76 protein-coding genes, 1 tRNA gene and 1 pseudogene (1 of these 78 only partly in view) are annotated in these 95,531 nt (G+C 65.1%); 16 read left to right on the plus strand and 62 right to left on the minus strand.

Features of this window, described 5'->3' with window-relative positions; genetic code table 11:
* The 4 genes from B7R93_RS04550 to B7R93_RS04565 form a co-directional block, all read right to left on the minus strand.
* Window positions 1-61, minus strand: the 5' end (the start) of a protein-coding gene (locus tag B7R93_RS04550) for an endonuclease/exonuclease/phosphatase family protein (protein ID WP_103019637.1). 1,040 nt of this gene lie to the left of the window's left edge; only the first 61 of its 1,101 coding nucleotides appear in the window; its start codon is at window positions 59-61; its stop codon lies off the left edge, out of view.
* Window positions 62-180: 119 nt separating this feature from the next.
* Window positions 181-1,335, minus strand: a complete 1,155-nt coding sequence (locus tag B7R93_RS04555) for a glycosyltransferase family protein (protein ID WP_103019638.1) — start codon at window positions 1,333-1,335, stop codon at window positions 181-183.
* 207 nt (window positions 1,336-1,542) lie between these two features.
* A complete protein-coding gene (locus B7R93_RS04560; RefSeq protein ID WP_232798013.1) occupies window positions 1,543-3,201 on the minus strand; it encodes a hypothetical protein in 1,659 nt (552 codons plus the stop codon).
* A 192-nt stretch (window positions 3,202-3,393) separates the two neighbouring features.
* Window positions 3,394-6,207 carry a TonB-dependent receptor gene (locus tag B7R93_RS04565; RefSeq protein ID WP_232798014.1) on the minus strand — a complete coding sequence of 938 codons (2,814 nt, stop codon included), beginning with the start codon at window positions 6,205-6,207 and terminating at the stop codon, window positions 3,394-3,396.
* A 434-nt stretch (window positions 6,208-6,641) separates the two neighbouring features.
* On the opposite strand from B7R93_RS04565, the gene B7R93_RS04570 reads away from it, so the two are divergent.
* A complete protein-coding gene (locus tag B7R93_RS04570; RefSeq protein ID WP_103019860.1) occupies window positions 6,642-7,883 on the plus strand; it encodes an MFS transporter in 1,242 nt (413 codons plus the stop codon).
* A 40-nt stretch (window positions 7,884-7,923) separates the two neighbouring features.
* Here the strand turns inward: B7R93_RS04570 and B7R93_RS04575 are convergent, their stop codons facing one another.
* From B7R93_RS04575 to B7R93_RS04595, 5 genes are all read right to left on the minus strand, one after another.
* The gene (locus B7R93_RS04575) at window positions 7,924-8,916 is read right to left on the minus strand and encodes a TIGR00341 family protein (protein WP_103019641.1); all 993 of its coding nucleotides are present in this window, start codon (window positions 8,914-8,916) and stop codon (window positions 7,924-7,926) included.
* A 208-nt stretch (window positions 8,917-9,124) separates the two neighbouring features.
* Entirely contained in the window at window positions 9,125-10,420 is a 1,296-nt protein-coding gene (locus B7R93_RS04580) for a hypothetical protein (RefSeq protein WP_103019642.1), read from the minus strand.
* Between the two features lie 305 nt (window positions 10,421-10,725).
* Window positions 10,726-11,715, minus strand: a complete 990-nt coding sequence (locus B7R93_RS04585; RefSeq protein ID WP_103019643.1) for a glycine betaine ABC transporter substrate-binding protein — start codon at window positions 11,713-11,715, stop codon at window positions 10,726-10,728.
* 147 nt (window positions 11,716-11,862) lie between these two features.
* Window positions 11,863-12,747 carry an ABC transporter permease gene (locus tag B7R93_RS04590; RefSeq protein WP_103019644.1) on the minus strand — a complete coding sequence of 295 codons (885 nt, stop codon included), beginning with the start codon at window positions 12,745-12,747 and terminating at the stop codon, window positions 11,863-11,865.
* A 63-nt stretch (window positions 12,748-12,810) separates the two neighbouring features.
* The gene (locus B7R93_RS04595) at window positions 12,811-13,908 is read right to left on the minus strand and encodes a quaternary amine ABC transporter ATP-binding protein (RefSeq protein WP_103019645.1); all 1,098 of its coding nucleotides are present in this window, start codon (window positions 13,906-13,908) and stop codon (window positions 12,811-12,813) included.
* Window positions 13,909-14,298: 390 nt separating this feature from the next.
* On the opposite strand from B7R93_RS04595, the gene B7R93_RS04600 reads away from it, so the two are divergent.
* Window positions 14,299-14,694 carry a hypothetical protein gene (locus tag B7R93_RS04600; RefSeq protein WP_103019646.1) on the plus strand — a complete coding sequence of 132 codons (396 nt, stop codon included), beginning with the start codon at window positions 14,299-14,301 and terminating at the stop codon, window positions 14,692-14,694.
* Window positions 14,695-14,838: 144 nt separating this feature from the next.
* Here the strand turns inward: B7R93_RS04600 and B7R93_RS04605 are convergent, their stop codons facing one another.
* From B7R93_RS04605 to B7R93_RS04635, 7 genes are all read right to left on the minus strand, one after another.
* Entirely contained in the window at window positions 14,839-15,435 is a 597-nt protein-coding gene (locus B7R93_RS04605) for a DJ-1/PfpI family protein (protein WP_103019647.1), read from the minus strand.
* Between the two features lie 347 nt (window positions 15,436-15,782).
* The gene (locus tag B7R93_RS04610) at window positions 15,783-16,865 is read right to left on the minus strand and encodes a flavin monoamine oxidase family protein (protein ID WP_103019648.1); all 1,083 of its coding nucleotides are present in this window, start codon (window positions 16,863-16,865) and stop codon (window positions 15,783-15,785) included.
* Window positions 16,858-17,292, minus strand: coding sequence for a DoxX family protein (locus B7R93_RS04615; protein WP_103019649.1), 435 nt, complete (start codon window positions 17,290-17,292; stop codon window positions 16,858-16,860). The genes B7R93_RS04610 and B7R93_RS04615 overlap by 8 nt, the downstream gene beginning before the upstream one ends.
* 75 nt (window positions 17,293-17,367) lie before the next feature.
* Window positions 17,368-17,778 carry a DoxX family protein gene (locus B7R93_RS04620; protein ID WP_103019650.1) on the minus strand — a complete coding sequence of 137 codons (411 nt, stop codon included), beginning with the start codon at window positions 17,776-17,778 and terminating at the stop codon, window positions 17,368-17,370.
* Window positions 17,779-18,114: 336 nt separating this feature from the next.
* A complete protein-coding gene (locus B7R93_RS04625; protein ID WP_103019651.1) occupies window positions 18,115-19,479 on the minus strand; it encodes a 2-oxoacid:ferredoxin oxidoreductase subunit beta in 1,365 nt (454 codons plus the stop codon).
* A gap of 129 nt (window positions 19,480-19,608) precedes the next feature.
* Window positions 19,609-21,507, minus strand: coding sequence for a 2-oxoacid:acceptor oxidoreductase subunit alpha (locus B7R93_RS04630; RefSeq protein WP_103019652.1), 1,899 nt, complete (start codon window positions 21,505-21,507; stop codon window positions 19,609-19,611).
* 155 nt (window positions 21,508-21,662) lie between these two features.
* Complete coding sequence (locus B7R93_RS04635; RefSeq protein ID WP_103019653.1) at window positions 21,663-22,421, minus strand: phosphoadenylyl-sulfate reductase; 759 nt, start codon at window positions 22,419-22,421, stop codon at window positions 21,663-21,665.
* Window positions 22,422-22,689: 268 nt separating this feature from the next.
* Between B7R93_RS04635 and apaG the strand changes: the two genes are divergently transcribed.
* The gene (apaG, locus tag B7R93_RS04640; RefSeq protein WP_103019654.1) at window positions 22,690-23,073 is read left to right on the plus strand and encodes a Co2+/Mg2+ efflux protein ApaG; all 384 of its coding nucleotides are present in this window, start codon (window positions 22,690-22,692) and stop codon (window positions 23,071-23,073) included.
* 71 nt (window positions 23,074-23,144) lie between these two features.
* On the opposite strand, the gene B7R93_RS04645 is transcribed toward apaG, so the two are convergent.
* Window positions 23,145-23,432 carry a hypothetical protein gene (locus B7R93_RS04645; protein ID WP_103019655.1) on the minus strand — a complete coding sequence of 96 codons (288 nt, stop codon included), beginning with the start codon at window positions 23,430-23,432 and terminating at the stop codon, window positions 23,145-23,147.
* A 248-nt stretch (window positions 23,433-23,680) separates the two neighbouring features.
* Here B7R93_RS04645 and B7R93_RS04650 point away from each other — a divergent pair, with 248 nt between their 5' ends.
* Window positions 23,681-24,565, plus strand: coding sequence for a thymidylate synthase (locus B7R93_RS04650; protein WP_103019656.1), 885 nt, complete (start codon window positions 23,681-23,683; stop codon window positions 24,563-24,565).
* Window positions 24,566-24,808: 243 nt separating this feature from the next.
* Here the strand turns inward: B7R93_RS04650 and B7R93_RS04655 are convergent, their stop codons facing one another.
* The 4 genes from B7R93_RS04655 to B7R93_RS04670 all read right to left on the minus strand — a co-directional run bounded on the left by B7R93_RS04655 (window position 24,809) and on the right by B7R93_RS04670 (window position 31,330).
* Entirely contained in the window at window positions 24,809-26,068 is a 1,260-nt protein-coding gene (locus B7R93_RS04655) for an OprO/OprP family phosphate-selective porin (protein ID WP_103019657.1), read from the minus strand.
* Between the two features lie 135 nt (window positions 26,069-26,203).
* Entirely contained in the window at window positions 26,204-29,152 is a 2,949-nt protein-coding gene (locus tag B7R93_RS04660; protein WP_103019658.1) for a BamA/TamA family outer membrane protein, read from the minus strand.
* A 272-nt stretch (window positions 29,153-29,424) separates the two neighbouring features.
* Entirely contained in the window at window positions 29,425-30,174 is a 750-nt protein-coding gene (locus B7R93_RS04665; RefSeq protein ID WP_103019659.1) for a LytR/AlgR family response regulator transcription factor, read from the minus strand.
* A gap of 70 nt (window positions 30,175-30,244) precedes the next feature.
* Window positions 30,245-31,330: a sensor histidine kinase gene (locus B7R93_RS04670; protein ID WP_103019660.1), complete on the minus strand. Its 1,086-nt coding sequence runs from the start codon at window positions 31,328-31,330 to the stop codon at window positions 30,245-30,247.
* A gap of 901 nt (window positions 31,331-32,231) precedes the next feature.
* Here B7R93_RS04670 and B7R93_RS04675 point away from each other — a divergent pair.
* Complete coding sequence (locus tag B7R93_RS04675) at window positions 32,232-33,659, plus strand: amidase (protein WP_232798015.1); 1,428 nt, start codon at window positions 32,232-32,234, stop codon at window positions 33,657-33,659.
* A gap of 358 nt (window positions 33,660-34,017) precedes the next feature.
* Here B7R93_RS04675 and B7R93_RS15190 read toward each other — a convergent pair whose 3' ends face one another.
* The gene (locus B7R93_RS15190; protein WP_157942196.1) at window positions 34,018-34,158 is read right to left on the minus strand and encodes a hypothetical protein; all 141 of its coding nucleotides are present in this window, start codon (window positions 34,156-34,158) and stop codon (window positions 34,018-34,020) included.
* Window positions 34,159-34,601: 443 nt separating this feature from the next.
* Here B7R93_RS15190 and B7R93_RS04685 point away from each other — a divergent pair, with 443 nt between their 5' ends.
* Window positions 34,602-35,111, plus strand: coding sequence for a dihydrofolate reductase (locus B7R93_RS04685; RefSeq protein WP_103019662.1), 510 nt, complete (start codon window positions 34,602-34,604; stop codon window positions 35,109-35,111).
* Here B7R93_RS04685 and B7R93_RS04690 read toward each other — a convergent pair.
* Window positions 35,081-36,271 (minus strand): patatin-like phospholipase family protein, encoded by a 1,191-nt coding sequence (locus tag B7R93_RS04690; protein ID WP_232798016.1) that lies wholly within the window; start codon window positions 36,269-36,271, stop codon window positions 35,081-35,083. The genes B7R93_RS04685 and B7R93_RS04690 overlap by 31 nt on opposite strands.
* Window positions 36,272-36,378: 107 nt before the next feature.
* Window positions 36,379-37,161: a DoxX family membrane protein gene (locus B7R93_RS04695; protein WP_103019664.1), complete on the minus strand. Its 783-nt coding sequence runs from the start codon at window positions 37,159-37,161 to the stop codon at window positions 36,379-36,381.
* Between the two features lie 244 nt (window positions 37,162-37,405).
* Here B7R93_RS04695 and B7R93_RS04700 point away from each other — a divergent pair, with 244 nt between their 5' ends.
* The 3 genes from B7R93_RS04700 (at window position 37,406) to B7R93_RS04710 (ending at window position 40,147) form a co-directional block, all read left to right on the plus strand.
* Window positions 37,406-37,921, plus strand: a complete 516-nt coding sequence (locus B7R93_RS04700) for a hypothetical protein (protein ID WP_103019665.1) — start codon at window positions 37,406-37,408, stop codon at window positions 37,919-37,921.
* Between the two features lie 117 nt (window positions 37,922-38,038).
* Window positions 38,039-39,088 (plus strand): potassium channel family protein, encoded by a 1,050-nt coding sequence (locus B7R93_RS04705; RefSeq protein ID WP_232798017.1) that lies wholly within the window; start codon window positions 38,039-38,041, stop codon window positions 39,086-39,088.
* Between the two features lie 81 nt (window positions 39,089-39,169).
* Complete coding sequence (locus tag B7R93_RS04710) at window positions 39,170-40,147, plus strand: L,D-transpeptidase (RefSeq protein WP_103019667.1); 978 nt, start codon at window positions 39,170-39,172, stop codon at window positions 40,145-40,147.
* Between the two features lie 42 nt (window positions 40,148-40,189).
* On the opposite strand, the gene lepB is transcribed toward B7R93_RS04710, so the two are convergent.
* The 25 genes from lepB to B7R93_RS04835 all read right to left on the minus strand — a co-directional run bounded on the left by lepB (window position 40,190) and on the right by B7R93_RS04835 (window position 67,745).
* Window positions 40,190-41,389, minus strand: a complete 1,200-nt coding sequence (gene lepB / locus B7R93_RS04715) for a signal peptidase I (RefSeq protein WP_103019668.1) — start codon at window positions 41,387-41,389, stop codon at window positions 40,190-40,192.
* Between the two features lie 51 nt (window positions 41,390-41,440).
* On the minus strand, window positions 41,441-42,316 hold the full coding sequence (locus tag B7R93_RS04720) for a hypothetical protein (RefSeq protein ID WP_103019669.1): 876 nt from the start codon (window positions 42,314-42,316) through the stop codon (window positions 41,441-41,443).
* Between the two features lie 93 nt (window positions 42,317-42,409).
* On the minus strand, window positions 42,410-44,224 hold the full coding sequence (gene lepA / locus B7R93_RS04725; protein ID WP_103019670.1) for a translation elongation factor 4: 1,815 nt from the start codon (window positions 44,222-44,224) through the stop codon (window positions 42,410-42,412).
* A gap of 158 nt (window positions 44,225-44,382) precedes the next feature.
* Window positions 44,383-45,120, minus strand: coding sequence for a signal peptidase II (locus B7R93_RS04730; protein ID WP_103019671.1), 738 nt, complete (start codon window positions 45,118-45,120; stop codon window positions 44,383-44,385).
* A 63-nt stretch (window positions 45,121-45,183) separates the two neighbouring features.
* Complete coding sequence (locus tag B7R93_RS04735) at window positions 45,184-46,887, minus strand: NAD+ synthase (protein ID WP_103019672.1); 1,704 nt, start codon at window positions 46,885-46,887, stop codon at window positions 45,184-45,186.
* 88 nt (window positions 46,888-46,975) lie between these two features.
* A complete protein-coding gene (locus B7R93_RS04740; RefSeq protein ID WP_232798018.1) occupies window positions 46,976-47,515 on the minus strand; it encodes a DUF421 domain-containing protein in 540 nt (179 codons plus the stop codon).
* Window positions 47,516-47,744: 229 nt separating this feature from the next.
* The gene (locus B7R93_RS04745) at window positions 47,745-48,071 is read right to left on the minus strand and encodes a nucleotidyltransferase domain-containing protein (protein ID WP_103019673.1); all 327 of its coding nucleotides are present in this window, start codon (window positions 48,069-48,071) and stop codon (window positions 47,745-47,747) included.
* Between the two features lie 140 nt (window positions 48,072-48,211).
* A complete protein-coding gene (locus B7R93_RS15195) occupies window positions 48,212-48,715 on the minus strand; it encodes a hypothetical protein (protein WP_157942197.1) in 504 nt (167 codons plus the stop codon).
* Window positions 48,716-49,060: 345 nt separating this feature from the next.
* Entirely contained in the window at window positions 49,061-50,026 is a 966-nt protein-coding gene (locus B7R93_RS04755) for a DNA-methyltransferase (RefSeq protein ID WP_198598583.1), read from the minus strand.
* A 96-nt stretch (window positions 50,027-50,122) separates the two neighbouring features.
* On the minus strand, window positions 50,123-51,862 hold the full coding sequence (locus B7R93_RS04760) for an NADH-quinone oxidoreductase subunit G (protein ID WP_103019675.1): 1,740 nt from the start codon (window positions 51,860-51,862) through the stop codon (window positions 50,123-50,125).
* Between the two features lie 57 nt (window positions 51,863-51,919).
* The gene (locus B7R93_RS04765; RefSeq protein ID WP_103019676.1) at window positions 51,920-52,591 is read right to left on the minus strand and encodes a Uma2 family endonuclease; all 672 of its coding nucleotides are present in this window, start codon (window positions 52,589-52,591) and stop codon (window positions 51,920-51,922) included.
* 18 nt (window positions 52,592-52,609) lie between these two features.
* The gene (locus B7R93_RS04770) at window positions 52,610-53,047 is read right to left on the minus strand and encodes a hypothetical protein (protein ID WP_103019677.1); all 438 of its coding nucleotides are present in this window, start codon (window positions 53,045-53,047) and stop codon (window positions 52,610-52,612) included.
* Window positions 53,044-53,454 carry a hypothetical protein gene (locus B7R93_RS04775; RefSeq protein WP_157942198.1) on the minus strand — a complete coding sequence of 137 codons (411 nt, stop codon included), beginning with the start codon at window positions 53,452-53,454 and terminating at the stop codon, window positions 53,044-53,046. Before B7R93_RS04775 ends, B7R93_RS04770 begins: the two co-directional genes overlap by 4 nt.
* A gap of 37 nt (window positions 53,455-53,491) precedes the next feature.
* On the minus strand, window positions 53,492-54,853 hold the full coding sequence (gene nuoF / locus B7R93_RS04780; protein ID WP_103019679.1) for an NADH-quinone oxidoreductase subunit NuoF: 1,362 nt from the start codon (window positions 54,851-54,853) through the stop codon (window positions 53,492-53,494).
* Window positions 54,854-54,960: 107 nt separating this feature from the next.
* The gene (locus B7R93_RS04785; protein WP_103019680.1) at window positions 54,961-55,638 is read right to left on the minus strand and encodes an NADH-quinone oxidoreductase subunit NuoE family protein; all 678 of its coding nucleotides are present in this window, start codon (window positions 55,636-55,638) and stop codon (window positions 54,961-54,963) included.
* A gap of 124 nt (window positions 55,639-55,762) precedes the next feature.
* Window positions 55,763-57,118 carry an NADH dehydrogenase (quinone) subunit D gene (gene nuoD, locus B7R93_RS04790; protein ID WP_103019681.1) on the minus strand — a complete coding sequence of 452 codons (1,356 nt, stop codon included), beginning with the start codon at window positions 57,116-57,118 and terminating at the stop codon, window positions 55,763-55,765.
* 57 nt (window positions 57,119-57,175) lie between these two features.
* Window positions 57,176-57,874 carry an NADH-quinone oxidoreductase subunit C gene (locus B7R93_RS04795; protein WP_103019682.1) on the minus strand — a complete coding sequence of 233 codons (699 nt, stop codon included), beginning with the start codon at window positions 57,872-57,874 and terminating at the stop codon, window positions 57,176-57,178.
* 84 nt (window positions 57,875-57,958) lie between these two features.
* Window positions 57,959-58,600 (minus strand): NADH-quinone oxidoreductase subunit B, encoded by a 642-nt coding sequence (locus B7R93_RS04800; protein ID WP_103019683.1) that lies wholly within the window; start codon window positions 58,598-58,600, stop codon window positions 57,959-57,961.
* 395 nt (window positions 58,601-58,995) lie between these two features.
* A complete protein-coding gene (locus B7R93_RS04805) occupies window positions 58,996-59,370 on the minus strand; it encodes an NADH-quinone oxidoreductase subunit A (RefSeq protein ID WP_103019684.1) in 375 nt (124 codons plus the stop codon).
* A 900-nt stretch (window positions 59,371-60,270) separates the two neighbouring features.
* Window positions 60,271-61,443 (minus strand): dipeptidase, encoded by a 1,173-nt coding sequence (locus B7R93_RS04810; protein WP_103019685.1) that lies wholly within the window; start codon window positions 61,441-61,443, stop codon window positions 60,271-60,273.
* 124 nt (window positions 61,444-61,567) lie between these two features.
* Window positions 61,568-62,074: a hypothetical protein gene (locus tag B7R93_RS04815; RefSeq protein ID WP_103019686.1), complete on the minus strand. Its 507-nt coding sequence runs from the start codon at window positions 62,072-62,074 to the stop codon at window positions 61,568-61,570.
* Entirely contained in the window at window positions 62,071-63,927 is a 1,857-nt protein-coding gene (locus B7R93_RS04820) for a glycoside hydrolase family 15 protein (protein ID WP_103019687.1), read from the minus strand. Before B7R93_RS04820 ends, B7R93_RS04815 begins: the two co-directional genes overlap by 4 nt.
* Window positions 63,928-64,188: 261 nt before the next feature.
* Entirely contained in the window at window positions 64,189-65,487 is a 1,299-nt protein-coding gene (purB, locus tag B7R93_RS04825; RefSeq protein ID WP_103019688.1) for an adenylosuccinate lyase, read from the minus strand.
* A 325-nt stretch (window positions 65,488-65,812) separates the two neighbouring features.
* Window positions 65,813-67,153 carry a type I glutamate--ammonia ligase gene (glnA, locus tag B7R93_RS04830; protein WP_103019689.1) on the minus strand — a complete coding sequence of 447 codons (1,341 nt, stop codon included), beginning with the start codon at window positions 67,151-67,153 and terminating at the stop codon, window positions 65,813-65,815.
* A gap of 94 nt (window positions 67,154-67,247) precedes the next feature.
* Window positions 67,248-67,745, minus strand: coding sequence for an Lrp/AsnC family transcriptional regulator (locus B7R93_RS04835; protein ID WP_103019690.1), 498 nt, complete (start codon window positions 67,743-67,745; stop codon window positions 67,248-67,250).
* Window positions 67,746-68,074: 329 nt separating this feature from the next.
* Here B7R93_RS04835 and B7R93_RS04840 point away from each other — a divergent pair, with 329 nt between their 5' ends.
* The 4 genes from B7R93_RS04840 (at window position 68,075) to B7R93_RS04855 (ending at window position 73,965) form a co-directional block, all read left to right on the plus strand.
* On the plus strand, window positions 68,075-69,085 hold the full coding sequence (locus B7R93_RS04840) for an NAD-dependent epimerase/dehydratase family protein (RefSeq protein WP_103019691.1): 1,011 nt from the start codon (window positions 68,075-68,077) through the stop codon (window positions 69,083-69,085).
* Window positions 69,086-69,198: 113 nt separating this feature from the next.
* Window positions 69,199-70,389 (plus strand): glycine C-acetyltransferase, encoded by a 1,191-nt coding sequence (locus tag B7R93_RS04845; protein ID WP_232798021.1) that lies wholly within the window; start codon window positions 69,199-69,201, stop codon window positions 70,387-70,389.
* Window positions 70,390-70,560: 171 nt separating this feature from the next.
* On the plus strand, window positions 70,561-72,315 hold the full coding sequence (locus B7R93_RS04850; RefSeq protein ID WP_103019693.1) for an AAA family ATPase: 1,755 nt from the start codon (window positions 70,561-70,563) through the stop codon (window positions 72,313-72,315).
* A gap of 105 nt (window positions 72,316-72,420) precedes the next feature.
* On the plus strand, window positions 72,421-73,965 hold the full coding sequence (locus B7R93_RS04855) for a S10 family peptidase (RefSeq protein WP_103019694.1): 1,545 nt from the start codon (window positions 72,421-72,423) through the stop codon (window positions 73,963-73,965).
* A 39-nt stretch (window positions 73,966-74,004) separates the two neighbouring features.
* Here the strand turns inward: B7R93_RS04855 and B7R93_RS04860 are convergent, their stop codons facing one another.
* A complete protein-coding gene (locus tag B7R93_RS04860; RefSeq protein WP_103019695.1) occupies window positions 74,005-74,475 on the minus strand; it encodes a CBS domain-containing protein in 471 nt (156 codons plus the stop codon).
* Between the two features lie 186 nt (window positions 74,476-74,661).
* Between B7R93_RS04860 and B7R93_RS04865 the strand changes: the two genes are divergently transcribed.
* From B7R93_RS04865 to B7R93_RS04875, 3 genes are all read left to right on the plus strand, one after another.
* Window positions 74,662-74,735, plus strand: a tRNA-Ile gene (locus B7R93_RS04865).
* A gap of 87 nt (window positions 74,736-74,822) precedes the next feature.
* A complete protein-coding gene (locus B7R93_RS04870; RefSeq protein ID WP_103019696.1) occupies window positions 74,823-75,188 on the plus strand; it encodes a hypothetical protein in 366 nt (121 codons plus the stop codon).
* Between the two features lie 104 nt (window positions 75,189-75,292).
* Window positions 75,293-75,562: a hypothetical protein gene (locus B7R93_RS04875; RefSeq protein ID WP_232798022.1), complete on the plus strand. Its 270-nt coding sequence runs from the start codon at window positions 75,293-75,295 to the stop codon at window positions 75,560-75,562.
* Window positions 75,563-75,566: 4 nt separating this feature from the next.
* Here B7R93_RS04875 and B7R93_RS04880 read toward each other — a convergent pair whose 3' ends face one another.
* The 12 genes and pseudogenes from B7R93_RS04880 to B7R93_RS15695 all read right to left on the minus strand — a co-directional run.
* Entirely contained in the window at window positions 75,567-75,794 is a 228-nt protein-coding gene (locus B7R93_RS04880) for a hypothetical protein (RefSeq protein WP_103019697.1), read from the minus strand.
* The gene (locus B7R93_RS04885) at window positions 75,794-75,964 is read right to left on the minus strand and encodes a hypothetical protein (RefSeq protein WP_162862933.1); all 171 of its coding nucleotides are present in this window, start codon (window positions 75,962-75,964) and stop codon (window positions 75,794-75,796) included. The genes B7R93_RS04880 and B7R93_RS04885 overlap by 1 nt, the downstream gene beginning before the upstream one ends.
* Before the next feature lie 171 nt (window positions 75,965-76,135).
* Window positions 76,136-77,689 (minus strand): sodium:solute symporter, encoded by a 1,554-nt coding sequence (locus B7R93_RS04890; RefSeq protein ID WP_103019699.1) that lies wholly within the window; start codon window positions 77,687-77,689, stop codon window positions 76,136-76,138.
* 331 nt (window positions 77,690-78,020) lie between these two features.
* Window positions 78,021-78,935 carry an N-acetylglucosamine kinase gene (locus B7R93_RS04895; protein WP_103019700.1) on the minus strand — a complete coding sequence of 305 codons (915 nt, stop codon included), beginning with the start codon at window positions 78,933-78,935 and terminating at the stop codon, window positions 78,021-78,023.
* A 302-nt stretch (window positions 78,936-79,237) separates the two neighbouring features.
* Window positions 79,238-82,174 carry a serine hydrolase domain-containing protein gene (locus B7R93_RS04900; protein WP_103019701.1) on the minus strand — a complete coding sequence of 979 codons (2,937 nt, stop codon included), beginning with the start codon at window positions 82,172-82,174 and terminating at the stop codon, window positions 79,238-79,240.
* A 52-nt stretch (window positions 82,175-82,226) separates the two neighbouring features.
* Window positions 82,227-84,056 carry a sodium:solute symporter family protein gene (locus B7R93_RS04905; RefSeq protein WP_103019863.1) on the minus strand — a complete coding sequence of 610 codons (1,830 nt, stop codon included), beginning with the start codon at window positions 84,054-84,056 and terminating at the stop codon, window positions 82,227-82,229.
* A gap of 355 nt (window positions 84,057-84,411) precedes the next feature.
* Window positions 84,412-85,542 carry a carbohydrate-binding family 9-like protein gene (locus tag B7R93_RS04910; RefSeq protein WP_232798024.1) on the minus strand — a complete coding sequence of 377 codons (1,131 nt, stop codon included), beginning with the start codon at window positions 85,540-85,542 and terminating at the stop codon, window positions 84,412-84,414.
* 304 nt (window positions 85,543-85,846) lie between these two features.
* Complete coding sequence (locus B7R93_RS04915) at window positions 85,847-86,872, minus strand: LacI family DNA-binding transcriptional regulator (protein WP_232798026.1); 1,026 nt, start codon at window positions 86,870-86,872, stop codon at window positions 85,847-85,849.
* 498 nt (window positions 86,873-87,370) lie between these two features.
* Window positions 87,371-89,998 (minus strand): family 20 glycosylhydrolase, encoded by a 2,628-nt coding sequence (locus tag B7R93_RS04920; protein ID WP_198598584.1) that lies wholly within the window; start codon window positions 89,996-89,998, stop codon window positions 87,371-87,373.
* A 103-nt stretch (window positions 89,999-90,101) separates the two neighbouring features.
* Window positions 90,102-91,619, minus strand: a complete 1,518-nt coding sequence (locus B7R93_RS04925; RefSeq protein WP_232798027.1) for a SusD/RagB family nutrient-binding outer membrane lipoprotein — start codon at window positions 91,617-91,619, stop codon at window positions 90,102-90,104.
* 160 nt (window positions 91,620-91,779) lie between these two features.
* Window positions 91,780-94,965 (minus strand): SusC/RagA family TonB-linked outer membrane protein, encoded by a 3,186-nt coding sequence (locus B7R93_RS04930; protein ID WP_232798029.1) that lies wholly within the window; start codon window positions 94,963-94,965, stop codon window positions 91,780-91,782.
* Window positions 94,966-95,302: 337 nt separating this feature from the next.
* Window positions 95,303-95,531 (minus strand): annotated as a pseudogene (locus B7R93_RS15695) (MFS transporter); the annotation flags it as partial.

Genomic DNA, 95,531 nt, shown 5'->3' on the forward strand with positions numbered 1-95,531 from the left:
CGGCAACCAGAAACGCGGCGCTCCCCCACGCCAGGGCCCAAAGCACGCGTCGGAGACCCATCGGCACGCACCTGCTGGATGGTTCGACAGAACAGATTGTCCCCGTCTCGGGGCGCCCCCGACCGCCCCTGAAACGAGCCGGATTGGGCCGTCCGCGTGTGGCCCCCTAATCGTACGGCCTCACGCCGTCTCCAGAATCCGATCTTCCATCGGCAGGGGCGGTGTCGGCTCGGCAGGGAATTCTCGGACGGCCGCCTCCAGCTCCCGCACGAATTGGCAACGTCCCCGACGCACCCACCGCCGGAAGCGCCCCCTCTGCTCGGCCCCACGGCCCAGCGCCGTCCGCAGGCGTCCGATGTTGAACTGCGTGCTGCACACCCCGGCCCCGGCCCGTACCGCATCCACGGCGTTGCAGCGCTGCTCGTAGTGGCCTGCCACCGGCACCGCCTGCACGGGCGTGCCCAGGTACATCGCCTCCGCGATCGACTCGAAGCCGGCGGTGGACACGAGGCCGCGGCAGCGAGCCATGAGACGGAGGAATTTCTCGTCGTCGAGCTGGTGGAACGTGAGCGTCTCGTCGTAGGCCTCCACGGGGGCCGCGTCCGGGCGATCCCAGAAGCAGTGGAGCCGCACGCCCGGGTTCTGCTCGTGCCACCGGACCACCTCATTGGCGTAGCCGCTGTTGAGGATGTAGACCAGGAAAAAGGGCTCGTTCTCGCCTTGCGGCTGCCGAAACACACCGGGCCGCAGGAGGGGCGGGAGGACGCTCACGCTTTCTCGTGGACGGTCGGGGGCCGGGTAGAGCGAGAGCGCGAGGCGCCGCGACGCCCCCCAGGCCGTGAGCCGGGCAAACGCACGGGCCGCCCACCGGCGCCCCCAGCGCCCCGCCGGAAACCGGTAGTCCGGATGCAAAAACATGTACTGATGGGCCACCGCCACGACCGGCACGGACGGCGAATGGGTAACGGCGTAGAGGCCCATCAGGGGCTCAAAAAAATTCACCACCACGTCCGGATCGTGGCGCTCGACGGCAGCGTCGAGGGTGTCCAGGCTGTGCCAGAAGGTCGGCGTGCGCCCGAGCGTCCGGCGCAGCGTGGCCCAGGGCCGCACCGAGCGGTCGGCAGCGTCCGAGACGAAGCCGGGGCTCTCGATGTTCGTGACGGGGGCCTCGAAGGCTTCGCGGAAGAAGGTCGGCACGGCCTGGTTGTCGCTCTTTCCCACGACCACCTGCGCGACCTGATGCCCGGCGTCTTGAAGCATATGCCGCAGGGCCATCGCCTGGGTGAGGTGGCCGCGGCCCTCCCCCTGGACCACAAAAAGACAGCGCAACGACATGCCGGGACGGACGCTCTGACAGGCACACGACGAAAACACACAACAATGCACACAAGACCGACCGGCGCCGTTCCTCTCCCCCCCAACCCGTCCCCGTACGGTTCGTCACAGGCAACAAAAAACGGCCGGACGCCCCGAACGGAGCGCCCGGCCGCTGGAGTTTCCCTGCGGATCAGGGACGTTGCCCTGTGCAGAGAATGGGAGTCGTTACTGGAGCGTGCCATTCTGGCTAAGCAGCGTCCAGCCGCTGGCCCAGTTTTCGCTTCCGAAGGCGCCGTAGTAATCGACGCTCTCGTAGTTCGAGTTCACACCGCCCACGTCGCCGAAGACGCTCGGGGCCGGGGGCGAGTCATCCGCCGGGCCGACCGCTCGCGGATTGAACTGGTTGATTACGCCGTTGCTGCTCCGGTCCATGGACTCGATGGGCGACTGGGACAGGAGCTGATTGTTCTTGTCGCGGAGATAGGTCGCCAGGTTGCCCCGGAAGTCCGTCCCACCGTCGCCATCCCCGGTGAGCTGGATGATGTCTTCGAACGTGGTGCCGTCCGACGCTGACGGATCGACGTAGTTGGCCCCCACGTTCCACCAGAGGTTGTTTTCGTGGCGGAGCACACGGCCCTCCTCCGTGTCGTCACGCCATCGATCGCGGCTGTCCGCGCCGCTGCCGCTGGGCTTATCCTCAATCTGCAGGCCTTTGCCCGTGAAGCGGGCGTCCATGAACACTGTGTTGTAGTATGATGTCGCGTTGTTGTCGCGGTGGATCAGATACGGTTCGTTGCCGTCGCCCTGTGTGCCCTCGACGCCCGGCCCAATGCCGATGTACGTCGCATTGGCAACCTTCACCGTGGCGTAAGGCTGATCGGTCTCCGGAGTCGTGCCGCCGTCCATCTCTGAGATGCGGCCGGCTGCGTCGGTTGCCTGCACGGCGAGCCAGAACTGGTTGCTGCCCTGCCAGCCCTCGTCCATGTCAAAGGCATCGTCCGCCGCCCAGGCGGCGATCAGGTACTTCGTGTTCACCGTGCCGCCGAAGAACTCGAAGCCGTCGTCGTCGCTGGCGTACGACTCGACGTACTCGACGGTCGACTGATTGCCAACACCTCCGAGCGTGAGCCCCTGAATCTCGGAACCGGAGCCGAGCGTCGTGCCGGTGTGGCGAATCGACACGTAGCGGAACGTACCAATGTTGTGCTGGGTGTTGAAGTCCCCGTTTTCTGCGCCGTACTGGGCCCGGGTCTCGGACGTTGGGATCCCTTCGATGCTCTTGACTGAAGGCTCAGGATTGATGGGGGCATCACCGAGCAGGATGACGCCGCCCCACTGCCCTCGAATGCCGCGCCCGAGGCCTTCGCCCTCGTCGCCCTCAGCGGTGAAGATGATCGGGTCGATCGAGCCGTCGTCCCGCTCGCCGTCCGCGTTGATCTGACCGCCGCGGGCCACGATGAGGGCACTCGCGTTCTCGCCCGAGCCGGGAAGCCCCTGCACCACCGTGCCGGGCTCGATGTTGAGGGTTTCGCCTTCGTTGACGAAGACGAAGTTGTCGAGCTTGTAGATGAAGTCGCTCGACCAGGTCACGTCGTTGACCACGTTGCTGTCCGCATCGAGGTAGGAGATGCCCCGTCCCTCAGCTGCGTCACTCACGATAATCTCGTCGGGGCCTCCACTAATGGAGGTCGTGTCGTAGTTGACGTTTTCGGTGGTGGAGCTACCTCCGTCCCCGTTTCCATTCCCATTGCCATTTCCATTCATGCCGCTGTCGTTTGAGTCACAGCCGGCGGCAAAAAGGAGCGCGGCGGTGACGAGGACGGCCCCCACTCCTCGAAGGAGAGAGAACCATCCCGTTGTCGTGGTTGTAGTGGTAGATTGCATAATGCGTGTGCTGTTGAGTGAAGAAGCGCGCGCTGCTATGCGGGAGGAACGAGTTTATGACTCGGTAACACCCTCCTGCGAATCTCCGAAGGGGGCGAGCCGTCGTCGCGGCTGGCCCCCTTTTTCGTTCTCGAGTCAGAATGTTGGTGAAAAGCGTTCTGCCGAGGCCCTACCGCGGCCTCGTGTCCTCGGTTAGAATTCGTACGAGACGCCGACCGAGATCGTCCGGCCCAGCGGGCGGCGATCGTTGACAAACTCCTTTCCGCGGAACGACTGCGAGACGACCTCCTCGCTGTCGAGCACGTTTTCGACGGAGGCCTTCACCGTCACGCCGCGCAGGAGCCGCTGGGAGGCGTTAACGTCGAGCATGCTCCGTCCCTGTTCGTACAGGTCCACGCCGTTGCGCGTCACCGTCTGCAGCCGGTCGCCGAAGCGGTGCACGAACACGTTGACGCTGGTGCCGGAGTTCGGATTCTGGTAGCCCGCATTCAGGTTGACGAGGAACGGCGACTGGCCCTGCAGGGGTCGCGTGTCGCTCGGGTTCTCCTGGAAGGCGCGGAGGGCGTCCAGCGCCCGCTCAGTCCGCGAAATTTCGGACTCGATCAGCGTGAGGTTGCCGCCCACCTGCACGTGTCGCAGCCACGAGGCGAGCCCGCCCAGGTTCTTTCGGGCTTCCAGCTCTACGCCGTAGACGCGGGCACTGCTCTTGTTGTCGTAGGTTACCTCCACGTTGGCCCCCGATGCCCTCGGGTTGATGGTCCGTTCGATGGGATTGTCGAACTCCTTGTAGTAGACGCCGGCCGAAAGCAGCTCACCGGGGCCGGAGAACCACTCCCAGCGCAGGTCGAAATTGTCGATGCGCGTGCGGGTCAGGTCGGGGTTGCCGACCTCGATGTAGTCGCCGACGAAGTTGAAGGACGAGAACGGCGCAAACTCCCGGAACGAGGGCTGCGCAATGGTGCGCCCGTAGGCCCCGCGCAGGTTCATGTCGTCCCGGAGCGACCACACGAGGTTGACCGACGGCAGCAGGTCCGTTTCCGTGAACTGACCCCGCTGCGGATCGTCCTTGATCGTCGCGATGGACATGTCCGTGTGCTCGACCCGCACGCCGCCGATGAATTCGAGCGACGGAAGGCCGGGCACCGGCAGCTCCGCCGTGAGGAAACCGGCCCCCACCGTCTGATCCCCGTCGTAGTTGTTCGAGGTCTGCGTCTGATCGAGCACGTAGGTACCGAATCGATTCCGCCCGCGGTCGTCGTCTTCGACCAGACCGGCCTGCTCGTCGATGTAGCGGTCCGGATTGCCGGAATATCCGACCTGATCCGAGAGGTGGTCGAAACGGCGCTCGCGAAACTCGCGGGTCGTCGTCCGGTAGCGCCCCCCAGTTTTCAACGTAGCGGGTCCGAGGGGCACCTCTACCGACACGCGCCCCGATCCGTCGGTCTCTGTGAGATTTCGAAAGAAGCGGCTTGGCACCTTATAGATGGACTGGGCGATGGTGCAGCGCTCCTCCCCATCGCGGATATTGCAGTGGTTGGAGAAAAACCGATAGTCGGGCTCGTCCCGCTCGGCTTCTGACAGTGAGGCCTTCCAGTTCACCCGAACGCCCTCCTGCCCGGCCCCGAACTGATGGGTCCCGTCGAGCTCGCCGGACTGCATGGTCCGCTCGGTGGTGCGAAGCACGCGGGTTCGGAAGACGTGGTCGCCCGTGAGGTCGCGCGGCAGTTGGCCCTCCTGGAGCCGGGCCTCCTCTTCTCGGCTACGGTTGTAGAGCAGGCGAAGCCCGAGCTCGTGCTGAGAAGCAAGCTGAAACGAGAGCCCGGCCATGCCCCCGAGGAGGGTCTCCTCCAGGCCCCGCTGCGTGGTGTAGCGCGCCGTGGGATTAAGGTTCTCCGAGAGCGACCCCGTTTGCTCGAACCGGGCCGTCGTCCCGTCCTCGTAGCCGGAGACGGATTGGTCGTACGTCAGCGACGCGATCAGCCCGAGCGAGCGTCCGCCGAGCACGCTGAACCGATCCCCGAACGAGGCCTCGGCGCCCCAGTTGCCGAGCCGCTCCTTGCGGGTCGGCGTGACGGAGGTGGCGAACGCCCGGGTCAATTGATTGATCTGTTGCGCGCGCTGGTCGTCGTTGAACGTCTGCACGAGCGAGCCCGGAAGGTCGTCCCCTTGAGCGATGGCCGGTACGTCGTCCACCCCGCCAATCGGGCGCAGGACCTCCCCGCCGATGCCCACCTCGCTGTTGAGGGACGACGAGACGGAGAGCGTAGCGAACCGCTCCTCCGGAAAGGCCTTCGTCGTAATGTCTATGGAGCCCCCCGTAAAGCTGCCGGGACGATCCGGCGTGAAGGTCTTTCGCGTGACGACGTTGTCGATGAGGCTCGATGGGAAGAGGTCCAGCGCCACGCTGTTGCCGTCCGGATCGGTACTCGGCAGCGTACTCCCATTGAGTTTTGTGGAAACGTACCGCCCCTGGAGGCCCCGCACGTTCACGTACTTGCCCTCGGTCACCGAGGCCCCGGTCACCATGCTCATGGCCCCCGCCACCGTACCGGCACCGGCGCGCCCAATCATTTCGGCGCTGACCGCGTCACTGAGGGCGGCCGCTTCGGCCCGCTCCTTCAACAGTCCCGCCTCCGAGTCGCGCGCCGCCTCCGCCGACACGACGACCTCGTCGAGCTGCTCCGTCTCCGCGGCGAGCGCCACGTCGAGGGACGTCGTCTGCCCTGCCGTCACCTCCACCCCCGTCACGGTCGTCTGTTGGAAGCCCACGAACGAGACGACGAGAGCGTACGTCCCCGGCGCCAGCCCGTCGAGTCGATACCGCCCCTTAAGGTCCGCGGAGGTGCCCGTCGACGTGCCCTCCACCGTCACGTTCGCCCCGGGCAGCGGCTCGCCCTGTCCTTTCTCCACCACAACCCCCGCGACGGCCCCAGCAGACGCAGCGTCCTGTGCCACGACCACGTCGGGCCCGCTGCCCAGCAGCACGATCAGAACTACGGTGAACATGCTTCGCATCCAAGACTCAAGCATCAGGATGGGCAAGGCTGTGCGGATAGATGGACAAGGCTGTGCAGAGCGGAGGCGTCGGCACAAGGACCCGGTTCGTAGAGCACCGGGTGAATTAGACGACGTACTGTACGATACGAAGCGTGTGTAATGCCGCGATTACGTGTGGATCACCGTTGTATTAACTGGGCCCTTTTCTCCGTGTCTTCATTGGACTATTTCTTCCCCTTCACTCTTGCAGGCAGCCTTCCGTGCAGCCTCCTTCCCCGTTCCCGTGTGGACGTCCTCACGGAAGCCTTCCGTTGTCCATCGTGGGAGGGCAGCGAATTTCGTCGAATATTTCGGCCTGCGTTCTGCACGTGGGCCGCGTCCTCCTCATTTTAGAAGGCTGTGCTCCAGTCTTGACGGCTCCCTTCATCCGCCGCCTCTCATTCGTGCCCGACGCGAAAACCTCGAACCCCTATCTGATCCTCTTTGCGCTCTGGCTGATGATGTTCTCGGCCAGCAGCCAGCTGATCATCATGGTGCCCATCCTCCCGGAGATCGCGGCGACGCTCGGGGTGAACGCGTTCTGGCAGGGCATGCTGCTGACCGCCTACGCGCTCTCGCTGGGCGTGTCGGCCCTCATTACCGGCCCGGCGTCCGACCGCATTGGACGCCGCCTCATCCTGCTGTACGGCACCATTCTGATGGCCGTCACCCTGGCCCTCCACACGGTGGCGGAGAGCTACGTTTTGCTGTTCTCCATGCGCCTGCTGGCGGGCGTGGGGGGCGGCATGCTCACCAGCGGGTCCGTGGCCTACGTGGGGGACTACTTTCCCTATGAGCAGCGCGGCTGGGCCAACGGGTGGGTGATGAGCGGCACGGCCTTCGGACAGGTGGCCGGCATCCCCCTCGGCAAGGTGCTCGCGACCGGCTTCGGCTACCGGTGGCCCTTTCTCATGTTTGCGGTGCCCATGGCCGTCTCGGCCGTGCTGATCTGGCGGTACGTCCCGCAGCCGGACGCCGAGCTCGACGACCAGCGGCTCACGCCGGCCCGCCTCGTCGAGAAATACCGGGCCGTTCTTCAGGGCTCCGACGCCATCAACGCCGTCGCGTCGTACCTTCTCATGTTCGCCGGCTTCGGGCTCTTCACGTCGTTCCTCCCCAGCTGGCTCGAATCCACGGTGGGCGTGTCGAGCTACGAGATTGCCCTCCTCTTCGCCATCGGGGGGACCGCCAACATCCTCGCCTCTCCGCTGGGGGGCCGCATCTCGGACCGCATCGGGCGCAAGCCGATCGTGGTGTGGGCCTCGCTCGTCCTCGGCCTATTGATGGCGCTCGCCCCCCTCTACATCACGGGGTTCCTGATCGCGGCCGTGCTCTTCTTCCTGGCCATGGGCCTCATCGGGATCCGCGTCGGGCCCCTGCAGTCGCTGATCACGGCGCTCGTGCCGGATCGCCAGCGCGGCCTCCTCATGGGCCTCGCCATGAGTGTGGGCCAGGCCGGGTTCGGGTTCGGCAGCTTCGTGGCCAGCATCACGTACGGGCCCTACGGCTTCTTCAGCAATGCCGTCGGCGGCGCACTCGCGATGATCGGCATGGCCGGCCTCGTGCACTGGGGCCTCCCGGAGCCGCCGCTCGCCTCAGTGGAGGAGGCCGCGCCCGAGTCCCCGAGCGTCGCGGAGACGCCGTAGCGGGCCGCCCCTGTTCCCCGAGGACGCCAGCCCCCCAAGATCAGGCAAATTGCCAGAGGAGAAGGGCCAGGACGATCAGGGCGCTGCCCCAGAGGGCAAGGGCGATGCGGGTAGAGGTGCGGGCCTGCGCCACGTCGCACCAGTCGCGGGGCCATACGCCGAGCAACAGAAACGTGCACACGGCAGCCAGATTGAGGGAGACGACGTTGGTAACCGTGAGCAGGCCCGCCCGGAGGGCCGCGCCGGGATGCCCGGCCCCAAACAGAAGCCCCGTGGCCACGACGGGAGGAAGCAGCGCCACGGCCACCATGACCCCGACGAGGCCCGTCGCCCCGCCACGGGTCACGGCGAGGGCCCCCGCCGCGCCCGCCGCCCCGGCCAGCGCAATGTCGGGGAGGCCAATGACCGTCCGCACCGCCAGCTCGCCCGTCGTCGGATCGACCGTCATGATCGCCCCGAGTCCGAGGGCTCCGGCCAGGGCCAGGGCCACCCCCGTGAGATTGGCCCAGGCGGCCTGCCCCAGAAGATCGAGATCGCCCAGGGTCGTGCCCAGCGCCAGGGCCAGGTTGGGCCCAATGAGGGGCGCAATCACCATCGCCCCGATCACCACGGCGGTCTGGTCGCGCAGCATGCCCCCGGCCGCGACGACGACCGAGAGGGCAATGAGCGCGTAGTAGTAGCTGGAGACGTCCGTGGCGTCGCGGGCGTACTCGTAGAGCTCGGCCCGCCCCACCCGCGCTACCGAGACATCGTTCTCGTCCGCGTCGGCCGGTTCCGCGTCGGCCTCGTCCACATCGGGGCGTGGCAGGGTCGCCTCCACGGACTGGAGCACCACCCGATACTCCGTAATCACGGTGTCGTCCACCCAGTCCAGGAAGGATTCGGTTTCCTCCACCTCCAGGAGCACGCGGTCCACGCGCTGATCGTCATCAATCGCGTAGGTCCAGTGTCCGAGCACGTCGTAGGCATCGTCCGGCACCTCCAGTGCCTCATCCGTGTCCGGGTGATACACATCGACCAGTCGAAGGGCCATACGGGCGGCACACACGGCGAAAAAGAGGGGAACGACTCTTTTCAAAGGATAACCACGACGAAGATGCACATCCAGCCGATACGACGCGGATTCCCGGCTGTGTGGTGCCGTGCCCAATAAAAAAAGGACGCAGGCCGACCGGGCATCCGGTGCCGCCTGCGTCCCTAGACTGAACTCTTCGTGCCGCCAAACCGTCGGCGGAGAGTTGCTAGAAGTAGACCCCAATGTTCACATTGAAGGCCGTTCGCCACTCGTTGTCGTTATTCTCCGCCATGACACTGGAAAAGGTCCCGTCGAACGGCTGGTTGAACGGATGGCCCTTGCTGACAATCAGGTCCGTGTACACGAACAGCGGGCCGGCCGACGTGAGAAAGCCAATGTCGTGGTTAACGTTGTCATTCCAGCTGTCAACGTCTTTTGTGACCTGACTGAAGTCGTAGTACGGCTTGATTTCCGAGACCGGCCCGGCGTCGACCGGAATGTGGTAGGCCAGGCTGGACGAGTACACGTTGTGCTCACTCGCGACGCGGTTTGGAGACCCGTAGGCCCCCATCACGACGAAGCGATCGTCCGTCACACTCGGAGGATTCAATTCCTGCTGGGCGAACTCCAGCTTTGCCTCGAACCCGCCGTAACGTCCCTGAAGGTGTGCGGCGTACGCGGCATGCCAGTCGGTCTCACCGGTGCCTTCGTTGAGAAGCTGGCCACGCTGACCGGATACGCCAACCTTGGTAAAGCCGAGGCCTTCGTGATCAAAGGAGTAGGCCACCTTTGCGTTGAACTGGTGCTGCTCCGTCACGCCGCGCGTGTCGATGTAGCCAGCGCTGGTTCCCGAGACCACATCATAGGAATACCGCGCCGCGTTACTCGACCCAAAGAAGTCTACCTGCTCGGAATTCATGTAGTAGGCCCCCTGGACGTCCCAGCCGTTGGCCTGGTACATCGCCTTGATACCAGCCTCGTAGTCATCCTCTAGACCTACGTAGTATGTATTGTTGAAGAACCAGCTGCTGGAAGCATAGGGCTGAATGCCGAACGGCACCTGGCTCACGCCAACCTGAATTTGGCGGGCGTCGCTGAATTCATAGCCGACCCAGCCGTGGTGGATGTAGTTTCCGCCGAAGGACTCCGGGTAGAACGCCCACTCGGCGTCAAAAATGAGGCTTCCGTAGGACCCACTGGCTCCGATCCGGAAGGTGTCAAACGTAAACCCACCGTCCTCAAGGACGTTATCAGCTTGGTCTTCAAAGTTTCCGTTCTGCCCGGCCCCGTACGAGCGAAAGAGCGCGTTGAAGCGGAGCGACCCGTTAACACTGACGTCGAGCGTCGGCTCGTCCTGCTGGGGCGCTGCGGTTGTGTTTTCGCTCTCCCAGGCGTTGGCGACCAGGGAGGTGGCGTTGGTGCTATCGTCGGCAGGCGCCGGGTCGTCGGCGAGGGCCGAGCCGGGAAGCACCAGCCCGGCGGTGAGAAAGAGTGCGAGAACTGCGGTACAGTACCGATTCATATGGGAATGTGGCGCGCTGTGAAAAAGAGTAACAAAGAACAACGTGATGCTACGCATTAAGCCAAAGGGGACTTTGTCGCGTCATGTAGGTTCGGGGAAGCGGGTGCGATGAACGTATCAGGAGAATGCGTGGAGGTAGATCTGTTCGCTTCCTACCGGTGCGGCGTTTGGGGTGCGGCCACATGTGCTTTCGAGCCTCTTGCTCGCACACACGGGCTTCGTCCGTGACAAGATGACTCACAAAACACCCCCGACCGCCAAGCGGCAGTCGGGGGTGCTGCGTCATCATCTCCGACACCGAACGCCTACGCCTCCTGGTCGCGCGAGAAGGTCGCGTCGTCCGGAAGCGTCTCCACCGCCCCATCGGACGCAGCGCACTCTTCGGCCTGATCCGTCCACCCATTGACATCCTCCGGGTGGTCTTCGATCCACTGGTTGGCGGCCTCCCGCTTGCTCATGTCGCCGCGATCACGGAAGTTGCCCATGAGGCTTTCGATCTGCTCGTCGCTGACCTCCGACACCTTCAGGAAGCACGCGACCTCCTTCGGAAACTCCTCCGTGAACTCGCTGTCGACGATCTTGAAGACATCCTCCGGATTCCCAAACACCGGAGACTGTCCCGTCTGCGCCTCCTCAAGGTACTTCAGGTCGAACGATCCCCACTTCCAGTGCGGGTACCAGCCCGTCACGACGATGGGCTGTTCATTGTTGACGGCGTTCTCTAGCGCCTGCCAGGTCGCCGGGCCGCTCGACGCCACCACCGAGAACCCATCGAGGCCGTTGTTTTCGAGAATCTGGCGCGTCTGTTTGTTGACCGCCGCCCCGGACTCGATGCCGTTGATCTCGCCGTCGAGCTCGTCGCGGTAGCTTTCCAGCTCCGAGACACTGGAGATGTCCATGTACGCCGGCACGGTCAGTCCCACGGACGTGCCCTTGTAGGTGTAGCCGAGCTTGGCAGCATTTCCCTGCGCCTTGCTCCAGGGCTCCGAGTGGGTCGTGGGGAGCCACGCCTCGTTGAAGTAGTCGCGGTCGCCGTCGGCCACCGACGAGAAGGCGATGCCTCCGCCTCCGACCTCTCGGACGTCGACCTCCATGTCATACTGGTTTTCCATGACCTGCTCCTGAACGTAGGTGAAGGCCATGCCCTCGATCCAGTTCACCGTAACCATGTTCATGTCTCGCGACACATCCTGACTGCCTCCGCCGCCCCCACAGCCGGCGAGCCCGGTCCCAAGGAGGCCGATGGCCGCAACAGCGGCGATGAGGGAACGCAGTGATGTCGAAAAAAGCTTCATAGTGTTAGGGTGTTTCCTTGTGATGGTGAGTGTCAACGTCGTGTAGTCACGTGTGGAAGAGCGACCAGACGGGAGACAGTATGTCTCCTCGTCCGGGTCGCCGTCAGAAAAGAACGTCGTTCCTCCTCCGAAGAAGGCAGGTGTGGGTTACCCCGTGGCGGCCGGGGTAGAGGCCCCTGCCTTCTCCCCTATGGCCTGCGTGATGCGGTCCAGGAAAATGGCCAGAATCACGATGGCCAGTCCCCCCTCAAACCCAACCCCGATGCGCAGCTGCTGGATCCCCTCCACGACCGGATCCCCAAGCCCGCCGGCCCCAATGAGCGCAGCAATCACGACCATCGACAGGGCCAAGAGCACCGTCTGGTTCACCCCCGCAAGAATGGTGGGCAGCGCCATCGGCAGCTCCACCTTATAGAGCATCTGGCTCGGGGTGGACCCGAAGGACTGCGCCGCCTCGACGGCCTCTTCCGAGACCTGTCGGATGCCGAGGTTCGTCAGGCGCACGCACGGAGGCGTAGCGAAGATGAAGGTGGCGATGACCCCCGGCACCTGCCCCAGCCCGAAGAGCACGACCGCCGGGATGAGGTACACAAACGCCGGCATCGTCTGCATGAAGTCGAGGATCGGCCGCACGATCGCGTCCACCACGTCGTTCTTCGCCGCCCAGATGCCCACGGGAATCCCGATGAGTAGCGAGAGCAGCGTCGCCGTGGCGACGAGCGCCAGCGTCTGCATGGTGAACTCCCACAGCCCCATGCCGAAGGCAACCTCTACCCCCAAAAGCATGAACTCAACGTCTTCCAGGAGGGTGAGCCCAACCACCGTAAAGATCGCCACGCCACGGGACGCCACCCACCACGCGAGGAGCGTAAAGAGCAGAATCATTGCCCAGCTCGGGAGGAAGAGCAGGATTTCTTCCAGCCCGGTGATGGTCGCCCCAATTACGGACGTTACGCCATCGAGGAACGGGCCGAAGTTGTTTTGAATCCATTCGATGAGGGCCGCAAAGGCACCGCCAAGATCCAATCGCATAGGCACTCGGGAAGCATCGTTCAAAACGAGCAAGCATCAGGGAGGGCAACCCATTGCCCAGAATCAGGCCACCGCTGCCTCGGGGTCTTCGTCGGTCCGTCCGGCACGGGCGTCCCGCCGCCGCGCCCCATCGGCGTTTTGGACGACCTCCTCCATCACGGCCCCCTGATTCACAACGCCCTGAAGGGTCTCCTCCGAGTCCCGCACAGCCAGTGGGCCGTCGTTGTCCAGCAGGGTCGGGAGCAGCTCAGCAATCGGGGTATGGGGGAAAACGGACGGGCCGTCGGCGGACACCGTCTCGTCGTCCTGAAGGTCCCGCATCACGGTGTGGGCGGGGACGATTTTCGTGCGGTCCACGTTCTCGACGAAAGAGCGGACGTACTCGTCGGCAGGGTCGGTAAGGATTTGGGTGGGGGTGCCAATCTGGGCAATCCGACCGTCCTTCATGATGGCAATGCGGTCGCCCATCTTCAGCGCCTCGTCGAGGTCGTGGGTGATGAACAGGATCGTACAGGCCGGGTCCCACTGCTCCTGCAGCTCCAGCAGCTCGTTCTGCATGTCGGCCCGGATGAGGGGGTCGAGGGCACTGAAGGCCTCGTCCATCAGCAAAATCTCCGGGTCGTTGACGAGGGCGCGGGCCAGGCCCACCCGCTGCTGCATGCCCCCACTCAGCTGGCTGGTCTGACTGTCCTCGTAGCCATCCAGGCCCACGAGGTCCAAGGACTGGCGGGCCTTCTCGCGCCGCTGCGCCTTGTCCATGCCCGCCACCTCCAGGCCGTACTCCACGTTTCCGATGACCGTCCGGTGGGGAAACAGCCCAAAGTTCTGAAAGACCATCGACATCTTGGTCCGGCGCAGCTCGCGGAGGCGGTCTTCGTCAAAGGCGGTCACCTCGTCGTCGTGGACGCGCACAGCCCCGAAGGTCGGCTCGATCAGGCGGTTGACGCACCGGAGCAGGGTCGACTTCCCACTTCCCGAGAGCCCCATGACCACGAAGATTTCCTGCTCCTGCACCTCGAAGTTGGCGTCGTCCACCGCGATCACGGAGCCGGTCTCTTCCTTCACCTTTGCCTTCGACACCCCCTCTTGGGCAAGGGTGCGGGCGCGCTCGGGATCCCCCCCGAAAATTTTCCAGAGTCCCTCTGCCTCAATAACAGCCATAATGTGCGTAGCTTGTTCGCTGGGTGTAAGCGTGGGAGAGACAGGTTCAGCCTCGGGCTGGCGGACATGACACATTCTTTTCTGTCCCGAGACCTTGCTTAATTAGGTTCTTGCGGAGGGTGTGTTTAGAAAAAGAAGATTGCTCCTCCGATTCTACCCCTCTTTCATACAACCTTATAAACAATCACGTGAACGAGGTTCTGTTTTTTGTTGTGTTCTTTTTATGCCCCCATAATTTTTAAGAAGGCATGCAGGGCGGAGACCAAACAGGAAGCCTCAGCGCTCGTGGAGCCAACTGGGGCAGACGCCCGGACGGCATCGGGCCCGAACGCTCAGGGCCTCCATTCGTAGACCGACTCCTCGCGTTCTCAATCAACGAGTTCATTTCCTATGCCCGACGATCGCTCCGCCAAGGTCATCGAAACCGTCGCCGACGGCCTGCGCCTGCAGGTGGGGGATCTGCCCGGCGACCACGCCCCCACTCTCCTGAAGGCCAAGCCCGCGGCCTACGTCGTCGGGTTCACGGCGGGGGTGAGCCGCGCGCTGGACGTGCCCGTGGGCAACCACACAATCCGCACCCTGGAGCGAGGCTGTCGGCAGGGCCTCCCCCGCGACGGCGACCTGGGGCAGCGCCTCGCCGACATCGCAGCGGGGATCGTCTTCGACGGAAGTGTTACCAGCGACCCAGACCTTGCGACAATCCGTGAGGATGGGGAGGAGGAGGGTCGGGCCTTCGTTGAGGACCGGTCCCCCCCGTCCCTACTCGGCGACTTGGCCCGCAAATAAACGGCGCCGTCAGGCCCTATGGAGATGCGCGACCGTCTACGGAACAGCCCCGGAACTGCCGCCACCTGCATCTCGACCTCCGCGTCAGAAGAGGCCCGGCCCCAGAGGAACTGACGCCTTCCCCTTGGTTCGGGAGGCGCTGCGTCAGGCCGCAACCGGCTCGGTGTGCTCGATGCGGGTGCCAAGCATGTCCAGGAACTGCCGGATCCAGGCGGCGTGGGCGGGCCAGGCCGGGGCCGTGACGAGGTTGCCGTCGGTCACCGCCTCGGTCATCTCCACATCGACGTAGGTGCCGCCGGCCGCCTCCACCTCCGGAGCACAGGCCGGATACGCCGAGCAGCGTCGCCCGTCGAGCACGTCGGCAGCGGCAAGCGTCTGGGCGGCGTGGCAGACGGCCGCGACCGGCTTGTCTTCTTCGAAGAAATGCTGCGTCACCTCGATGACGCGGTCGTTCAGGCGGAGGTATTCCGGAGCGCGGCCGCCCGGCAGACAAAGCGCATCGTAGTCGGCCGGGTCCACCTCGTCGAAGGTGGCATTCAGGGCAAAGTTGTGGCCCGGCTTCTCGGTGTACGTCTGGTCGCCCTCAAAGTCGTGGATGGCCGTTTTCACCGTGTCGCCGGCCTCCTTCTCCGGGCACACGGCGTGCACCTCGTGGCCCGCCAGGTCGAGCATTTGGAACGGAACCATCGTCTCGTAGTCCTCGGCAAAGTCGCCGACGATCATCAAAATTTGCTTGGACATGACTGTCTGCGGGACGTTGTGAACAGGGCAAGGGTTGTGGATCCTTTTTGCATGCCGGACCGGCAGAATGGATCCTTTCCGCCAATCATGTGAATCTGATATGCACGAGCCTGACGGAAGCTCCGCTCCTTCAATCGTGGAGGTACGGACAGACGAGGGAAAGGGAGGCACCTCTTAAGACACGTTGTGCCAGATGTGGATCGCACCCGCGTCGTGCCTCTCCTCGACCGGAAACGGGCCTCGCCACGCCCGTGTCGCGTCTTTCCATCCGATCACTGCTCAATCCGTTCGGTCGATCGGCGCTGAATCGAGTTCCGAGCGGTCCGCAGTCCTGTCCGGGGAGGGCGCTACGCCAGTGCGGAGGCGACGCGGCGGCCCGCTTCGATGGCCCCGTCGAGGTAGCCAGGGTGGTCGGCGGCAGTTTCGGCCGCGGCAACGTGCAGGCGCCCGTCCCAGTGAGGACGTCGGAGGACGGGGGCCGGATCCGGGGGTGTGTGCGGCCCCGGCTTGGGCCCCGCGGGCGGCGTCGTGGCCGTGTCGTGGCGCCAGTTGGCCGTTGCGATGCCGGTAGGGGAGTCGGCGGCCTCGCCAAAGCAGTGCACGAGCTGACGAACGAGGGCGGCGTCCCGCTTGTCCGGATCGCTCGGGGTGGGGGAGTCGGGGCCTGGGGGATGCATGAACCCAACGAGGGCGGCGGGGCCGTCGGGCATCACGGCGTCGTGCCAGTCGTGCACCGGTCCGGCCGCGCTCCGCACACGCCCGGCGAGGCCCTGCTCGCGCCAGAACGGGCGGTCGTAGGTGACGGCCGCCTTCGCCGAAGGACTCATCCAGGTCGTGGTGTTGCGGAGAGCCGAAGCCAGCGCATCCGGCAGCACAGGGTCGAACTGAAGGGCATGGGCCGCCAGTCGGGGCGGAAGGGCAAGCACCACCGCGTCGACCGACGTGGCCTGCGGGCCCTCGGGCGTCTGGGCGGTGGCCTGCACCTGTCCCCCCCCACGCTGCAGGGCGCGGAGGCGGTGGCGACGGCGCAGGGCGGCGTCCGGAAGTGTGGCGGCGAGGCGCTCGTGGAGGGCCTGGGCCCCGCCCACGAGGCGCCAGGAAGGCGGCGGGGCCTCCGGCCACTCGAAGTGCTCCACGGGAGCGTCCCGGGCCCACTCCTGCACCGCCATGCCGGGCTCGTGCTGGCGCACCCGCTCGATACCGAGGCGTTCAGCCAGCGTGCGCACCCGGTCGTGCGTCTCCCAGTGCCAGGACGCCCCCAGGTCGAGACGCACGTCGTCGGGGCCGACGGCCGGGCTCCAGCACCGCCCCCCGACCCGGTCGCGCGCCTCCCAGACGCGCACCGACACACCCCTCTCGTGCAGCTCGGTGGCCGCCACGAGGCCCGCCAGCCCCGCTCCGACGACCAGAATGGAGGGGGACTCAGACATGCTCGGCCTCCTCTGCTCCTGTCGACGATCGAAAATACGCGTCGATGCTATACCGGCCAGGGCCCGTCAGCAGGAGCGCCGCAAACACCGTCGCCATCTCCGTGGCGTGCCAGGGCCCCTCCCCCGCCGCGATGTGGCTCGACGCCGCGACGAACATGGTCCCCAGGAGCAGCCCCAGGATCGGGCGAAAGAGCAGGCCCAGCATCAAGCAGACGCCCCCCACAAACTCCGTGGCCGCCGCCATGAAGCCCCAGGCGACGGGCCAGACGGTGATCCCAAAAATCTCCATAGTCGTCCCCAGCTCCGCCCATCGCGCCGGTCCGCCCAACATCTTGTCGGCCCCGTACACGAAGACAAACGAGACGCCAATGCCGATACGGAGGACGAGCAGCGCGAGGTCGATGGAGGCCCACCGGGACGAATCCATGCCGGGTACTGGGTTGGTTGGGGAGATGGGAACGCGTTTCTCAAGCTACGCCAGCCGTGCCGACCCGGGCGGACGTCAGCCCGCAAGCTCATCGACGCTGTATTTCCCCGGCCCCACAAAGACGAGGCTCAGGAACACAAACGCGTACAGGAGGGCCCTTTCGGGACTGCCGTCGATGGCGCCGGTGAGGTGGGCCGTCGCAGCCACGGCCATGTTGAGTACGAGGAGGAGGGCCGCCGGGCGCGTCAGCAGCCCGAGCGCAACAAGCAAGGCCCCCGCGAACTCGGCGAGGGCAGCCATGAACCCCCAAAAGGTAGGAGCGAATCCGAGCCCAAAGAGCTCCATCGTGCCGCCCAGCCCCGCCCACTGCTCGGGCCCGCCGACGATCTTTCCCCACCCGTGGCCGACGGCCATGTACAGGCCAAACGTAGCACGGAGAAGAAGCAGGCCCAGGTCACGGAATTTACTCAAGTGTGTCCAGATCATGACTCGACAAGCGGTTTGGAAAGGCTAGATGAACCCGCCTCAAGTATAGAAAACGGCGGGCGGTTTGTCGAGCGGCGTCGTTCTGGACCAGGGCACTTGCATGTTGAAAGGTTCGTCGAGTGATGAAGGCTGCGCTGCCGCTGATCGCAGGGGAAAAGCCAGGAATGCACGGGAGAATGAGGGAACGTGGGGGAACCGAGTTTCCGCCTCTACCGAACCGTGCAAACAGCTCCGGTCGCAAAGGTGCGATTGCCCTGCGTTCGGGACCCGGGACAACCTCGAGGGAGATGCCTCCCCACACGCCAAAGAATCGTCCAGGATACAACGGAGCGCGGCCTACTCGATCGTCCAGGTCTCCCCCGAGCGGAGCAGCGCATCGAGGTCGCCCTCGCCCTGCTCTGCCGTGACGGCGTCGATTTGTTGGTGCACGCGCTCCGCGTACGTGGGCCGCTCCGTCCGGTGGATCACGCCGAACGGGCGGGGCAGCTGTGTGCCGGTCTCGTCCAGGCGGGGAATCGGGTCGCCGTCGTCGTCCTGCCACGACATGCGGCCGAGGATGGTGGCAAGCTCCGGCGCGGTCTCGTCGTGCACGAGGCAGTCGTCGGCCGACCAGTCGCCGTGCTCCAGGTCGACCACCTCCGGCTGGAGGGTGTCGAGCCGGATGCCCCTCGTCCCGTTGGCGAACGTCATCGGCTCGCCGTGCTCCAGGAAGAGGGCGCGCTCGTCCTTCGTCTCCCGCTCGGTAAATTCGAAGAAGGCCCCGTCGTTGAAGATGTTGCAGTTTTGGTAGATCTCCAGGAAGCCAGTGCCGTCATGCTCGTGGGCGGCCCGCATCATGGCCTTCATGTGCTGCGGATCGCGGTCCATGGTGCGCGCCACGAAGGAGGCGTCGGCCCCCAGGGCGACGGACACGGGATTGAAGGGCCGATCGACAGAGCCGTAGGGCGTGCTCTTCGACACGGTCCCCTCATTGGACGTGGGGCTGTACTGGCCCTTCGTGAGGCCGTAGATTTCGTTGTTGAAGAGGAGGATCTGTGTGTCGAGGTTGCGGCGGAAGACATGGATCAGGTGGTTGCCGCCGATGGACAGCGCGTCGCCGTCGCCGGTCACGACCCACACGTCCAGCTCCGGATTGCTCATCTTGAGCCCTGTGGCCACGGCCGGGGCCCGCCCGTGGATGCTGTGCATGCCGTACGTGTCCATGTAGTACGGGAAGCGCCCGGCGCACCCGATGCCGCTGATGAACACAACGTTCTCTTTGTCCACCCCCAGGTCCGGCAGCAGACGCTGCACGGTCGACAGGATGGCGTAGTCGCCACAGCCGGGACACCAGCGCACCTCCTGGTCCGACTGAAAGTCTTCGCGGGACAGCGCCTCACCCGCCCCATCCCCGCCATACCCGGGCGGAAGCGTAGGGCCGTTGTCATCAGCGTCGTCGCCACCGGGAGAGGGCGGCCCGGCGGGCTTCTTGGCCCCGGGCGGGCCGGCCGGCTTCTTCGTGCCCGGGGCCTCCGATTCCTCGCTCTCACCACCAAGGCCCGGGGGAAGATCAGGCTTCTTCGTGCTGGGCGTTGCCTCTTCGTCGGACGCATTCGGGGCCGACGCGTCGCTCCCGTCGGCAAGGCCGGGGGGCCGGTCCGGTTTTTTGGTGCCGTCGGGCATCTGACCGTTTGGGCTGGTGTCGGGGGGGTCGGTGCTCATGGATCGGGAGGGTGGTTCCGTCAACGGGGTCCATTTCCTTTAGCAGCGTATCGCGTATCGCACGTTGTGAATCGGATCACTGCCTGACAAGACGCGCAATGCGAAACACGCAGTGCGAAATACACAATCCTACGCCGGTGTCGGCTCACTCAGCAGGGCCGTCGCCTCCTCTAGAATTTCTTCGGCCCGGAACGGTCGGCCCTGGATCTTGTGGAGGGGCGCGAAGCCACAGCGGGGGTACTGGTCGCGCAGGACGCGAATGAGCTGTCCATTGTTGAGCTCGGGGACGAGGACGTGGTCGAAGCGGCCGAGTACATCCCCGAGGTCTGCCGGCAGGGGCCAGACGTGGCGGAGGACGACGCTGCCAACGCGCAGATTCTGCTCCCTTGCGCGCTCGGTGGCTTCCTCGATCGCCCCCTTCGTGGAGCCCCACCCGACCACGAGCAGGTCGCCGTCGGCCGGCCCGGACACTTGCGTCGGGGGAATGTCCTGCGTCACGTTCTGCACCTTCTGCGCCCGCACCTCCACCATCTTCTGGTGATTCTCAGCGTCGTAGGAGACATCGCCCGTCTGGTGCTCTTTCTCCAATCCGCCGAGGCGGTGCTCCAGGTCGGGCGTGCCGGGACGGGCCCAGGCGCGGGCCAGCGTCTCCGGGTCGCGCACGTAGGGCAGGAACTGGTCGTTGCCGTCCTGGTCCTTGTGCATCGTGCGCTCGGTGGCCTCCGTCTCGAACTCGACGTTGAACGCCGGGAGCGCGTCGGTATCGGGGATGCGCCATGCCTCCGAGCCGTTGCCGAGGTAGCCGTCGGCCAGCAGGATGACGGGCGTGCGGTATTTGGTAGCGATGCGACACGCCTCGTAGGCGGTGTGGAAGCAGTCGCCCGGCGAGGTGGCGGCGAGCACCGGGAGCGGCGCCTCCCCGTTGCGGCCGTACACGGCCTGCAGCAGGTCGCCCTGCTCCGGCTTGGTGGGCAGTCCGGTAGAGGGCCCGCCGCGCTGCATGTCGATGATGACGAGCGGCAGCTCCGTCATGACACCGAGCCCGATCGTCTCCGTCTTGAGGGCCACGCCGGGGCCGGAGGTGGCGCACACGCCGAGGTCGCCCCCAAAGCTGGCCCCGAGCGCCGAGGTCGCGGCCGCAATCTCGTCTTCGGCCTGAAAGGTGATGACCCCGAAATTCTTGTGCTCACTCAGCTCGTGGAGGATGTCCGACGCCGGCGTGATGGGGTAGGAGCCGTAGAAGAGGCGGAGGTCGCTCTTCACACTCGCGGCCACCAGCCCCAGGGCCAGCGCCTCTGCCCCCCGCACCGCCCGGTAGGTGCCGGGCGTCATCGCGGCCGCGTTGACCTCGTACCGCGTCCCAATGGCGTCGACGGTTTCTCCGTAGTGAAATCCTTTTTCGAGGACCTTTAGGTTCGCATCTCGAATCGCCGGCTTGTCCCCAAACTTCTCTCGGATCCACTCCTGGGCGGGCTCAACCGGCCGGGAGTACATCCAGAGGGCCAGCCCAAGGGCGAACATGTTTTTCGACCGGTCGACCTTCTGCAGCGACAGGTCGGTGTCCGACAAGGCCTTCCGGGTGATGTCGGTGAGCGGCACTTCCTGCACCCGGTAATCGTCCAGCGTGCCGTCCGTAAGCGGGTTGTAATCGAGGTCGGCCTTCGTGAGGTCCTGTTCCTCGAAGGCATTGGTGTTGACAATAATGGTGCCGCCCGGTCGCACGCGGTGCAGGTGCACCTTCAGCGCCGCCGCGTTCATGGCCACGAGCAGATCCACCTTTTCGCCCGGTGTGCGTACCTCCTCGGCGCCGAAGTGGAGCTGAAAGGCACTTACGCCGAAGGTGGTGCCCGCCGGGGCCCGAATCTCGGCGGGATAGTCCGGCAGCGTGGCCAGGTCGTTTTGGGCGTAGGCAGAAGCAAGGGTGAATTGTGACCCGGTAATCTGCATTCCGTCCCCCGAGTCCCCGGCAAAGAGAACTGTGGCCTCGGGAATTTCCTTCGTGTCCGTCGTGTCGCTGGGCGCGCTCATTCGTATCGCTTAGATCCATTCTAAATTGGCGGCCATTGCAACGGGGGCCCCTCCCTAGAGGTTCAGGGGCGGGGGTGCACACAGGGTCTCCGCTCCGCTGCTTTCAATGGGGGTTCACGCCGCCAGGACGCGCCGGTCGAGGTCGCCTCTGCCGGTTACGACCCTGGCGCGTGCGCCTCCTCATCCTCGTCGGGCGACGTGTGGAGCCCGCATTCCGTTTTGTCCCGGTCGCCCCAGCGGCCCTCTCGCGAGTAGCCGTCGGCCTGGTCCACCGGCTCGGTGCACGGCACGCAGCCGAGGCTGGGGTAGCCCTGATCGTGCTTCGGATTGTAGGGCAGGTCGTGCTCAAAGAGGTACTTCCACACCTTCTTCTGCGTCCAGTTGGCCAGCGGGTTGATTTTGAACACCCCGTACTGCCCTTCCCACGACAGGATGTCGGTGTCGGCGCGGCGCTCGGATTGATCGCGCCGGACGCCGGTAATCCAGGCCCGGCGGTCGTCCAGGAAGTTCTGGAGCGGCTTCACTTTGCGGAGGAAACAGCAGCGATTCGGATTTCGGTTCCAGAGCTCCCCCCCTTCCTGCTCGGCCTGCTCGTCGAGCGAGAGCCCCCCGTGGACGCGCGTCACGTTCACATCGAGCCGCTCGTCCAGGTCATCGGACAGCTCATAGGTCTCCGGGAAGAGCAGGTCAGTGTCGAGGTAGAAGACCGTCGTGCCGGGCCGAAGGTCGGCCAGCATGTGCATGATGACGATCCCCGACGGGCCGAATCCCGTTCCCTGCGCGAGGTCATCGCCGAAAGTGTGCGCGGCCCAGTTGAGAATGGGCCTCGGGCCATGGGGTTCAAACTGCGCGTTCAGGGCCGCGAGCCGCGAGCTCGACCAGGCAGACGCACCGTCGTCGGAGGAAAAGGCCATCGCGGCAGGCAGGAGACCGTTGACACAGAGCAAGAACACCGGGAATGGCACCCAATTTGCGCCAGTACCGTTCAAAACAAGGGGCTGGCGTGATGGTCATCAACCCCCCAGGCACGCACAAGCAGTTCTATGAAATCCAGAGGGCCTCCATTGCACATTTCTTTGCTGGCCGGTAACAATGTGGCCGTGTGTTTTTCGAGGCCTCCCTCGTTGTTGTGACCCTCTGACTTGGCTCGGCTTTTTCCGGAAATGGTCCTTGACGCCATCTATGATTAGCTACGCCTCCACCACACGCGGCATCACGGTCACCGTGCGTCCCATTTATCTGGACGAGCCGTCCGATCTTCTGGAGCGTGAGTTTGCGTTCGGATATGCCATCCGGATCGAAAACGACAGCGCAAACGAGGTCCAACTGCTCCGGCGCCGGTGGATCATCGAGGAGAGCAATGGCAGCCGACAGGACCTGACCGGCGACGGCACGCTTCGTCCCCACCCAGTGATCGCCCCCGGGGACATGCACGTCCACGACGGATCGTGCAGGATCGAATCATTCAACGGAACTGTGCAGGGCAACTACCTCGTCCAGCGGGCCGACGGGGAGCAGTTTCGCGTGTCGGTGCCTCCCTTTCCCCTGCACGCCGCCGCGAATTAGGTTGAAGGGGGCACGTTGAAGGTGAAACAGTGGGGCTTTCGACCTTCAAACCTTGCCCCTTTCCGGCGCAGTCAACTGGCCACGACCTCAATCTCGATGTCGTACTCCTCGGTCGTAAGCGTGATCGTCTGGTTTTCGTTGGCGAGGCCGTAGTCCGTAATCGCGTCCGGGAAGACATCGTCCGGCGCACTCATGTTGAACAGCGCGTCGGCCACCACCTGCCAGTCCTCCGGCGTGAGGTGCACTGTGGCGTCACGCCCCTCGGCCACCATGGGGGCGTAGTCGAGCACCTTCCCAAGGTGGTTGACCGCCTGCTTGAGGTGCTTGTTCTCGGGGATGTCGGAGTCAATGTTGGCCATGTCGAAGCGGCATCATCCGAAAATACCGAGTGGACGCGGTCAACGAGGGGGCTTGGCGCCACGTTCCCGCGGGGGAGCGTGCACGCCCCGGTTCTCGTCGGGCCCGAAGCCGGCCCGTACGGCTCGTGTCGGCGATTGACTTTCGCCCCCTCTTGCAATCCACAACCTGCACCCTAGCCGCCGCGTATAGAACCGCACGGAAGTGTTCTTCGCTCACTCATGCTCCCCACCCGCGCCCCCGTGCCCCCATGCAGCGCTACCTCAACTACCTTCAGGACATTCTCGACCACGGCACGCGGCACGCGGACCGCACCGGCACGGGCACCATTCGCGTGTTCGGGCGCCAGCTGCGGGTGGACCTGTCCGAGGGCTTCCCGCTACTCACCACGAAGCGGGTCTGGATGCGGGGCGTGACGGAAGAGCTGCTCTGGTTCCTGCGGGGCGAGACCAACATCCAGTCCCTGGTGCGGGCCGGCGTGTCGATCTGGACGGACTGGCCCCTGCAGCGATACCGCGAAGAAACGGGCACCGACATCTCGCAGGAAGACTTCGAAGAGCGCATCGTCGGGGACGACGCCTTTGCCGAGCGGTGGGGCGACCTCGGGCCGGTGTACGGCAAGCAATGGCGCGACTTCGAAGGGCCGGGGCGCCGCGTGGATCAGATTGAGCGGCTCGTGGAAGGGCTCCGCGAGCAGCCGCACTCGCGTCGCCATCTCGTGAGCGCCTGGCACCCCGCCCAGATCAAGGACGCCGCGCTTCCGCCCTGCCACTACGCCTTCCAGTGTGTCGTGGACGGGACACCGGGCGACGGGCGGCTGTCGCTGATGTGGCAGCAGCGCTCGGTCGACAGCTTCCTCGGCCTGCCGTTCAACATCGCCAGCTACGCCCTGCTCACGCACATGCTGGCCCAGCAGGCCGACCTGGTGCCCCACGAACTGATCTTTTCAGGCGGGGACTGCCACATCTACCTCAACCACACGGACCAGGTGAAGGAGCAGCTCGGCCGCGAGCCGTACAGTCGCCCAACGCTTCACCTCCAGGAGCGCGACTCGATCTTCGACCATGCCGCGGAGGATGTCTCCCTCGAAAACTACGAGCACCACCCGGCACTAACGGCACCAATCGCCGTGTAGCAACCAAGCCGCCCTTAGAACCTGTTTCAATTTCTGTCTCGGGGCTCCGAGCGGCAGTGAGGGCCTGCAAATCGCCTCCGATCTCAGGCGGTAGCACCCTGAAAGCACTTCACTGCACGGCGGCACTAGCTTCGCGTCGCTTCGCTGGCGCTCAGGGCGCACCACGACAGCCCTCGACCATGCGCCGATGTTCGGCTCATCGATGCTCGCTCCCCCCATCCGATCCAAAATCAACACAGGTTCTTAGAATGCAATCTGCATTCGCGTGAGGACCAGGGTCTCAGCGTCGGGGGGAGACGCCCCCCCGGCGGCCTCGAACCAGGTGCGCTCCACCCCTAGCATGAAGCGCACCAGAGCGTTGGGGTACCAGCTGACGGTAAGCCCCCAGGCGGTGGCCTGGGACGCCGCGGTGGGGCTTGCGAACGTCGGGAACGCCTCGTCGTCGAGGGTTGCGCCGTGGAGGCGCGCGCCCAGCTCGATCGCCCCCGTTCCGCGCTCGGCCCCAAACGGGTCGCGCGGCGCCACCGTCCCCTCTCGGGCCTTCTCTCCTGTCACCACCACGGCGGCACTGGCCTGCCACGCACGGTGTGTGAGTGTTTCCGTCGCCGGCCCGTGCCGTACCGCCTCAGTCGTCAGTGTGTACTCCCCCAGCAGCTCCACCGGACCGGTGTAGAACCGGGCCTGGGGGGCCAGCCGCCACCGCCGCCCGTCGGCCCGCACCCCATCCCGGTATCCGAAAAACGACTGCCGGCCGGTCGTGCTCAGTCCCGTGAGCGCCGGCGTTGCCTCTGTGCCCGTCACCGTTCCCACCGTGCCGGCCACCCCAACGCCGAGTCCCTCGAGCCCCCCGCCTGTTCCCGCAAACGGCGTCGCAAAGAGCCGCCCGACCCCCTCCTTTGCGTCGTCGACGTCGGCCCCCGGCTCCGACGCGCCCGGAGTCCCGTTGAAAAGCCCAACCGCATACCGCAGCCGCTCCGTCCCCACGGTGCCGGACAGCGAGATGCCCACGTCCCGCCCCGGCACCAGGCCCGCCGGGAAGCCCCGTTCCACGTGCATGAGGCCGGTCGTGGACGACAGGGTCTCCAGCCCCACCGGCACCTTGAACCGCCCCATGCGCAGGGTCAGGGCCGGGGCGAACCGCGCCTCGACAAACGCATCGTCGATCTCGGGACCCCCGGTCCCAAAGTCGCTCCGGATGCTGAACGCAAACCGATCGTACACGCGCCCCTGAAACCGGGGCCGCACGCGCCGAAGGAGAAACCCCTCCGCCCCGGGCGGGGCCGTCTGCTCCAGGAAGAAGCGCGCGTCGGCGTAGAGATCGCCCCGCATGCGAAGCGCAAACGCGCCGTCCTCGGAGGCCACTCGAAAGCCCTCTTCGCCGACCTGCACCGCCCCACTTGCCCCTGGCTCAGCGACCGTCTGTGCTCTCCCTTCGTGTCCGAATCCGACGAGCCCCATCGCTGTGAGAAAGACGACGAGCAGACGGGATTGGGCGGCAGTCATGGAAAACGGCAAACCGAAAGGTCAGACAGCGACAGTGAGGTTACGAAACTGTTAACCGAACCTATCGGCCGCGTCCGAGAATGTTGCCCGTCCGCGTCTGTACACAGAACAAAAAATTTCAAGGACGACTCAGTGTTAAAATGGAAATGCCGTCTGCACGCGGTAGTAGAGGTGCACACCGTCACGCGTCCCGAGTTCGGCGGCGGGCTGTGCCACCCCCAGGGCATGCCCGACGCGCACGCCGAACAGGCGCAGGGCGTTTTTCACCTCTGCGCCCGTTCCGAGCTGCTGCACACCGCCCCGTAGGTCTGCGTTCCGCCATACCATTCCCCCGTCCACGAACGCCGAGAGCGTCGTGTGCCCGAGGGCGACGAGCCCGAGCACGTCCGTCCGCAAACTGGAGGCGAGAGGCATCCGGTACTCGGCGCGCCCAAAGGCCACCCGGTTGCCCAACACGTACCGTCGGTAGCCGCGCACCCGCTCGGCATTCCCCAACGAAAACGGCACGGTGCCCGGCAGGGGCAGGTCGACCGCGTCGTAGCGCGAGAGACCGACGTAGTCCTGAGGAAACGACGCCCCGGTCTGGGCCTGTAGCCGTCCATAGAGGGAGAGGCGATGCGCCCCGACGCTCGGGAGCACCGAGTACCCCGCCACGTCGCCGCGCAGAAACGAGGTGTCGCCGCCCAGCACCTCGGCCGCACCGGTGGCACGGAGCCGGAGGCCCCATCCGTCCAGCGGATGCACGAGCGCGTGCCGGTACGGGGGCCGCTTGCGACGCGTAAACTGAAGGCGCAGGCTCGCCTGCTGGCCGGCCTGGGGCGGTGAGAGAGGGCCGAGCGACGTGAAGTCGCCGCGGTCGAGCGGGTCAAGGTCGGCGTAGCGCAGCCGGGCCGACACGGACGTGGAGACGTATGGACGCACCCGCCAGTCGAGCGGCCACCGCGCCGTGAGGTCGCCCCCCGTCCGGTCCTCCACGAGCAGGTCGTTGCCGTAGATGCGGGCCGATGACGACGCGCTGAACACTGTGAGTCCGAGCGTGGGAGCCAGTTGCCGGTTCAGATACGACGCCACCCCCTCGCTTTTCGTCCCCGGTTCTGGGAAGGAGAGGCGTCCGACCGCGTTGAGCGTATGTTTCCCTAGGGGCTCGGTCCAGGACGTCCCCCCCGCAATGCCAAAGTCATTGGTCGACGAGTAGTAGGGCAGCCCCAGCGAGGCCCGATGCGTGAGGTTGGAGAGGGCATCGTACGCCGATCGAGCCTCGATGAGCGACGGGTCTGGATCCATCTGTCGCGGAATGGTGCGGGGCGGCTTGGTCGTGGTCCAGTCGGCATACGGCCCCGGCACCGAGGGCTCGGCGGCCCGGGCCGTGCGATTCGCGGGAATCCGAAAGGCGCCGTCGCGCGCCTTCGTGAGGGTCGTGGAGGTGACGAGGGCCTCATCCGCCGCAGACTCGGCGGCATTGGTTCGGAAGGACGAGTCGACCGGCACCCAGTCGTGAACGGTGGCGCCCCGGACGAGGCGGGTGGCGCGGCGGTGCGTGTCGGTCGGCAGGTCGTACACGAAGGCATTGGGGACGCCGTCGCGGAGCGAGGTGTACGCCAGCTGGGCACCGTCAGGGCTCCAGATCGGCCGCCGCTCATCGGAGGCCGGATCGGTGACGGCCGCGGACGCGCCGGTGTTCAGGTCGTAGACGACGAGCTCGCGCTCTCCCTCCGCAATCCGGGCGAAGGCCAGGGTGTCCCGAGACGGGTGCCACTGAAGGCCCGTGATCTGTGTGTCGTCCTCGTGGTTGGTAACTCGACGGGTGCGCCCCGTCGCCTCGGTTCGCACGTGTACGTCGGCCGTGCCGTCCGCCGTCGCGACGAACGCGAGGCGCTTGCCGTCCGGCCCATACGTAGGCGCCGACGTGCGGCGGCCGTAGGTGAGGCGCCGCTCGTTGTCTCCATCGGCACCAACCACGAACAGATCGTCCGCGAGCGACCCGTGGGCGGCCCGCGTCTGCCGGCTGAAGGCGATTCGCGTTCCGTCGGGATGCCACGCCACGGACGGCTCAATGGCCCCCTCCGCCACGTCTTTGATCCTGCCCGACGAGCGGTCGATCACGTGTAGCCGTTGCACCGGATGCTCCGAGGACAGGCGGGAGAGCACGGCGACACGCGACGTATCGGGGCTGTACGCGAGATCTTCTACGTACTGCCCGGGCACGTTCAGCGTGTCGGTCCGGAGCGAGTCGAGCGTTTCGAGCTGGCCGGCGAGCGTGTTGTAGTAGACGTTCACGTCGCGCCGCCATTGCTCGTAAAATGCCTCGTAGGACTGCCCGACGGTCGCCTGGAAGGCATCCTCGAAGTCATGCACCTTCGCGAGGCCGAACAGCGCGTCCCTCTTGTGGTGGAGCAGGTCCGTGAGCGTCGAGTCGCCGTGCTGCTGGGCGAAGTAGCGCACCTGACTGTGGCCAGAAGCGTACAGGAGCTGTCCGTTCCGGAGCGACCGGCCGTCGTCGTAGGCGAGGGCATCGTCGAGGACGGCGGCGCGGAGCCAGCGCTCACCCCGCTGGGCGTTCCAGGTCTCAGCCTGGTACTGCGCGAGCCCTTCGGTCCAGACCCGTGGGAACGAGCCGCCGAGGGCGAAGGCCCAGAGTCCCAGGTCCGTCCGGACGGCCTCGTAGTGAAAGAGGTGCGTCAGTTCGTGGGCCAGCACGAGGCGCAGCCACGGGGAGGGGCCGGTGAAGGCACGCGCCCAGTCGTTCGTGTTCACCCAGATGTCGGTGTATCCGGTCCCAAACGGCACCGCAAAGCCATTCACGAGGGCGTCCTGGTCACTCAAGTACACGCGGATCCGCTCGTCGAACGTCACGTCGAGGGTGGCCGACAGGGTGTCGTAGGTGGCCTCCGCAATCGGTGCGGCCTCGGCGGCAATGTCGTCGAGGCGCGCAGGGTGCATGATTTCAAAATGCTCCGTTGCCGCCACGCGCCAGTCAATCTCGGGGTGGTTGCGGCCGGTCACCGTGCTGAAGCTCTGGGCCTGCCCGGGGAGCGTCACGCCCCCGAGGAGCAAAAGACAGCAGAAGACAGTGCGGATCGTCATCGCGTGTCTGGGCGTGGGCGAGCGGGAGATTAGCAAGCGGGCCACAATGGGAGGGCGCATCGGCACCTGTCCTCGCAGGGGAAAGCCGCAAGGACGAGTCACGTCAGACGAGGCACACGAGGGGCCCATGAGGGACAAGCAGGAGCTCGGTCGGGATGATCCCGACTCTGAGTCGGGAGGCCGTCTTGCCCTCCCCCATTCCCTCATTCGCTTCTCAACGCAGCGGGCGGCCCCGCCCCTGCTCCCTGCACCTCGATACGGCCCCCAGGGACTCATAGGCGCAACTGCTCACGGAACGCCCGGGACCGACGGCGTGACAGCTCCACCTCGGTCCCGTCCCCCAGCGTGGCCTTCAGCTTGTCCTTCGCCCCCGGCGTCACGTCCTCAACCCACCGCAGGTTGAAGATGTGCTGGCGACTGGCCCGGAAGAAGCGGTCGGGGTCAAGTCGTTCCTCGAGGTAGTTGAGGGAACGGTGGATAAGCGGCTCCTCGCCGTCGAAGTAGAGCCGCGTGTAGTTGCCGGCCGTTTCAAACAGGCGCACGTCCGCCAGCTGCACGAACCAGCATTGCTCTCCATCCTTGACGAACACCTGATCATCGGCCGTGAGGGACGCTCGGGACGCCTCGCCACCCACCGCTTCCGGGACGGGTTCGGCGGCTCGTTCTCGTACCGTCCCGATCGCCTCCGCGAGCCGCTTCGGCTCCACCGGCTTCACGAGGTAGTCCAGCGCATTCACTTCAAAGGCGCGGATGGCATACTCGTCGTAGGCGGTCACAAACACGACGTGCGGAACCGCGTCAAGCCGTTCCAGGAGGTCGAACCCGCCCCCGCCCGGCATTTGCACATCGAGCAGGAGCAGGTCCGGATCGTCTTCGTGGATGGCGGCCTCTGCCTCCTCGGCGGTGGCGGCCGCCCCAACCACTGTGACCGCCCCACGGGGCTCTAGCAGGCGCCGCAGCTCCCGGCGCGCCAGGCGTTCGTCGTCGACGATGAGGGTGCGGAGCAATGAGCGAGGCGCCATGCCGGGTGCTACAGGACGATGTGGGAGTGCGCGGGCGTGCGGCCCATTGGGGCCGGCCTCCATTTTCCGGTCAGCCGCGAGCCACGAGCGTGACGTCTTCCTGCGCCGCGGGCGGGTCGGGGACGACCCGGATTGGGAGCATTGCGGTGGCGGAGACGGTCTCGGCCCCCGTGTTTTCCACAGTCAGCGACGCCTCCGCCCCAAAAAGCAGTTCCAACCGCTCGCGTGCGTTGTCCAGCCCAGTCCCGCCCTCCTCTGTATCGAGGGTGCCGGGGTTGGTCACGCAAATGCGGAGGGCTTCGTCCACCACCTCAGCGCGGACTGTAATGACGCCGCCCCCTCGACAGCACGCCACCCCGTGCTTGATCCCGTTCTCCACGAGCGTTTGCACCAGCATGAACGGGACCGGGTGGGAGCGCGCCTCGTCGTCCACCTCAATCTGGTGACGGAGCCGGTCTTCGAACCGGACCTTTTCGAGCTCCAGGTAGGTGCGCACGGTCGACAGCTCTTCCTCCAGCGACACCGTTTTCATGTCGTCGGCCTGGAGGGTGCCTCGCAGCAGGCGCGCCAGGCGCGTCACCATGCGCTGGGCCCGGTCGGGGTCCTCGGCGATGAGGGCCCGCACGCTGTTGAGGCTGTTGAAGAAGAAGTGAGGGTTCAGCTGCAGCTTCAGGGCCTTGAGCCGAGCCGTCTCGGCCTGGGCCTCCAGCTTCCACTTGTCCACCTCCGCCTTCCGGTAGCTCCAGAAGTAGTGGACGCCGAAGTAGATGAGCGACCACAGCATCAAAAGAATCCAGCCGTTCACGACCGAGGCCAGCAGCACCCCCATCTCCGAGTCGATCTCCTCGTAGAAGTCCAGCTCCAGGACGTAGCGCCCCATCGTATCCATGGTAAAGTGCAACACAACCGAGGCCACCAGGGTGGCGGCCACCACGCGCGGTGCCAGTTGCCCCAGCGACATCTGCGTCCATCCGTGCCGCTTGGCGAGGCGCCGATAGAGGTGGGTGTACAGCACCCCCGCCCCGATGAGGACGACGTACGACGCGGCCCGCCCCCAGGTGACCGTCTGGAAGAAGGAGGAGAGGGTGATGCGCATCCCCGCGTACGCCGTCCACCCGCCGATCTGACAAAGCCAGTAGGCGTATCTCCGAGCCATCGTCGGGAGAAGGTCATCAGTGTGAGCGTGGAGGAGCACAAACGGACCGGACGGCCCGTCAGGTTCGGAGCGCCGTCAATTCCACGGGACGAGGTCAGCATGCCAGCGTCTCGTGAAGGCTGGCCGCCGTCTTCGACGACTGGCCAACGGTTCGCCGAGTGAGCACTGCGATGCACGACCCATCCGCCCTCCTGCTTCCGGCCACAAGGGAACATGGTGCGCAGGACTGCCCGAGGCCTTTGCGCTCATCAGCCTCACGGCCCGTTTGCAACACGTAGCCTCCGCTCGTCAAAAGGGCCTTGCGTTGACCAGAGCCGGAACGTATGCTTGGAAAAAAGGTCGCCACTTCGCTCTGCACATCTTCAATGTCATTCGCGGAAGGCCCCCAGCCGCCCTCTCTGCACCGACCTCTCTCCGGATCGTCGCGGTCGACCCAACGCGCCCCGTCGCCGGCGATGTCTTCTCTTGAAGCAGCGCGCATCCCCCCACGCGCAGGCCAAGCGGGCCGAACGCCTCTATACAATAGATACCATCAAGCCATGTATATCGCCAACTCGGGGGCGGGAAACCGATCTCGGCCTGCCGTCCGGCATCGGCCCACGACCGGTGAGGCGACAGATCTGGAGGGCATTCATGCCATCGCGCGAGCTGCCTCGCTCCAGCACGGATCGGCCTCGCCGTCTACGCGGTAGTGCATCCGCAGCAAAACGGTCCTTCCCCCCACAGAATCGTTCACACAGACCTTCAGAGCGGTGGGGCCCCGACGTGCTCCGGGGAAGTTCACCCGGGGCCTTCGGGCCCTTTTTTTGTTCCTTGAGCGGCGGATTGTCTTCTGAATCCCACGCCCCCTCCCGTCGTACGAGCAGACGTTCGAGTGTTGTCTGTTCGTCCCCTCCACAGTGTGCCCGCCCTCACGTCTTGCTCCGCCGTCGAGCTGGCCCGCCGCATCCGCGCCCGTGACGTCTCTGCCGTCGAGGTCTTGGAGGCACACCTCGATCGCATCGAGCGCTGGAATCCGGCCGTCAATGCGGTGGTGACACTCGATGTGGAGCGGGCGCGGGCCCGGGCGAACGCCGCCGATGCGGCCCTGTCCCGCGATGAGGTGTGGGGGCCGCTGCATGGCGTCCCGTTCACCGTCAAGGATCAGTTCTCGACGGCGGGCCTGCGCACCACGTACGCCCTGCCCCACTACACCAGGTTCGTGCCCGACGCGGACGCCCCGCAGGTGGCCCGGCTGAAGGCCGCCGGGGGCATCCTGCTCGGCAAGACGAACCTGCCGTTTGCGGCCTACGACTGGCAGTGCCACAACCCGACGTTCGGGCGTGCGAACAACCCGTGGGCGCTGGACGCTACGCCGGGGGGCAGCTCCGGGGGCTCCGCGGCCGCCCTGGCGGCGGGCTTCACGCCGCTGGGGCTGGGGGCCGACGTGGGCGGCTCCCTCCGCGTGCCGGCCCATTTCTGTGGGGTCGCCAGCCTGCGGCCTACGGAAGACGGTCCCCTCCGCGGCATCCGGCCGCCCGCCCGGCCCGCGACGGTCCGCCACATCGCCGTGGCCGGCCCGATGGCCCGCACCGTCTCGGACCTGCAACTAGAATGGGCCGCCCTGTCGGGCTCGGCGGCCCCAATCGACGTGCCCGTGCCCGCCGCCGCCCCCTTGCGCATCGCCGTCACGCCCGAACTGGGCGGGGTGCCGGTCGACACCGACACGCAGCGCGTGCTCCGGGACGCCCTTGAGGCGTGGCGCACCGCGGGCTGCTCCGTGGCCCATCGCCCCGCCCCGTTCGACGTCGAGGACGCGTTCGACACCTGGGCCCGCATCCAGGGCTTCGAGATTACGGCCGGCCTCCCTGCTCCCCTCCGACACACGCCGGTCCGGCAGCTGGTGTGGCACGGCTACGTGCGGTCCCAATACGGCAGCCTCGCCGGGCGCATGGCGGAAGGGGCTGAGCTCAGCCCGCGGGAGTACTTCAATGTCCTCGACCGCAGAGCGACCCTCGCCAATACCGTCGACGCCTTCTTCGACGACTGGGACCTGTGGATCACACCCGTCGCCGCCACCCCCGCCTTCCCGCACCGCCGCACCGGGGCCGACCTCCAGATCGAGGGCGTCTCGGTGCCCTACGCCCTCCCCATCGCGCCCTACAACTGCCCGACGGCCGCCCCGGGCCACCCCATCCTCACGCTGCCGGCGGGCCGATCTTCGGACGGCCGCCCCATCGGCCTCCAGGTGCACGCCCGGCGCGGGGCCGATGCGGCCCTGCTCGCGGCGGGACGGCGCCTGGACGCGGCACTGAGCTACGATTCGTCCCCCGCCCCACTGGGGGCGTGATTGCTGCTGCCGGTGTGGGCAGCCCCGACGCCGCCCGTTTTGAATTGCCGCCCCACCACGGCACTGTGTGGCGAGTTGTCACCTGCACTCCTGAGACGATGTACGGACAGCTCTGGGAAGTCTCACTGACACCCTTCCACTCACAAATCACAGCGTTATGATCCGCACAGACATCGGGCACAAGAACGCTCAGGAGAAGTTCGACCAACCGTAGGACATGCTGCGACAGCAGCGTAAGCAGCTTGAAGGGATCGACCTCTCGGACGAGGAGGTCGAGCGGGCCCTGGAGCCGATGATTTCGTTTCGCAACCAGCTCCGAGAGGAGATTGAGACCTGCAAGCAGATGCGACGTGGGGGCCTATCGCGCCTTCAAGACCTGCGCGGGATTGGGCGGTGGCTCATCGGGGCGCGTATCGCGAAGGGCTGGTCCCTGAGCCGGCTTGCCGACGAGCTCGATGTATCCCTCCAGCAGGTGTCCCGAGAGGAGCAGAACGAGCATGGAGGTATCACGACGTGTGGCACACAGCGCATTCTAGACGCGCTTGGCGTTCACTTTCGATTAAAGCGGCGACGGTTGGTGAAGACGAGAGTGATCGAGAGGCGATCCACGCAAGGTCGAGGACCTCTGCAACCTATACCAGATACCGAGGATCTTTGCGCATATCACCGCAGCGCAAAGGACGGAGAGCCGTCGCGAGTGCGCGGCTCCTCATTCGAGAGCACACCGGACGCCGGCTGCCGCATGTTGAAGACGTGCCGGATCTGCCCAAAGGCCAGGAGAGAACCGAAACCGTGACCACGCCTCCCCGTCCAGTCCCAATCCGTGGGGCGGCTGCCGCATCCCTCTCCGCGCACTTGCGCACGGGCGTGTGACCGTTCATGCGAGTAGACGGCCACGCGTGTCCGCTCTTTTCTGCACCCTCGCCCTTCCCTCTTCCCTTCATGCCCGAACTCGTCATCATCGCCGCCGTCGCCGAGGAGAATCGCGTCATCGGCAAAGACAAGGACCTCCCCTGGCACATCCCGGAGGACCTTCAGCGCTTCAAGCGACTCACCACCGGGCATCCCCTCTTGATGGGCCGACGCACATTCGACTCCATTGTGCACCAGTTCGGCGGCCCGCTGCCCGACCGGAAAATGGTGGTTCTCACCACACAGGACGGCTACGAAGAGTATCCCGCGGTCGAGACCCACGCGTCCGTTGACGCCGCGCTGGACGCCCTGGCCGACGAGGAGACCGTCTTCATTGGCGGGGGCGAGTCCGTCTACGAGCAGTTCCTCCCCCACGCCGACCGGCTGGAGCTGACCCTGGTGGAGGGCGCATACGAGGGCGACACCTACTTTCCTCCCTTCGAGCACCTCGTCGGGGACGTATTTGAAGAAACCGCCGTGGACGCGCGGGACGGCTTTCGGTTTGTCACCTACGAGCGGGCAGACACGGACGCCGACTGATCCACCGGTTCTCGTGCAAAGAAGGCCTCGATGCGGTCGTGCTGGCGCCGTGCGTCGTTGTAGCCAATCTCAAGGAGGCGGTCCAGGTAATCGGGGTGGAAGAGCAGCATGCTCCACCAGTCGGGCGGCGGGTCCCCACGCCACTGCACGGCGGACAGAAGGGCCCCCATGGCCCCCCCGAGGTCCATCCGGTAATCGCCCGCCAGGGCCCCGAGGTCGACGGACGGTCGCAGGACGAGCAGGTCGACGGGCCGGAGCGGGTCACGCTGCTCCGGGCGCAGCCGGCGCACGAGCCGGTTGATGCGACGCAGCACGGCGGCGTCGTGCTCCAGCACATCGAGCAGGAGCACGTTGGCAAGGATGCCCATCATCTGGAAGGGCGACGGGTAGGCCGGCGTGCGGGCCGCCCGGTTGGCCTCTGCCTGGGACCGCTCATAGCGGGTGGAGACGACGAAGAGACGGTCCGCCCCGAGGTGAATGGCGGGGGCGAGCGGGTCGAGCATGCGGAGGCCACCGTCCCCGTACCAGGCGTCCTCCAAACGGACGGCCGGAAACACCATCGGCAGGGCCGTGGAGGCCATCACGTGATCGAGGCTGAGAGTCGCCCGGCGCCCAATCCGGTTGGGGCGGTTCCAGTCTTGCATCGAACACCCTTGCACCCACGTCACCGTCTGGAGCGTGGCGTAGTTGGACGTGGTGATGGCGAGGCCCTCCAGGCGGTCTGCCTCCAGGTTGTCGGCCACGCCCGTGAGCCGTCCCTTCGCATCCGTGGGGAGCCGCCGGTCGAGGTAGGCGCGGAGGGGCGCCGTGTCCAGGAGCGTCTGCGTTCTGTTCGGGGTTCCCCACAGAATCGACCGCGCAATTGTCCAGAGGGAACGCGGCGCAAACACATCATCCGCCGTCAGGTCCTCCCAGTAGCTCGTGAGCCGCGCCGTACGGTCCTTCCACGGGCCGGGGTCGGCCGCGAGATGGGCGGCATTGATGGAGCCCGCCGACACCCCCGTCATGAACGGAACGGAGGCCGACGGGAACGCCTCCCCGACGTAGCACAGCACGCCGGTCTGGTAGGCCGCCCGGGCGCCTCCGCCCCCCAGCACGAGGGCCGCAGGGGCGTCTTCCGACCCGCTGGCGCCCGAGTCCGTCGTGCCGCTGGACGACATTCCGCTCATTGAAAGGGATGTGTTGTGTAGGTGTACTTCCGGACAGCCGGATGTCTGCGGCGGGGCCCACGACACTTTGCCCTCCGCCGTGTCCGCCCGTACCACGCTCAAGATGTGTGCCAGCGGTGCCGTCGGAGCACTTCAGCGTCTTTCGTGCGCTCGATGACCGTACCGCACTCTTCGCAGTAGAAGACCACTTCTTTTACCGGCGCCGACACCCCAAGCATGAAGAAAAACCCAGCGCTCCATCCGTACCGGGGCTCTGCCGTCACCCGGGGATGCGAGAGATCATATCCGCACGCGCAGGGCTCACTGTTCACCTGCTCGGCGAGGGCCTCCTTCGTGCCCGTAGCCGACGCCACGGCCACTCCGCCCCCGTCTCCGGCGGGCTCGGGGACGGGCTTCTGCTCGAAGTCGTCGTCCCGCCACCAGAGCTCCGAGGGCTCGTCCTGCAGCTCCGGCTCTCGTTCAAAGACGTAGCAGTCGGCGGCCCACTCGCCCGGCCCGAACACAAAGACGATCACAAGGAGGACAAAGACAAGGGCCGAGAACTCAAGGGACTGATCGGCCGTCAGGAGGCCCTGCTCCAGGTGCACCAGGAAGACGGCCCCGGCAAGGATGGGGATCTGGACGAGCGCCGCGAGCCGGGTAAGGAGGCCTGCTGCTAGCAGAAGCCCACCAACCAGGTGCGCGAACGTGACGTAATGAGTGAGCGCCGCCGAGGCCAGCGAAAATGCGGACAGGTCCACGAGGGCCTCCACGCCCTGGCTCTCATAGGCAAACAGCACGCCACGGACGAACAGCCCGACACCAAGGTAGATGCGAACCAGGTCGAGGGCAACCGTCCGGTGCTCGTTGATCCAGTCGACAAGATCGCGGTAGCGAGTCATAAGTGGCGTGGAGGGTTCTGTGCGGAGCGAAAGCGACACTTTGCTCAGGAAACATCTGTGAATGTGCCCCCACGTCCGTTTCGGTTCTTTTTTTCTTCACATGACATGTGACGGCGGGCAGACGCCCTCGTTCCTCGTCCCCCGTGGTGCGGAGAGACGGCTTTCGATCCAGCGACAAACAAATGACCGTTTCCGACTTACAAGAATCCCGCTCAATGCTTCTCTGCCCACTGCCACGCGCCACATGGCCCACCCGCCCGCCTTCTCCGCCCTTCCGAACGACGCCCGTCTCTGGATCCACGCGGCCGCCACGCCGCTCGACGACGACACCCAGACGGCCCTACTCGATCGGCTCTCGGCGTTCACGGAGGGATGGACCTCCCACGAGCGCCCCGTGGACGGAGCCGCAGTCGTTCTTCACGACCGGTTTCTCATCGTCGCCGCCGCGCCGGGGGGAAGCGGCGACATTTCGGGCTGCGGCATCGACGACCTGGCCCGCACGGTCGATGACGCAGCTGCCTCCCTGGAGATCGACTGGGTGCCCTCGCTCCACGTTCTGTACCGCGCCCCCGACGGGGCCGTGGCTGCAGTCTCCCGCCGCACCTTCCAGCAGCACGCGGCGGACGGCGTCGTGACCGCCGAGACGCCCGTGTTCGATCCGAGCCTGACGTCCCTGGGCGCCCTTCGCGACGGGGCGTTCGAGCAGCCCGCCCACGAGTCGTGGCACGCCCAGCTGCTGGGCACACCGGCCGAGGCGTAGCGTCCCTCGAGACCGAGGCTCCGGAATCCCCCCTCCGGCTCCCAGCAGGCACGGCCCACGCCGCAGTCCCTGCTGCAGACCTCTCCGTTCGTTTTTCCGCCCACCCCCGACTGCCTCATGGCCCTCTTCCGGACGCCCTGGGAGGCCCTGATCTCTTGGCTCGCGCGCATGGAGCCCTCCCGCCGTGAGGTCTTCCTGGCGGGCTTTGCCCTCCTGTCGTTGTTTGCCGTCGGCACGGCGGGCTACGTCGGGATCGAAGGATGGTCGGCGGCCGACGGGCTGTACATGACGTTCATCACCCTCTCGACAATCGGATTCCAGGAAGTGAATCCTCTTTCGGACGCAGGACGGTTTTTCACCTTCGGCCTGGGGGTTACCGGCATCGGGATTCTCAGCTTCGTGGCCGTCCGCTCCGCCCAGCTTCTCCTCGTCAGCGATCGCCTCCGTGAACGCCGCATCATGAAACGAATCGACGAGCTTTCGGACCACTACATCGTCTGCGGATACGGGCGCGTGGGGGAGCGGCTCACCAAGGATCTCATTGAGGAGGGAAAGTCGGTGGTGGTCGTGGACATCGACGAGGAGATTACCGCGTCGCTCTCCAAAGACGAACGCCTGCACGTGCGGGGCGACGCCGAGAACGAGGAGACCCTCCGCAGCGCGGGCATCGACCGGGCCCACGGGCTGATTCTCGCCCTCCCCGACGACAGCAGCAACGTCTTCGTGGCCCTCACGGCCCGGGAGATGAACCCGGATCTCTTCGTCCTGGCCCGTACCATCGACCACGACAACCGGAGCAAGCTGCGCAACGCCGGGGCCGACAAGGTGATTGCCCCGAGTGAGGTGGGCGCCGACCGGATGGCCCAGGTCGTGCTGCGCCCCCACACCGACCACTTTCTGGAGCGTGTGCTTCACACCAGCGCACTCAGCCGCCAGATCGACGAGGTGCAGGTGCACCAGAACGCCCCCCTCGCCGGCAAAACCCTAGCCGAGAGCAACTTTCGGCAGGAGTTCGAGGCGATCGTCATTGGCATCATCGACGCGGACACCGACACGATGACGTTTAACCCCTCGCCCACCGAACGCATCGACGCCGGGGACATCCTTATCGTGCTGGGGGAGACCGACATCATTGACGCCCTTCGCGAACGCGTGTGTCTTCCGTAGCCGCCGCCCTGGTCTTCGAGAAACGGACCAGAGCGGCGCAGGTACACAGCTTGTCCTTTTCGACACAGCTCTCCACCGACGATGCGCACGTACAGAACGTTTCTCTGGGCCGCCCTCGGCGTGTTTCTTCTCACGACGGGTCTGTCTTCGCCCGCCGCGGCGCAGGGGTACTTCGACCAATACGCCCTCGAGAGCCTTCTCGCACGACGGGCCGACAACCTCGACGACCTGCCCGAGGTGTACTACGAGTACGCCGTGCTCGACGCCCCGAGCGGCAACAGCGTGGTGGCGCGCAATCGGTTCTACCAGCGCATCGGGGACGGAGACACCGAGACGGGCCGCAAACGGTCTCAGCTTGTCGAGTTGCTCAACCGACAGACGACCGAAAACACGCCCCTCGGCGACACGCTGGTCGTGCCCACCGAGTTTGGTCTCGACTTCCGGGCCTACTCGCCGTTCCCCCGCTACTACCCGGAGGCCCATCGCGTCGAAAAGCTGTTCGTCATTCACAAGACGGTGCAGGCCTTCGCCGCGTACGAGTACGGCCGGCTCGCGCGCTGGGGCATCGTCAACACCGGCAACCCCGACTCGACGGCCACGCCCACGGGCCGGTTCAACTTCAACTGGAAAGAGAAGAAGCGCGTCTCGACAATGAGCCCGCCCGGCGAAGAGTGGACGATGCGCTGGGTCTTCAATTTTCACGCCGCCCGCGGCATTCACCTCCACCAGTACTCCATGCCCACGGGCGGCCCCACCAGCCATGGCTGCGTGCGCCTCGTCGACATCGACGCCAAGTGGATTTACGACTGGGCCGAGCCCTGGCAGACGACGCAGGGACACATGGGCCCCTCTTCCGGGCAGGGCAAGCTCTTGGAGCCCGGCACCATGGTGCTCGTCGTGGGGGACGACCCGGAGGGCACCCCGAGCCCGTTCGAGTACAAGGCCCGCTATCCGGTGCTGAAGCGCATCGACCTTCCGACGCATCCCTACGACGTGCCGGCCGGCACGAACCAGCAAGAGATGTGGGACCGGCTCCGGGAGCAACGCGCCGCTCGCTGAGGGGAAGCCCCCACCGGCCAGTGTGGGGCCCAAGTGTGGACGTCAGGGCGTCTCCCGACGGGTTTCCGTGCGGGACGGCGGCCCCGCTGCGACCGGCGGCTGGACGGGGGAGGACGAGTCGGCGCGGGGGAGACCGGCCGTTTGTGCGTCGGGACGCTGGTCTACGACCGGCTGCTCACGAAACACCTCGTCGTCCGCAATGGGTCGCATGATGCGCCCGAAGCGCGGGAGCCACGCCTCGTGGTCCCACGAGAAGTACGTGAGGACGGCCTTCCCCACAACGTGATCCATGGGCACGAAGCCCCAGAACCGGCTGTCCTGCGAGTTGTCCCGGTTGTCCCCCATCGCAAAGAAGTAGTCCTGCCGAAACGTGTACGTGGTCGTGCGTGCCCCATCGATGGCAAAGGTAGAGTCGGTCATCTGCCGGGCGGCGTGGCCCTCGTAGCGCGTGATGACGGGCCGGTAGAGATCCCAGTTCTGGGCCGTTAGCTCCACGGTCTCCCCCTTCTGGGGAATGTGGACGGGCCCGTAGTTGTCCGGCGTGTACCCCTGTCCGGACGGGTACATGAGCTCGCCGTACTCGTCGCTGTTGAGAACGTAGGGCTCGATGGAGCGCACCCACGACCGCTCGCGGATTTGCCGGGCTCCCTGGGGCGTCGCCAGCACACGCACCGTCTCGGCCCGATCGGTTCGCCGCACCTCGCTGATGCCCATCTCCTCCATGCGGCCCCGAGGAATCTGGTAGCGCGCATCGCTCTTGGTGACGGTCCAGTACTGCTGCATGCCGCGGCCCAGGGGCAGGGAGGCCCCGTTGATGTGTACGAGCTTGCTCTGCACCGAGAGCGTGTCGCCGGGCATGCCGATGACGCGCTTCACGTAGTGCACCTTGCGGTCGATCGGCTCATCGTCCGGCGGGTAGTTGAAGACAATTGGGTCTCCCCGTTGCACCTCGGCGAACCCGGGCAGGCGGTGGTACGGAAACGTGACGCCCGGAAGGTGAATGGACGTGAGCGGAATGCCCAGCGAGACGGGCGTCCGGGGCCCGTAGTGCAGCTTCGACACGGCGAGGTAGTCCCCCACGAGCAGGTTCTCTTCCATCGAGGGCGTGGGAATGCGGAAGAGGTCGAACAGAAGCGACCGCACAATGAGGACGATGATGACGGCCACGACGAGGGACTCGCCCCACTGTCGAAGCTCACTCTTGCGCGGTTCGGCGTCCCGGCTCGAATCGTCGGTCGACATGCTGGTGTGTAGGTGGAGAAAGGAGAAGGGTGGAGTGGCCTCACTGCCGGATCACGGCGTTGAGGAGTGCGACGCAGCGGGTGTCTCAGAGGTGTGCACCGTATCGAGGCGGGGGCGGCGCCCCGGCACGATGTCCCCGCGGGACATCGGACTCAGGAAGAACGACCGGCCGTCGAACCCGGTGCGGTACCACCGTTCGCGACGCTCGTCGTAGTAGTAGTCCACGTGCGGCGCCGTGTCCGCTTCCCGGAGGGGCGCAAGCAAAGCATCCCGCAGGCCCCGAAGCCGGTCGCGATACGCCCGGTCCGCCGCCACGACGAGCCCACGCCCCTTGGGCCCCCGTCCGTCCATGACCTGCACCGGGATCGAATCGTTGACCACGAACCAGTACTCGAACTGGGGCCGGCCTGTCAGGGAGTCGTCGAGTGGGGCGTCGGCGAGCGTCTGCGTTGGGTCTCCAAACTCGGCCTGCAGGCGGGCCCGAAGGGTCGGGGTGCGGGTCGTGTCGAGGAAGGTGTGATCGGCGCCGGCGCCGAGGAAGGCCCACTCCGTGTCCGCGAATTGCTCTCGAAACCAGCTCCGTTCCAGGTGCCGCACGGGCCGCACATCGTCGAGTGCAAACGGCGGGGCGTCGGCCGCGGGGGACGAGGACGCGGGACGGACGAGGCGAAGCGAATCGGTAGGGATCGGGAGTCGCGCGGGCGGATGCGCGGGCCATCGCCCCTGCTGCCGCAAGTGCCGGCGCGCCAGGGCGCGGGTCCGCTCCGCCTGGTAGCGCTCGATGAGGGGCCCCTCCGCCCCGGTCGTTTGGGCGGCCGCCGGCCCCACGAGCCCCGCCCCCGAGAGGCTCCATCCCAGCACGCAAACGGCACACATGACGCCGGAGAGAAGGCTGTTCTGCGGATGCCGTCCGGGCGGGTGATTCATGCTCGGGTCGTCGTGCCGGGGCGAGAGGAAAAGTGGCGCTCTGCCCCCCGAGGACCGGTGGCCGGCACGGGGGCCTGCAGGGGACGAGGACTCTCAGTCTTCATCTACCGAGAGAATGGCGAGGAACGCCTCCTGCGGGACGTCGATCTCCCCCATCTGTTTCATGCGCTTCTTGCCCTCCTTTTGCTCCTCCAGCAGCTTTTTCTTGCGGCTCACGTCCCCGCCGTAGCATTTGGCCGTCACGTCCTTGCGCTGCGCCTTGATCGTCTCGCGGGCTACGATGCGGCGCCCAATCGACGCCTGGATGGGGACCTCGTAGAGCTGCCGCGGAATGACGTCCTTGAGCTTTTTGGCGAGCTTGCGCCCCACCTCGTGGGCCGAGTCGCGGTGGACGATGGTGGAGAGGGGCTCGGCCGGCTTCTCGTCGATCAGAATGGTGAGCTTTACGAGGTCGCTTTCGCGGTACTCCAGCAGCTCGTAGTCGAACGACGCGTAGCCGCGGCTCGCGCTCTTGAGGTTGTCGTAGAAGTCGAAGACAATCTCCGCGAGGGGCAGCTCGTACTCCAGCTTCACCGTCTGCCCGTCGAGCCAGCGCTGGCTCCCGTACTCCCCGCGCCGCTTCTCACAAAGCTCGATGACGTTGCCAATGTAGTCGCTCGGGGTGATGATGTCGGCCTTCACGTACGGCTCGTGCACCGCCTCAATGTCGCCGTAGTGCGGCATGTCTTCGGGCTTGTCAACCCGCACGGTCGTGCGCTCGCCCTTCTCGTCGACCTCCACGTTGTACTCCACATTGGGCACCGTGGTGATGATGTCGAGGTCGAACTCGCGCTCCAGCCGCTCCTGGATAATTTCCATGTGGAGCAGGCCCAGGAAGCCCACCCGAAAGCCATATCCGAGGGCGGAGGAGCTCTCGGCCTGGTACGTGAGCGAGGCGTCGTTGAGCTGCAGCTTTTCGAGCGCGCCGCGCAGCTCTTCGAAGTCGTCGGTCTCGGTGGGGTAGATGCCGCTGAAGACCATGGGCTTCACCTCCTCGAAGCCCGGAATGGGCTCGTCGGCGGGGTCGTGGGCCTTCGTGATGGTGTCCCCCACGCGCGCATCTTGAATGTCTTTGATGGACCCGATGATGTAGCCCACGTCGCCCGCCGTGAACGTGTCGACCTCCTGCCGCCCCATCCGCAGGATGCCCATCTCCTCGGCGTCGTACTGCTTCTTGTTGGACATGAACTGCATCGTGTCGCCCGCCTCCAGCGTGCCGTCGAAGATCCGGGCGTAGACGACGGACCCTCGGTACGAGTCGTAGATGGAGTCGAAGATAAGGGCGCGTAGGGGCGCGTCCGGGTCGCCGGACGGCGGCGGCACTCGATCGATCATCAGGTCGACCATCTCGTCGACCCCTTCGCCCGTCTTGGCACTGATTTGGAGGATGTCCTCCGCGGGCTCGCCGATCAGGTCCTCCAGCGCCTGCGCCACCTCGTCGGGCCGGGCCACCGGCAGATCGATCTTGTTGATCACGGGGATGATCTCCAGGTCCTGCTCCAGGGCCAACCACAGGTTGGAAATGGTCTGCGCCTCGATGCCCTGCGCCGCGTCGACCAGCAGGATGGCCCCCTCACAGGCCTTGAGCGCGCGGCTCACCTCGTAGGTGAAGTCGACGTGCCCCGGTGTGTCGATCAGGTTGAGGGTGTACTCCTCCCCATCCGCGGCCGTGTGCCGCATGCGCACGGCATGGCTCTTGATGGTGATGCCCCGCTCGCGCTCCAGGTCCATATCGTCGAGCGTCTGCTCCTTCATCTCGCGCTCGGTGATGGTTCCGGTCCGCTCCAGGAGCCGATCGGCCAGGGTGCTCTTCCCGTGGTCGATGTGCGCGATGATGCAGAAGTTGCGGATCGTCGAAAGGTCAGGCATGAGGCACGAAGGGCCATCGGGTGGGCGTCCAGTGAAGGGCCACGGGACGGCCGGGCCAGTGGGCTAGGCCCGGACGGGGCCCTCAATTCACGGTGCGTGTAACGGGCCACCGTTCCTCACGTTGCACGACGGGTCGCCCGTTCCGCTCGCCGGAGCGACTAGAGTTGCGTTTCCGAGACGGCCGACGACCGGGAGGAGGCCGACGCGGACCCGTTTCCGGAGGCCGCCTCGTCGCGCGACGCTGGGGCGTCTGTCTGCATCAGGGCCGAGGGGGCCGGCGGGGGGGCATCCAGGTCCAAGTCCGAGAAGACCGCCGCGGGGCGCCGCCACGTTCGCCCGCCGGCACGTGCCGCCCGGCGCTTCGCGATCCGGCCCTCGTGGAAGGACTGGTGAAAGGCCATGACCCCGACGACCCCGAGGACGATCGACATGTCGGCCACGTTCCAGATGGGAAACAGCTCCATGTACGCTCCCCCAACGACCGGCACGACCCGGGGAATGAAGCCCTGCCAGAGGCTCACGTGAATGAAGTCGACGACGCGCCCCGCGAAGTAGGGGCCGTAGTCGAGCAGCACCCCGTAGAAGACGCGGTCGATGATGTTGCCCAGGGCCCCGCCGAGGATAAAGGCCAGGCTCCAGCGGTAGGGCGCGTAGTCGTTGCGCACCTGGTAAATGTACGCCCCCACGAGCACAGTGGCCACGAGCGAGAGAACCGTCACGGTTCCGGTTGGCCCAATCGTGATGCCGAACGCCATGCCCGGGTTTTCCGTGAAGGTCAGCCGCAGCCAGTCGCCGAGCAGGGGGATGGACTGCTCGCGGTACATGAACTGGAGCACCGTCGCCTTGGCGGCCTGGTCGAGGAGCACGACGGCCCCAGTGATCCAAAAGACACGCATCAATCGGGGGAGAGGTGTGGAAGGGGAAGGAGTCAGTCTCAGCATCACGACGGCCCTCCAATACTACAGGTTCGAGACGGGCTCCTCGCCGGCGAGCGCCTCCATGGCCTCGCGGTCCCATTCCATGACAATGGGAATGCGGCGGCCGATGCCGAAGGCCTTCTCGGTGACCCGGAGACCGGGGGGCGCCTGGCGACGCTTGTACTCGTTCTGGTCGACCTGCCGCAGCACGCTGCGCACGAGGTCTTCGTCGAGGCCCGTCTCTCCGACGATGGTGCTCAGCTCTTTCTTCTGCTCCACGTACCGCTTCAGGATGGCGTCGAGCGTTTCGTAGGGCGGCAGCGTGTCGGTGTCCTTCTGGTCCTCCCGCAGCTCCGCGGAGGGGGGCTTCTCGATCGTGTTCTGCGGAATCACGTCCGTCCCGGCCCGCGCGTTGATGTGGTGGGCCAGCTCGTAGACGCGCGTCTTGAGCACGTCACTCAGCACCGCCACGCCCCCATTCGTGTCGCCGTAGAGCGTGACGTACCCGATGGCCACCTCGCTCTTGTTGCCCGTCGACAGCAGCAGGTGGCCGAACTTGTTCGACAGGGCCATGAGCGTCACGCCTCGGGCCCGAGACTGGACGTTTTCTTCGGCCACGCCGGGCTCGGTGTCCGCGAACTCATCGGCCAGCATCTCGTCGAACGCGTCGACCGCCGGCTCGATCGGGATCTCCTTGAACGCGATGCCCAGGTTGTCGGCAAGCGCCTGAGAGTCGGTGACGGACCCCGCCGACGAGATGTGGGAGGGCATGGTGACGCCCACCACGCGCTCCGGGCCCAGGGCCTCGACGGCCAGAGCACAGGTGACCGCCGAGTCGATGCCCCCTGAGAGGCCGATGAGGGCCTTGTCGAAGATGCCGGTCTTCTCGTAGTAGTCGCGGATGCCGAGGACGAGGGCCTCGTGCAGGTCGGCAGTCGTGTTCCGGTCGGTCGTGCAGGCCTCCGGGGAGGACTCGGTGTCCCAGACGAGCAGGTCTTCCTCGAAGGAGGCCGCGCATTTCACCTGCGTGCCGTCGGCGGCGTGCACGCGACTGTCGCCGTCGTGGATAATTTCGGTGTTGGCCCCCACCTGGTTGCACAGCAAAAACGGGCGCTCGTGGCGACGGCAGATGTGCTCGACGAGCTTGTCGCGGACCTCGTGCTTCCCGATCGAGAAGGGCGAGGCGCTGATGTTGATAAAGAGGTCCGGGTCGAGGGCCGCCAGCTCGGACACCGGATCGCACTCGTACCGCTCGCTCTGGTCGACCCCCTCGGGCTGGTGCACGTTCCACATGTCCTCGCAGACGTGAAGCCCGATGCGCACCCCGCGCCATTCGAGGAGGCGCCGCTCCTCGGCGGGCTCAAAGTGACGGTCCTCGTTGAAGATGTCGTAGGTCGGCAGGAGGGTTTTGTAGACCCGATCCTGCACGGCCCCGTTCTCCAGAAGCAGCGCGGCGTTGTGGAGGGGCTTGCCGAACCGGTCGCCGTTGGGCACCGGCGCGCCGATGATAACGCCGAGGCGGGGCGGCAGGGCCCCGGCCAGGTGATCCACCGTGCGCTGGACCGCGTCCTTGAAAAACGGATTCTCCAACAGGTCTTCGGGCGGATACCCCGTCACGCAAAGCTCGGGGAAAGCGACAAGGTCGGCCCCGCGGTCGTCCGCCCGCCGGGCATAGTCGAGGATTTTCTCGCGATTGCCCTCCAGGTCCCCGATGGTGGGGTTGATCTGGGCCAGAGCAATATTCATGGGCGCAAGCGACACTGTATTGGAATGATCCACAGAGGAATGGACACGCTCGGTGCTGATGGTGCGTTCCGCCCACAGGCCCGGCCCGCTATCTCGGTTCCTGTTGCACGTCTGTGAGCAGGACGTCGTCGATGGGCGGAGCGTCCGGCGGGGCATGGAGCACGGACACGTCGCCGGTCGACTCCATCACGACGGCCCGCACCTGCTCCAGCTGCGTCACGTTCGCCGCGCGGAGCTTGGCCCGCAGGTCGGTCTCGGTCACATTTGCACGGCGCAGGTTGTCGCGCAGCACCTCGGGGCCGTCCATGAGGAGGAGCGGCGTGTTGTCGACGAGGGCCGTGGCGCCGGGGAGTCGCTTTCGGAGATTGCCCACCACGAATTGCAGCCCAAAGAGCACGCCCAGCGCGACGGCGCCCTCCAGAAGCGTCGGCTTTTGCCAAAGCGTGACGCTGGCGAGGATCGACCCGATGGCAATGGTGATGGCAAAGTCGAAGCCGCTCATCTTCGAGAAGCTGCGCAGCCCCACGAGCCGGGTGTACAGGATGAGCAACACGTACAGCGCCACCGCCGAGCACACGATCATGAGCGGCGCGTCTTCTGCTGCTCGGATCCAGGTCCAGTCGATCATTGGTGTGTCGAGACGAGACGAAGGGACGCGATGAGACGCTACGCCGCCGCGTCGCGCAGCGGTATCGACACGGGGACCTCGGACTCATTCTGGCTCACGTTGAGGATGGAGACGCCGATCACATGCCCGTCTTGGTCGACCTTCTCCATGACGGCATCGTTGTCGGTCTCCTGGGCCTTCTTGGTGGCATCGAGGATATCCTCAAGGGGGTCAACGGAGGACCGGGCGGTCAGATTGGCTCGGCCGCCTCCTGTACGCGGTCCCCAATTCGGGACTTGAGGGCGTTCTCCGTAACGAGGTCCACGGACTGCCCAAGGAGATCACTCAACGTCCGCTCAAGCTCGATAAAGGCGAGCAGCCCGGGCGGGTCGTCGAACGTGACAAGAAGGTCGATGTCGCTGTCGGGGTGTTGCTCACCGCGCACGTACGACCCGAACACGGTAAGGGACTCCACTCCGTACTCCTCGCGGAGCGAAGGGAGGTGTTGGCGGAGTGTCTGCCGAATTTCGGCGACGACGGCATCGCGGTCGTGCGCCCGGCGGGCACAGTCGAGAATGAGTTCTCGGTTGTCCTCAAGGTTGCCGAGGTGGGGTTGATCTGGGCAAGTGCGATTTTCATGGGCACGAGCGAAGCTGTTCCAAAATTATCGGCAGAAAATCACACGTACCCGGTGCTAATGGTGCGTTTCCTTCCCTTTCAGAAGCGCGAATCGTACTCGGTGAGGGTTCTTTGACAGACAGCACTATACTTGTTCGTAGTTGCTCTTTTGTCAACCCATGAAAAGGGATAAGGGGATCTGTTTGTAGCCTCAAAAGGGACTATAAGAAATTCGTCAAAATACTGGGTGGCATTGGACTTTAGCTCAGATATAGCCTTGGACGCCTCCTTAGACGGAGCGGGGCCACTCCCGGGTTTGTCGTATGTCCTATCACCCTCATGTGAGGTATACTTAGATGAGTGGTTTACCCCTACGACTGCTACAGATATCGCGTCACTTGTTACTCGCTCGAACTCCCTAGCCTGCTTGAACAGATCGTTAATAACTCTATCTATCTGTTTAATCATTGCAGTCGCAAGAATTTTCACCTCTACTCCAATCTGCACGTTCACAGTGGGTCCTTTCGCAACATTAAAGTTTGTCTTTTTATTAGCATTAGAAGAGGCAACTTTTTCTCCGAAAGTTCCATCTCCACGACGCATACTTTTTCCAGTTACTCGATTTTTTGTATTTACAACACAATTTTGGTTGTTGACTCGTTGATTAAACTTGACAGAACGACCAAGATTGTAGAGGTCTTCGTAAAATTGGCGGGATAGTTTGTCGCCGATGGTCGACGATCGATGTCGATAAATACCTCCCTCGAAAACATCCCTAAACTTGCTTAGAAGCAGCATTGTAATGTATAACTATGGGTCCGCTAAAAAAAGGTCTGTGTGACGCAGAAAAGACCGGTTTGTGGCGTTTGAATGGGGTTGAAGTCGTCCGAAATCGGCTTTTTTCAGTGCAGCCAACTATGGACTGCTCGCTCGGTAGTGAACCCGCCTCTACTGAGGTAGACCCGGGAAGTTGATGCGTGCTGGCGTCAAGGCCTCTGTCTGTGACAACCGTTCCTTCCCCGTACGAAGATACTCTGGCTCGATTTCGATTCCGATGCTCGACCGAACCGTCTTGATGGCCGCGGCGGTGGTCGATCCTGTCCCCCAAAATGGATCGAGGACCGTGTCGCCGACAAAGCTGAACATTTTGATGAGCCGATATGCTAGCTCGGTGGGAAAGGGTGCCGGATGACCCAGTGTCCGACTTTCTCCTCCAATATCCGTCCACATAGATCGGTACCACTTCCGGTGGTCTTCGGGATCAAGCAGGCTCAGTGCACGCTGCGCTGTCGTCGGCTGCCGATAGCCCCCGGGTTTTCGCAGAAAAAGAATGTACTCAACATCGTTCTTGATGATGCCGTTCGGCTCGTACGGCTTTCCGAGAAAGCGGGCAGGACCGTCTGCTTCCGTTGTGACATTCGCAATTTTCGACCAGAGGATCGGCGTCAGGTAGTCGAACCCAATCTCCCGGCACCGGGTTGCAATGTCGGAATGGAGCGGGAGAACCCGGTGCCGTCCCGCCTCGCGCCGCGAGAGGCAGACGTCCCCCACGACGACGCACATACGTCCCCCCGGAGCCAGCAATTCAAAACATTGCCGCCACACCTTGTCCAACTCATCGAGAAAAGATTCATATTCCTCCCGATGCCCAAGTTGAGCATTTCCCTGCTGGGTGTCCTCGTAGTCGACGAGATTGAAGTAGGGCGGAGAGGTGACGACGAGCTGTACCGGCGATGAGACGATGTCCAGGACCTTCCGCGCGTCTCCGTCGTGGATGGTGTGGGTCGTCTCATCGGGCTGCTCCCCATTCGACCACGCGAGCTCTTTTGCCCGTCGTTTCTCTTCGAGCGACGGCTCGCCTCCAGACATAATTTCCTCGACGGATCGCTCATCCGTTTTGCTGGCGGTGCTCATGGTGCTCCAAGTCGTGTGAGAGAACAGCAGAAAGGAGCTTTGCTCCAGATATGTTAGAATAATGTGTGGAGCCGAGAAATGAAATGGACTCCATTTTTACACCGCCTCTCCCGCCTCCACGTCTTCGAGCGGGACGCCCTTCAGCCCCATCGCGTCGTAGGTGGCCCCCTCGAAGGCTGCCATCGTGGACTGCACCTCGTCCATGATCTGCTCCGGCCCCTTCGGATAGTCCATGTCCGTGCCGTAGCGCTGGGCGATCTTGGGCAGCATCTCCCAGCTGGGCTTGCAGTTGATGCGGTTCTCGTCGTTGTGCCAGCGGTCGAACGGCGTGCCGTGCTCGTCCTCGCGGTTGGTGCCCATCTCCATCATGAGCGTGCGGTTGACGCCCTGAATCTCCTTCGCGGGGCGCACGCGCTGGGCCCGGCCGTCCTGGTTGACGTAGGTGCCCACCGTCTCGACAACCATCGCCGCGGGGAGGGCCGCCGTGGCGCGGGACAGCGTCTCATTGGTCGTGTTGTAGTAGTGAAGCACCACGTCCGTGTCGGCCAGGTCGTCCGCCGTGCAGAGGCCGGCGCTCACCGGATCGTCCTCCAGCACGTAAAGCAGGTCGTACTCGTCGCCCTTAATTTGTGAGCCCACCAGTTCTTCGTCGACCGGGCGGATGCCGAGCCGTTCACAGCCCGCGGCGTTGGGCGTCTTGTCGTCGGTGATGAGCCAGTCGTCGCCCGCTCCGGGCTCCACGTGCGGGAGGTAGCGCGGCGCGTCGGCCCCCACGGCCTCGGCGAGTTGGGTAAGCAGGTAGTTGTCCTCCACCGTCGCGTAGGCGGAGCCGAGGAAGAGGATGCGCTCCGGGTCGGCGCTGCCGAGCAGCGAGGCCGCCCGGGCGTAGACCTGCTCCCAGTTGCTCTGCGTGCGCGCATCGTCGCGGCGGATGTGCGGGCCGGGCGGGCGGTTGTCATTAAATTTGTTGTAGACGAGCCGGTCCTCGTCGGGCAGCCAGTACTCGTTCACGTCCATGTTCTGCCGGGGCGTGATGCGGAGCACCTGGTTGTCGCGCACCCAGTAGTGGCAGTTCGCGCCCGTGGCGTTGGTCGTCGTGATCGACGGCGTGGAGCTCATCTCCCAGATGCGCGCCTTGAAGCGGAAGTCGGCCGACGTCAGGGCCCCCACCGGACAAATGTCGATCGTGTTCATCGAGTAGGGGTCGTCGAACGTCTCGCCCGGAGCGGTAATCGGGTGGTTTTTGACGCCCCGGTTGGCGATGGTGAGCTGGTTGCTCTCCGACACCTCGTCGGTGAAGCGGGTGCACCGAGTGCAGTTGATGCAGCGCTCGGCGTCGAGCGTCACGCGGGGGCCCAGCTTCACGCGCTTCGGCTTGTGCACCTTTCGGAACTCGAAGCGGGAGCCCTCCGGCCCGTACTTGTAGGACTGGATCTGGAGCGGGCAGTGGCCGGCCTGGTCGCAGATGGGACAGTCGAGCGGGTGGTTGGTCAGCAGAAATTCCAGGTTGTCGGTCTGCGCCTGGTCCACCTCTTCGCTGGTCCGGTGCGTCTTCACCACCATGCCGTCCCGAAGGTCCACCGTGCAGCTGGCCTGCAGCTGCGGGAAGTACTGGATTTCGGGCTCCCCCTCGTCGTCGCGCACCACCTCGCCGCTTTCGCGGTCCTCCTTCGGCATGCCCACCTTTACGAGGCACTGCCGGCAGTTGGCCGGGATGGACATGGCGGGATGGTAGCAGAAGTGCGGCAGCTCGATGCCCTGGTTCAGGCAAAACTGCAGGAGCTTCTGCTCTCCCTCGTACTCGTAGGTCGTTCCGTCGACGGTGACGATCGGCATGTCGGCGTTCGGGGTTGGGCGTTGGGGAGTTCGCGGTCAGCGTTGGGGGACTGTCTGTTACTCGGCCTCTGAGGACTCGTCCTCCTCGAACACGTCAAGATAGACTTCGGAGAGGGAAAGTTCAGCCTCGACCGACGGCAGCGTGATTGTGGCGTCGAGCCCGTCGGTGTCGGTAAGGCGCCAGCTCCCGTCGTCTTGCCGGACGTAGTGTTCGGCGTGGGGCGCGTCCTGGGCGACGAGGAGGTATTCCTGGAGGGTGTCCATCTGCCGGTAGCGAGCAAATTTCTCGCCGCGGTCGTAGTCCATTGTGGACGGCGAGAGCACCTCCACGACGATCTGGGGATTTAAAAGAAGGGTGCTCTGGTCAGGATCGAAGGCAGGGCCTCCGCAAACAACCACCAGATCCGGAAACGCGTTTTTGTTGGCGGAGGGAAGTGCCACCTTGAGATCACGGGAGGCAGTGCGACAATCCGTATCCAGTAGTTGGTTGCCAAGCGTTCGATCAATGTTGGAAGTGATCGTGCTGTGGGGCCAACTCGCGGCACCCATACTGATCATCCATCCGTCAACGTATTCGCAGCGTTCTTCACGCTCCTGCTCGCGCGTGAGGTACTCTTCCCGCGGAATTGGTTCGTCGTTGACGACGCGATGGGCAATCGACGGCGGCGGAGCAGGCTGGGTCGCAGCCCGGGGACTACTTCCTCCCTGCGGTCGGGGTGCGGTCACCATGAGACTGTATACTGGAGATTAGGGATCCGGATGGGAAGCTCGAACGGGCGTCACCCGCACACCGTTCGCGGACAGGCGGAGCGTATCGCCCGTGGCGCGGAGTGTACCGGCGGCCACAGCAAAGCCGTCGGTCTCCGGAGGCACCTGCCACGCGCACGTGCCCTCATCCGGGCGAGTCGTGTCCACGCGCAGCGGCGGGCCATCGCCGGTCATCAGGTACAGTGTGCAGCCGTCTGGCATTACGCTCGCGACGCGGCCGTCCACAGTAACTGGGGGTCCCGTGTAGAGGGTCGCCTCGGCGGCGACGGCGGGGGCAGGAATGGCGTCGGTCGCGTCAACAGGACGTCCGTAGCTCTTCTGGGCCTGGGAGGGATCCCCAGACGGTTCTGTACACCCGCCCGCCAGAAGGCCAACGGCTGCACAGCAAAGTACCGAGAGGCGGGAGAGGGACGTCATGCGACCTCCACGACGGACGATTGGGGAACCGTTTCCGTTTCAGGCACACCGCCGATCCGGCGCAAGACCTCATACAGCTGCTCGGCGCGATCGCCGTAGGAAAGTTTATGAATGCCGCCCCCCGTCAGAGCGGGAGCGCCCAGAAGAAGAAAGCCAACGGCAAATTCTACCGGCCATCCGAAGAGGATGCCGAGACAGACAAACGCGACGGCAACTCCCGCGAGGCCGAGCATTCCCCACGCGAGTTGCCGATCTCGACGGAGCGACTCCAGGCGTTCCGCGACGACGGAGGGTGGGTAACACGGATCGTCGGAGGCCGTGCGCTGGGCGTAGCTCAGGGAGTTTCGCTCTCCAAGCTCATCGAGCGCATCCACGATGGAGCGCCTAGTCAAAGTCTCGGTGGACATGGCAAAGGGACGAGTTCAGTCGACGAGAACACGCGTGCTATTCCGTCGCCGCCACGGCCGACTCGGCCCCGGCGGACACGTCGGTGCTGACGGGGTGGACGGACGCCTGGCACTTCGCCGCGAACTCGTCACGGAAGCGCTTGACGGTGGCCCGTACCGGCCCCACGGCGCCGTCCGCAAAGGCGCAGATCGTGCGGCCGCCGTCCATGTTGTCGCAGAGCTCAAGGAGGAGGTCGATGTCCCGCATGCGTCCCTCGCCCTCGTCGATGCGGGCAAGAATCTTCTCGAGCCAGCTCGTTCCCTCGCGGCACGGCGTGCACTGCCCGCAGGTCTCGTCCTGGTAGAAGTGCGCCACGCGGCGGAGGAACGACACCATGTCGGTCTCCTCGTCGAGCACGAGCGGACAGAACGTGCCCGTCCGCGACCCCACCTCGCCAAGGCTTTCGTCATTCATCGTGAGGCCGTCGATGTTTTCGGCGCGGATCGGTGGCGTCGATGAGCCCCCGGGGACGAAGGCCTTCATCGCTTTGTCGCGCGCCATCCCGCCGCACACGTCGTGGATCAGGTCCGTGAGCGGCATGCCCGTCGGAAATTCGTAGACCCCGGGCTTCTTCACGTGGCCGGACATGCCGTAGAGGGCCGGCCCCGGCATGTCGCCCGCCCCGATGTTCGAGTACGCCTCGCCCCCCTGCTCCACGATGAGCGGGACGTGGGCCAGCGTCTCGGCGTTGTTGATGGTCGTGGGCGAGCCAAAGATGCCACTCTGGGCAGGGAAGGGCGGCTTGTAGCGGGGATATCCGCGCTTGCCCTCCAGGCTTTCCATCAGGCTCGTCTCCTCCCCACAGATGTAGGCCCCGGCGCCCTTGTGGAGGACAATGTCCATCGTAAAGCCCGAGCCCATGATGTCTTCGCCCACGTAGCCGGCCTCGTAGGCCTTCTGTAGCTGCTTCTTCAGGTGCACAATCCAGTCGGTGTACTCACCCCGGATGTACACGTACGCGGTGTCGATGTGGAGGGCGTACCCGGCCAGGAGAATGCCTTCGAGCATCAGGTGCGGGTTGTACTCCATCACCTGGCGGTCCTTGAAGGTACCGGGTTCGCTCTCGTCCGCGTTCACCCCGATGAAGCGCGGGCGGTCGTCCGGCTCCGGCATGAAGGTCCACTTGATCCCGGTGGGGAAGCCGGCGCCGCCGCGCCCGGTGAGCCCGGAGGCCTTCACCGCATCGGTGACGTCCCCCGGGGCGAACTCGTCGTCCTCTAGGACGCGCCGAAGGCGGTCGTACCCCCCGTGCTCCTCGTATACGTTCAGCTCGTGGAGGTCCTGAATGGGCGGCAGGAGCATCCGCTCGTACGAGCGCCAGTCGCCGGCCGGACTTTGGGGCATTCCGTTCGTGTCCATGTGCAGTATCGAATTGCGAGTGTCGAATGACGAATGAGACGTGATACGTGAACCGTGAAGGCGTGAGGCAAGCCTCCTCTCACGCGTCCCCCTTCACTTCCCACGAATCATTCCATGTGCTCTCCTCGCGGCTGGGTCTGGTACGTCTCTGTATTCTCGACGTCGGTGCGCCGATTGCCGTCCAGCTCCTCTTCATCCTGCGGCAGCGTCATGGACGTAAACGAAGGCACCTCCCCCGCGCGCAGGCTCTCGACGAGGTCGTCGATCTTTTCGGGGGTGAGGTTGTGCACGTAGACGCCGTTCGTGATCTCCATCATGGGCGCCGAGCCGCATGCCCCGAGGCACTCGGCCTCCTGGATCGTAAACATCTCGTCGTCGGTCGTCTCCCCGGCGTGAATGCCCAGCTTCTCCTCCAGGTAGTGGAGAATGTCGTAGCCCCCGCACACCTGGCACGTGAAGCAGGTGCATACGTCGAATACGTAGGTGCCCTTTTCTTCCTTGAAGTACTGGTGGTAGAAGGTGGCGACGCCGTAGGCCTGCGTGAACGTCATGTCGAGGGTGTCCCCGCACAACTGAATCACCTCCGGCGCCAGGTAGCCGAACTTCTCCTGGGCCAGCCACAGCACCTTCATGATGGCGGCCTGATCCTCCGGGTACTGGTCCTTCCAGGCCGCAATCTGCGCCTCTTCCTCGCTGGTCCACACGAGCTCCTCGTCCGAGAAGTCCGGGTCGGGGTTCTGGTCTGGGAGCTCTACAACGGGCTGCTGGACGTCGAAACTAGACATGTTCGAGGATGGATTTTCGAATGGCGAATGCCTGGGCGCAAGTGAAGTGGCGCGTGCCGAGCCCCTCCCCGCTCGGCCCCCGCCGGGAACCATAGGCTAAAAAAACACAGACGAGAACCGTAGACTACTTGTCCGCCTCCCCCATCACCGGGTCGAGGGAGCCGATGATGACGACCGTGTCGGCCACCATCTCCCCCTCGAGCATGTGCTCCATCGCCTGCAGGTTGGTGAACGACGGGGCGTTGATGCGCACACGCCAGGGCCGCCCGGTGCCGTCGGACGTTAGGTAAAACCCGAGCTCGCCCTTGGGGGACTCGATGGCATGGTACGAGTGGGCGCCCTTCGGCGGCACGGTGCCCACGTCGGTGTACATGAAGTCGTGGATCATGCCCTCCATCGAGTAATAGACCTCTTCCTTCGAGGGATAGGCCTCCTTCGCGTCGTCGGAGCGGATGGGGCCCTCCGTCATGCGGTCGAGGCATTGCTCGATGATGCGCACGCTCTGCTTCATCTCGTCGAGGCGCAGGAAGTACCGGGCCAGGCAGTCGCCCGCCTCGCGCACCGGGATGGTGAAGTCGACCTCGTCGTACTTCAGGTACGGCTCGAAGCGGCGCACGTCGTAGGCCACGCCGGAGCCGCGCAGGTTCGGGCCCGTCAGGCCCAGCTCCAGCGCCTCCTCCCTCGTGACGCGCCCCACGCCCTTGTTGCGCTCCACCCAGATGCGGTTCTTGTTGAGCAGGCCCTCCCAGCCCGCAATCCGGTCCGGGAACGTGTCGACGAAATCGCGGATCATCTCGATCGCGCGGGCCGAAAAGTCGTTGGCCACCCCACCGATGCGACTGTGGCTGACCGTAAAGCGCGCCCCCGCCACCTCGTCCATGATCGAGTAGATCTCCTCTCGCTCCTGAAAGGTCCAGACGAACCCGGACACCGCGCCCGCGTCCATCATTCCCACCCCCAGCCAGAGGCAGTGCGAGGAGATGCGGGCCAGCTCGCTCATGATCATGCGAATCCACTGCGCCCGCTCCGGCACCTCAATGTCGGCCAGCTTTTCCACCGCCAGGCACCACGCCACGTTGTTGGAGTAGGGCGACAGGTAGTCCATGCGGTCGGTGTACGGCATGAACTCCTGGTACGTCTTGTGCTCCGCGAGCTTCTCGATGCCGCGGTGCAGATACCCGATGTCGAGGACCGACTTTTCGATGGTCTCCCCGTCCATCTTCACGACACAGCGCAGGACCCCGTGCGTGGCCGGGTGCTGCGGCCCGATGTTGAGGATCATCTCGTTTTCTAGGGGGTCCTCCGCCGGCGGCTGCGCCGTCGCCGGCTCTCCGTCGCCCTGCGCGGCGGCCCGCTTTTCCTCGAGCCAGGCGTGCTTGTTCTCGAGCCGCTCGTAGATCTTCTCATTGTGCTTCGGCCAGAACCGAAACTGGTCGCCGAGGTCGTTTCCCGGAAAGTTGGGCGTGTGTGTCTGAGGCATGCTGCGTGTACGTCTGTGCGCTGGAGCGGGTGACCGTTCGCCAAGGCGTCCCAACGCCTATTCGGAATCGGTGGCGGGCTCTTCGTAGCTCTTGACGGGCTGCGAACCGTGGGCGGCAGCAAAGGGGTCCATCGTGAGGTCGCCGTCCGGCGTCTGCGGCGGCAGCGGCAGCGAGCCCGGCACGCCCAGCTGCGGAAACTCTTTGCGCAGCGGGTGATAGTCGAAGTCCTCCGGCATGTACATGCGCCGGGGGTCCGGATGGTCGACAAACTCAAACCCAAACATGTCGTAGGCCTCCCGCTCGTTCCAGTTGGCCGCCCGGTAGACCTCCGTCACGCTCGGCACCCGCATGTCCGCCTCGTCCACCGGCACCTTCAGGCGAATGCGCTTCTGCCGCTCGGTGCTTACGAGGTTGTAGAAGACCTCGTAGCGGTCCTCCGCAGTGAAGTTGTCCATGCCGCCGAGGTCGACGAAGTAGTCGAAGCTCTCCTCCTCCTTGAGAAAGCGGCAGATCTCTCGAATGCGATTCTTCTCGACGTGGACGGTGTCCTCGTTCGCGTAGCGCTCCACGCTGAGCACCGCCGCCCCAAACTCCTCCCGCAGGGCATCGATGACCGCCGGGACGCGGGTCGTGTCCTTCGCGTGGGTGTTCTCGGTTTCCTGCTCGGGCCCGGGCTCGTCGGCCGGGGTGTAGTGAAACCGAAGCTCTTCGGGGTCCTTGGGGGTCGAGTCACGCGGGTTGTCGGGCTTGCTCATCGGCACTCCATCGTGTTGAAAGGATCGCGGGCACTCGGCCGCCGGCTTGCGGGGACACACGCGGCGGAAGCGGGAGCGCCAGGCCTACGCGGCAACGGGCTCCGACGCGGAAGCGTCCTCCGGGTCGTTGGCGTCCGGGGCCTCCAGGGTCAGGCTCGAGGTCTTCGGCTTCTCAAGCTGCCCCGGAAATTTGTTCGTGTTTGCCGGCCTGATGGGGGCTCGTTCCCGCGCCTTTCCAAACTCGTAGTCCTGCACCACCGAGTACTCGTTGCGGATCTTCTCTTGGATGTCCATCAGCGCGTGCAGCACCGACTCCGGGCGGGGCGGGCACCCGGAGATGTAGACGTCGACCGGCAGAAAGTTGTCCACCCCCTGCACCACCCCGTAGCAGCGATGCATGCCGCCGGTAGAGGCACAGGCGCCCATGGCGATGCACCATTTCGGGTCGCCCATCTGGTCCCACACGCGGCGGATGGCGTGGCTCATCTTGTAGGAGCACCAGCCGGCCACAATCATGAGGTCGGCCTGGCGCGGGGAAAACCGCATTGCCTCGCTCCCGAAGCGGGCCGAGTCGTACTTCGGCCCCGCAAAGCCCATCATCTCGATGGCACAGCAGGCCAGCCCCATCGGCATGGGCATGAGCGAGTTTGAGCGGGCCCAGTTGAGGAAGGTGTCCACACGCGTCGTGAAGAAGCCTTGCCCATTGGTTCCGGAGGATCCAGCCATAGCAGTAAGGAGTCGGGCAATTCGGAAGGATTCAGAAACGGAGCACACAACCCACCCAATTGGGATGACAATGCCATGTGCCGTGGATGCACCGCGTTAAATGATATGGGTCCCCCCCTGTTTCAGCCTTGCGTCCTCGCGCGGGAACGTGCGCAAGACATCACGTTTCTCGACGGCACTGCCCGGGATGTGCAAACGTCATTTTGCACGAGCTCCACGAAGCCGCAGCCGGGGGGCGCAGTGCCGGGCGCAAAGCAACCGAGTGCTTTCAGAGTGCGCTGGGAGCAGGGCGACCGAGTGCTTTCAGAGTGCGCTGGGAGCAGGGCGACCGAGTGCTTTCAGAGTGCTCCCGAGTACTCGGCGGGACGGCCACAGGACGTCCGCCAAACAGCTTCTCACTGCTCAAAGTCCAGGCCGCCCTTCTTTACGTCATAGAGCAGCCCGACGAGCAAAATGAACGTGAACAGCGAGAGGACAGCAATCACGCCCAGTCCAGCCCCACTCTCGACGAAGCTGTGGAAGCTGGCGGCCCACGGCCACATAAACACGACCTCGACGTCAAAGACGATGAAGATCATGGCCACGAGGTAGAACTTGACTGAGTAGCGCTCGTGGGCGCTGCCAACCGGGTCCATCCCACTCTCGTAGGGCATGGTCTTCGTCTCGCTGGGCCGACTCGGCCCGATGTACGCGGCCGCCGCCAACAGGGTGAGGGCCAGCCCCAGGGCCAGCGCAATCATCAGGAACAGCGGCACGAAATCGCCAAACATGGCCGGGTGCGGTTAAGCGAACGAAAAACAACGGAGCCCTTGATGTAGGGAGTATGTAGGATAAACACGCTACAGGTCAGGGGTTGCGGATGCAACGATACGGCCGCTCGGCCGCCCAAAGAGCCGGTGAACTATCTATTTCGAATCACACTACACGGCAAAAATTCTGAGCGGAGCGACGTCGAAGGACCTCTGTGGCGTCAGCGGAGACAAGACCCGGGACGACGTGCCTTTTTCTGCAGATTCCGCGCTCTTCGAGGAGATTCTTCCGTCGCAGGCTTCGTCAGAATCACCCGTCTTGCCTGTGATTGACGTGTAGGGCACTGGCCCTTTGAATTTTTGTTGTGTGGCAAGATTTCGAATATATGGTCGGGCGGTCGCAATCGGGTCCGCAAGGTGAGATGAGCACCATTGCCCCACACGCCCTGGCCCCCTGCCTTCATATCCGGTTCCAACCTCGGCGTGGGGACCGGCAGCTGCGCGCTGAGCAGGGTGTAGGGGTAGGCATTTCCCCACAGGGCCCGCAACGGAACGGAGGGCGGTCTGCGCATTGCGCATCCCGTGGCAAAAATCACGTCTCCCCGGTTGAGGCCCGGAGCTCCGGGCCAGCAAAGGCACGCGCCGTCCCCGATAGGAGAGACGGGGGCGACTTGCCTGATCAGAAAAATCGTCTCCCTCCGGGCGTTGTTGAGGTTGAGGTGGGGGGAAAGCCCCACTCGTTCCCGACAGTCGAGGGGCAAATGTGACCTGCCCTCCACACCGGGTCCGTGCCGTCTTCTACCAGTCCAGGCGGTGGGCCATCTGTACGGGGCATCACCACCGTGAACGTCCCCGTTCTTGCACCAGCGTTCTTCCGAAGCGACGTCTCGTCCCGGGACTTCCTTCCGTTCGTCACTCCTCTCACTCGGCGCCCGGGAGGGTCTGCCGCAGCACGCGGACGACGTTCCCTCCCATGATCCGCTCGACCTCTCGGGGAGAAAACCCCTCGTCGAGGAGGGCCTCCGTGAGGAGCGGAAGGCCCGTGGCGTCGAACGGAACCGAGACGGTGCCGTCGAAGTCGGTGCCAAGCGCCACATGCTCCACCCCCACGCGGTCGGCCACGTGCCGCATTGCCGCGGCGGCCGCGGCGGGGCCCGTCCCGCACACCGCCGTCTCCCAGAGCCCCACCCCGATGACGCCCTCCCGGGCGGCGATGGCCTCAAGGTGACGGTCACTCAGGTTGCGCGGGCTGTCGCAGGTGGCGCGGACGCCGGTGTGGCTCACCACGACGGGCCCGTCGGTCCGCGCCAGCACGTCGTCGATGAGCGCTTCGGAGGCGTGGGCAAGGTCGATCGTCACGTCGCGGGCCGCAAGCCGGTCGACCACCGCGGCGCCGAAGCCAGTGAGGCCGCCGTTGCGGAGCCCGGTCGAAGACCCGCCGAGCGCGTTGTCGTGCAGATGGGTCAGGCTCATCATGCGGTAGCCGTCGTCGACGAGCGTGTCGACGTTTGCGACTCTTCCCTCTAGCGCGTGCAGCCCTTCGACGGACAGCAGGGTGCCCATGGCGGACGGTGTCTCGCGCCGCCGCCCCAACAGAGAGTTCAGGTCGGCTCGGGTGCGGAGAAGCACCAGCGCCTCGTCGCGGGCCGTGGCCCGACGGAGCTTCTGGGCCTGATACCGGGCTCGTTCGAGGCGGCTCGTCCAGGTGCGCACGGGCCATCGCTGGGCGGCCGCGAGGAAGGGAAGCTGGTCGAGGGCGTCGGCGTCCGTACCGGCGTAGCTGCGCCCCATCGGCACCTGCGTGACGGCGGCAAAGACCTGCAGGCCCATCCCGCCCTCTCGCAGGCGGGGTACGTCGGTGTGGCCCCGCTCGTGGCGCGTCCGCGGGTCGCGGGGCCAGAGGAGGAGGTCGTTGTGCAGGTCCGCGACCATCAGGGCATCGTGCACCGCCTGTGCTCGCTCCGACGCGTCGTACGGAGGCTCGGCCTGCACGGTGTTGTAGCGCGCGTCGGCGATGGGGGCGGCCGCGGCAAAGTAGCCGACGATGGCCAGGACGAGAAGCCCGGCGAGGGCGTACAGGACGAGGCGGAGCACGGATGCGGGACGGGTTGGGAACGGGGACGGGCAGTCTGAAAGGGACTGCCTCTACATTCTTGTGTCCCACAACGTTCAATATGAGGCGACGTGGACGGCTTTGGGCGCAATCCGCCGAATTCTTCTACAACAACCCTCCCCCCCCGAGCGGGTAGAAGAGCCCAAGCAGAATGCCGTAGACAATGTGCCCGACGACCGTCAGCACTGGGGTGCTGCGGCCGTAGTTGAGCGCCAGGAAGCCGGGCGGCTCCAGCTGCCGGGTGGGTGTGGGGCCGTGGTGCATGCTCGCCATGCGGGGATGGAGATCCGGCAACATCGGCATGAGCACGGCGAGCAGAAACAACCCGTGGAAGATTCCGAGCCCCCCGCCGAGCCACCACGTGGCCCACTGCCAGCTTTCAAACACCAATGCGTAGAGGAGTGCGAAACTCATTCCGAGGGCAAGGTGCACGACGAAGCCGATGCCCATCGCCCGCCCTCGGTGAGACGTAAACATGCTCCCAATCATGTAGGGAAAGCTCATCCGGGACCATCCCAGGCCCTGGCTCGCCGACATCATGAGCGTGAGCATGCCTGTGGCGAAGAGGCCCCACAGCAGGGCCGAGCCCGTATTGAGGGCGAGCAGGGTCATTGTGGAACGGAGTGTTCGTACAGAGCCATGGCCTCCTCCTCGGCCTTCGAGATCGTGATGGCGGCATTGATGAGCCCGACGTGCGTGAACGCCTGGGGAAAGTTGCCCAGGAACGTTCCGGTCTCCGGATCAATCTCCTCGGCGAAGAGCCCGAGGTCGTTCGCGTACGCAATCGTTTCCCCGAGCTTCTCGCGCGCCTCGTCGAGCCGCCCCAGCCGGGCGAACATCTCCTCGTCCCAGAAGCTGCAGAGGCCAAAGGCCCCTTCCTCGGACGTGAACCCGTCGTCGGTGTCGGGCGGGTACCGGTGCAGGAGCCCGTTCTGGGCCAGCTCCTCGTGGATGCGGGCAAAGGTCGATTGCATGCGTGGGCTCGTCGCCGCCTCGTACCCGTAGGTGGGAAGCAGGAGTAGGCTTGCGTCCAGCCGGTCGCCGCCAAACGTGGCGACGTAGCTTTCGCGTTCTTCGTTGTAGCCGTGCGCCTCCACCGCGGCCCGAATCCGGGCGGCCTCCGTCCGGTAGCGGTCGGCCGGCACGGTGACGTAGCCCTCCGCGTGCAGGGCCAAGAGGCGTTCCAGGGCAACCCAGCACATCGCCTTCGAGAACGTGTGGTGGTGGCGCCCGGAGCGCACCTCCCAGATGCCCTCGTCCGGCTCTTCCCAGCGGGCACACACCTCGTTGCCGAGGCTCACCAGGAGGCGGCGGTGCCAGTCGTCCAGCGCGTGCTCCCGCTGCACAAATTCGTAGGCCGCGCTGATGAGCTCCCCGTACGTGTCAAGCTGGAGCTGGTCGTGGGCGCCATTGCCCACCCGCACCGGCGGCGACTGCCGATAGCCCTCCAGGTGCGACAGCGTCCGCTCCGTGAGGTGGGTATTGCCGTGCACGTCGTACATCACGTGCAGGGTCGGCGCGGTCGGCCGGGTGGTGTGCAGAAGCCATGAGAAGAAGGCGCGCCCCTCGTCCTCGTAGCCCAGTTCGTAGAGGGCCCGCAGCGTCAGGGCGGCGTCGCGGAGCCAGCAGTAGCGGTAGTCCCAGTTCCGCTCGCCCCCAATCGCCTCGGGCAGGGAGGTGGTGGGCGCGGCCACGATGGCGCCCGACGGGGCGAAGGTCATGAGCTTGAGCGTGAGGGCACTCCGCATCACGGCGTCGCGGTAGGGCCCCTCGTACTCGCACTGCCCCGCCCAGTCGCGCCAGTAGTTGATCGTCCGGGCCAGCTTGCGCTGGGCGTGGTCGCCCAGGAGGGGCAGCACGGCCGGCGCCTCGTCGTCATAGGTGAGGGACAGAAACCGCCGGTCGCCCGCCCGGAGCGTCTGTTCTCCGTGGAGCACGTTCTGCCCAGACGACGCCGTGAGGGGCACCTCGCTCCGCACGACGAGGACCGCTCCGTCGTAGTTGTAGAAAAACCCGTGTTTCCCCCGGTCGTCGAAGGACGGAGCGAGCTGTGCGTACTCGACCCGCGGCTCACACACCACCTGAACGGTCACCGTGCCCTCCACACACTCCACCCGACGCAGGACCTCGTGGGCGGGCCACAGCTCGCGGCGGTACGCCTCGGGGGCGGCCACCGGCATCAGGTCCGTCAGCCGAAGCACCCCTGTGTCCGTCGTGAAGGTGGTCTCCAGCACATTCGTGTCGCCCATGTACCGCCGCTCGACGGAAAACGCTCGCTTCGGCCGCACCTGAAAGCGCCCGCCGCGCTCCGCGTCCAGAAGGGCGGCAAAGACAGACGGACTGTCGAAGTGGGGCCAGCAGAGCCAATCGATTGCCCCGTCCATGCCCACGAGAGCCGCACTCGCACAGTCGCCGATGACGGCGTAGTCCTCGACCGGGGCGTAGCGGGCATCCGTGGCGGGCATCTAGAAGACGTAGTAGAAGGCGCAGGTGCGGACGCGGGACAAACAAGTCTTCTCTTCGGCCTCCGGCGCGTGGAGAGGCCGCTCTCGAATGTATCCCTGTCACAAGATCTGTACCATCGCCTTCGATGGCAGGCCGGGGCCCGCCTCAGCGGCCTGGTCCCGGCGGAGAGACAACCGGCCCGGAGCAGCCCGTGGCGGCGGGCCGTCCACAGGGGAGCGAGGGAAGGGTTGCGGAAGAATGGTGCCCCCGGTCGGAGCCCTTCACTCCTCCAGCCCCACCCGCCGAAAGATGCGGTCCACGTTGCGGACGTGGTACGTCGGGTCGAACGCCTCTTCAATCTCCTCGTCGGACAGCACCGCCGTGATGTCGTCCGACGCGGCGACCACGTCCTGAAACGGGCGCTCCTCCTCCCAGGCCGTCATGGCAAGGGGCTGCACGCGGTCGTAGGCGTCCTCTCGGTTCAGGCCCTTGTCGATCAGCTTCAGCAGGAGGCGCTGGCTGTTGTAGAGGCCGTAGGTCTCTTCCATGTTTTCGCGCATGGTGTCCTCGTAGACCACCAGGCCGTCGATGATGCCGCGGAAGCGACGGAGGGCGTAGTGGAGCAGCGTCGTGGCGTCCGGCAGCACGACCCGCTCGACCGACGAGTGGCTGATGTCGCGCTCGTGCCAGAGGGCGACGTTGTCGAACTCGCTGTTCATGTAGCCGCGCAGCAGCCGCGCGCAGCCGGTGATGTTCTCCGAGCCGACGGGGTTGCGCTTGTGCGGCATGGCGGAGGAGCCCTTTTGCCCCGCACTGAACGCCTCCTCGGCCTCCCGCACCTCGCTCCGCTGCAGGTGCCGCACCTCCACGGCCATCTTCTCGAGCGTGGCCCCGATGCCTGCAATCACGCTGAGGTAGTTCGCGTGCCGGTCGCGCGAGAGGATCTGCGTGGAGATGGTGGCGGGCTTGAGGCCGAGCCGCTCACACGTGAGGCGCTCCACCTCCGGCGGGATGTGGGCGAACGTGCCCACGGCCCCGGAGAGCTTGCCCACGCGCATCTCCTCGGCCGCCCGCTCGAAGCGCTCCTTCTGGCGTTTCATCTCGTCGTAGTAGCGGGCCATCTTGAGCCCGAACGTCGTCGGCTCGGCGTGCACCCCGTGCGTGCGCCCCATCGTGAGCGTGTGCTTGTGCTCCCGCGCCTTGTCCGCCAGCGTCTCGATCATCCCCTCAAGCTGGGTGCGGATGAGGCTGTTTGCCTTCTTGATCCGCACCATGTAGGCGGTGTCCACCACGTCGGTGGACGTGAGGCCGTAGTGCACCCACTTCTTCTCCTCCCCGAGCGTCTCGCTGACGGCCCGGGTGAAGGCCACGACGTCGTGCTTCGTTTCCTTCTCGATCTCGTGGATGCGGTCGACGTCGAAGGCGGCCTCGTCGTAGAGCGTCTCCACGTCCTCCGGCGGGATGGCGCCAATCTCGCTCCAGGCGGCACAGGCGGCCAGCTCGACGTCGAGCCAGGACTGAAACTTCTGTTCTTCGCTCCAGAGGTCGCCCATCGGCGGGCGGGTATAACGGTCGATCATCGGGGGACGAAACGTGGTGTAGGAGTGGGCGTGAGGATGGCCGCTTCAAAAAGTAATGGAGGGACGGCGGCGAATGCCAGTACTTGGCCCAAAACACAAAACGGCCGATGCCCCGTGGAGGGACACCGGCCGCTTCAGAAGCTGTTTGGTGAATTGATGTTCAGCCGAGACACAGTGGGCGAAGCTGCAAAATGGCGCCCAAATGAGTCTCTGTAGCGGAGCTACCGGGCGAATGCAGAAGCCCTTTTGCGCGAGATCCACGAAGTCGCAGGCCACAGAGTGTACGCCAAACAGCTTCTCAGCGCTCAAACGAGATCCATCGGCGTTAGAACGTCTCCAGGTAGCGGTCCAGCTCCCACTGCGAGACCGACGCGAGGAACTCGGTGTACTCCTGCGTCTTGGCCTGCGCAAACTTCTCGCTCACGTGCGGCCCCAGCGCGTCGAGGACCACATCGTCCTTCTGCAGGGCCGTGACCGCCTGGCCGAGCGTGCTCGGGAGCGTCTCGATGCCGCGCGCCTCGCGGTCCGCCTCGGTAAACTCGTAGATGTTTTCGCGGACCGGATCGGGGGCCGCGTTACCCTTCTCGATGCCGTCCAGCCCGGCGTGCAGCATCGTCGCGAGGGCCAGGTACGGGTTGCTCGACGGGTCCGGCGAGCGAAGCTCGATGCGGGAGGCCGCCGGGACGCGAGCCGCCGGCTTGCGGACGAGGGCCGAGCGGTTGACGTCGCTCCAGGCGACGTAGATCGGAGCCTCGTACCCGGGCACGAGCCGCTTGTAGGAATTGACGGTCGGGTTGCAGATTGCCGTCAGGGCCGGCGCGTGTTCCAGGATCCCCCCCAGAAAGTCGTAGGCGGTATCGCTCAGGTTAAACTCGTCGCCCCCGTCGTGGAAGGCGTTCTCCCCATTCTCGAAGAGCGAAAGGTGCGTGTGCATCCCGGACCCGTTGATGCCCGCAATCGGCTTCGGCATGAACGTGGCGTGCACGTCGTGCAGCTCCGCGATGGCCCGCACGACCGACCGGAAGGTGGCGATGTTGTCCGCCGTGGTCAGCGCGTCGGCGTACTTGAAGTCGATCTCGTGCTGGCCCTGGGCCACCTCGTGGTGGCTCGCCTCCACCTCGAAGCCCATCGCCTCGAGCGTGTAGATGACCTCCGCCCGAATCTCCTGCGCGAGGTCTTTCGGCGCGAGGTCGAAGTAGCCGCCCGCGTCGTGCGTCTCGGTGGTGGCGCGCCCATTCTCGTCTTTCTCGAAGACGAAGAATTCCGGCTCGGGCCCGGCGTTCAGTTCAAAGCCCATCTCGCCCGCCCGATCGATGGCGCGCTGCAGCACGTAGCGCGGATCGCCCACGAACGGCTCGCCGGTGGAGGTGTCGATGATGTTGCAGATGAGGCGGGCCGAGATGGTGTCGTCGCCCCGTTGGCTCCGCCACGGAAGAACCGCAAAGGTGTCCGGATCCGGGTCCAGACGCATGTCGGATTCTTGGATGCGGACGAAGCCCTCGATGGAGGAGCCGTCGAAGTAGATGCCTTCTTCGAATGCCTTCTCGGCCTGATGGGCCGGCACGGAAACGTTTTTGACGGTTCCCAGAATGTCGATGAACTGGAGACGCAGGAAGTCTACGCCTTTGGCTTCAATCTGCTCAAGAACGTCGGTTTTGGTTGGCATTGATGATCGGAAGGATTGATTTGCGGGGAAGCGGAGTGGCAGAGGCCCGAGCCGCACCGGCCGGCCCCCTGGGAGAATTCACCGCCGGCCGATCCTACTCGTCGGATGCCGCGTCGTAGTCGTACAGCTCCATCGGCTCGGTGGGCACGGTGCGCTCTTCTTCAAAGGTGCTGAGCACGATGCTCGTGGTGGTCTTGCTGACGCCGGAAATGGCCTGGATGTCGGAAAGAAACCCCTCCAGGGCCGTCGTGTCCGCCGTCCGCACCTTCATCAGGTGCGAGCCGTCTCCCGTGATGGAGTGGAGCTCCAGGACCTGCTCCATCTCCTCGACCTGGCCGACGAAGTTGGGGTAGTGCTCCGACCCATCCACGGACACGCGAATGAAGGCCGTGATGTCGAGGCGAAGCCGCTTGGCATCGACGACGGCCCGGTACCCCTCGATGACGCCTCGTGCCTCGAGCTTGCGCATCCGCTCACTGACGGCCGAGATGGAGAGGTTTACCTCCTCGGCCACGTCGCTGCGCTGCATGCGCCCGTCGCGCTGGAGCAGCTCTAGAATTTTCGCGTCGATTTCGTCGATGCGGGGAGCCATGGCGGTGCTGATCTTATCTCTTTTTCTCACGCCTCCACCCTACGCGACTTTCTTTGGTTTGTCAAGCCAAACGGGCAAATAATTCTACAAAACCCGTAAAGATCATTGATGGAAGCGCTTCGCGTATCGACCGAAGCGGCGGCGAGCCGATGAAAGCGGTTCCGAACGCAAGGACTTGCGGTCCGTAGATTTCTCGTGCTGAGCCAACATCTTCATTCTTCCGGCGAAAAAGCCCTTCGGAGAAACTGCACCGAACCCGCCGTTTGGGGGCAAGTAGGAGACGCCTTGCATGGGGGCTCGTCCAATTCTCATTGCACACGTCCGATCATATGCGCATCCTGGTCACTGGCGCCAACGGCCAGATTGGAAGCGAACTCGTCGAGGTGCTGCGCGAGCGGCACGGGACCGGGCAGGTGGTGGGCCTGGATTTAAACCCGCCCCCAATGGCCACCGATCAGCCCTCGCGTGCCCCCTCTTCGAACGCCCCGTTCGAGGTGGCGGACGTGCGCAACCGGGAGGCCCTGGCCGACGTCCTCGACCGCCACGAGGTTGGCTCGATCTATCACCTGGCAAGCCTGCTCTCCGCCACGGGCGAGCAGCATCCCGACCGCGCCTGGGACGTCAACATGAGCGGGCTCAAGACCATTCTGGACCTTGCCCGAAGCCGCCCTGTGGAGAAGGTGTTCTGGCCCAGCTCCATCGCCGTGTTCGGCCCCACCACCCCACGGGAAGACACGCCTCAAAATACGGTGCTCGATCCCACCACCATGTACGGGGTGACCAAGCGGAGTGGGGAGCTGCTGTGCCGCTACTACCACCGCCGCTACGACCTCGACGTGCGGAGCCTGCGCTACCCGGGCCTCCTCAGCTACAAAACGGCCCCCGGCGGCGGCACCACCGACTACGCGATCGACATGCTGACGCAGGCCGCGGCGGGGCGGGACTACACCTGCTTCCTGAAGCCCGACACGCGGCTGCCCATGATGTACATGCCGGACGCCATTCAGGGGACCCTCGCCCTCATGAACGCCGACGCGGACGCCCTGTCGGTGCGGGACAGCTACAACACAGGTGGCCTCAGCTTCTCCCCGGAGGAGCTGGCCGCGACAATTCAGGCACGCGTGCCGTCGTTCAGCTGCAGCTACGCGCCGGACGAGCGGCAGCACATCGCCGAGAACTGGCCCTCTTCAGTCAACGACGACGCGGCCCGGACCGACTGGGGATGGGCGCCGGAGTACGACCTGGAGGCCACGACCGCAGACATGCTCGACCACCTGCGAGAAGGCGCACCGGAGCACGGAGACATTGCCGAGGGAGAGCATAAAAGTGCCACGGCCTAGGGGCGGGCCTTCTCCCCTCAACATCCGGCCCCGCTCCTCCCGCTTGCCACTCCTTGGCAGCCCCCCAACTGCTCGTTTGGACCCCAACCCGATTCTCCCATACCGCCATGCCCATGACCGACGACGTTGCGGCCGACTTCCGGCAGACCCTGCAGGAAATTAAAGACGCCGGCACCTACAACGAGGAACGCGTCATCACCTCGCAGCAGGACGCCGACATCGAAGTTGAGGGCGGCCAGCACGTCATCAACTTCTGTGCAAACAACTACCTTGGGCTCGCCAACCACCCGGAGATTATGGACGCCGCCAAGCGAGGCGTCGACCGGTACGGCTTCGGCGTGGCCAGCGTCCGCTTCATCTGCGGGACCCAATCGGTACACAAGGACCTGGAGCACGCCCTGTCCGACTTCCACGAGACGGACGACACGATCCTGTACAACTCGTGCTTCGATGCCAACACCGGCCTTTTCGAAACCATTCTCGGGGAGGAGGACGCCATCATCAGCGACGCGCTGAACCACGCCTCCATCATCGACGGCATCCGGCTCTGCACGGCCGACCTGCACGTCTTTGACCACGGCGACATGGACGACCTGGAGGCGAAGCTGCAAAATGCACAGGACGCGGAGACCCGCTTGATCGCCACCGACGGCGTATTCTCGATGGACGGGGACGTGGCCAAGCTCGACGAGATGTGCCGCCTGGCCGACACGTACGACGCGCTCGTGATGGTCGACGAGTGCCACGCCACCGGCTTCATGGGCGAGGGGGGCCGCGGCGCCAGCGAGGCGAGGGGCGTGCTCGACGAGGTCGATATCATCACCTCCACGCTCGGCAAGGCCCTCGGCGGCGCTACCGGCGGCTTTACGACCGGCCGGCAGGAGATCATCGACCTGCTGCGGCAGGAGTCCCGCCCCTACCTCTTCTCCAACGCCATCGCCCCGATGATCGCCAACGCCAGCCTCAAGGTGCTGGAGATGCTGCAGGAGAGCGGCGAGCGGCGCGAGCAGATCTGGGAGAATGCCCGCTACTTCCGGAACGAGATGGAGGAACGGGGCTTCGAGATCAAGTCAGGCGACCACCCCATCGTGCCCATCATGTTCTACGACGCGAAGACGAGCGGGGCCATCGCCGACGAGCTGCTCGACCGCGGCATCTACGTCATCAGCTTCAGCTACCCCGTGGTGCCGGAGGGCGAGGCCCGCATCCGCGTCCAGATGTCCGCCGCCCACTCGCAGGACCAGCTCGACCGCGCCATCGACGCGTTCACGGAGGTCGGCCGCAAGCACGACGTAATTGACTAACTCAGGTGCACGTTGAAGGTTAGGTAGCATGTCGGTGCTGTGAGAACTGCCCTTTCAGGAGGGAGAAGCCATGCCTTCTGACTGCTCCCATCAAAAGTTTTGAGGACCGACACATCAAGCCCACGCCTTAAGAGTCCATAGTTGAATTCTCACGCTACTGTCAGTGCTCGTATGGAATCGGATGAGACCGAGACTGTTGAACTGTCCCTAGATACGACGGACGACGCCTCCCCGGTGAAAGTGAGACTCAAGCCTTTGACAGTCATCTTAGGTACGAATGGAACTGGAAAATCCACACTTCTTCGACAGATGGCAGGTTCTGAGAATCCTCGTCGTGGCGGGGGGAAGTTAGAGGCGGCTGGCTTTGAGCCTGTCACATTTGTGGAAGGGGGTCGCATTGCTGACGTACCCAATAATTTGCGGATACGTAGCCACGACTCCTTTGATGAAGGACTCTCAGAGTCTTGGGGAAATGATATTCGACGCGCCAAGCGGGGAGAGTTACGCTCTCGAACCAATCAAATATTTGACGCTCTCAGACGTGAGACCAGAAAAGTTAAAGAGCAGCATTCTGATCAGGTGAACGAAGCTCAGAGGAAAGGGCTCGAAGCTCCTGAAAGGGAAGAGCCCCCGTTAGATAGAGCATTCAGGCTCTTCTCCGATATATTTCCAGCAATTGAGCTAAAAGCAGACTCGGCTTCAAACGAACTCAAAGCATCGAAATACGGAAATACATATGACGCTTCGGACCTCTCAGACGGTGAAAGGCAGGTGTTAACCCTTCTTGCAGATCTCGCCGTTCATGGGGCAGGAGAAGCGGTACTCGTAGACGAACCAGAACTCAACTTGAATTCAGGATTGGCAATCAGGGTCTGGGAGACGATAGAGAAGGAAGTGCTCACCCGTTTCCAGGAGACATACTTTGTGTACGCAACTCACTCATTGAGCTTTGCCTCCCGACCAGCTGTAGACCAAGTCATAGTTCTGGACAACAGAGCAAAAGTTGCTGCCTGCGTTGATTCCCCATCTACCCTTCTGAAGAATGAGACGATTACCTCTGAAGATTATCTCGGTGCTTTAACTACCATCGTGGCTACCCCAGCTGCCCTGATTACGGAAGGAGAAGATGAGTCCGTGGATCGGGCGTTTTACCAGTGGATTATAGGAAAAGAGTGGGGGCGAGAGCGGAACGGGGTACCGGTAGTTCCTATGCAGGGCAGTTCAAGCGTGAGAGGCGCAGTCAAGCAGGAGGGAGTCTGGGATGAACTCCGAGGCAACACTCAACTAGTAGGCATAACTGACCGAGATTACTTAAGCGACTCTCAACTGAGGGACTTGGAGGGTGGAAACCTAGTGGTTCTTGATTTGCACGAAGTGGAGTCCCACTTCTGTCTTCCAAGAGTCCTCTGCGATTTGGCAGAGGAGCGCGTTGTGGAAGACCAGCCTACCGAGGAGGATATTGAGGAGAAGATTCTGGAGTACGCAGCAAGCGAAAAAGTGGCTGTTGCCGCGAAGCGTGTATCGGAAAGCACAAGATTGTCGCTTTCTGTTTCTGTAACGAATGAGCAGCTCGACGAGGCGGACTCTACCGAAGAGGTAGCAGACATACTGTTAGGAGCCGCAGAAGATAATCTCGAGGCCGCAGAGAGTCGGCTCGGTAGTGACCAGACGAAGGATACTTTCGAGCAAGAGCTACACAGGCTGGATGAGGCTATTGAAAACCGCAATGTGGAAGAAATCCTCAAGCTGTGTCCGGGGAAGGAACTGCTCAAGCGTTTAGCACACTTTGCAGGCTGTTCTTCCAACGATCACATCATGAGAGCAGCTGAAGAGCATCTTGACCCATCAGACTATCCGAATCTCAGGGGTCTAAGAGACGAATTGCGCACTGCACTCGATGTGACACCTTCAGTCCCTACATCTTAGGAGGCTGAGCCCTGGAAGTAGTTTGGTGGGCCAGTCTCGGTTTGCTTCTGCTATGTAACCTACCCCCAATACTTTGACCTTTGACTTTCGATTCACTCTGATTTTATGAGACACACTCACCGGCTTCCCTCAGTTCTCTGCATCCTCACTGCCCTGCTGCTCCTGGCCGTTCCGGTGAGTACCGTCCACGCCCAAGACGAAAACTCGGTCGGCCCTACACGCACCCTCCCGCCCGACACGGCGATCACAAAGACCGATCGCGTGACGGTGAAGGGCCAGGAGGTGCCCTACGAGGTGACGACCGGCACGCAGCCGGTGTACGGCGACGACGACAGGGCCACCGCCTCGCTCCACTACACCTACTACCGCCGCTCGGACGTCGAGAACCGTGCGGAGCGCCCGCTCATGGTCTCCTTCAACGGCGGCCCTGGCTCCGGCTCCCTCTGGATGCACCTCGGCTACACCAGCCCCAAGCACCTCCTCATCAGCGACGAGGGATACCCCGTGCAGCCGTACGGCGTCGAGGACAACAACCAGTCCATCATCGACGTGGCGGACATCGTGTACGTCAATCCCGTCAACACCGGCTTCTCCCGCGTGCTCGGTGAGGACACGGACGCGGAGCAGTTCTTTGGGGTGAACGCCGACGTGGACTACCTGGCGGACTGGATCGACACGTTCATTTCGCGGCACGACCGGTGGCGCTCCCCGAAGTACCTGATTGGGGAGAGCTACGGCACCACCCGCGTCGCGGGCCTGGCCGGCGAGCTCCAAAACAGCCACTGGACGTACCTGAACGGGGTCATCCTCGTCTCTCCTACCGGCCTTGGGATGGAGCCGGCCGGCCCCTCCCCGCGCTCCGAGGCGCTCAAGCTGCCCTACTACGCGGCCACGGCCTGGTACCACGAGCAGCTGCCCGACGCCCTCCAGAACCGGGACCTCTCCGCCCTTCTGTCCGAGGTCGAGGACTATACCGTCGAGGAGTACATCCCGGCCGTCACGCGGGGCGGCTTTATCGACGACGCCCGCCGGCAGACCGTGGCCCAACAGGTGGCCCGCTACGCGGGTCTCTCCGAACAGTTTGTGCGCAACCACAACCTGGCCGTCCCCTCGGATGCCTTTTGGAAGGAGCTCCTCCAGGACGAGGGCCACACCGTGGGCCGCCTCGACTCGCGCTATAGGGGCGTGGACGTGAAAAATGCCGGGGACAGCTACGACTACCCGGCGGAGCTCACCGCCTGGAATCACGCTTTCACCCCGGCCATCAACCACTACCTCCGCGATGAACTGGGCTTTGCGACGGACCTGCAGTACAACACATTCGGCTCCGTCTACCCCTGGGACGACGACAACAACCGTACCGGGGCCCAACTCCGCGAGGCAATGGCCCAAAACCCGTACCTACACGTCATGGTGCAGTCCGGCTACTACGACGGGGCCACGGACTACTTTTCGGCCAAGTACGTGATGTGGAATCTCGGCACGCGAGAGACGATGCGCGACCGGCTTCGCTTCGAGGGCTACCGGAGCGGGCACATGATGTACCTGCGCTCGGAGGACCTGGCGGCCTCCAACGAGGACATCCGCACGTTCATCCAGAACTCGATTCCGGACGAGGGGACACCTGCCCGATATGGTCCGGATCAGTAGGACGAAGGACCGTCAGTGGGCTCACACTGCCCTTCTTGGCTACATCTCCGCCACGACCTCTAGCATGTCGAGCGCCGTGATGACCCCACGCACCTCCCCCTTCGTGGTGACGAACACCCGGTGGATGCCCCCGCGGTGCATTACCTGCGCCACCTGCTGAATGGAGGTGTGCTCGCTCACGTCGTAGACCTGCGGGGTCATGACGTGCTCGACGGTCGTCTCTCCTCCGTCACTGATCTGTAGATTCTCGAGGTCCTCCTCAGCGTACTCGGTTTCAAGCTCCGAGCGGTAAAACGAGGCGGGCCGGTCGGAGGCCGGCTCGCCCGCCGTGCCGTTGTACCGCGCGATGTCCGTCAGGGAGACCACGCCGACGAGCTGGTCGTCCTTCACGACGGGCGCGCCGGAGATGCCGTGGTCGGTCAAGAACTGGGCGACCCGGTCGATCGGCCAGCTGGCATCAACGGTCTGCACGTCCGCCGTCATCAAGTCTTTGGCGCTGTTCCACTTCATGAGAGGCGAAAGAACGGTTGTGGGAAAGAGATCCGAGCGCGTATGACAATATCCCTATTGGTCGCCCACCCCCGTGTTGCATGGGCCGCGTGGATCGGCGGCGAATTCCACTGCTCCCTGCCCCTGTGCTCGTCCGACAAACGGAACCCGATGGGGCCCCACTTCGTGCGCACGGCTACGACGAGAGGGCCCGTAGCTCAGTTGGTTAGAGCCGCCGACTCATAATCGGCTGGTCGCAGGTTCGAGCCCTGCCGGGCCCACTCTTCGCGCCCGGCAAAGCCCCAGGGCCCCTCCGGTCTGCCTCCCCTTCGCGTGTGCGCCTCGCCCATGTCCCGCCCGATCCAACCATGTCCCGCCCGATCCAACAGGTCAAGTGGAAGCGTGCATCGGACGATTCGTACACCGATATCACCGACGCGATCGACAAGGGCGTGCTCTCCGCGACGCCCCATCCGGAGGAGGCCATCGACCGCCCCAAGGGCTACTCGGTCCAACTGACCCTGGCGCCCGACAGCACCGACCTTGCCGAGGCACTTCAAGAGGCCCTGCTGGATCTGGACCCGGCCCGGATGGTCCTGCACCTTGAGGGCGTCGAGGAGCCGATCTCGTCCCTCCCGGTCAGTGTGAGCAAGGTGCCCCACCTGGGCACCCAGAACACGGCGGAGCTCGGCGTTCCATCAGAGGGACACGACAAGCTCCACGGGCACATTTGAGCGTTTGCATCTTTTGAGCCGGGCGGCGGCCCACGAGCCTTCCGGGACTGCGTCTCGCACCTGTCCGGGTCGCCCTGCTCGCTCTTCCCAACCCTTTTTCCTCTATGGAGCCTCCTCAGAGATCCTCAACCGGCGATGGGTCTGCCCGGCAGCCCTTTTCGTGTCCGGAGTGTGATCGGACCGTCGGGCACGCGAACGTTCTTACCGGGGACTTTGCCTTCGACGACGTGACCCCCAGAACGACTCGCCCGGACGGGTCGCCCGAGTTTCAAAAGACGGGCATGGAAGGCGGCCCCCAGAAGGCCATCGAGTTGCGATGCGACTTCTGCGGCGAGGAGTTCATGTTGGGGGTGGAGACCGGCGACGCAGATTAGCCCCTCACCGCGGCGATTCATCGGGGCTCGACGGGGTCGTTGCCCCTGACGGCAACTCGGCGCTGTAGAACCAGGAGAACCCCCCTGCGATGACGATAAACGCCAGGGCAAGGCCTCCCATCTCTCCGAGCGAGGTCTCCGGGGCCCCAATTTCCGGAAGGGCCACCAGTCCCCCGACGAAGACGACGAACGCGAAAATGAACAGTCCGAAGTATTCGACGATCACCTTCATTACGCAGCGGCGGTCTCGGCCTGGTCAACAAGATCGGCTAGAATCCAGAGCGACGGGACCCACAGGCCCACAAAGATCGCGGCTTGGTCGCTGCCGCTGAACCAGAGGTAGAGGGAGAGGGCGAGTGCGACTACGCCGGCAGCGAATATCCACCCTTTGCTGTTGGTCATGAACCGATTGGGATTCTGGGAGACGCAATGTGCGGGAAGCACGTGAGAAACCTGGCTCACTGCTTTTTGGAGAAGTGTCTCATTCCTCTAATTTTAGTACGGCGGTCGACGCACACAGGATCCGCCCCCGCAGATCGTTGCAGCCGTTCCACATTGTGCCGGTCCACGGGCCTACTCGGTACTCCCCCCGACAGCATCCTGGTGGCGGAGGGCCAACACGCTTCCAATCCCGAGGTTGATGGCGGTGCCGAGGGCCGTGTACCAGGGCCAGCCGATCGTGCGCAGGCGTGCCTCTTCTATGCGGACGTCCGACGGGTTCAGCACAAAGATCCACCCTTCCGCGGGGCTGTGCCACACGCCAAAAATGACGAGCACCATCCCTCCAATCGAGGCGACAAACGCCACGAGCGCATCGGCCTGGCGGGTGCCGTTGTGCCACAGGCCGAGCAGGAAGGCCCCGAGCAGCCCCCCGTACGTAAACGAGGCAATCGACAGGCCCAGCTCCACGACGGGGTTGTTGCTATCCTGAAAGAGGCTCGCGAAGCCGACAAAGACGACGCCCCAGAACAGCGTAAGAAGTCGCGAGAGGAGCAGCCCGCGGTCCACACTCACGGAGCGGCCTGAGATGCGCTCGTAGAGGTCATTGACCGACGAGGAGGCCAGTGCGTTGAGCGAGGAGGAGAGGGAGCTCATGGCCGCCGCCACGATGCCGGCCAGAATGAGCCCCGAGAGGCCTGCCGGCAGGCCCTCGATGATGTACTTGGGAAACACCTCATCGCCCCGCTGAAGCCCAAGCGCGTCGACGGACGCCCCGTCGTAGTGTCCCCACAGGAGCAGTCCCACCCCCAGGAACAGGGCAAACTGCACCATCACGATGAGGGCGCTCCCGACAACCGCCTTCTGGCTGTCCGCCTCGGTGCGGCAGGCCAGCAGGCGCTGCACGATGAGCTGGTCGGTGCCGTGGGAGGCCATCGAGAAGATGGCCCCGCCCACCACGGCCGTGCCCAGCGTGTAGGGCTGCGTCCACCAGCGCCCGAACGACTTGTCCAGGCCGAGGTCGATCAGATTGGTCTTGCCGGCCGCCACCGCCTCCCCCCACCACCCCGGGGGCACATCGCCCAGCAGGAAGCCGATGGCCGCGAGCGCCCCGCCCACATAGAGCCCCATTTGCACCACGTCCATCCACACGACCGCCCGGAGGCCGCCTACCAGCGTGTAGACGGCCGTCACGACGCCGATGATCAGGATGATCTGGACGTAGGTGGCCTCCACGCCCGCCATGTTGGCAACTACCTTCAACGGGATGGCCGTCGCGAAAAGGCGCACGCCGTCCGCCAGCAGGCGCGTTCCGAGGAACGTGACCGACGCGGCCCCCTGCATCGCGGACCCGTACCGGTTGCCGAGGAAGGCGTAGGCCGTTTCCAGTTGGCCCGCATGGTAGCGGGGCAGGAGATACACCCCGACAAGGATGCGCCCCACCAGGTACCCGATTGTGATCTGCAGAAAGGCAAGCGTCCCCCCGTACGCCACGGCCGGCACGCCCACCACCGTGAGCGTGCTCGTTTCCGTGGCTACCACGGAGAAGCACACGGCCCACCACGGCAGGTCTCGCCCCCCAAGAAAGTAGTCCTCGGTAGACTCCTGCGTCCCGCCCGCCCAAACCCCGAAGGCCACCACGCCGAGCAGGTAGGCCGTGAGGACGACAAAGTCCAGCGTTGTAAGCATAGACGGGAGCAACAAGTTGGAACCCAGCATCCGTGGACACAGCGTCCTCCCCCACGCGCACAATCTCCCCATGCCCAAACGAAGATCACGACGAGGACGCAGAAGCGCGAACGGGCCCTCCGCCTTTCGTCTCTTCCGTGCTCTCCCACACTACACGGCAAAAATCTCAGCGCAGGGCCGCACGGTCCCGTCGGCATGGTCCCGAAACCGGAGCAACAAGCGGAGGGATGTACGGTCCTGCCCCCACGAAGAGAAACAGGACTCCTCCACCTGCCCGTGACGCTCCCAGGCAATCACAGACACCGAGGAAAGCGGGGCACATGGCGGTTTCTCATTCGTCCAGGCGACGAGCACGACGCAACGCCCCCACGACCGGCTCATGCCGAAGCACCTCTACAGACCAGTCGGGGATCTGGTCGGCAAGGACGCGACGAAGCACCCCTGCGTAGTGTTCGTTTCGGAGCATCCCCCCAAGCAGCGCAACTCGGGGCGCTACATCGTCCGTCTCGCTGAGCAGCCATTCAACCTGCCGCACCAGCCTGGCAACCTGGGCGTCCAGGATGTCTGTCGCCACCGCGTCCCCATCCGCGGAGGCCTCAATCACAAGCGGGGCCACGTCTTGGAGGGCCGGCCGGTCCTGATACACCCAGTGGATGAGGGCGGCCCGTTCGTCAACGTCATACTCCTCGGCGATGCGGGGACGAAGAGAGGTGTCGGCCCCTCCGTCGAAGGCCTCCGCGACGGCCCGCAGGCCCGCCTGTCCCACGGCGTACCCGCTGCCCGGATCCCCCAGAAGGTGCCCCCACCCTCCAACCCGGTGGGCCGCCCCCGCCCGCGTCCGGGCAAGCACGACAGAGCCAGTGCCCGCAATCACCACAAGCCCACTCTCCGCGTCGAAGGCCGCGTCCAAGGCAATACAGGCGTCATGCACAACCTCTACGGAGACCGACCCCGCGTCGTCCCCGAGTTCGCAACGAAGCCGATCGGCGAGCGCCTGCTGTTCGTCGGGGCGACCGGCCCCGGCCACCCCCGCACAGACCGACAGGTGGTCGACGGGCCGTTGGGCCCGAACAGTCTTCTGCACCAGGCCGGACAGCACCTGGACCGACCGGTCCACCCCTACTCGTTGCGGGTTTGCGGCAGGCCCATGCCGGTCGATTCGTTCCGGAAGGGCCTCGCATTCGGCGAGCAGCAGCGTCTTGGAACCGCCGGCATCGAGTCCGGCGAAGAAGTGATTTGCAGGCACAGAGACAGAGCCGGTGTCGAAAATGGGGTGCGGGATGCATGCGGGTGTTTCGCCCACAGCCGCCGGTTGACCAACGGCTTCGCTACGGCGAGAGTCAGTATAGGAACTGGAGGACAGAACTGGAACGCGTCCCCGGAAGATGGAAGCGGTTCCACCCCCCCCTTCCCCCAGTGGGCTGCTCGTATCGGGGCACACGGGACCCAGCGGCCAGATCGGGACCGATTCCAGGCAAAAAAGCGCCCCTGGCGAGCGGCGCCGTCCCGCCGGACAGCGACCGCTGCGCGAACCCGCTCGGAAAAGGATCACTGCTTCGGCGCAGGCCCGGGGAGCAGCGGACGAGGGGGGCCTTTCAGTGCACGGTGAACCACGTTGGCCGCCCGGGGACGGACCTGCGTAATTTGATCAGCGGTGTCGTCCGGGTACACGCGGTTCGTGAGCAGGACAAAGAAGAGATCCTCCGCCGGGTCCACCCAAAACGAGGTGCCCGTGTAGCCGGTGTGGCCGAAGCTCGACGCGGAAAATTCACCCCCCGCCGAGGAGTAGCCCTCCGGACTTTTCGTGTCCCACCCGAGTGCTCGGGTGCTGCCCGGCACATCGGTCTGTGCCGTGAACGTCTTGATCGTTTCCGGCTCCAGGAATTGTCGCCCATCGATCCGGCCCTCGTGGGTCAACATGTACCCGAAGCGGGCGAGGTCCTCGGCCGTCGAGAAGAGCCCTGCGTTTCCCGACACCCCCCCCATGTCACGGGCCATTGGGTCGTGCACGCTTCCGTGGCGCCGCGTCCCCGCCGTGTCGGTGGTCGGGGCCACCCAGTCACGGGTGGCGCCGGCGTCGTAGAAGCCGGTCTGGTCCATCCCGAGCGGCTCGAAGATGTGCGTCCGGCAAAAGGCATCGAACGACCGGTCGCTGACCGTTTCCACGATGCGCATGAGCGTGATCGCGTTGAGCCCGCTGTACGTGGACTGGGTGCCGGGCGTGTACGTGAGCGGCTGGGCCATGAGGGTGTCGAGGAGCGCCGCACGGGTGGGCCCGCGCTCACTGGGGCCCAGGTACGACTTCAGCCCCGACGAATGAGCGAGCAGTTGGCGCACAGTGACCGCCTCCTTGCCGTTCTGGGCAAACGCAGGGAGGTAGCGGGCCACCGGGGCGTCGAGGGCAAGCGAGTCGGCCTCGTAGAGCTTCATGACGGCCGTGGTGGTGGCCACGACCTTCGTAAGTGAGGCGAGGTCGTACTGTGTGCCGGTCTGCACGGGCGTGGTTTCCTCGTAGGTGCGGTAGCCGAAGGCGTCGAGCTTGGCGAGGGCGGGCCCGCGCCCCACGGCGACGGCACCCCCCGGGAATGCCTCGTCAAGCATGGCCGACCGGAACAGCGTGTCGAGGCGGGCCAGGCGTGGGCCCTCCATCCCCACCGATTCGGGAAATCCTTCGCGGGGCGAGACAGGGTCGAGGCCGAGGCCGTCGCCCCTCTCGGCCACGCCCGGAATGGTGACGGGCAGGCGCCCGGGCGTGCCGGTGCCCCCGCCGAGCGCCTGGGCCGCGGCCCGCTGTGAGGCGTCGCCGGAGCCGTAAGCGGTCAGGATGGCGTCCGGGGTGGGCGCCAGGTCGGTCGGGGCGTAGGGATTCCCGAAGGCCACGAACACGACCGGCGTGTCCGTGCCCGCCAGGTCTTCGAGGAAGTCGTGGTGCCTGTCGCTGAGACCGATGGACCCGCTCCACGCCTGCACGCGGAGAAAAGACGGCACGATTACGATGTCGTGGTCCGACGCATCCGCGAGGTGGCCCTTTACATCCGTCGAGTCGGAGCGCGGGTCGAGGCGGCGTGTGTCGAGCGATTCGATGGCGGGCTGCTCTCGGAGCCGGTCGACGAACGTGTCGCCCGTGCCGGGGTACTCGCTGTCGCTAAGCGTAACGGCGAGGGCGTCGTACTGCTCCGGCGGCGTGAGGGGAAGCAGCGAATCTGCGTTCGCGAGGAGCGTGAGCGACTCGCGGGCCACCGTGCGCGAGAGCACCTCGTGGGACCGTTGTGCCACGCGGTGTCGGGTCGTGTCGAGCGAGACCGCTCGGGTCTCGTGGAGACCGAGGTCCTGCTTTATGGCGAGGAGCCGCCGGACCGAGTCGTTGATCTCGGTCGTGTCGATGCGCCCGTGGGTCACCGCCCGCCGGACGGCCTGATGCGCCGCGTGCGCGTTCGTGGACATGAGCACCAGGTCCGCCCCGGCCTCCAGCACGCGCACCGCCGTCTCGCCGACGCCGAACGTGCGGGTGACGGCCTGCATGTTGAGGGCGTCGGTCACCACGAGCCCATCGAACCCGAGCTCGGCCCGCAGCAGGCCGTGGGTCAGGGGACGGGAAAGGGTGGCCGGCACGCTGTCCGCCGCGATCTCGGGCAGGGCGAGGTGGCCGGTCATGACGCTCTGCACTCCCGCATCGAAGGTCTGCCGGAACGGCGCCAGTTCGAGGGAGTCAAGGCGACCCCGGTCGAACCGGAGGATGGGCAGGTTGATGTGGGAGTCGACGTCCGTGTCGCCGTGGCCGGGAAAGTGCTTTACCGTCGCGAGGGTGCCGCCCCGCTGCGCCCCTCGCGTGAAGGCCGAGGCCATCGTGCCCACCAGCGAGGACGACGCGCCGAAGGAGCGAACGTTGATGATGGGGTTTTTGGGATTGTTGTTGACATCTGCCACCGGCGCGTAAAGCTGGTGCACGCCGAGCGCGCGGGCCTCGCGGGCCGTTGCGTAGCCCACCCGGTAGGCGTGCGAGGCGTCCCGTGTGGCCCCGATCGCCATGGCCGGCGGGAACGAGGTCGCCTCGTCGATGCGCATGCCGACACCCCACTCCGTGTCCTGCGCCACGAGGAGGGGCCGCTCGGCCTTGGCCTGCAGGTCGTTGGCCATCGCAATCTGGGTCATGGGCGCACCGGGCCCAAAGATGAGCCCGCCCGCCCCAAACTCTTCGACGAGGGTGGCAGTCTCGCGGTAGGAGGGGGCGTTCGCGTTCTGAAATTCCCCGTCGATCCGGACCACGAAGAGCTGCGCAATCTTCTCGTCGAGGGTCATGCTCTGAAGCTGCTGCTCCGCCCAGTCCGCCTCCGTGCCGTCTGTCGTATCGGGCGCCCTGGAGGGCGAGCCCAAGAGCCCCGCCGCGAGGGGGGCAGAGCCAGGGGCACCGACCGTGACAGAGACAACGACAGCCGCCACCGTAAGGCCCGCGGCCATAAGAGAACGACGCAATGAAGCCGTCATGGGAAGATGCAGCCTTCAGAACATACAGACATCTCTCTCCCCCCCGTTTCCGTTACTCTTTGTCCATTCCGATCAGCGAGATTTCGTCCCGCTGCAGATCCCGCCACAGGTACGTCGCCGCCGTCAGCGCAACCGCGACGCAGCCCGCCCCCCAGAGCGTCTCCCCCAGGATGAGATAGCCCGTGCCGAAGAGGGTGCTGTACACGAGCACGACCCCGATGAGCCAGTCCAGCGCGAGGCGGCCGAGGCCCGAGTCCGGCGTCACGTCGGGGTGACGCGCCGCCACGGGCGCCCAGCCGGGCCCGCCGGGATGGACTTTTCGGTAGAACGCATCGAGGGTCTCCGCGTCGGTCGGGCGGGTGAGGAAGGTAACCGCGAGCCAGACGACGGTCGTAAACCCGACCACCGAGTAGAGGTTCAGGGGGAAGTCCGCCTGCAGGCCCGGCACCTGGACGCCGAACGCGTTGAGCACGAGGGCCCCCACGGTCAGTCCGATCGGGGCGATGGTGGCCGCCATCTCGCTCCACGCGTTCACGCGCCACCAGTACCAGCGCAGGACGAGGACGAGCCCCAGCCCGGCGGAGGCGGACAGCAGCAGGCCCCACGCCTCGGCGATGGTGTCGAGGAAGAGGGTTACGACCAGGCTCAGCAGGGCCACCCCGAACGTGAGGACCCGCGAGACGAGCACGTAGTGGGCCTCGTCCGCCTCGGGCCGCACGAAGCGCCCCCAAAAGTCGTTGACGAGGTACGAGACGCCCCAGTTGAGCTGGGTGGAGACCGTGCTCATGAACGCCGCCAGGAAGGACGCGAAGAGGAGCCCGAGCAGTCCGGGGGGCAGCACGTCCTTCATCACCAGCACGAACCCGGCGCGCGGCTCATCGAGATCCGGATAGAGCACCAGCGCGGCCAGCGCTACAATGATCCACGGCCACGGTCGCAGGCAAAAGTGGGCAATGGTGTACCAGAGCGTCGCGAAGAGCGCGTTGGGTTCGTCCTTTGCGCTCATCATGCGCTGCGCGATGTAGCCGCCGCCGCCCGGCTCGGCCCCCGGATACCAACTGGCCCACCACTGCACCCCGGCGTAGGCCGCGAAGGCCAGCGCCGAAAGCGAAAAGGTGGCCGCCCCTTCCGCCGCGCCCCCAATCGTGGGCAGCAGGGTGAACGTCTCGTCCGGAAGTTGCGCGCGGAGCCCCGCCACCCCGCCGACCTCCGGCATGTCGAGCACAAGAAACGCAAGCGTGATGGTGCCCCCCATCGCCACCACGAACTGGAACAGGTCCGTCACCATCACCCCCCACAGGCCCGAGAGCAGGGCGTAGACGGCCACCACCAGAATGAGCCCCCCGGTCACCACGAGCGCGGCGCTCATCTCCCGCCCCAGCACCGTGATTGCCGAGTGGCCAAACAGGGCGAGGTCGGGGAAGAGCCGGTCGATCACCGTCTCCATCGCCAGCGACACCCACCCGATGATGAGGATGTTCAGCAGGAGGCCGAAGAAAAGCGCCTTGAGGCCGCGCAGCCAGGCCGCCACCCGCCCGCTGTACCGGAACTCGACGAACTCGACATCGGTCATCACGCCGCTGCGGCGCCAGAGGCGGGCAAAGAAAAAAACCGTCAGCATGCCGCCGATGGCGGCGTTCCACCAGAGCCAGTTCCCTGCGATGCCGTTCTCCGCCACGATCTCCGTCACCAGAAGCGGCGTGTCCACCGCAAACGTGGTGGCCACCATGCTCGTCCCGGCCAGCCACCAGGGCATCGCGCGGCCCGACAGGAAAAACTCCGAGGTGTCCTCCCCGGCGCGCTGGTAAAAGTAGAGCGCGATGCCGAAGGAGAGGATCAAGTAGGCAACGACAAAAAACCAGTCGAAGCGTGTCACGTGCAGGAGGGGGACCAACCAGAAGAAAAATGGACGACAGACGGGGGCAAACGGATCAGGCGTTCCCCGCGGCACAGGCCTCCTCATTCGGGCGGATCCACGGCGGCCACGCAGAGGCCCACCGGCCAACGCCCGCGGCTCACCGGTTCGTCTCCCCACCCACATTCGTGCACCCGGAACGGTCCAGGATCTGAGATTCGCCCCCGGGCCGGGCCCGCAGTGGATTCCAAGAATCGATGGCGACTAATCATGGCGGACAACGAAACGGCTGCTTGATTTGACGTGTGACCGAACGTCCCTCCGCCACGCGTGACGGCTCCCGCAAAAGACAGCGGCGGGTGCCCGTCGCCTTCCCCCTGCGTCACTTCCCGGTCACCCAGACCCTTCCGTCCTGGCGGATGTGTACGGTCGTTCCTTCCACCCCGGGCGCCGAGATTTCGTACATCGTCTGGGTCGTCCGGAGCGTGGGCGCAAAGTCGCGTTCGGGAAGCTGAACATCCGAGGCGTTGAGGGCCGAAAGGGCAGTGGCGTACGTGCCATGCTCGTCGTGGTGGGCCCGCTGACGATGATAGAGGCACCGCAGGGCCGCCTTAATGCGCCGGTTGGGCCGCTCGTCCACGGACACGGACGCGGCGGTGCCCACCTCGGCGTCCGCAAACTGCACGATGCCCCAGTGCTCAGGCCGGTGCATGTCGATGGCTCCTTGTGACGACCACACCCAGTTGCCCTCCGGATGGGCCTCAGTGGTGTCGATGTCTTTTTCGTAGCGGCCCTCGACGACCGTGGTGGGCCACTGCACCCGCGAGAAATTCAGGCGCCACTGTTCCCCAGGCCGCGGAGGCCGCCCGTCCGGCGCCGCCTCCTCCAGCGCGCTCCAGGGCAGCGCCAGCTCCACCGTCCACCCCTCGTCGGTGTCCGACGGATCGTTGAGCGTCCCCTTCACGTCGACCGCCGCTTCGAGCTCCTGCATGTCCCAGGCGTCGAGGGCCGGCCCGCCATCCCGGTAGGGCTTCAGGAGCATCAGGTCCCAGACCGTCTCTCGGGCATTGATCTCCACCTCGTAGTAGTTGTGCGTCGTGCCGGTGGGGTCGATGAAGACTTCGAAGTCGTTGTCGTAGTACACGACCGTGTCGCGCTGGGTGAGGGTGGCCCACACGTTCGGCTCTTCAAGCGTGGCCGCGACGTAGAGGGCCTCGTCGTCCCACAGCATCTTGGCCCGCGTCCGAAACCGGGGCGTCGGGGCGTCCTGCCCACGGATGTCCACGAAGTCGGCCGTCCACGGCGCCGCGGCCCAGCCGCCTTCGTCGAGCTGCCCATCCACGGTGATCGGGCCCGACGCGCGGTAGATGGCGTAGGTGCGCGGGTCCGTTTCGGCCGCAGTGTTCCTCCCCGCAGTACGCTCCGACCGGCCCATCAGGGCAGAACCCGGCTCGCCCCCCACGAGAGCAAAGACGAACACCCCGAAGATCGTACTCAGGAGGATGCGTTGCATGGAACCACGGGCCGACGGGGAGAGCAGCGCCTCACAGAATAGAAGGCACAGGATCGGTCCGCAACGAAAACCGGAGATCGGAACCGCTTCCAAACCCTCATCGGCAGTACGTCCCTGCGGTCTCTACGGCGGAGAGCCTGGCGTTCGCCCCCCCGGAGACGTGTCCCGCCCGGGCCTCGGATGGCAGACCCATTCCTAGCAGCAGCATGCCCCGCAGAGGTGGGATGTCCGCCTCCTCCCCGTCCCCTTTCGTTCTTGGGCGCAGCAACGCTGCCGACGGCCGTGGGATGGGACGCACCTCGGGCTACGTTTCCTGCTGGGCCCCGCAGCTCTGCCGCACCACGAGCTCCGGCGCAAGCTCCGTGTGAACAGGGTCGGTCTCGGCGGTCTCGATTTGGTCGACAAGCAGGTCGATCGCCGCCTGGCCCTTCTCGTACACCGGCTGGCGGACCGTCGTGAGCGGGGGAATGGCGTACTGGGCTGCGGGTAGATCGTCGAACCCGACGATCGCGACTTCCTCGGGGACCTTGTATCCACACTCGTTGAGCGCAAGCAATGCCCCCATCGCCATTGTGTCGCTCGCACAGAACAGGGCCCGGGGCATCTGCGCCCGCTCCGCCCACGCCTGGACGATGGCGTGCCCGCTCTCTTGGGAGTAGTCCCCCTCGGCCACGTGCCGGTCCGCCACCGCAACACCGGCCTCCGACAGGGCCCGTTCAATGCCCCGCCGTCGATGCGTGGATTCCTCAAGGTCTCGACTTCCCAGGATCAGTCCAATCTCTTCGTACCCGAGGTCGCAGAGGTGGCGCCCCGCCTCGTATCCGCCCTGCGCGTTGTCGATGTCGACGGAGCTGAAGGCGTCCCAACTGGAATCCTGGCCAATCAGCACCGTCGGGGCCCCATCCGCGTCGAGCGTAGAGGCGACGAGGTCCGTAACTTCCGTCGTGACCAGAACGTACCCGTCGAATCGCGCGTCCCGGGCCCGGTCTTCGATCTCGTCTTCGACCTGATCAGAGACCATCGACAGCGACACGAAGTACCCCCGCTCCAGGCCTCGCTCAAAAAGCCCCGAATACAGCAACGGCCAGTAGCCATTGGCCAGGGACTCGTCCCCTCGCCGGGGCGTAAGGACACTCACTTCGAAGGATCGATCGGTGGCCAGGCTCCGGGCAACCGAACTGGGGCGGTAGTCATGTTCTTCGATCACCCGCAGCACCCGCTCTCGGGCCTCCGCGCTTACATTCGGATGATCATTCAGCACACGGGACACCACCGACCGGGAGACGTACGCCAGCTCAGCGACCTGGTCAATGGTCATGTCGTCTTCCATGGCGGGATGGGGCAGGTGTTGGGAGGTCGACGAGTCCCCCGCGGAAACGGAGTCGACGGGGACGTAGAGGTATGCCTCGTAGGGGAATCTTGATGGTTTGAAAAGATACGGTGTTGCGATGAAGGAGACAACCTGTGAGCTCCCTCATCGTCTCCGAAAGAGGCCCCCGCCTCCCCCACGAGCACTCTTTGCAGAGGCGGCCCTGGGCCGAACGCACCCCCCTCCGGTCCTCCGACGGTGGGGAGATCCTCCCCTAAGAACCTGTTTTAATTTTGGATCGAATGAGAAGCGCGAGCATCGAGGAGCCGAAAATCGGCACATGGTCGAGGGCTGTCATGGGGCACCCTGAGCGCCAACGACGCGAAGCTAGTGCTGCCGTGCCGTGAAGTGCGTTCAGAGTGCGACCGCCTAAGCCCAGAGGCGATGTGCAGGCCCTCACTGCCGCTCGGAGCCCCGAGACAGAAATCAAAACAGTTCTCAGGCCCCCACGGAGGCATCTTACGGGGACGTGGGAACCGTGACGGTCCGTCCGCCCCGGCCACGCGTATCGAAGGTCCGCAGCCGGACGGTCGCTCCGTCTGGGACCGACACCGGACCGGTATATCGGGGCGACGTGGCGGTCGGACGGGTGCCGTCCATTGTGTAGCGGATCGGCAGGCCCGGCAGGCCCACGTTCGCCTTCAGGGGGCCGTCCGCGGCCGTGCCTCCAGGCGGCGGCAGACGGTAGGACCAGTTCGGGTGCCGGACGCTCAGACGAGGAAGCTCGCGGCGGCCCAGTCGATTTGCAAACGCGGTCCAGGCGTCGGCCCGGCGGGCCCGCAGCGCCTCCGTGTCGTTGATCGTTGCCCAGCCGGACCGCCGAGCCCAGGCGCGCTCGGCGAGCCCCAAGAGTCGAGGGACAGCCATGTACTCCATCCGGTCGGGGTCGCGCAGGGTCTCCCCCCAGAGCTGCCCCTGCAGGCCATGAATGTTTGTTCGGGCGGAATCGGCGAGCCGCACCCGATCAGCAAAGGCCGTGTCGGGATCGATTGGCCGCCCCATGGCGGTGCGGTCGGCACTCTTGTAGAGATCGAAGGGGACAAAGGCGAAGGGGGCCTTCGCATCGACGAAGCTCGCCCAGTAGTAGCCGTCCTCTCGGGGGTGCTTGCTGTAGGCCATGTCGAAGTAGAAGTTGGTGGCCTGCGCCATCACCACATCGTAGCCCGCGTTGGCCAGCCGGTAGGCGCGGTCCTCGGTCCCACCGCCCCAGATGTTGCTCCAGACGTAGGGACGAACGTTTTCGTCGACCAGGGCCTCGTTCGGCGTCGTGGTTGCGGACCGGTGATCGGCCTCTTCCAGCCCCACCTCTTCCCACCCCGCCATGGCAATGCCCCGTGCGGCCAGTGTGTCCTGAAACCGGCCCAGAAAGTGGCCGAAGAGGGCCTCGGCCTCGTCGACCCCTTCGGTGCGCGCGATGTAGTCGTCACAGAGGGGGGAACCCGCCCACACGCCCTCCGGCACCTCATCGCCCCCCACATGGAGGGCCGGGAGCGGCGCCCCCGCCGTCTCGTGCAGGCCCCGAAGCTCGTCGACGACCGTCGACAGGAACCGGTAGGTGGACGGCCGACACACGTTCATGACGTTGTCGTCCCACCCCTGCACAGACTCGTAGCTGGACGTGTCGGCCGGATCCCGAAGCCGGTACGCATGGGCCGCCGCCGTATCCCCCGCGGCCCGGAGTCGGCGTGTCCGGGCCTCCATGGCCTGGATAGCGGCGCGGGCGTGGCCCGGCACATCGATCTCGGGCATGACGGTAATGTGACGCGCATTCGCGTAGCGCAAGATGTCGAGGTAGTCAGCCCGGCTGTACCAGCCGCTTCCACGTGAGGCCTCGGGCGCTGGATTCGGCCCCGACCCGTAGGACGGCATCAGGTGCTCCCGCTCATCGAGCGTGTGGCCGCGGCGGCCGCCCACACGGGTCAGCGCGGGCAGGCCCTCGACGGCGAGGCGCCATCCCTCATCGTCGGTGAGGTGAAAGTGAAAGGTGTTCAGCTTGTAGAAGGCCATGACGTCGAGGAGCCGCTTTACCGCCGCTACCGACTGGACGTTGCGGGCCACGTCGAGGTGCAGCCCCCGATAGTCAAATCGGGGCCCGTCGACGATGCGGGCGGCGGGCACCGCCACCGGCGGCGACGGCACCCGGTAGGCCGCCACGGGCAGCCAGGCCTCCAGGCTCTGCACGCCGTAGAACACGCCGGCGTCGGTCGTGCCCGTAATGGTGATGCCCGTGTCCGGATCGACCGCAAGCCGGTAGGCCTCATCCCGGACCGAGTCGGCCGCGGCCGGCGTCACTGGGGCCCGGCGGAGCGTGATGGCGGCGGCAGAGTCCGTTTTCGTCGTGCGGGGACGTCGTCCCAGCGCCGCGGCCAGTCCGTCCGCGAGCTGACGGGCCTCGGCGGCCAGGCCTTTCTCGTACCCGATGGTCGCGTCTGCCCCCAGCAGAAACGATCCGGGCCGCCGATCGACCGAATCCGGAGTAGGGACGATGCGTCCCTTCGCTTCGGGGGGGCGCGTCGACACGGCGGTGTTCTCGGCGTACCGGGCCGCAGGGGTCGGCATGGGCCACACGTCGTTCGGGCCTCGTGTCGTCTGCTCGGGGCGCGTGAAGGGCTCGATCGTGACGTCCGACACGGCGGCCGGCGGCGTGGGCCGGCCCTCCCCGTCCGCAAACACGACATAGAAGCCCGCGGGGGCATCAATGCGCTTGATGAGCGATCCCGGGGCCTCCACCGTGAACTGCAGCCGGTCGCCGGGCCCGATTGGGGAAAAGTTGTCGTCCGGCTCCAGCTTGTAGAAGTCCCCGTTGATGCGCGTGATGCGCACCGGCGCCGTCACACTCTCCGGGGCCATTTGACGTGAGAAGTTGAAGTAGAGCGTCCAGTTGGTGCCACCCAGCGCGGCGGCTCCGTGATTCTCGATTGTGAACGACGCCCGGAATCGGCGGCCGTTGTCGACCTGATTCGTCTCCCCCCCCCACCGGATCGAAAGGTCGGCGGCGGAGGGATGCGCGGAGGCGGGGTCGGGCTGGGCCTTCGCGGTCAAGGCCCCACCAACAAGCAGTAGCAGGGAAAGTACGACGGTGCGCATAAAACGGACGGAGCACAGGGGCAAAACGAACACAAAAAAGGAGGGCCGACCTCGGCCCTCCTCCATGGATTCTTTTAGGAAGCAGTGGAGAACGCTTCTGAACTTACTCGGCGCACTGTTCGGCGTACGCCCCGCAGTCCCACCACACGCGGGCCGTAAGGCGGTCTGACTGAGAAATGTTCTGTCGCTCACGGGCCTCCTGGTAGTTGTCTCCGTTGAGGTCCCGCTCACTCTGGGGGTAGTCCAGGCGGCGGATCAGTTCTCCCCCTGTGTCCCCCTCCTCCGGCGCGGGAGTCAGCTCCGGATAGCCCGACCGCCGCCAGTTCGACCAGGACTCAATCCCGTTGAAGAAGGTGGCGGCCCAGTACTGATTGTTAATGGCCCGTAGACGTGCCTCTTTGCCGCCGGGCAGGGGATTATCGGAGAGATACTGCCCAACCTCCGACTCGCTGACGCTGGTGTCGTCTCCGTACCGGGTGATCGAGTTCATGGCCGCCCGCACTCCGTCCTCGTAGTGGGCCTCCGCCGACCCGGGGACGTTCCAGCCCCGCACCTTCGCCTCCGCGAGCATCAGCTCCACCTCCGCGTATGTCTGAAAGAACATGGGGGCGTCGAGCCCTCGCAGGTTGGGATGGATGCGCGTGTACTGGTCGAGGTCGTCGGTGTACTCGTCACTGTCGGCGAGCTCGTTGTTGTCGAACCCGTTGGGCAGGCCGCGCTGCTGGGCCGGATCTTCGACCAGCGTGCCGTCGAGGCCTTCCGGCGCAAGCACCCCGTACTCTGTGAGGCGCGGGTCCGCTTTGTCTTGCAGCCAGTCCACGAACGTTTCGCTGAGCCACTGTCCCGGGAAGTTCTGCATCACCTCACTATTGGCGTTCGTGTTAAAGCCCGCAGGGCCGCCTGACGGCCCCGTTTCGTGGGACACGTACGCATCATCGTCGATGCTCTTCATGACGCCCCCGTCGGCACGGACGGCCTCCTCGGCCCAGCTCTGGGCCAGGTCCGGACGCACCTTCACGAGGCGCAGGGCCAGGCGCAGCTGGAGCGAGTTGGCAAACCGTTTCCACTGCTCAACATCGCCTCCGAAGAACAGATCAGCCCCCCCGAACGTCGGTTGCGACGCGTCGAACTGGTCGACCGCCCCTCGGAGCTCGTCGTGCAGGTCCCTGTAGATGCTATCCTGTTGCGTGTAGTGAGGGGTAAATTCGCCTTCCAACGTGCCCTTTCCCGCCTCGAAGTACGGAATGTCTCCGTAGACGTCGGTGAGGCGCTGAAAGGTAAGCACGCGCATGATCCGGGTGGCCGCCAGCCGGTTGACCTGCTCGGGCTTTCCCTCTAGCTCACTGATGAGGGTATTCGTGTTGGTGACAGTGCGGAGGAAGTTCGACCCATTGGGCCCTCCTCCGTATCGCGTGTCAAAGAGGGACGCCGACCATGCACTCACGTATTGGTTGAAGTTCCCCGCGTAGAAGCCCGGGTTCGCGATGTGCTGCACGATCGGCATCGCATAAATCAAATTCGTGCGCCACACCTCGAACCGGCTCCCCGACACCCCGAGCTGAAGGGTGGTGAACTCAAGGTCCGGGTTTGGATCGTTGGCGGTCGTGGGGTCCTTGTTCATGTCCCCAAAGTCTCCAACCCCGTCACAGGACACGAGGAGAAGCGCGAGGACTCCGACCGAGAGAAGAGACGTGAGGCGAGTAGCTTTCGAGCAAGTCGACACCATGGCGGACGTAGGTAGAAGTACGTGGGAGGGCAGAGGAGGTCGGTTGGGCCTGGGGTCAAAATTGGAGATTGACCGACGCACCAATGCTTCGGGACTGGGGAACCCCCGCCTGCTCAAAGCCCGGGGTGGCTTCGCTGTTGTAGCTGGACTCGGGACTGATATTCGGCACCGAGTCGTGCAGGTAGAACAGGTTTCGCCCCACGACCGAGACGCTTGCGCTGCGCGCCGGCACACGGTTCATCACGCTGCTCGGCAGGTCGTAGCTCAATCGGAGCTGACGGAGTTTGATGAAGTTCGCGTCGTAGACAAACTCTTCGGCAATCTGCCCGGCGATCTCCCCGTAGTACTCGGAGGGGCGGACGCCGACATCGTTTTCCCGATCGACGTCCACCTCTCCTTCCCCGGTAACGCTTCCCACGACGCCCTCCCCGACGAAGCAATCCTCCGGGTATTGCCCGTTCGGGCCGGCCTGCTCGTCACAGGCGGCGCGGCCGGTGAGCGTTGCCTCGTGCAGGCCGTTGCTGTAGGCATTGGCGTTGGTCCCGGACAAGACCTTGCCGCCCCACTTCGCGTCGACCAAGAAGTTCAGGCTGACGTTCCGGTACGAGACGGTGTTCGAGAAGCCGAGCGTCCAGTCGGGCGCGCCGGTGCCCAGCACCTCTTTCTCCCCGGACAGGGGAAGCCCATCTTCCCCGTGGACGATGCGCCCCTGATCGTCGCGGACGTATGTGTTCCCGTAAATGGCGTTGGCGGGCTGCCCCGCGACCTGGGCAATGTTGGCCGTGCCGATGCGGTTTTCCGCCCCGACCCGCACATCGAGCCCTGGGGCGAGGGATTCGACCTCGCTCCGGTTTGCCCCGAAGTTGACCCTCGAATCCCAGTTCCAGTCCTCCGTCGAGTAGGGGACCGACGTCAGAAGCAGCTCCACGCCTGTGTTCTGAATCTCGCCACTGTTGGCCGTCCGGGCCGTGTAGCCCGAGGTCGGCGAAACGGTCACGTCCAGGATCTGATCGACCGTGCTTCGGCGATACCAGGTAAAGTCGATGCCAAACCGATCATTGAGAAACTGCGTCTCGAATCCAAGCTCCACCTCTCGCGTCGAGGTTGGCTTCAGATCGAGCAACGGAACGCTCAGCTGCGTGATCGTCTCCAGGGCCTGTCCCTGATGCTGCCCGAGGATGCCGTAGGTGAGACTGGTCCGGTACGGATCCGTGTCGCCCCCGATCTCGGCCCAGGACGCCCGCACTTTTCCGTAGCTCAGTACGTCCGGCAGGTCGAAGGCATCCGTAAAGACGAAGCTTCCGCTCACCGCCGGGTACACGAACGGGTTGTTGTCTTCGGGGAGGGTGGACGACCAGTCGCTACGCGTGGTCAGCGTGAGGAAGAGGTAGTCCCGATAGGTGAAGGCGGCCGACCCGAAGAAGGACCGAATCTGCTCTTCTGAGAAGTCGTAGTTCCGGGTCGGGTTGGCCGTGTTTGAGATCGTTTCCAGGTCAGGAATGCTAAAGTCTCGCCCGAAGACCCCCACCTGCTCGAACTGCCGATGCCGCAGGCTGCCCCCCACATCGAGCCGAAGCAAAAGGGCGTCGGTGAGGGTGGGCGTTGCGGTGGCCAAGAGCTTCGAGTTGCTCTCCCATACCCGGTAGGTATCCTCGGTCATGGATCCTCCCGGTTCGAACGCAGACCCGAACGCGTCCACGTTCGTCCGCCGGAGCGAGTACCAGTCGAGCCCCGTCTGTCCCTGCAGGGACAGCCAGTCGTTGACCGAATAGGTGAGGTTGACGTTTCCCAAAATGCGGTCCTTGTCGTCGTCGGCGTCCAACTCATTCACGGCCCAGTACGGATTGGTGGGAAGGCCGTCGGACGTGAATTGCTTCTCGACCCCCTCCTCGGTTTCCCCCGGCCGCAGGGCACTTTTGGGAACGTTGTTCGGCAGAAACGAAATCAGATAGTTCGGATTCCGGGCCGTATCGTTTAGGAACGTTCGGTTGTCTGTGAGCTCATTCTGGTACGTGACGCTCGCATCGGCCGTAAGCCCTCCAAACTGGGTCTTTCCCCGAAGATTGAGGTTGGTTTGTTCGTACCCCGAGTTCGGAACGACGCTCTCGGTGCTTTGGTGCGACCCGGACAGGCGGAGCGAGGCGTCTTCAAAGCCCGCATTGATCGACAGCGAATGCTTCTGCGACAGCCCCGTTCGGTAAAACCCCTGTCGGTCGGCCACGGCGGCGTACGGTCGCACCTCTCCGTCAAACTGCGGGGCCTCATCGACCGCCCCGAGCGGTGCTCCCCAGCTCGAGAGGCCGGCGCTAACCGCCGCGTTCTCGTTTGACGGCGCCCGGCCCTGTGTGCCCTGGCCGTACTGGCTCTGGAAGTCCGAAAACCCACTGATTACATCCTCAGCCGTCACCGTCGAGCTGTACTGCACATTTACCTCTCCCGGGGCCGACGTACGGCCCGTCTTCGTCGAGATCAGCACCACCCCGTCCCGGGCACGCGTCCCGTACAGGGCGGCGGCCCCGGCCCCCTTCAGCACGGAGATGTCTGCAATGTTCTCCGGATTTACGACCGATAGCGCACTTCCCCCATCCCGCCCGCCGAATTTTCCGGCCCCGCCAATGACCGTGTTGTCGATGGGAATCCCGTCTACGATGAAGAGCGGGTCGTTATCCCCCGCAATCGACGAGACACCCCGGATGTTGATGCTTGAGGACGCGTTTGGGCCGGAGGCATTTGAGCTCAAAACAAGTCCCGGCACGTTTCCCTGCAATAGGGTGGCCGGGTTGGATTCCGTGACGTCGACGAGGTCTTGCGCCTCAATACTGCTCGTCGCGTATCCCACGGAGCGCTGCTGCCGCTCGATGCCGAGCGCCGTCACGACGACCCCCTCAAGCTCCTGCGACTCGGTCTGGAGCGCAACGCGAATCTCTGAGCGCCCGTCCAGCGAAACCGTTTTTGTTTGGTACCCGATGAAGGAGAATGTGAGTGTGTCCTGCGAGCTGTCCACCACGAGGGTGAACTCTCCGTTCGGATCGGTGACCGTTCCTCGATCGCTTCCCACCTCTCGGATGTTCACTCCAGGGAGGGGAGACTGGGTGTCGGCGGACACGACGGTGCCGGTCACCTCAACGTCTTGTGCGTGCACGGCCTGCACGCCCCCAAACAGCCCGCCGCCAAGAAAGGCCCCGAGGACGGCCGCGAACATGAGCTTGCGAAGCGAGCACGAAGGGATGACGTCAAACATGACAGTCCGGCCTACAGTCCATGGGGAGGGGCGCAGCAGAAGCAGGGTCGACGACACTCCGGCCCCTCCGTGTCTGGACGAGCCGTTGCTTCACGTCGACGCTTCTTCTGTTGGATGCGCTTCCATGATACTCTGACGGGGTCTGTTAGATCAAGGAACTGTTATCTTTTGGGACCGCTTCCACCTCTTTTTTGGAAGCGCTCCCAGCCCCAAAGACGGGACATTTTTTCCTCCTCGCAGATCTGCCGTCGCGGAGGGTACGTCCCAAGGGGCAGAGGCATACGGCGGGACGCGAGGGCGTTGTCAGCGCGGACGCCATCGGCCCCAGCCCGCCTCGTCACGGCGACGGCGCCCCCGCCCCGTCCAGGTCAGCCCACCGGTCCCGGCGCACGGCCAACCACGCGCTCAGGCCCGCCCCGAGGAGGGCGATGCCCGCCAGCACGCCGAACAGAAGCGAGGGGCCTGCGGCCTGCAACAGCGCACCGGCCAGGGCTGCCCCCGCCGCCCCGATGCCGAAAATCGCAAGGTACGTGTACCCGTAGGAGAGCCCACGCGTGCCGGGGGGG

Source organism: Salinibacter altiplanensis (assembly GCF_002894645.1).
Classification (GTDB): Bacteria; Bacteroidota; Rhodothermia; order Rhodothermales; family Salinibacteraceae; genus Salinibacter; species Salinibacter altiplanensis.

Bases quoted from the DNA above. Each gene is read 5' to 3' on its own strand.
- B7R93_RS04555 (WP_103019638.1), bottom strand. From the start codon at position 1,335: ATGTCGTTGCGCTGTCTTTTTGTGGTCCAGGGGGAGGGCCGCGGCCAC.
- B7R93_RS04560 (WP_232798013.1), bottom strand. From the start codon at position 3,201: ATGCAATCTACCACTACAACCACGACAACGGGATGGTTCTCTCTCCTT.
- B7R93_RS04565 (WP_232798014.1), bottom strand. From the start codon at position 6,207: ATGTTCACCGTAGTTCTGATCGTGCTGCTGGGCAGCGGGCCCGACGTG.
- B7R93_RS04575 (WP_103019641.1), bottom strand. From the start codon at position 8,916: ATGGCCCTTCGACTGGTCGATGTGTATCACCCGGACACGGATGAGGCA.
- B7R93_RS04580 (WP_103019642.1), bottom strand. From the start codon at position 10,420: ATGAATCGGTACTGTACCGCAGTTCTCGCACTCTTTCTCACCGCCGGG.
- B7R93_RS04585 (WP_103019643.1), bottom strand. From the start codon at position 11,715: ATGAAGCTTTTTTCGACATCACTGCGTTCCCTCATCGCCGCTGTTGCG.
- B7R93_RS04590 (WP_103019644.1), bottom strand. From the start codon at position 12,747: ATGCGATTGGATCTTGGCGGTGCCTTTGCGGCCCTCATCGAATGGATT.
- B7R93_RS04595 (WP_103019645.1), bottom strand. From the start codon at position 13,908: ATGGCTGTTATTGAGGCAGAGGGACTCTGGAAAATTTTCGGGGGGGAT.
- B7R93_RS04600 (WP_103019646.1), top strand. From the start codon at position 14,299: ATGCCCGACGATCGCTCCGCCAAGGTCATCGAAACCGTCGCCGACGGC.
- B7R93_RS04605 (WP_103019647.1), bottom strand. From the start codon at position 15,435: ATGTCCAAGCAAATTTTGATGATCGTCGGCGACTTTGCCGAGGACTAC.
- B7R93_RS04610 (WP_103019648.1), bottom strand. From the start codon at position 16,865: ATGTCTGAGTCCCCCTCCATTCTGGTCGTCGGAGCGGGGCTGGCGGGC.
- B7R93_RS04615 (WP_103019649.1), bottom strand. From the start codon at position 17,292: ATGGATTCGTCCCGGTGGGCCTCCATCGACCTCGCGCTGCTCGTCCTC.
- B7R93_RS04620 (WP_103019650.1), bottom strand. From the start codon at position 17,778: ATGATCTGGACACACTTGAGTAAATTCCGTGACCTGGGCCTGCTTCTT.
- B7R93_RS04625 (WP_103019651.1), bottom strand. From the start codon at position 19,479: ATGAGCACCGACCCCCCCGACACCAGCCCAAACGGTCAGATGCCCGAC.
- B7R93_RS04630 (WP_103019652.1), bottom strand. From the start codon at position 21,507: ATGAGCGCGCCCAGCGACACGACGGACACGAAGGAAATTCCCGAGGCC.
- B7R93_RS04635 (WP_103019653.1), bottom strand. From the start codon at position 22,421: ATGGCCTTTTCCTCCGACGACGGTGCGTCTGCCTGGTCGAGCTCGCGG.
- apaG (WP_103019654.1), top strand. From the start codon at position 22,690: ATGATTAGCTACGCCTCCACCACACGCGGCATCACGGTCACCGTGCGT.
- B7R93_RS04645 (WP_103019655.1), bottom strand. From the start codon at position 23,432: ATGGCCAACATTGACTCCGACATCCCCGAGAACAAGCACCTCAAGCAG.
- B7R93_RS04650 (WP_103019656.1), top strand. From the start codon at position 23,681: ATGCAGCGCTACCTCAACTACCTTCAGGACATTCTCGACCACGGCACG.
- B7R93_RS04655 (WP_103019657.1), bottom strand. From the start codon at position 26,068: ATGACTGCCGCCCAATCCCGTCTGCTCGTCGTCTTTCTCACAGCGATG.
- B7R93_RS04660 (WP_103019658.1), bottom strand. From the start codon at position 29,152: ATGACGATCCGCACTGTCTTCTGCTGTCTTTTGCTCCTCGGGGGCGTG.
- B7R93_RS04665 (WP_103019659.1), bottom strand. From the start codon at position 30,174: ATGGCGCCTCGCTCATTGCTCCGCACCCTCATCGTCGACGACGAACGC.
- B7R93_RS04670 (WP_103019660.1), bottom strand. From the start codon at position 31,330: ATGGCTCGGAGATACGCCTACTGGCTTTGTCAGATCGGCGGGTGGACG.
- B7R93_RS15190 (WP_157942196.1), bottom strand. From the start codon at position 34,158: ATGCTCGTTCTGCTCCTCTCGGGACACCTGCTGGAGGGATACATCGAG.
- B7R93_RS04685 (WP_103019662.1), top strand. From the start codon at position 34,602: ATGCCCGAACTCGTCATCATCGCCGCCGTCGCCGAGGAGAATCGCGTC.
- B7R93_RS04690 (WP_232798016.1), bottom strand. From the start codon at position 36,271: ATGTCGTCCAGCGGCACGACGGACTCGGGCGCCAGCGGGTCGGAAGAC.
- B7R93_RS04695 (WP_103019664.1), bottom strand. From the start codon at position 37,161: ATGACTCGCTACCGCGATCTTGTCGACTGGATCAACGAGCACCGGACG.
- B7R93_RS04700 (WP_103019665.1), top strand. From the start codon at position 37,406: ATGGCCCACCCGCCCGCCTTCTCCGCCCTTCCGAACGACGCCCGTCTC.
- B7R93_RS04705 (WP_232798017.1), top strand. From the start codon at position 38,039: ATGGCCCTCTTCCGGACGCCCTGGGAGGCCCTGATCTCTTGGCTCGCG.
- B7R93_RS04710 (WP_103019667.1), top strand. From the start codon at position 39,170: ATGCGCACGTACAGAACGTTTCTCTGGGCCGCCCTCGGCGTGTTTCTT.
- lepB (WP_103019668.1), bottom strand. From the start codon at position 41,389: ATGTCGACCGACGATTCGAGCCGGGACGCCGAACCGCGCAAGAGTGAG.
- B7R93_RS04720 (WP_103019669.1), bottom strand. From the start codon at position 42,316: ATGAATCACCCGCCCGGACGGCATCCGCAGAACAGCCTTCTCTCCGGC.
- lepA (WP_103019670.1), bottom strand. From the start codon at position 44,224: ATGCCTGACCTTTCGACGATCCGCAACTTCTGCATCATCGCGCACATC.
- B7R93_RS04730 (WP_103019671.1), bottom strand. From the start codon at position 45,120: ATGCGTGTCTTTTGGATCACTGGGGCCGTCGTGCTCCTCGACCAGGCC.
- B7R93_RS04735 (WP_103019672.1), bottom strand. From the start codon at position 46,887: ATGAATATTGCTCTGGCCCAGATCAACCCCACCATCGGGGACCTGGAG.
- B7R93_RS04740 (WP_232798018.1), bottom strand. From the start codon at position 47,515: ATGATCGACTGGACCTGGATCCGAGCAGCAGAAGACGCGCCGCTCATG.
- B7R93_RS15195 (WP_157942197.1), bottom strand. From the start codon at position 48,715: ATGCGTCGTGGAGATGGAACTTTCGGAGAAAAAGTTGCCTCTTCTAAT.
- B7R93_RS04755 (WP_198598583.1), bottom strand. From the start codon at position 50,026: ATGAGCACCGCCAGCAAAACGGATGAGCGATCCGTCGAGGAAATTATG.
- B7R93_RS04760 (WP_103019675.1), bottom strand. From the start codon at position 51,862: ATGCCGATCGTCACCGTCGACGGAACGACCTACGAGTACGAGGGAGAG.
- B7R93_RS04765 (WP_103019676.1), bottom strand. From the start codon at position 52,591: ATGGTGACCGCACCCCGACCGCAGGGAGGAAGTAGTCCCCGGGCTGCG.
- B7R93_RS04770 (WP_103019677.1), bottom strand. From the start codon at position 53,047: ATGACGTCCCTCTCCCGCCTCTCGGTACTTTGCTGTGCAGCCGTTGGC.
- B7R93_RS04775 (WP_157942198.1), bottom strand. From the start codon at position 53,454: ATGTCCACCGAGACTTTGACTAGGCGCTCCATCGTGGATGCGCTCGAT.
- nuoF (WP_103019679.1), bottom strand. From the start codon at position 54,853: ATGGACACGAACGGAATGCCCCAAAGTCCGGCCGGCGACTGGCGCTCG.
- B7R93_RS04785 (WP_103019680.1), bottom strand. From the start codon at position 55,638: ATGTCTAGTTTCGACGTCCAGCAGCCCGTTGTAGAGCTCCCAGACCAG.
- nuoD (WP_103019681.1), bottom strand. From the start codon at position 57,118: ATGCCTCAGACACACACGCCCAACTTTCCGGGAAACGACCTCGGCGAC.
- B7R93_RS04795 (WP_103019682.1), bottom strand. From the start codon at position 57,874: ATGAGCAAGCCCGACAACCCGCGTGACTCGACCCCCAAGGACCCCGAA.
- B7R93_RS04800 (WP_103019683.1), bottom strand. From the start codon at position 58,600: ATGGCTGGATCCTCCGGAACCAATGGGCAAGGCTTCTTCACGACGCGT.
- B7R93_RS04805 (WP_103019684.1), bottom strand. From the start codon at position 59,370: ATGTTTGGCGATTTCGTGCCGCTGTTCCTGATGATTGCGCTGGCCCTG.
- B7R93_RS04815 (WP_103019686.1), bottom strand. From the start codon at position 62,074: ATGACCCTGCTCGCCCTCAATACGGGCTCGGCCCTGCTGTGGGGCCTC.
- B7R93_RS04820 (WP_103019687.1), bottom strand. From the start codon at position 63,927: ATGCCCGCCACGGATGCCCGCTACGCCCCGGTCGAGGACTACGCCGTC.
- purB (WP_103019688.1), bottom strand. From the start codon at position 65,487: ATGATCGACCGTTATACCCGCCCGCCGATGGGCGACCTCTGGAGCGAA.
- glnA (WP_103019689.1), bottom strand. From the start codon at position 67,153: ATGCCAACCAAAACCGACGTTCTTGAGCAGATTGAAGCCAAAGGCGTA.
- B7R93_RS04835 (WP_103019690.1), bottom strand. From the start codon at position 67,745: ATGGCTCCCCGCATCGACGAAATCGACGCGAAAATTCTAGAGCTGCTC.
- B7R93_RS04840 (WP_103019691.1), top strand. From the start codon at position 68,075: ATGCGCATCCTGGTCACTGGCGCCAACGGCCAGATTGGAAGCGAACTC.
- B7R93_RS04845 (WP_232798021.1), top strand. From the start codon at position 69,199: ATGACCGACGACGTTGCGGCCGACTTCCGGCAGACCCTGCAGGAAATT.
- B7R93_RS04850 (WP_103019693.1), top strand. From the start codon at position 70,561: ATGGAATCGGATGAGACCGAGACTGTTGAACTGTCCCTAGATACGACG.
- B7R93_RS04855 (WP_103019694.1), top strand. From the start codon at position 72,421: ATGAGACACACTCACCGGCTTCCCTCAGTTCTCTGCATCCTCACTGCC.
- B7R93_RS04860 (WP_103019695.1), bottom strand. From the start codon at position 74,475: ATGAAGTGGAACAGCGCCAAAGACTTGATGACGGCGGACGTGCAGACC.
- B7R93_RS04870 (WP_103019696.1), top strand. From the start codon at position 74,823: ATGTCCCGCCCGATCCAACAGGTCAAGTGGAAGCGTGCATCGGACGAT.
- B7R93_RS04875 (WP_232798022.1), top strand. From the start codon at position 75,293: ATGGAGCCTCCTCAGAGATCCTCAACCGGCGATGGGTCTGCCCGGCAG.
- B7R93_RS04880 (WP_103019697.1), bottom strand. From the start codon at position 75,794: ATGAAGGTGATCGTCGAATACTTCGGACTGTTCATTTTCGCGTTCGTC.
- B7R93_RS04885 (WP_162862933.1), bottom strand. From the start codon at position 75,964: ATGACCAACAGCAAAGGGTGGATATTCGCTGCCGGCGTAGTCGCACTC.
- B7R93_RS04890 (WP_103019699.1), bottom strand. From the start codon at position 77,689: ATGCTTACAACGCTGGACTTTGTCGTCCTCACGGCCTACCTGCTCGGC.
- B7R93_RS04900 (WP_103019701.1), bottom strand. From the start codon at position 82,174: ATGACGGCTTCATTGCGTCGTTCTCTTATGGCCGCGGGCCTTACGGTG.
- B7R93_RS04910 (WP_232798024.1), bottom strand. From the start codon at position 85,542: ATGCAACGCATCCTCCTGAGTACGATCTTCGGGGTGTTCGTCTTTGCT.
- B7R93_RS04915 (WP_232798026.1), bottom strand. From the start codon at position 86,872: ATGGAAGACGACATGACCATTGACCAGGTCGCTGAGCTGGCGTACGTC.
- B7R93_RS04920 (WP_198598584.1), bottom strand. From the start codon at position 89,998: ATGCGCACCGTCGTACTTTCCCTGCTACTGCTTGTTGGTGGGGCCTTG.
- B7R93_RS04925 (WP_232798027.1), bottom strand. From the start codon at position 91,619: ATGAACAAGGACCCCACGACCGCCAACGATCCAAACCCGGACCTTGAG.
- B7R93_RS04930 (WP_232798029.1), bottom strand. From the start codon at position 94,965: ATGTTTGACGTCATCCCTTCGTGCTCGCTTCGCAAGCTCATGTTCGCG.